This window comes from Actinopolymorpha alba DSM 45243 (assembly GCF_000373925.1).
Lineage (GTDB): Bacteria > Actinomycetota > Actinomycetes > Propionibacteriales > Actinopolymorphaceae > Actinopolymorpha > Actinopolymorpha alba.
The window spans coordinates 1-115,343 of sequence record NZ_KB892757.1 but is presented as its reverse complement, the minus strand read 5'-3'; the positions used below and the strand labels follow the sequence as shown (position 1 = coordinate 115,343).

Genomic DNA, 115,343 nt, shown 5'->3' with positions numbered 1-115,343 from the left:
TCACCCTTACACCGAAGGGCTGCTGGGCTCGCTGCCCTCCGAGCAGGACGTACGCCGGCGGCTGCGGCCGATCCCCGGCAGCCCTCCGAGCCTGATCCGGTTACCGAAGGGCTGCCCGTTCCATCCGCGCTGCCCGTACGCCTTCGAGCGCTGTCGTACGGACGTGCCGCCCCTGCGTCCGGTCTACGGCGACGAGGCCCACCTGTCCGCGTGTTGGCTGCCGACCGACCCGGCGGGGCGGGAGGGCGCGCGCGCCGATGCCGGCGTTACGGCGGAGGCGAGGGGATCCCGGTGACCGACGTCCTGCTCGAGCTCGACGATGTCCGCAAGTGGTTTCCGCTCGCCTCCGACCGCCTCTTCCGCAGAGAACGCGAACACGTGAAGGCGGTCGACGGTGTGAGCCTGCGGGTCCGCGCGGGCGAGACCCTCGGGCTCGTGGGCGAGACCGGCTCCGGTAAGTCCACGCTCGCCCGTTGTATGACCCGCCTCCACGACGTCACTTCTGGGCGGGTGATCTTCGACGGGGTCGACATCACGCAGATGTCGCAGCGGGACCTGAGGCCGGTGCGGCGGGAGATCCAGATGATCTTCCAGGACCCGTACGGATCGCTCAACCCCCGCCGCCGGGTCGGCTCGATCATCGGTGATCCGTACGCGATCCACGGCGTCGGCGAGGGCACTGATCGCAAGCGCCGCGTCCAGGAACTGATGGAACTCGTGGGGCTCAATCCCGAGCACTACAACCGGTTTCCAGCGGAGTTCTCCGGTGGGCAGCGGCAGCGGATCGGCGTCGCCCGGGCGCTCGCCCTGCGTCCCAGGCTCATCGTCTGTGACGAGCCGGTCTCGGCGCTGGACGTGTCGATCCAGGCGCAGATCATCAACCTGCTCGCCGATCTGCAGGCGGAGTTCAACCTCACGTACGTCTTCATCGCGCACGACCTCTCGGTGGTGCGCCACGTGAGCGACCGGGTGGCGGTGATGTACCTCGGCAAGATCGCCGAGGTCGCTGACGTCGAGTCCCTGCACGCGACGCCGCGCCATCCCTACACGGCGGCGTTGCTGTCGGCGATTCCCATCCCCGATCCCGAACTCTCCGACCGGCGGGAACGCATCATCCTGCGCGGCGAGGTGCCCTCACCGATCAACCCGCCAGCCGGCTGCAGGTTCCACCCCCGCTGCCCCAAGGCGCAGGACCGCTGCGCCGGCGAGGAGCCGGCGCTCGTCTCCCGGAACGGCGACGAAGAGGATCACCGCGCCGCGTGCCACTTCCCAGTCCAGCCGGGCGAGCGCCTGTCCGCTGCGAACGGAGAACGACCGTGAGGTGGGGGCGGGCCCGAACGGGCGAAGCCCGTGAGGGGCTGGATCCACACAGCAGCGAGCTCGAGACCGAGCAGCCGGTTCGTTCGATCGAGGGGCGCGGGCCCTGGCTGCTGGCGTGGGAACGGCTGCGTCGTGACCGGGTGGCGATCGGGTCCTTCGTTGTTATCGTGTTGATCTTCCTGGCCGCGATCTTCGCGCCGGTGTTCACGCTGCTCACCGGGCACGGCGTCGACACGCAGTACCGCACCACCGGCCTCACACCTGATGGCCTTCCGATGCCACCGAGCGCGGAGTTCTGGCTCGGCACCGACGACCTCGGCCGCGACATCCTCGTACGGATCGCCTACGGCGCCCGGATCTCGTTACTCGTCGGCGTGGTCGCCACCCTCATCACCGTCGCGATCGGCATCCTCGTGGGGCTCGCGGCCGGGTACTTCGGCGGGATCGTCGACACGGTGCTCGCTCGCCTGGTCGACGTCGTCCTGTCGTTTCCCTTCCTGCTCTTCGCGATCGCGCTGGTGTCGATCACCGGGCCGAGCCTTGCCGTCGCGATCATCGCGATCAGTGCGTTCAGTTGGGCCGCGGTAGCCCGGATCGTCCGGGGACAGGTGCTGTCCATACGGGAGCGGGAATTCGTCGAGGCTGCCAGGTCGCTCGGAGCGAGCGACTGGCGGATCATGTTCGTCGACGTACTCCCGAACGTCATGGCGCCGGTCATCGTCTACACGACCCTGCTGATCCCGACGGTCATCGTCATCGAGGCCACGCTGTCGTTTCTCGGCCTCGGCGTACCCCCACCGACGCCCACCTGGGGCGGCATGCTGAACGACGCGATCAGCTACTACCAGGTCGCGTGGTGGTTCATCGTCTTTCCTGGCGCCGCGTTGGTGATCACCACGCTGGCCTTCAACCTCCTGGGCGACGGAGTCCGGGACGCCTTCGATCCCGGCTCGGATCGCCGGTAGTCGGATGCACTCGCGCACGCTGAAGAAACGCAGGGACTGAGAATGGCGCGCTTCCTGATCCGCCGGGTCTTCCTCGGAGCGATCGTTCTGCTCCTCATCACGATGATGGTGTTCGCGATCTTCTTCGTCGCGCCCAACGACGTCGCCCGGACCCTGGCCGGCCGCCAGGCGACCCCGGAAACCATCGCGCTGATCCAACAGCGGTTGGGTCTCGACCAGCCGGTGTGGAAGCAGTACCTGACCTTCCTGTGGAACGCACTGCACGGAAATCTCGGGTACGACTACTACCATCAGGTTCCGGTCACGACGATCATCACGCAGGCGTTGCCGGCGACGGTCTCGCTCGCGGTCGGTGCGGCCGTCATCTGGATGCTCCTCGGCGTCCTGAACGGCGTCGTTTCTGCCGTGCACCCCCGCTCGGTCGCCGACCGGGCCCTCACCGGCTTCGCGTTGTTCTTCTACTCGATGCCGACCTTCCTGCTCGGCCTGTTACTGCTGTTCTTCCTCTACTTCCAGCTGTCCCTCGCCGGGTTTCCCGTCTTTCCGGCCGGCGGATACATCCCGCTGACGGAGAATCCGGTGGAGTGGTTCCGGCATCTCATCCTGCCGTGGCTCACCCTCGCGCTGGTTCTCGCGGCGACGTACACCCGGCTCACCCGCGGCTCCATGCTCGACGTGCTCGGCGAGGACTACATCCGGACCGCCCGCGCCAAGGGCCTCACCGAACGCCGGGTGGTCTACCGGCACGGGCTGCGGAGCGCACTCACACCGGTGGTCACGCAGTTCGGTATCGACCTCGGCCAACTGGTCGGCGGCGTTGTCGTGACCGAGACGGTGTTCAGTATCGACGGGTTGGGCAAGACCGCGGTCGACGCGATCAACCAGCAGGACCTGCCCGTCATCATCGGCATCGTGATCTTCGCCGCCACCGCGGTGATCATCGCCAACCTCCTCGTGGACCTCGCCTACGCCGTCCTCGACCCGCGCGTCCGCCCGCACTGAGCTGCCCGGGAAGGTCACGCAGGAAGGAGGAACGCGTTGGAGTAGGCGCTGTTGTGGATGGTGACCGGATTACCCACGAGGCTCGCCACCACGACGCCGACCTTCAGCGACCGGCCGCACGTCCCGCTCTGGTTGACCCCGACCTTCGTGAGTGTCAGGTTGACCTTGACATGGTGCAGGTTCGAGGTGATCGTCTGCGTGGCCATCGTTTCCCGCCGGGGCGCGCACGCGACTTCGTTCACATCCACCGGCGTCGCTCGCAGGCTCAGGCGTACCATCGCGTTCCCGCCGGGGAACGCGCCGTACTCACGGCTCAGCTGCACATCGGCACCCACGTTGGCGTACGTCGCACTCGACGGCAACGGCACGGTCTTCTGTAAGACGTTCGCGATCGGCCGGGCCACCACGCACTGCGGCACGGTCGGATCCGGCACCGTTCCCACACACCTGTTGACGGGGTCGGTCCACTGGGTGGCGCCAGGGTTCGCCGCGACCATCGACAACACCGTCAGCCGTGGATCAAGGATCAGCTTGGCGACGGCGGGATCGAGGGACGTGGCGGCTCGTCCCCGCAGCTCGCAGGTGAAGGTGCCCGTGGCGGGCGGCACCATCAGCCAGCGCCCCGTCTCGCTTTCCACGCCGTACGCCTGGCCGTCGTGGTTCCGGTCCGTCGTCGGGGATCCGCCGGCGCCGGGACAGATGGTGCGCATCTCCATCAGCGGTCCGCGGGGAACGTTGCTGCGGGCCGCAAGTCGAGCTTGCAGGTACATCGGCTGCCCCGCCGCGACCCGCACCGGTGGAAGGCGCAGGACCGTGAAGAACTGCCCGCCATTCGCCGCGGGGAGCTCCGACACCAGAAGGGTGTTGGTCGAGATGGCTTCCTGGCTGGCGGGAACGCCCAATGCGGCGACCGCACGACCGGGTGGGCCGGACAGAGGCACGAGCATCGGCACCACGACGACAGCCAGTGCGAGGAACGCACCGGGTACGGACAAGGCGACCTCCCGGTGTCGGTCAGTTTTTCTGCCTGCCAGTCATTCACGCCGCGGACGCTTGGCGCAGCGAAGTAGGTGGTGCTTTCGCCCAATGGACGCCCTTCTGGGGACCAAAGTCCCACTCCCCCACCGACTGGGCGCCTTTCCGCCGGGATTTCCGCAGCCTGTTCTTGCTCCTACTCGAAGCGATCAGAGCTACGGTCATAAGTGGGCCTGGGCACGACCTATGAGCAGGTGAGTTATGGATGCGTGGGTCGTCTGGTTGATCGTGGCGATGGCGCTCGGAATCGCCGAGCTGCTGAGCCTTACCCTCTACCTTGCTCTGGTTTCCGCGGCGGCGATCGTCGCGATGCTGGTGGCCGCCCTTGGTTTGGGAGCGGCGTTCCAGTTCGTGGCCTTTGCGGTGAGCGCGGTACTCCTCATTGTCTTCGTGCGTCCCCTCGCCCAACACGCACTGCGGAAGGTCCCGGTGATGCGGTCCGGCACGGCCGCACTCGTCGGGCGCGAGGCGCTGGTCCTCTCCGAAGTCTCACGGCACACCGGGCGGGTCCGGATCGGCGGCGAGGAATGGACCGCCCGCCCCTACGACTCCTCGCTCGTGATCCCTGCCGGCGCAACGGTCGACGTCTTCGCGATCGAGGGGGCCACAGCACTCGTGCATCCTCAGGAGGAGCCATGGGCGAATTGATCGCGTGGCTCGTACTCGCGCTCGTCGTGATCATCGTCGGTCTGAAGACCGTCCGGATCGTCCCGCAGGCACGCGCCGGTAACGTCGAACGCCTGGGCCGCTACTACCGCACCCTCGGGCCAGGTCTGAACATCGTGATCCCGTTCATCGATCGGGTACGCCCGTTGATCGACCTACGGGAACAGGTGGTGTCGTTCGAACCCCGCCCCGTCATCACCGAGGACAACCTGGTGGTGCACATCGACACCGTGCTCTATTTCCAGGTGACCGATCCCCGCGCGGCGGCGTACGAGATCGCCAACTACATCCAGGCCATCGAGCAGCTCACCGTCACCACCCTGCGGAACGTGATCGGTGGCATCGACCTGGAAAAGACCCTGACCTCACGGGAACACATCAACAGCACCCTGCGCGGTGTCCTCGACGAAGCCTCCGGCAAATGGGGAATCCGGGTCAACCGGGTGGAGCTGAAGGCCATCGACCCACCGCCGTCGGTGAAGGAGTCAATGGAACGCCAGATGCGGGCCGACCGGGAGAAGCGCGCGACGATCCTCACCGCCGAAGGTATACGGCAGTCGCGAATCCTCACCGCCGAGGGTGAGAAGCGCGGCGCGATCCTCACCGCCGAAGGTGAGAAGCAGGCCGCGGTCCTGCGGGCCGAAGGCCAGGCGAAGGCGGTCGACACGGTCTTCGCGGCCATCCACCGCAACGACCCCGATCCCAAACTGCTCGCCTATCAGTACCTCCAGGTCCTTCCGCAGATCGCCCAGGGGCAGGGGAACACCTTCTGGGTGATCCCCAGCGAGGTGACGGCCGCACTGAACAGCTTCACCCACGCCTTCGGCGATAGCCGGGAGCCTCAGGAGCAACCCGCGCCTGACGCGCGCCGTGACCAGTGACGGCCGGATGACCAGCGAAGGTCATCCACGCCGTCAGCAGGATCACGTCCCAGACCGCGCCCAGCGCGTAGCCGGCCAGCACGTCTGTCATCCAGTGCGTGCCCAGGTACAGCGCCGCGGCCCCGGCCGCACCGGCCCACAGGAGGCCAGCGGCCCAGCAGGTGACGCCGACCGACCATCGCCGGCTGCGAAGGCTCACCAACGCGGCGAGCATGCCCACCACCGCGGTCGTCGCCGCGATCTCGACGGCCGGGAACGACGCGGTGCTGGTAGTCAGGTGGATCGCCGCCTGCGCGGCCGGCGGCCCGGTCCGGCCGACCGTGGCGGCCACCGCGAGCGCCGCGAGCAACGCACCGCCCCAGGCCGTGCCGGTGAGGATGAGCGGCGTCCACCGCCGCCACCGCCAGGCGAGCAGACCGGCGCCGACAACGGCGACCACCACCGCGCCCCACGTACCCGTGATGGCGGCCGCCACGGTCGTCAGCTGGGTCAGCTCCGGGTCACGGTGGGCGGCCAGCCAGGCGAGAACCGGCCCGTCGAACCGCTCGGCCTTCGTACCCACGACGACGTCGCGGACGACCGCCCCGAACGCCCACCCGAGCAGCACGATCAGGACGAGCCCCGCGGTCAGTTCGAGGCCGAGCGCGGAACCCGGCCGGAAGCGCCGTCCGAGCCAGCCGAGTTGCCGGGCGTACCGCATCCGCCAGCGGCGTACGAAGGGACGGTCGGCGACCCGCTGGCCCCATGAACGCACCCGGTCGGGATGGTGCGCGATCCAGCGCGCCCCGACGACGACCAGCGCCACGATGATCAGGGCGAGGGCGACGAGCAGGATGGCGCGCCCGAAGATCTTCTCGACCTGCCGCCACGACCCGCCCGCGAAGTATCCGATCGCGGTGACGGTGACGGCCCAGGTCGCTCCGCCGAGCGCGTTCCAGAAGAGGAACCTCGGGTAGCGCATCCGGGTGGCCCCGACGAGCGCCGGCACCAACGCGCGGCCGAAGCTGACCCAGCGCCCGAGGAACACCGACCGGCCGCCGTAACGGGCGACAAGCGCGTCGGCCCGCTCCCAGTGGGTGGGCTTGACGATCCGGCCCAGCCGGCCGGTGCGGAGACGCGGGCCCAGATGCCGGCCGATCTCGAAGCCCACGGAGTCGCCGAGAATGGCACCGACGATCCCGCACAGCGCCACCGCGACGACGTTGACGTGCCCGAGTCCGGCGAGCACCCCGCCGAGCAGGAGGACGGTCTCGCCCGGGATGACGAAGCCGGCGAAAAGGGCCGACTCGGCGAACACGAAGGCGAACGCGACCAGCAGCACGACCCAGCCCGGCACGGTCGACAGCCACTGATCAAGACCGCCCATCGGCTCGCACCGCCTTTCCGCAGGGTGGTTCGGGCCCCGCACGGGCTGCGCCCGCCAGGCCCACCCCCAGTGTGGTTCCGGCCCCGCACGGGCTGCGCCCGCCGGGCCCACCCCCACCCGCCGGGGTCCACCTCCTTCCCTAGCATGCCACCCTGGGAGTAACACCGGTTACACTCGGGCGAGTAACGACGGATCAAGGAGCAGTCCATGAGGTGGGTGGTGATCGTGGTCCGGCTCGCCGCCGAACCATCCCGGCACCGCGTGGCCGTCTGGCGCGAGCTGCGCCGGGCGGGCGCTGTGTCCCTGGCCCCGGGAGTCTGGGCGCTGCCCGCGACCCCGGCGTTCCTTCCCGTGGTCGAGCGGGCCCGAGCGCTGGCGGAGCGCGGTGGTGGCGAGCTCCTCGCGCTCGATGTCACCGGTCGGGACGAGCCGAGCGGCGCCGCCCTCGTCGCGGCCTACACCGACGCCCGCGAGGCGGAGTGGGCAGAGTTCGTGTCCGACTGCGCGAAGTTCGAGGCGGAGCTTGCCAAGGAGGAGCGCCTCGGCAAGCTCACCCTGGCTGAGCTCGAGGAGGAGGAGCAGAGCCTCGAGCGGCTCCGCCGCTGGTTTCGCGACCTCAAGGTGCGCGACGTCCTGGCTCTCCCCTCGGCGATCAGCGCCGAGCAGCGGCTCAAGGACTGCGCCGAACGCCTCGAGGCGTACGCCAACCGGGTCTATCAGGCCGCACACGGCTTCCCCGAATCGCAGCGAGAGGAACGCCCGTGACCGGATGGCTGCGTGCGCTGCTGATCGCCGTACTCCTCATGGTGGCGAGCTGGGGTGTCCTGATCCTCCTCGCTCGCCGGCTGCCGCCGGGTCCGCTGCGCGACCTCGTGCGCTTCATCCCCGACTGCGTCACCACAGTGCGGCTGCTCCGGCGCGATCCACGGGTGCCACGCCGGGCCAAGGTCGCCATCGCGATCGCCGGGCTCTGGCTGCTGTCGCCGATCGACCTCATACCGGAGTTCCTTCCCGTCATCGGGCCGCTGGACGACGTGGTCGTGGTGGCGCTGGCGCTGAGGTACGCCGCGCGGACGGTTCCACGCGACGTACTCCTCGAAGCCTGGCCAGGTGACCCGGGCATTCTCCAGCGCCTGCTCGGACCACCGCCGGCGAGCTAGCGGACGGCGGCCGGACTTCTCGGGCCGTGGACCGTCGTACGCCCCGGCTCTGCCGTCACATGCCGGGACAGTGCGCGGAGAGCGTCGTCACCAGCGAATGCGCGGCGGTCGCCACCCGCTGGGCGGCGGCCGCGATGCCCTCCACCGTGGGTGAGGACGTTGCCGTACCTTCCGCATGACCGATCGCCGTTCCTAGGGCGGAGAGTGCGCTGGACAGCTCCGCGATCTGGGTCTTCCACTCCGCGGCGGCTACGGTCTTCAGAGCGGACAGGTCCGACGTCACCTTGGAGATGGCGCGCCGCACACCCTCGGCGCCCACGGCGGCGATGTTGATGTTGCGGAGAGCGGTGAGCGACTTCTTCAACTCCCGCGCCTTCGCGCAGACCGCGGCGCTGGGCGTGGCGGTGCCGCTCGGGTCGTGGGTCGCGGTGGGGTGTCCCGTCCTGGTCGCCGTGCCCGCCGCATTCGGCGAGGACGAGCCGCCGCAGCCGGCCGTGACCAGCCCGAGCAGGGCGACGGCGACGAGTACGACCAGGCGCTTTCTGGCGTACCCCGCCCGCGTGCCTGCGTACGTTCCCCTGGTCGTGTCCGTCGAGCGCCTGCTCATGACCTTGCTCCTCCCCTGGATGTCCACGTGGCGTGGATACCCACCTTCACGCGGTCAGCAACGGACAAGCGGGGTGCCCGTGCCGTTCGCCCGCGATACCGGGGTGGGGGTGGGCCCGGACGGGCGAAGCCCGAGCGGGGCCGGAACAGCACAGTGCACGAGGATCGGGGCATGACGAGCCGCCGGCCCCTGGATCCACTTGACCTCCTCGACATCAGTGCGCTCCTCACCGACGAGGAACGCGCGATCCAGCAGGCTGTACGACAGTTCCTCCGCGACAAGGCGGAGCCGCACCTCGCACGGTGGTTTGAGGAGGCGGCGTTCCCGAGCGCGCTCGTACCCGCGTTCGGCGACCTCGGTCTGCTTGGTATGCACCTGACGGGGTACGGCTGCGCGGGAACGAACGCCGTGAGCTACGGACTCGCCTGCCTGGAGCTGGAAGCGGCCGACAGCGCCCTGCGCAGTTTCGTCTCTGTCCAGGGCTCGCTGGCAATGTATGCCTTGTGGCGTTACGGATCGCCTGAGCAGAAGGAGCGCTGGCTGCCGGCGATGGCGGCGGGTTCGGCCGTGGGATGTTTTGGTCTCACCGAACCCGACCATGGCAGCGACCCCGCCGGCATGCGTACGACGGCCCGGCGTAACGCTTCTGGCTGGGTGCTCAACGGTACGAAGCTGTGGATCACGAACGGCGGTATCGCGGATGTCGCGGTGGTGTGGGCGCGTACTGACGACGGCATCAGCGGATTCTGTGTGCCGCGGGACACTCCTGGGTTCACGACCCGCGACCTGCACGGCAAGCTCTCCTTGCGCGCATCGGTGACGTCGGAACTGATCTTCAGCGACTGTCAACTACCGCTTGACGCCCAACTCCCCGAAGCCAAAGGTCTGCGGGCACCGCTGAGCTGCCTCAACGAGGCACGCTTCGGCATCGTGTGGGGTGCACTCGGGGCCGCCCGCACGTGTTTCGAGAGCGCCCTACGCTACGCCCGGGAACGCCCGCAGTTCGGCAAACCCATCGGAGCCTTCCAGCTCACGCAGGAAAAACTCGTCGAGATGGCGCTGGAACTCAACAAGGGGCTCCTTCTCGCTCTTCACCTCGGGCGCCTGAAGGACAACGACGCCCTGCGACCTGAGCAGGTGAGCTTCGGCAAACTCAACAACGTGCGGGCCGCTCTCGCCATCGCGCGTTCGGCGCGGACCATCCTCGGCGCGAACGGGATCTCGCTCGAGTATCCCGTTCTGCGGCACGCGAACAACCTGGAATCTGTCCTCACGTACGAAGGCACCAGTGAGATCCACACTCTGGTTCTGGGAGAAGCATTGACGGGCCTGTCTGCGTATCGCTGACCCGACGGACGACGCCTCTGATGCACGGCAGCGCCCAGCTTCTAGGAGCTCGGATGTAACCTCAGATCTGCTGACGGATCGCCTTACAGATAAGAGGTTGTCGGCCTCGGCAAGGTGATCGCTTCATGGTAGAGTCGCATGCATGTTCGATCACGGGGATGTTGATGTGTCGGCGTTGGCTGAGGCCGCGCCGGGTCCTGAGCTTGCCGCCACGCTGGCGGCTATCGATTTGAATGCAGTGAACGGCTACGCGCGGGTCGTGGTGATGCAGGCCTGGCAGCGTCAGGTGTCGTGGGCGTCGTGCCGCATGTACGACGCGATGGCGTACGTCGCTCGCTCACCGATGGGCGGCGAAGATGCGCCACCAGAACTCCTTGATACCTGCAGCGAGTTCGCCTCTGTCGAGATCGGTGCGGCGTTGACGTTGGCGCCGGGTTCGGCTGATCGTGAGCTGTGTTTGGCGCTTGACCTCACCGCACGCCTCCCTGGTACGCGTGCCGCTCTTGAGGCGGGTCGGATTGATGTGAACAAGGCGCGGGAGATCGCCTCCGAAACCAGCTGCCTGTCAGGCGAGCTTGCCCGCCAGGCCGAGGAGTGGCTCCTGTCGAAAGCGCCGGGGTTAACTCGTCAGCAGATTGAGCGCCGGTTGAAGGCGAAGGTGGTGTCGCTGGATCCGGTGGGTGCCGAAGAACGCCGGAAGGCAGCCAAACGCGAACGCCGCATCAAGTTCAGCGCCGGCGTCAACGGGACCGCGAGCATCTTCGGCCACGACCTACCGCTGGAGAGAGTCGCCCAAGCGAAGGCATTCATCAAGCAGATGACCGAGCATCTCAAAGCCGGTGGGGATGACCGCTACCTCGACGAAATCGAAGTCGACGTCTTCCTCGACCTGCTATGTGGTCGGCATCTGGACACCAATGGCATGGCGGTCAAGGTCGAACTCGTCGCCCCACTCGACACCTGGCTCAAAGCAGCCGGCCAGGCCGGCCAGACGGATGAAGGCACTGCCGGCGGTCAGGCTGACGAGGATGCTGGCGATGCCGGGTACGAGCCCGGTGATCTGAAGGACTTCGGACCTGTCTCGCCTGAGGTGATTGCCGACATCATGAGCAACCTGGCGATGCTGTGCAAACGCCACCACCGGGCCAAGCATGAGGGCGGCTGGTGGTGGACCCGCCAAGAGTCGGGAACCATGCGAGCACAAAGCCCGCTCGGGCACACCTACGACGTGGACCCTGATCCGCTGCCAGGTAGCCGAATCCCACAACAGGCAAACCCCAACCAACAGGGACCCGGTCGCCGCAGCGTCGCCGACCACCTCACCAACCGGATGAGCCCAAGCAGCACAGGGCTCACGAGAGAAGAAGCCGGCACGCCCTTCTAAACCGCCGCACGATCAGCTGGCTTCGGCGCCCGTTTCAAAGGAGTGGGACTGGGGCCGGCGCAACGGGTGCCGCGGCCAGCCGCAATCGGTACCCAGTGGCCCGAGTTGACAGGCAAGTACCCGCTTGCATAACGTCTGTGTGTGGATGACGTCTTCAAGGCCCTGGCCGATCCGACGCGTCGCACGATCCTCGACGAGCTGACCGACCGGAACGGCCAGACGCTCTTTGAGATCTGCGCGCGACTGGCGACCAAGCACGGGCTTGGCTCGTCACGGCAGGCGATCTCGCAGCACCTCGCCGTTCTGGAGGCCGCGGGTCTCGTGGAGACCAACCGCGAGGGCCGGTACAAGTTCCACTACATGAACACCACACCGCTCGAACCGATCGTCAAGCGGTGGCTCAAGAAGCCCGACAATGACGCGGGTGGCCGCCCTGGCAGCGGCGCCGAGACAGACAGGAAAAGGGATCGACATGAGAATCAACCTGGCGAGCGTGCTCGTTGACGACCAGGAGAAGGCGCTGCACTTCTACACCGAGGTGTTGGGTTTTGTGAAGAAACACGACATCCCGCTGGGCGAGGACCGGTGGCTGACCGTGGTGTCCCCGGAGAATCCGGATGGCACCGAGCTCCTGCTCGAACCCAGCGGCCACCCGGCGGTCAAGCCGTTCAAGAAGGCGCTGGTCGCCGACGGCATCCCGTTCACTTCCTTCGCCGTCGACGATGTACGGGCGGAGTACGAGCGGCTGCGCGGGCTCGGGGTGCGCTTCACCCAGGAGCCCACGGACATGGGGCCGGTGACCACGGCAGTGCTCGACGACACCTGCGGCAACCTGATCCAGATCGCCCACCAAGCCGGCTAGCACCTATCTCAGACGTGTGTCGATGATCGAAAAATAGCGAGATCTCCAGTTGATGGTCGTCAACCAAGGCGACCATCAACTCCGGAGATCTCGTGGACAAAGTCAGGTTTACGCCGGGATGACCCGCCGGCGTACGACCGTAAAGATCTCCTTGACGACAAGCTCAACCAGAGCTGCCACCGCGGCGGTCGCCAGTGCGTAGAAGATTGCTTCCACCGCACGCGCTCCTCTCACACGTCACTCACTTTCACCTTGGACGCTAGGGGTCGCACACAACAGAAGTGGTGCGCCCAGGTGAATGCGCGTCGAACGACCGCCAAACCTTCGCCAGCGCGCCCTCAGGACCTTCGGCTCTACATCCGACAGCCCTCGCTCCCAAGACTCGAACGAAAGGGGGCAGTGATGACGGAAACGACTCAGCGTACGGAGACGGCGAAGCGTAGCCAGACTGCCAAGCGTCCTTCGACAGCACGGCGTACGACTCGGCAGGCCGCGAAGAAACGGGCTGCCGGGGTACCCCGGCAGCGGCGCGCGCCGGCCGGCGCACCGGCGGAACTCACCGTGCCCATTCCCCACCCGACCATGCCGCACATGGAGGTTTCGCACATCTCCGTCCCGAGGCTGCGGCTTCCCATTCCGCGTCCGGACATGAGTGGACGGGGCGGACAGATGCTGTGGTTCGGCGGGCTCGCGGTGATCGCCGCGCTCGGCGTCGTGGAGTGGCCAGTTGCCGCGGTGGTGGCAGCCGGCACCTACGTCGTCGAACGCCGCGCCAAGGCCAAGATGGCAACCGCCCAACGGCAGAGGCCGCAAACCACACGCCGCCGATAACTGAGGGATCCCCCGACTGGTAGCAGTCTGTGCACAGCGAAACCCTTACTGTGCACGACCTACAGCCCAGACTTGGCCGCAACCGGATGTTAAACACCGGCCCGACAAGGGGAGGCTTGCTGAGGGCTACCGTCGGGAGGTCCAGATGGCCGGGACGACGCGAGTCGGGTCATGTCAGGCCGTTCACACATACGTCGGCACCATCTGCTTCAAAACCGGCCCCCCGCAAACCGTCGGTGCGGAACTCGAGTGGTTGGTCGCCTCCGCAACCGATGCTCGCGCGACCGTCCCCATCCATCTGCTGAAGGCACTCCTGGATGAGGCCGGCCCACCCCCAGGCGGCAGCGCCATCACCTTCGAACCCGGCGGGCAACTGGAGCTCAGCTCGCCACCCGCCTCCGGCGTGGCCGCCTGCTGGCAGGACCTGTTGTGCGACCTCCACCATGTCGAGCGGGTCCTTGCCGGCGCCGGCGTTGTCCTCCTACCCACCGCAATCGATCCTTACCGTCCACCTCGCCGGCAACTCACCCATCCGCGCTACAAGGCGATGGAAACGTACTTCGACCGGCGTGGCCCGGACGGCCGGATCATGATGTGCAGCACGGCAGCCGTCCAGGTCAATCTCGACGCCGGCAGCGACCCGGTCGACGTGGCCCGCCGCTGGCACATCCTGAACGCCGTCGGCCCCACCCTGGTCGCGGCGTTCGCCAACTCACCACTGCACGCCGGACGCCGGACCGGATGGAAGTCAACCCGGCAAGCGGTCTGGCAGCGCATCGACCCCAGGCGCACCCGCCGGCCCGCGGGATCCGAACCAATGACGGCATGGGCGGAGTACGCCCTGGACGCCCCCGTGATGGTGCGGCGTTCGGCATCGCAACGCTGGCTTGCCGATCCCGGCATGACCTTCCGGGAATGGCTGGACGGGGACGGTCGCCCGACGCTTGACGACCTGGCGTACCACCTCAGCACCCTGTTTCCGCCGGTACGCCCGCGCGGGTGGTTCGAGGTGAGGTACGTCGACGCGCAGTCAACGACGAACTGGCCGGTGCCGGTCGCCGTGCTCACCGCGCTCGTCGATGACGTCCAGGCCGGCGACCGGGCGCTGGCGGCCACCGAGTCGGTGGCCGACGCCTGGCTCGACGCCGCCCGGCACGGCCTGGACCATCCGGGCCTTGCCCGGGCCGCGGTGCACTGCTTCGACGCCGCGCTCGACGCGCTGCGCAGGCAACGGGTCGATCCCGCGCTTCTCGATCTGGTGGCGGCGTTCCTGCACCGCTACGTGGAACGCCGGCGCTGCCCTGCCGACGACGAGCTGAGTCCGAATGTCCTCCTCTCCGCCAAGGGAGTGTCCAGATGATCGACGGTGACGACTTCAAGGCCTTCGTCGCGGCGGAACTCGAGCGGGTCCGGACCCGCAGCTTCGGACTCACCACCGATGTGCTGGACGACGCGGGACTGACCGCACAACACTCGCGGCTGATGTCACCGCTGGTCTGGGATCTCGCGCACGTCGGCAACTACGAGGAACTCTGGCTCTTGCGCGCCGCCGCTGGCATCGATCCCATGCGACCGGAGATCGACAGCCTGTACGACGCGTTCGAGCATCCCCGAGCCGAGCGCCCCGCGCTGCCGCTGCTGCGGCCGCGCGAGGCCGGGGACTACATCTCGCTGGTCCGCCGGAAGGTTCTGGACTCTCTCGACTCGATCCGCCTGACCCCGGAGCAACCTCTCCTTGACGGTGGTTTCGTCTACCGGATGGTCGTCCAGCACGAGCACCAGCACGACGAGACGATGCTCGCCACCCACCAACTACGACGGGGAGCGCCGGTCCTCCCCGACACCGACTCCGCACCACCGCCCCCACCGACCGGGCCCGAGATCCTGCCACCCGAGGTGTACGTCGAGGCCGGTGAGTTCCTGATGGGGACCTCCACCGACCCCTGGGCGTACGACAACGAGCGTCCCGCGCACACCCGTGACCTTCCGGCGTACTGGATCGACACCACGCCGGTGTCGAACGGTGAGTACGCCACCTTCGTCACCGACGGCGGGTACGACGACCCGCGATGGTGGACGACCGAGGGCTGGGAATGGCGGAACCGCACCGGTCAGCGTTCACCGGCATTCTGGCGGCGGGAAGGCGGCGAGTGGTTCCGTGAGAGGTTCGGGCGGCCCGAGCCGGTGCCGCCAGACGAACCCGTCCAGCACGTGTGCTGGTACGAAGCCGACGCCTACGCCCGGTGGGCGGGCAAACGGCTGCCCACCGAGGCCGAATGGGAGAAGGCCGCTTCCTGGGACCCCGCCAGCCTGACAAAGCGGAGGTTCCCCTGGGGGGACGAACCCCCGACACCCGAGCGGGCGAATCTCGGCCAGGGACGCTTCCGGCCCGCCCCCGTGGGATCGTTCCCGGCCGGTGAGTCTCCGGTCGGCGCCCGGCAGATGCTCGGTGACGTATGGGAATGGACCGCGACCGACTTCACTGGACATCCGGGATTCTGCGTCTTTCCGTACCGCGAGTATTCCGAGGTTTTCTTCGGTACGGCGTACAAGGTGCTGCGCGGCGGCTCCTGGGCCACGGATCCGCTGGCCTGCCGGACGACCTTCCGCAACTGGGACTATCCGATCCGCCGGCAGATCTTCGCCGGCTTCCGCTGCGCCCGGGACGCCTGATGTGCCGGCACCTTGCCTACCTCGGTCAGCCCGTCTCGCTCCAGGAGCTGGCCCTCGATCCGCCGTACTCCCTTGCCACCCAGGCGTACGCGCCACGCCGGCAACGTTTCGGGATGGTCAACGTCGATGGGTTCGGCACCGGGTGGTACGTCGCCGGCCGGCCAGAACCCGTGCGTTATCGCCGGGCCCAGCCGATCTGGAGCGACCAGTCGTTCGCCAGCCTCGCGCCGACGATCGAGTCGACCTGCGTCCTCGCGGCGGTGCGCTCGGCGACGCCCGGCTTTCCGTGCGAGGAGTCAGGCACCGCGCCGTTCACCCACGGGCGCTGGCTCTTCAGCCACAACGGCGTTCTTCACGACCTTCCGCTGGCCCGCAAAACCCTGCGGGACAAGGTCGCGTGGGTTCCGGACGCCCTGGCGCCGGTCGACTCGGCGATACTGTTCGGCCTCGCGGTGGCCCAGTGGGAGGCCGGTGGCGAACTCGGCGACGGCCTTGCCCAGACCGCTCGCGAGATCGACGCGGTCGGCGGGGGCCGGCTCAACCTGCTCGCCACTGATGGGGAACGCCTCGCGGCAACGGCGTACGGCGACACGTTGTTCGTACGGCAGGACGACAGCTTCGTGGTGATCGCGTCCGAACCCTACGACGACGATGCCGGTTGGCGTGAGGTGCCACCGGATTCGTTGGTGGAGGCCGATGACGGAGGACTTGACATCAGACCGCTCTAGGACGTCCGAACCTGGCGCAAGCCAGGGTTGACGAGGAGGTACGCGGAACCATGCGCAGCACCGTTCCCCGACTGAGCCGTTACCTGACCGACGCCGACCTGATGGCAAGCCTTGCCAGCGATGTACGCCACGGGTTGTCGCAGATGCCGAAAGCCCTGCCACCGAAGTACTTCTACGATGCCCGGGGTAGTGAGCTCTTCGAGCGGATCACCCGGCTGCCCGAGTATTACCCGACCCGGGCGGAGCACGCGATCCTGACGGCGTACGCGGACGACATCGCCAGGCGCGCGGGCGCCGACACGCTGCTGGAGCTGGGGTCGGGATCGTCGACCAAGACCCGCCTGCTCCTGGACGGGATGCGCGCCACCGGGCGACTCCATGGCTACGTGCCGGTGGACGTGAGCGAGAGCGCGCTGCGCGGGGCGCTCGAGGCACTTCTGCGCGACTATCCCGGCGTCCGCATGCACGGGGTGGTCGCGGACTTCGAACGCCATCTTCACCTCCTGCCCACCGAAGGCAGCCGTCTCGTGGCGTTCCTCGGCGGGACGATCGGCAACTTCCCGCCCGAACCCCGGGCCCGCTTCCTCGCCGCGCTGCGGGCCAACCTCCACGACGGCGATCGGTTGCTGCTCGGCACCGATCTCGTGAAGGATCCGCACCGGCTGGTCCTGGCGTACGACGACAGCGCGCGGGTCACCGCGGACTTCAACCGCAACGTGCTCCGGGTGATCAACCAGTCGCTCGACGGCGACTTCATGCCGGAGGCGTTCGAGCACGTGGCGATCTGGGATCCTCACCAGGAGTGGATCGAGATGCGGTTGCGATCGGCCACGGACCAGTCCGCACGGATCAACGGGCTCGATCTCGTCGTCGACTTCGCCGCGGGCGAGGAAATGCGGACGGAGATCTCGGCGAAGTTCCGGCCCGACGGCGTGGAGAAGGAACTCGCCGCCGCCGGCCTCACCCTCGAAGCCTGGTGGACGGATCCGCCCGGCGACTTCGCCCTGTCTCTGTCAAGGCCTGCCTAGCGCAAACCTGGAGTGAAACGATAGTGTGCTCCTCGACCTAAACGCAACATCTGATTCCAAGGGTCAGGAGTGGCTGCATGCGGTACTCGCTGTCGGTCCGGATCGCGGAATCTCCGCGGGACAAGACCGAAATCGTGACCTCGTTCCCCGCTCTGGCCGCGATCGCCCGCGAGCAGGGGTACGCCGGCGTCTGCCTCCGCGCCTCCGTCGTCTCGGTCGACTCCCCACCCGAGCAGGTCCGTGCCGTCCGCGAGGCCGTGGTCAGCAGCCAACTCGAGGTCTCCATGATCACCGGAGACATCCACCTCGCCGCCAACGACGAGCGGGCCAGCGCGATGCTCCGCGACATCGACCCGTACCTCAACCTCGCCGAGACACTGGGAGCCCGGCTGATCCGGGTGGCGCTCCGCTCCCCCGCCGACATCCCGTACGCCCGCCGTGCCGCGGAGCGGGCCGCCCGCCGCGGCCTGGTGCTCGCCCACCAGCTTCACTGGGGCACGCTCTTCGAGACCGTCGAGGCGGCGCTCGACACCCTCGCCGAGATCGACCGGCCGGAGGCGTTCGGGATCACCTACGAGCCAGCCAACCTGCTGTTGTGCGGCCAGGAATGGAAACCCGCCATCGAGCGGCTCGCGCCGTTCCTGGTGAACGCGTACTACTCCAACGCTGTCCTCACGCCCGACGGCCCTCTGGGGGTGCCGACGAATCCGGACGTACGTTTCCGGTACGCGCCGATCGACGATCCGGACGGCATCAGTCTCGTCGATGTTCTGAGCACGCTCCGCACGTCGGGTTATGACGGCTGGTTCACCGTGCACCAACCGCTGTTGCCAGGCCAGAATGTCGCGCAGGCAGCCGCCGACGCCGCGGCTGCCATCCAGGCAGCGCGGGCCGACAGCTGAGACGGAGAACTCGATGGCCGAACGACGACGGCGCACCACCGGAGCCGCGGGAGACGCGAAGAGGAAGACCTTCTCCAACAGCGGACTCCTGGAAACCGCTCCCTTCAGTGACATCTGGGCGCGCCTGTCGGAGCTGCCCCGCAAGCAACAACAGCTTGCGGAGGCGATTCTTGCCAACCCGGAGATGGTCGCGTTCGGATCGATCCGCGAGGTCGCCAAGCTCGCTCAGGTCAACGTCGCCACCATCGTGCGATTCGCCAAGACGCTGGACTTCAGTGGCTACCAGGCGTTGCAGGCGGCGGTACGCCGCGCCTATCTGCACCATGCCGGCCTCCAGGCTCCCCGCGATCCCGAAGAGGCCTGGGATACGCCCAACCAGGCAGTCGAGGCGACCCGCGTCCAACACCTGGCCAATCTCAAGGTCGCCTACGAGAATCTCGCCGACACCGACCTCGACGCGATCGCCGACGTTCTCATCAGGGCCCGCCGGATCCTGGTGTGCAGCGAGGGTGCGGCCTCCATTCCAGCCACCTTCTTCGTACGCCTGCTCCGCCATGTCGGCCTTTCTGGTGAAGCGGTTTCCACCGCGTCGGTCGACCGGGTGATCGCGTTCCACGACCTCGGCAAGGAGGACGTCGTCCTCGCGATCGGCGGGTGGTTGACGTTCCGGGGCGTGGTGGCAAGCCTTCAGGCGGCCAAGGAACGCGGTGCGGTGACGGTCGCGATCTCCGGCTCGGCTTCCAGCCCGCAGGCGAAGCTGGCGGACTACTCGATCTTCGCTCCCGCCCAGGGCGCGACCATGGCGTTCTCCCTGGTCGCCTCGCTGGCGGCCGTCGAGTGTCTGGCCGCCGCCATCGCGAGCCGCAACCCCGCGCGGACCAAGGAGATCGAGCAGGCCCTGCATGACGAGTACCTCAGTGAGGGGCTCATCGCGCAGCTGGCCGCCGCCGAAGAATAAACGATCTGTTGCACCCCGGTTGATAGCAGAACAACCGTTGACACCGCCGTAACGCGGGCCCTACCGTTGCCTGCCAGAACGAGGTAAGAGCCTGTTCTCGAACAGGCTCGGAGCCCCTCCTCTCCATCGAAGGTGACATGGGCATGCGTTGTGGACTTCGGGTACCCGCCTGCGCTCCGGCCTCGGAGGTCGCGGACTTCTGCGAACGGGCGGAACGCGCGGGCTTCGACGGCATCTGGGTGCCGGACAGCCAGCTCCTCCACCGCGACGTCTGGGCGACGTTGGCAGTCATCGCGGCGCGTACCTCCCGGGTCTTCCTCGGCCCGAACGTCACGAATCCCCTGAGCAGATTTCCAACGGTCAGCGCCTCGGCCGCACACACGTTGGCCGAACTCAGCGACGACCGCCTCATCGTCGGCATCGGCAGCGGCGAGAGCGCCGTCACCACCTTGGGCCACCGGACCGCCACGCTCGCCCAGATTCGCGCGGCGATCGAACTCATGCGGGCCCTGTGGGCAGAGCAATGGATCGAGCAGGACGGTCGGCGATTCCGGATGCGCGCCGCGTCGTCGCGACCCATTCCGGTTTACATTGGCGCGTCCCGCAAGCGGATGTTGCAGCTGGCCGGTGAAATCGCCGACGGCGCGATCATGGTCACCGGTATCTCTCCCGAGGCCCTCGAATTCGGACTCGGAAACATCGAAATCGGAGCCAAACGAGCCGGGCGCACTCTCGATGACGTCGACGTCGCCTGCGGCGTCTATGTCCAGGTCACCGACGACCCCGCGTGGGCCAAGAAACAGGCACAGCCGTACGCCGCTCTCTATGCCCTGCGCTATCAGGGGACCGAACGCGACTTCGGTGTCACGATCCCCGACGGCTTCACCATCCACAGCGTCTACCCCGACCTCCTGCACGCCGAGGACTGGGACGAGGCGATCGAGAAGACGGAGTGGGTTCCTGACGACGTGCTCGAGGAGTACTGCGAGACGTTCACCATCATCGGCACCGGCGAGGAGATTCGCGCGCGAATTCGGGCGCTGGAGGCCTCCGGAATATCCAATCTCTATATCCGGAGCTTCTACACCTACGACCTTCCGTTCTCGATTCTCCAGACCTTCGAGGAGCGGGTTCCCCTGTCCGAGAACCAACTCTCCGGGACGGAGTGACGAGCATGCGACTGGCTACTGTTGCCATCGGCGGCGAGCGACACATCGGAGTGGTCGAGCGGGACGACGTCAGGATTGTCAGCCGGCACCCGGAGATCCCGGCCGATATGGTCGAGTTGATCGAAGGCGGCACCCCGCTTCTCGACCGGCTGCGGGAAATCCTCGCGGTGGACGGTGGTTCCCTCCCCTGCCTTCCCCTCGGCGAGGCCACGCTGCTCGCGCCCATTCCGCGACCGCGCAAGAACGTCTTCGCCGTCGGCCTCAACTACTTCCGCCACGTCCAAGAAGGTGCGGGCTATCGGGGCGAGGAAGCCAAGCGCCCCGACTGGCCGGTGTTCTTCAGCAAGGCACCGACCACCGTCATCGGCCCCGGTGCGCCGATTCCACGTGACAGCCGGGTCTCCGTCGACTGGGACTGGGAGGTCGAGCTGGGCGTCGTCATCGGTCAGGGTGGCCGCGACATCCCTGCCGAGCAGGCGCGATCCCACATCTTCGGCTACACCATCATCAACGACGTTTCGGTACGCGACCTGCAGCGACGGCACGGCGGGCAGTTCTTTCGCGGCAAGAGCATCGACGGCACCTGCCCGATGGGCCCGTGGATCGTCACCGCCGACGAGATCGCCCCCGACCAGTCACTCCGGCTCAGCCTCGCCGTCAACGACGTGGTCAAGCAGGACGGCGAGACCAGCCAGATGATCTTTCCCGTCCACGACATCATCGCCCACCTCTCGCTCGGCATGACGCTCGAGCCGGGCGACGTCATCGCGACGGGCACACCTGACGGCGTGGGTTACACCCGCACACCGCCGGAGTTCCTCCAGCCCGGTGACGTGGTGGAGGCACGGATCAGCGGTGTCGGGGTCCTGCGTAATCAGGTCGTCGAGAAGGAGTCGTGATGTACGGCTGGAGAGCACGCATCGGCCACGTCAACCCTTCGCCGGCGACCGTCGGCCAGGAGGAGTGGCGACAAGCCGCGCCAGCGGGAGTCGCGTTCGTCGGCAGCCGGTATTCGATGGTCACCAACGACCGGAGCAGCCACGACCGGATGCTGACCGAACTCGAGCGCGCCGCCGCCGAGGTCGCCTCGGCCGGAGCCGAGGTAATCGTGCAGTGCAGCACGCTGGCCGCCCTGGGTCGCGAGGAGGAGATCCGGCATCGGATCGAGGCCGCCACCGGAGTTCCGGGCCTCACGGTGCTGGGCTCGATGGTGGCGGGGCTTCGTGCCGTCGGCGCCCGTCGGGTGGCGCTCGCCAGCCCTTACACGCAAGCCCAGAACGCCGAACTCGCTGGGTATCTTCGCGGCGAGGGTTTCGAGGTCGTGGCGGCCCGAGGTCTTGCGAAGACGCGCAGCGCGGAGTTCGGTGCCGAGGAACCCCACGTCTTCTACCGGCTCGGTCGCGAGGTCGCGGCGGAGGCACCGGACGCCGACACCCTGCTGCTGTCGTGCGGCAACACCAGGACCTTCGAGGTTCTCGAGGCACTCGAATGGGACACCGGCCTGGAGGTGGTCAGCAGTAACCAGGCGGCCCTCTGGAACGCCCTGCGGGCTGTCGGTGTCGGCGAACCAGTCAGAGGCTTCGGCCGGTTGCTCGCGGCCGAAGGACGGGTCTCCCGTAAGTCCGGAAGGGAGCCGAAGCAATGAACGCGATGAACGCCCAGCGTCAAGTCCGCCTTGCGATCGTCGGGGCGGGCGGAATCACCCGGTCCATGCTGCCGGAGTTGCGGGCCAAGCCCTGGCTCGAGGTCGTTGCCGCGGTCGACGTACGCCAGAACGCGTTGGACGACCTCGAGCGCCTCGCTCCCGGTATCGCGACGTTCACCGACCTGGACGAAGCACTCGCGCAGGCCCAGGTTGACGCCGTACTCGTCAACACCCCAGCGGAGCTGCACTATCCGCAGGCCAGGGCGGCCATCGAAGCCGGGCTGGACGCGCTGGTGGCCAAGCCGATGACGGCCGAATGGAAGGACGCGGTCGCTCTGGTGGACCTCGCCGAGGAGCGCGGGGTGACCCTCAGCGTCGTCCAACAACTGCGATTCAACCGCCACTATCAGGCGGTACGCAGATTCGTCGAGTCGGGTCGGCTCGGCGACGTCGAGGCGGTGTTCTTCCAGAACAGCAAGCCCAGACCCGAGCCCGCGAACCTCGCCCGGATGATCCATCCTGCGTTGTACGAAGCCTCCTGCCACCACTTCGACTCGCTGTTCTCGGTGCTCGGTGAGCCGATGCCGACGTCAGTGTCGTGCCAGGAATACAACCCCACCTGGTCGCCGTACGCCGGGGCAGGCATGGTGAACGCCCTCATCGAGGTCGATAACCGCGTCCACATCGTTTATCACGGTGGGTTCTGCGCCCAGGCGCCGATGTACGACGTCCGGTTCGAGGGCACGAAGGGTGTGCTGCGCTGTCGCGGGCTCCACATGTCGGTCGACACGATGGCGTACGAGTTCGCGGACCGGTTGGGGGCCTTCGAGCCAATCCAGATCGACGAGGACCTGCCCGTGCAGGGGCCATGGCAACCCTACCTTGACGCGTGGTACGCCTACCTGACTGGCGGACCCGAGCCGCCGTTCAGTGGCCGTCGCAACCTTCGGGTGCTGAGTCTCATCGACGGCGCGATGAGGTCGGCCGAGTCCGGTATGCGGATCGACGTCGCCGGGGACCAGCGCTACGCGTCCGCCTTCTCCAGAAGGGAAGAAAGCCGTGAATGGTGAGCCCTACGAGCTTCGCCGAGCCGCCGGTGGCACGGCCCGGCTCGTCGTCGAGCGGTCGACGGGACGGCTGCTGGCCGGGGTCGGGAACGACCACCAGCGCGCGTGGGTCTTTCCGGTCAACACCCCGCACGGGATCGGCGTGACCCAGGAGTCGGCGTTCGATCATCCCTTCCACCGCAGCATTTTCGTGGGCCAGGGACTTGTGAACGCCGGTGGCCGCGAGGCGCAGTTCTGGGCGTTCCAGCCAGACTGGCGGGCACCGGACAACTACATCTTCTCCAGGATCGGTCTGCTGAGATACGAGGATCCGGTGGTCGAGCAACTGGCCGACGGATTCCGTTTCACCTACGAAACCACGTGGTGCGACGAGGAACTCCAGCCGATGTTCGACGAGGTGCGGGTCATCGACGTCCGATCGGTCCAGGACGCCACCGTGGTCGACCTCACCACGTCGAAGCGGGCCAGCTACGCCGACGTGGAGTTCAGCCGGACCAAGCACGGCGTGATCGGCGTACGCGTCCAACCACAGCTGCTTCCGGTGCTCGGCGGCCAGGTCATCGCGGTGGAGAAGGGCGAACGCCGCTCAGGAAGCGCGGAGGACGTCGTCAACGGTCGGTCCTGTGACTACGTGGCGTACGAAGCCGATGTCCCCTCTGTCGGGAGGTATGGCGTCTGCCTGAAGGCGCTGGCCAACACCGCGGCCGACGACCTGACCGGGCCGTGGTTCTGCCGGGACTACGGCATGGCGATGTTCAATCCCACGCATCTGGCGCCCGTTCACCTTCGCCAGGGCGAGGTCTGGACCGTCGCCCTGCGGACCGTCGCCTATGACGGTGCCCTCGACCACGATCGCGCGGCCCGGTGGTTTGGATGACGGAGACCATCACCCTGCCCGGCGTCTCGACGCCGCTGTCGCGCCTGGTGCTGGGCACCATGACCTTCGGCGACACGGCCGGCACCGCCGAGGCCGCGAGCATGCTGGACGCGGCACTCGACGCGGGGATCACTGGCATCGACACCGCGAACGGCTATGCCGGCGGGGCCGCCGAGACGATGCTGAAGGAGCTTCTGGGACCGCGCCGGGACCAGGTCGTCCTGGCCACCAAGGCGGGCATCCCGCATCCGGACGCGGGTGCGCATGCGCCGTTGTCCGCCCAGGGTCTGCGGGCGAGCCTCGAAGGCAGCCTGCGCCGGCTCGGCGTCGACAGTGTGGACGTGTACTACCTTCACCAGCCAGACCGCTCCACTCCGTTGACAGAGACCCTTTCCACGATCGCGGAGTTCGTCGACAAGGGTCTGGTCAAGGCGCTCGGGGTCTCCAACTTCGCGGCCTGGCAGATCGCGGAGATCAACCACCTCGCGGACGACCTCTCGATGCCCCGCCCGGTCGTCGCGCAGCAGCTCTACAACCTGGTGGCCCGTCGCATCGAGGACGAGTACCTCGAGTTCGCGCAGGTCTCGGGAATCCTGACCATGGTCTACAACCCGCTGGCCGGCGGCCTGCTCACCGGTCTTCATACGTACGAAGATCACCCCACCTCGGGGCGCTTCGGCGACTCCAGAGTGGCGGAGACGTACAAGCGGCGGTACTGGACTCCGGAGCTGTTCGGAGCCGTGCGGTCGCTGGCCCAGGTCGCGGGTGCGGCCGGGATCCCCCTGCCGGCACTTGCCCTGCGATGGCTTCTCAGTAAGCCGGGCGCGGGTGCGGTCCTGCTCGGCGGATCGAACGTCGCACACCTGCGAGCGAACCTTTCCGCCGCCGCCGAAGGTCCACTGCCAGCTGACGTCGTGGCCGCCTGCGACGACGTGGGTGCCACCCTTCGCGGCCCGATGCCCGCCTACAACCGCTGATCCGTACCTCCGTACCAGCCCGATGTGGAGTAGCCAATCATGACGATCGCCGCCGACTTCGCCGCCCGGATCCGCCGTCGCGAGAAGGCGATCGGCTACTGGGTCGTCCTCGACGCGCCCATCGCGACCGAACGCATCGGCCGGCTGGGCTACGACTACGTCGCCCTCGATGGGCAACACGGTCTCCTCGGCTATTCAGGAATTCTCACCAACCTCCTCTCGATCGACGCCGGGGCACAGTCCGTGGGCCTGGTACGGGTGGAGTCCAACGACCCGACACCGATCGGCCGAGCACTGGATGCCGGCGCGGGCGGGGTCATCGTCCCGTTGATCAACACCGCGGCCGAAGCGGCCGCCGCCGTGAGTGCGACCCGATACCCACCGTTCGGGGTGCGCTCGTATGGTCCGATGCGCGCATCGTTGCGGATCGGACCCCGTCCGGACGAAGCGAACGCCAGCACCCTGGTGTTCGCCATGATCGAGACATCGCAAGGACTGGCCAACGTCGAGGCCATCTGTCAAACCCCGGGACTCGACGGTGTGTACGTCGGTCCCTCAGACCTCTCGCTGGCCGTCGGCGGCGCCTTTCCAGGTGATCCGTCCGTGGCCGATGAGTTCGAGGCGGCTCTGCACACAATTCGCGACGCGGCCCGGTCGGCCAACGTGGCCGCCGGCATCCACACACTGAACGGAGAAGCCGCGGCGAAGCGGCTCGCCGAAGGATTCACCTTCGCCAGTGTCGCCTCCGACCTGACCCACCTCGAGCAAGCCGCTCGTACGCACCTCTCTCTCGCACGGGGCTGACGCCACAGGGCGACCATTTATCACTGCCATCCCCCGAAGGACAATCATGAACCAGCCGAATCTCGTGCGCAGGCGCAGCTTTCTGGCCGGCAGCTTCGGACTTATGCTCGCGGCTGGATGTGGCACATCCGGAACGTCCGGCAGCGCGGGCGGGAGCAACGGCACCTTGTCGTTCTCCTACCTCCTCCCCGACGCCTTTTACGCGTGGCTCAACGACAACAAGTGGTATCCCGCACTGACGAAGGCGGCGAACGCCAAGATCGACCTGATCGATGGCGGCCCGAGAGATCGCTATGCCCAGCAGGTCGATCTCAAGCTGACCTCCGGCGGAATCCAGGACGCCGCGATCGCCACGATGTCGCAGGTTTTCGTCTACGGCCCTCAGGGCGCCTTCGTCGACCTCAAGCCGCTCATCGAGCAGAACGCGCCGCACATCAAGAAGTACATCGCTGACAACCCCGACTACGAAGGCCTGATCTCCACACCGGACGGCAAGATCTACGGCCTGGTCGCGGAGTATCCCAAGATCTGCCCGGTGACCTTCTATCGGGCCGACATGTTCGAGAAGGCCGGAATCAACACACCGCCGCGCACCATCGCGGAGTTCACCGACGCCCTACGGAAACTGAAGGCCGCCTACCGCGGCACCAAGAACTACTTCCCGTATCTCGGTCGGGAGAACCTCCTCAATCTGGGGTACGCCTTCAAGGCCCAGGACGGAATCGAGAACGGCAAGATCCACGGCATCTACGAAAGCGGCGGCGGACTCGACATCCACTCGCCGGGCTTCAGGGCCATGGTCGAGTGGTATCGGACGTTGTACGCCGAAGGCCTCATCGATCCGGAATGGGTCGCGGGCACGGCCACCGAGGAGTCCTGGCAGACCAAGATGCTGACCGGGAGGGGCACGGTCTCCACCGACTTCTTCACAAGGCCCTCGTGGTTCATGCAGAACGGCGGACCGAAGAACGACCCGAAGTTCGCGATGGCCGTCCTGCCAGCCTTCCAGGACACCGATGGTACGCAGCTGAAGGTGCCGGCGGCCAAGCGCTACAACGTCGACCAGTACCTCGTCATCAGCGCCAAGTCGAAGAAGGCCGCCGACGTCATCAAGTTCATGGACTTCACGTTCTCCGACAAGGGCCAGACCCTGATGCACTGGGGTGTCGAGGGCACGTCGTACAAGGTCGAGGGCGGCAAGAATGCCTACGCCGTGAGTTTCGAGCGCGAGGGCAACCAGCCGTTGGGCACGCCGGTGTGGAACTTCCTGCAGGACCGGCTCACCTTCCCCGCACCGGTCGACAACGCGACCTACTACCAGTGGATGGACAAGCTCACCAAGTCGTTCGCGACGGAGTACTTCAACAACTACCTCGAGGTGAACCCAGTCCTGCGGTACACACCCCAGCAACTGGAGGAGCGCAGCGCCCTCGACGCGGCCGTGAGCCCATTCATCGACGCCGAGGTGGTGAAGTTCGTCACCGGCAAACGGCCCATGGCGCAGTGGAGCACCTTCTTGAGCGAGGCGGACAAGAAGGGCGTCACAAAGATCACCGAGCTCGACCAGGCGGCGTACGACGCCATGGGGAAATAGGCGACAGGTGCTTGACGACCTATGGACACCATTCAGAGGACCACCACCGCCGACGTGGGCGGGCCGGCGCAGGCGCTCACCAACAAGCTGAGCATGCGGCAGAGGTTCTGGAGAACGCTCCGGAAGAACTACCTGCTGTATCTCATCCTCCTGCCCGGCCTGCTCCACCTGGTGATCTTCAAGTGGGCGCCGTTGGGTGGCCTCGTCATCGCGTTCCAGAACTTCAGTCCGTTCCAGGGCGTCTTCGGCAGCCAGTGGGTCGGCTTCGAGCAGTTCACGAAGTTCCTTCACGATCCGGCGATCCCGCATCTGTTGGCGAACACGCTGCTGCTGGCGTTCTTCACGTTGCTCTTCAGCTTTCCGGCGCCGATCATCTTCGCGCTCTTCCTGAACGAGGTCAGGAACCGCTACGTCAGGAAGTCTGTCCAGACCTTCAGCTTCCTGCCGTACTTCGTCTCCTCCGCCGTGGTCGTGAGCATCCTCTACACCCTCGTCTCGCCCCAGGGTGGTCTGGTCAACGAAGCACTCGGCTTCTTCGGGATCAAGCCGATCTTCTTCATGGCCGAGCCTGGGTGGTTCAGACCGTTGTACGTGCTGATCAACGTCTGGCAGACCTTCGGCTACGGCACGATCATCTACATCGCCGCGATGACCACCATCGACCCGGCACTCTACGAGGCCGCCGAGATCGACGGCGCGGGTCGCTGGAAGAAGATGTGGAACATCACCCTGCCGTCGATCTCCAACATGATGATCGTGATGTTCATCCTGAACATCGGCCAGATTCTCTCGGTCGACCTCGACAAGGTGTTGTTGATGTACGGCCCGAGTGTGTACGAAACCGCCGACGTCATCCAGACCTACGTCTACCGGCAGGCCTTCGCTCCCCATGGGTTCCCCAACTACAGCTACGGAGCCGCCGTGGGCCTCATTCAGGCTGTGCTCGCACTGGTGATGGTGGTCGGCGCTAACAGGGCAGCCAAGAAGTTCTCAGATTCGAGGCTTTTCTGATGGGTACGACAACGAAGATCAGAAGGCGGCCCGAGGCGTTCAACATCGTCAACGGCGCCATCCTGCTCCTGATCGCGGTGGCGTGTATCTATCCCTTCATCTACATCGCCAGCGTGTCGGTCAGCGACGGACCCTACGTGGCCTCGAGTCAGGTGTATCTCCTGCCCAAGGGCCTCAACTTCGAGACCTACCGTTACATCTTCACCAATCCGCGCCTTGGCATCGTGCAGGGAGTGCTGAACTCCGTGTTCTACACGGTTGTCGGGACGTTCGTCGCGGTGATTCTGACCTACTGCACGGCCTACGTGCTGTCCCGTAAGAAGTTCCGGGGCCGGCACTTCATCATGATGGCGTTCCTCGCCTCGTGGATCTTCGAGGCCGGCATCATTCCCAACTACATCATCAACGACCGGTTGGGTCTGGTGAACTCCCGCTGGGTGATGATCCTGCCGGGAGCGATCAGCACCTTCCTCCTCATCGTGACCCGCGCCTATCTCGAGTCGATTCCCGATGAGCTGGAGGAGTCCGCGTCGATCGACGGCGCCAACGACTTCCAGATCATGTGGAAGATCTACCTGCCGTTGGCCGTCCCGGTGCTGGCGACGACCGGCATCTTCTATGCCGTCACCATCTGGAACTCCTTCCTGATCCCGTTGATCTACCTGCAGGACAAGAGCCTCCAGCCGATCCAGCTGGTGTTGTACAACCTGCTGATCAACCAGGACCCCCACTCCACGTCGCTGGAGAACCTCACCCTGCACGGGCACCAGATCCTCCCCCAGAACATCCAGGCCGCCACGATGATCCTGGCGATCGTCCCGATCCTGTTCTTCTATCCGTTTGCCCAGCGCTACTTCACCAAGGGCATCACGATCGGCGCGCTCAAGGGATGAGCGGGGAAGGAGCGGTGACGATGAAGCCGAGGGGGTGGGTGGGCGGGTTCCACGAGGCGTGCCAGTGGGTTTACCGGCTTGCCCTGCTCAACCTGTGGTGGCTCGGCGGCTGCCTGCTCGGCGGGCTGGTGTTCGGCTTCTTTCCGGCGACCGTCGCGATGTTCGATGTAGCCAGGTTCTGGATGAGGACGGCTGGCGACGAGGGCGATTCGGCGTTCCGCAGATTCCGGACGGCGTACCGCACGGAGTTCTTCAGGGCCAACGCGCTCGGGCTGGGTCTGGTGCTCGCCGGTTACGTGCTCTTCGTGGACGTCAACTTCTTCCTGGGGCAGTCCGGGCCGCTGGCCCTGACCCTGCTGGTCCTGTCGTTGGCACTGTCGGGTGTCTACTGCATGACGCTGATCTATCTGTTCCCGGTGTACGTCCACCTCGACCTGCCCTGGCGTCAACAGATCATGACGGCGGCGTTAGTGGGACTCTCGCACCCGTTCCGTACGGCGTTCGTCGTGCTGGCCGCGGTGTCGTTGTCCGCCGTGTTCGCCCGCCTGCCGGGGCTGTTCGTCTTCTTCGGCGGGAGCGTGCTGGCCTGCTTCGTCGTGTGGCAGACGTTGCGGATCTTCGACCGGCAGGCGGCGCAGCGGCGGACGGCGCATCCAGGTCGCCCAGCGCCAGAGCCATTCGAGCGGGCCCTGGTGGTAGCGGCGCAGCCACAGGGTGGACCACACCCACTGCGCGGTGAGGATGCCGCCAGCGATCAGGAGCACCGTCGTCACGGGCCAGGTCTCCGGAGGCCCGCCGATGGTCGGAGCGATCACTCGCACCAGCAGTGACGCGGTCAGGTAGTTCGTCAACCCCATCGTGCCCAGCGGCGCGAAGACAGCCCGCAGCGCGGGCCGGAGCGGCGTCCTGAGCAGGACCAGCAGCAGACTTACGTACGCTCCGGCGAGCAGCAACCCGGCGATGGCGGACGCACGCGGCTGATCCGACCCGCTCTGCCACACCAGGAAGGGCGCTGCCACGGCCACGAAGACCACCGCCAGCAGGGCCGGCACCCAGGTGGAGCGGTCGATCCGGCTGATCACGCCGTACCTCGTCAGTGCCGACCCGAGCAGGAACAACCCGGGGACCAGCGTCAGGTGGCCGCCAGCGGTGATCAACGACAGGGCGAGGAACGCGGCGGCGAGGCCGGCCACCGCCCAGCGCGGCAGCCAGGTCGAGGGCAGCAGCACCACGAGTCCGACCACCGCGTACGCGGCCAGAATGTCGCCCTGCCACAGGAGAAGGAAGTGCGCCACCCCCATCCCGAGCAGCACCAGAAGGCGCCGCAGCAGGAGCAGCCGGGGCCGGGCGACGCGGGACGTGGCGGAGTCCAGCAACAGCGAGAAGCCGATCCCGAACAGCAGCGAGAAGATCGGGAAGAAGCGCTGGTAGACCAGCAACCCCATCCACGGCGCGTTGGTCTCTGACGCAGCCCGCACGATGGTTCGGCCGGCGTTCGCGATCGGCTGGACGTTGGCCAGCAGGATCCCGCACAGCGCGAACCCGCGCAGGACGTCGAGCGCGGCGATGCGTGAACGGTACGTATGAGATGGCATGTGCCCCATCCTGGGAAGCACGTCCCAGCACGAGCATCGGTCGAAGGCATGGTTCGGGCCGGCCGCGACCGTACTTTCGGCCGGTTCGACGCCTGGCGGGTATCTCGTAACCTGAGCCACGTGAAGATGCGGGACTGGTGGGCCGGACGGCGCGCGATCGCCGGCGAAGCGGTCGTCACAGGCGTGCTCGCCGCGGCGTTCGCCGGCGCGCTCGCCGTCACGGCTGTCGCGATCGCCACGAGTTGGGACGGAACGTACTGGCCGTTCGGCTTCGTGGCCGGCACGGTGGTGTGTGCCATCGCGCTGGTACGCCGGCGCCACCTCCTCTGGGCGGCGGCCGCGGGCTTCGCGGTGGGGGCGATCACCATCCTCGCCGCGTGGTACGCCCACCTCCCCCGCGAGCCCGGCCCGGCGATGGCCCTCGCCCTGTCCGTGCTCGTCGGCTCGGCGCTCAGGACACTCCCGGCGCGCTCGGCTGTCGCGGTCGCGGGCGGAGGTCTCGCGGTGGTGGTCGGGGCTACCCTCGCGGCGCTTCCCATGTCGTCCGGCGTCATTCCCACCATGAACGCCGTGACCTGGCTGACCGGCGTCGCCCTCGGGCTGGGCCTGCGGCGGCTCGACGCCCGCCGCGTGGCAGTCGCTGCGAAGGTGCGCCGTTCCGAACGCTTGGTACTCGCGCGGGAGCTGCACGACGTCGTGGCCCATCACGTCACCGGCATCGTGGTGGCGGCCCAGGCCGCCCGGCTCGTCGCCCGCAAGTACCCGGAGCGCGTCGACGGCTCCCTCGCGGACATCGAGGGGGCCGGCTCCGACGCGCTGGCGGCGATGCGCCGCGTGGTCGGCCTGCTGCGGGACACCGAAGACGCGGCCCCCGCCGGGTCGGGCACCGAACAACTCAGCGCCCTCGTCGACCGCTTCGCCGGCCAGGGTCCGGCCGTCCGCCTCGAACTCCCCGCCGGCGAACCCACCTGGCCGCCGGAGGTGACGAGCACCGTCTACCGGGTCGTCCAGGAGTCGCTGACCAACATCTCCCGCCATGCCGGGCAGGCCCACGCAGTCAGGGTGCGCGTCGCTCAGGACCGCGAGAGCGTCACCGTCGAGGTCACCGACGACGCTCCAGCACCGGGCCCCAGCCGATACCCCCGCCGGGGTGGGTACGGCCTGGTCGGGATGCGCGAGCGCGTCGAGGCTCTCGGCGGGACGCTGGTCACGGGCCGGGAGCCCGGGCCCGGATGGTCCGTACGCGCCACCCTTCCGCTGCCGGCACGGGGAGGCGCCCGATGACCATCAGGGTCCTGCTGGCCGACGACCAGGCGATGGTCAGGAGCGGGCTACGGCTCATCCTCGAGGACCAACCCGACATCCGGGTGGTCGCGGAGGCGGCTGACGGAGCGGACGCCGTCGCCCTGGCCCGTCAACTCCGTCCTGACGTGTGCCTGGTCGACATCCGGATGCCCCGCCTCGACGGGCTCGAGGTGACCCGCGCCCTGGCCGGTCCCGGCGTACCCGACCCACTCCGCGTGGTCGTCGTCACCACCTTCGACCTTGACGAGTATGTCTACGGCGCCCTGCGCGGCGGAGCGGTCGGGTTCATCCTCAAGGACGCGGGTCCCACACTGTTGGTCGAGGCGGTCAGGGCCGCCCACGCCGGCGACGCGTTGATCTCGCCGTCGGTGACCGTCCGGCTGCTCCGCCACCTCTCGACCACCGGTGCCCCGACCGCCCGCACACCGAGTCCGCTGTCCGAACGCGAGACGGAGGTCGTCCGGGCGATCGGCCGCGGCCTCACCAACCAGGAGATCGCCGCCGAGTTGTTCATCTCCCTGAGCACTGTCAAGAGCCACTTGTCAGGCATCCAGGCCAAGCTGGGGGTCCGCAACCGGGTCGGGATCGCCGCCTGGGCCTGGGAGAACCACCTGATGAGCGGTGGCTAGTCGAGCGTTCCCACGCGGAAGGCGGTGTGGTAGGCCCGCGATTCCCCGGGCGCGAGCCAGCGAAGGGAGCCGTCCTCACGCGCGGCGAGCGCACCGCGGACCTGGTGCGCTCGTCCCTCGCGACGTCGCGCCCATGCAGCCTCACGCCATTACCCACCCTCCGTTGACCTCGATGCACTGGCCGGTCACGAACGACGCGTCGTCCCCGGCGAGGAAGGCCAGCGCACTCATGCGCGTCCTCACTCCTTCGTGGGTGTTGACGGCGCCTGGCCGCAGCACAGGATCTGGTCCTCCGCGTCGGCACGGGCGACCTCGACCACCTCCCGCATGGCCTCCTCCGCCTTGCGATGGTGGCCACGCCGGATGGCGACGGCGACGCGTTCGTGGTTGGGGAGGGTTTCCTTGTTGTGCTTGATGGCGCGAGTGTGGACCTGGCGTACCGAACGCAGCGCGATGCTGATCACTTCGTAGAGATAGAGCAACAGGTCGTTGTCGCTCGCCGCGAAGACAGCCCGGTGGAAAGCCAGGTCGGCCTCGATGAACGCATCCGGGTCGTCCGTGGTCGCGTAGAGCGCCGCCAGGGTCTCCGCGATGCGTTGGTTGGCGGCCGCATCGGCCCGCTCGGCTGCGACCCGGGCCGCGCCCGGCTCGAGCGCCACCCGAAGGTCGGCCAGGATCTTGATGTCGCGTGGCTCCGGGTCAGAGACGAACCGCCAGCGGAGTACGTCGGGGTCGAGGAGGCTCCAGGAGTCCCGGGCCCGCACCAGGGTGCCCGCGCTCGTGCGGGTCTCGAGAAGTCCCTTGCCCACAAGGATCTTGACGCCCTCGCGCACCGCCGACCGTCCGACGCCCAACTCGGTGACGAGGCGATCCTCGATCGGCAGTGGACTACCGGTCTCGCGGTCGCCGCGGACGATCTGCCGGCCAAGCGTCTGCACGACCTGGCTGTGCCGGGACCGCTCTGGAAACGCACGATTGTCCACTCGCCCACCGTCCTTTCCGCGAGGTGCGCCCTCCGCGAGATCGGAGGACGTCACCTGGTCCTTCTCGCCTGCGAAAGCCTACTGCGGGCGTTCCTGCTCTGGCTATCACTTCATCTGACGAAGTGTGGCCTTCATCGGATTAAGCTCTTGACGGCCTGCTCACTCGCTCGTAGCGTCCAGGTGCCGGCCGGCGGCCCAGCTCCCCGGCGGCCAGGTCGAAGTCGTGCGACCCGAACCCACTGTGGTGGAGTTCGACACTGAGCGGGGTACGACGTACCGACTGCGGCCACGCTCGTAGAAGCTCGCACCAACCATCGTGGAGGTTCGATGAAGATCGATGCCGTGGAGACGTATCTCCTCGACGTCCCCGCCGTTGCCTCGCCGTTTGCCTGGCGGGATGGCCTGCCCGGCTCCGAGCCCGCCCACACCGCCGGGGTGTTGCGGATCCGCACGGACGAAGGCATCGACGGCATTGCCTACACCCGTCGTGGCGCGATTCTGGAGGACCTTGTCAACCGGCGGTTGCGTGCCGAGCTTCTTGGCGCCGACCCGTTGGCACGGGAGTTTCTCTGGCACCGGTTGTGGGAGCTTGACCGGGTCGAGGAGTTTCCGCTCTACACCTTCGGCCTGGTCGACGAGGCGCTGTGGGACATCGCCGGAAAGGCCGCCGGACTCCCGCTGCACCAACTGCTGGGGTCCTTCCGTTCCGCCATTCCGGCGTACCGAGCACCACGACGTTCGGCTCCATCGAGGAGTACCTCGACATCGCCGACCAGTGTCTCGAGCTCGGCTATCCCGCCCTGAAGCTGCATGCCTGGGGCGACGCCCGGCGGGACGCGCGGCTGTGCGTGGCGCTGCGCCAGCACGTGGGTGCCGACGTCGACCTGATGTACGACGGCTCGGCCGGATTCGATCTGGCCGACGCCATCTATCTCGGACATGCCCTCGACGAGGCCGGCTACCGGTGGTACGAGGAACCCATGCGGGAGTTCAGCATCACCGCCTACCGCTGGCTTTCCGAACGCGTCAAGGTGCCCTTGCTGGTCGCCGAGACCTCCGACGGCGCCCACTTCAACACCGCCGACTTCACCGGATCCGGCTGCGCGACGTACGTCCGCGTTTCGACGATGCTGAAGGGCGGCGTCACCGGCGCGCTGCGGATCGCCCATCTCGCCGAGTCGTTCGGGCTGCGCGCCGAGGTGCACGGTATGGGCGCGGCCCACCGGAACCTCTGCATGGCAATCCCGAACACCACCTACTACGAGTCCCTGGTCTGGACCAACCCGGTCGTCCGGGAGTCCTGCGTGGACGCCCACGGACTGGTGCACGCCCCCACGACACCTGGCACCGGCACGCTTCAGGAACTTCCCCACGTTCCCTGGAAGGTCTGAGATGTGCACTTCACGTACCCAACGACCGACCTTCCCTGACCGCACCGTGATCGTCACCGACTACGGTGCGATCGGGGACGGCCAGACCGACAGCACACCGGCGTTCCGCGCGGCGATCAACGAGTGTGCCGACGCCGGTGGTGGCCGGGTGGTCGTGCCGCCGGGCATTTTCGTCACCGGCGCGATCCACCTACGTGACCGGATCGACCTCCATCTCGCGGCCGGCGCCACGCTCGCGTTCAGCCGTGACCCGCAGGACTACCTCCCGGTCGTCCACACTCGCTACGAAGGCGTCGAACTCCTCAACTACTCGCCGTTCATCTACGCCTACGAGCGCACGAACGTCGCCGTCACCGGCGCGGGAGTGATCGACGGGCGGGCCGACGATGACCACTGGTGGAACTGGGTACGCCGCGGTGGGCGGGAGGAGTTCGGCGACAAGGCCAGGCTGAACGACTGGGCCGAGCGCGGGGTCCCGGTCGAGAAGCGGGTCTTCGGCGCTGGGCACCACCTTCGCCCGCAGTTCCTGCAGTTCTACCGATGCACCAACGTCCTGGTCGAGGGCGTCACCGTCACGAACTCGCCGATGTGGACCATCCATCCGGTGCTCTGCCGCAACGTCATCGTCCAGGACGTGGTGGTCGACAGCCCGCGTGGGCCCAACAACGACGGCTGCAATCCGGAATCCTGCATCGACGTCCTCATCCGTGGGTGCACCTTCAACACCGGCGATGACTGCATCGCGATCAAGGCTGGAAAGGGCGCGGACGGTCGCCGGATCAACGCTCCCTGCGAGAACGTCCTGATCGAGAACTGCGAGATGCGGGACGGCCACGGTGGCGTCACGATCGGCAGCGAGACCACTGGCGGCATCCGCAACGTGCTGGCTCGGGACTGCCGCATGGACAGCCCACGCCTTGCTCGCGCGTTGCGGATCAAGTCCAACCCGGAACGCGGCGGCTTCGTTCGCGACATCGAGTTCCGCGACATCTCCTGCGGCACGGTTGCCGAATCGGTGCTCGAGATCGCCCTCGACTATGCCCGGGTGGATTCCGGCAGCCACTACCCCGATGTGCGCGGCATTCGCGTCACCGGTCTGGTCGCGCGGTCTGGACCTCGGGCGTGGTACATCGCCGGCAACGCCGGAAATCCCGTGCACGACGTCACGCTCGACCATTGCGAGTTCGCCGTGATGGCCCAAGAAAGCATCACGACAAGCGTCGACGGGCTGAGCTTGGAAGGCGTCACGGTCAACGGTCGAGCGGTCACACCCGAAGACTTCCTGCCGATGTAGCGGATAACCGCAATCGGCAGCTATTCGGGAAGGATCGGATGAGTTCCGTGCGCGAACCGCACGGTGATGGACAGGCCGCCTTCGGGGCGTGCGCTGGCGGTGAGGGTTGCGTGGTGAGCTTGCGTGACCGCATTGACGATGGCGAGGCCGAGACCGTAGCCGTCACGGCGGCCGTTACGATCAGGCGCCATTTTCTGGAAGGGTTGAAAGAGTCGCTGGATCTGGTTGTCCGCTATGGCTGGCCCGCTGTTGGTGACCGTAAGGGCCACCTGCGTGCCTGAGGTCTGAGTAGTGATCTTTACGTGCCCGTCTTTGTGGTTGTGGCGGATGGCGTTGTCGATGAGGTTGGCGACGAGGCTTTCGATCAGTCTCGGGTCCCCGGCCATCACTGACGGCGTTAGGTGTCCGGCAAGGTCAATGCCTGTCTCCGTTGCCTGGCCGCGGCGGGAGGCGAGCACTCCTTCGACGATGTGGGCGAGGTCGATGGTGTCCCAGCGGGTGACGCCGCGCTCGCTGGTGGCCAGGGCGAGCAGTGCTTGGACGAGTCGCTCCTGGTGTCCGCCCAGAGCGAGGGCCTCCTGGCAGGCCGCGCGCAGGGTGTCGGTGTCGGCATCGGGGTCGGCGAGGGCGACTTCAAGGAGGGTGCGCAGGCCGGCGAGAGGGGTGCGCAACTCGTGGGAGGCGTTGGCGACGAAGCGGCGTTGGGCGTCGAAGGACGCTTGCAGGCGGGCGAACAGGTCGTCGAGGGTGTGGCCGAGTTCGGTCAGCTCGTCCGTGGGCTCGCCGAGGTCAAGGCGCCGGTGGAGGTCTCCGGCGGAGATGACTTTGGCGTTGGCGGTGATGGCGCGCAGCGGGTGCAGGAACCGGCCGGCGACGTACCAGCCGAGGGCCAGGGCGATGGGAATCAGAATGACCAGGGCGACGGCCGATCCCATGAGGAGTTGGGGCAGGCTGAACCCGGGCCCGGTTTCGGTGATCGCGCTCGATGAGGGGTGGCCTTTGGGTTTGGCCGCCTGGATGCTGGCGAGCGGGACGTCGACGAATACGAGCACCAAGACCCCGGCGGCGTAGATGCCCGCCGCGTAGGCGAGCGCGAGCCGCGTCTGCAAGGACCTTCTGGCGAACTGCTGGGAGGTCATGACGGTCCGATGCGGTAGCCGGCTTCGCGGATGGTCTCGATCACGGGCGGGTCGCCGAGCTTGGCCCGTAACCGGTGCATGGTGTGCTTGACGGCACTGCTGAAGGGGTCGGTGGCCTCATCCCAGACGCGTTCAAGCAGTTCCTCAGCTGAGATGACCAGGCCAGGTACGGCGAGCAGGCATTCGAGGAGGGCGAACTCCCTGGGGCTCAGTTCAAGGCGCCTGCCGGCCCGAAACGCGATACGGCGGGCCGGATCGAGGGTGATGTCCCCGCATACCAGGGTGGGCGGTAGCGGCGGGGTAGCGCGGCGGGCCAGGGCACGGACGCGGGCGACCAGTTCGGCGAACGCGAAGGGCTTGGGCAGGTAGTCGTCGGCGCCGAGGCTGAGCCCGTCGACGCGGTCCTCGATCGTGCCGGAGGCGGTGAGCATCAGTACGCGGGTCTCACAGCGACCGTGAGCGAGTCGCCGGCAGATCTCGTCCCCGTGGACCCCGGGCAGGTCGCGGTCGAGGATCACCACGTCGTAGCGGGTGGCGACCAGGCGGTCGAGGGCGGTGGTTCCATCCAGGACGACGTCGACGGCCATGCCCTCGCGGCGCAGCCCGGTTCCGATGGAGCGAGCGAGGACCTCGAAGTCCTCGACGACGAGGATCCTCACCGCCACTCACCGCCGGTCGTCGTGCGGGCGGGGCGGCCAAACCGGCGGTCGGGTCGAGGTGCCATGGTTTGACGATGCCAGATCTCGGGTTCCAGCCGGGTCGCAGCCGCTGCGACCCGGCTGGAACCGGGTGCCGCGTACAACCGTCGGCATGACTCCATCTACGCCTTACCGATCCGGCCAACGGGTCGTGCGAGACGGCTTCCCCCAGTTGCTGCAGGAGGAGTGGACCAAGTTCCGCACCGTACGCGGCTGGGTTCTCACCATGGCGGCCTCCGTGCTGGTCACCGTGTCGCTCGGACTGCTGATCGCCGGGGGCGTCCGCAGCACCTGCGTGACCGGGAAGGGCGAGGGCGCCTGCCCCGCGCCTTTGGTGGGACCCGATGGCATAGCGGTCAACGACAGGTACTACTTCGTGCACCAGCCACTCAAGGGGAACGGCAGCATCACCGCCCGAGTGTCGGACATGACCGGGCAGATCCGGCTGCCGGACGCCGTACCCGGGGTGCGCAACGTCAAGGAGGGGGTGGTGCCGTGGGCGAAGGCCGGGCTCCTCGTCAGGCAGAGCCTCAAGCAGGGCACACCGTATGCCGCCGTCATGCTCACCGGACATCACGGCGTGCGGATGCAGCACAACTACATCCACGACGTGGCCGGCGGTCCTCACAATGGACCGCAGTGGCTGCGGCTGACCAGGTCGGGGGACACCATCACCGGCCACGAGTCAGACGACGGCAAGACATGGACCGAGGTCAGCACAGTCAAGCTGACCGGGCTGCCAGAGACAGTCGAGATCGGGCTGTTCGCCACCTCACCAGGCGTCTTGTGGGAGATGGCGAAAGCCTTCGCCCAGGCCACCGCCACCTTCGACCAGATCAAGCTGCAGGGCGCGAACGGTTCGTGGCGCCGCGACGACGTCGGCGTCTCCATGGAGTCGGACGGCAGGACCCCGCATCACCCGGGCCGGGTCGTCGAGTCCGGCGACAAGCTCATCGTGACCGGGGGCGGTGACATCGGGCCCGCCACGGTGGAGGGCGGTCTGCGCGCTGACCTCATGCTGATCGGCGGGGGCGTGGGGCTGATCCCGGTGCTCGTGGCGGCGGTCATGTTCTTCACGGCGGAACACCGGCGGGGGCCGATCAGGAGCAGCCCTCTGGCCGCACCGCATCCAGGGCGGCTGCTGGCGGCCAAGGCCGCGGTGGTCGGCGCAGTCGCGTTCGTGGCGGGGCTGGTGGCCTCGGGGGTCGTGGTCCCTGTCGGCCTGGCGATGTTGCGTGCCAATCAGAACCCGGTTCAGCCGATCACCCTGGGTACCGAACTCCGGGTGATCGTCGGCTATGCGGCGCTGGCCGCGGCCGCCGCCGTGCTGGCTTTGGGCCTAGCCGCGCTGGTCAAGCGAGGCATCGTCGCCGTCGGGCTGGCCACCGCGCTGGTCGTCGTGCCCTACCTGCTGGCGACCGCGGGTCTGGTGCCATGGCTGCTGATGATCACCCCTGCCGCTGGGTTCGCGATCACGCAGAGCGTCCCCACGTTCGCACATGTGGACGTGGACCAGTCACTGCTCGGGGGCTATTACCCGCTCCCGCCATCGGCAGGGTTGGCCGTGACCTGCGGATATGCCACCCTCGCCCTCGGGGTGGCGATTGCGGTACACCGCAGGAAGTTGCTCAGCGGGCGGCCCTGATCCGCCAGGCGTGGTAGAGCACCTGCGCGATCACCCAGGAGGGGTTCCAGGTGTTGCTCGTGCCACGCGCCTGCCAGTTCGTCGGGAAGAACGCTTCGGCCTGTTCGCCGAGCAGGTCGAAGCCCCACTCCCCCTTCCTCGTAGAGATCCCCTGCCCCATCGCGTGGATCATCCGCTCAGCCAGTTCGGTGTAGTCGGAACGCCCGACCAGCCGGCCGAAGTCCCACAGCTCCGAGACCGGGAAGAAGACGTCGACGTGGTGGTTCTGGACGCTCACGCCCGGCCAGCCGACCGCGGAGAAGCGGCGTTCGCGCAACGGTGCGCCCTCGTCGTACTCAGGGTTCCACACGTAGACGAAGGTGAGGAGCCAGTCGACCGCCACCTCCGCCCAGGCTCGATAGCGCTCCTCACCGGTCTGCGCGAGGAGTTCGTACGCACACAGGAAGAAGTAGATCCCGCCTTCCTTGTCCTCGCAGGCCGCGTCGAGCGTCGAGTGCGCGAACGGCCGGTCGAAGGTGCGGGCATGGGTCTCGTAGTAATGCTCGGCCAGCGCCTGCGCCCGGGCGGCGTAGTCGCGGTCACCCGTGATGTGGTGGGCCTTCACGAGCGCGACGACGGCGGGGAGCCCGGCAGAACAAACGAGATCGGAGGCAGGACTGCCGTCGAGTAACCAGCCGGCGGGCAGGAGTCCGGTTGGCAATATCCCGGTCGCGAAGAAGTTCGCACTGTCGCGCAGTGCGGCCACCCACGCAGCGGGCACGGACTCCCCATGGGCGCGGAACAACCCGATGATGTCGGCCAGGTCGCACATCGTCTCCCCGTACGCCCGGCTCGAGATCACCTCCCGGCCGTCCCGGGCGAACGCCGACCAACGCCCTTCCTCCAGCCAGTAGGTGCTCATCCGCAGACCCCGCACCGGGGTCACGCTGCCCCACAGGTAGAAGTCGACCGCACGTCGACAGCGCTCGACCCTGCTTCGATCTTTCGTCGCCAGACCGATCGCGGCGTCACACCACGCAAGCTTCAGGCACTGCCCGGTCCAGCCGTACATGAGGTGCGGAGACCGCTTGTCGGACGCGCCGAACGCGTTGCCCGCATTGAACTTCACGTAACCTGCCGCGGCGCCAGCGACTGTCCATCGATCATCCAGCGCCGCCCGTTTGTACCCGATGATCTCGTCCAGGCTGAGCGGCGCGGCGCCCTCCTCGTTGAAGAGGCGCCGGCCGGTGCGCACCAGCTCCCGAAAGCCGTGGCCCGGCCGGGTATGCCGACCCCACGACCAGGCGTAGCTCTTGGTCACGCTGGCGCCGGGCAGGACCTCGAGATAGCCGTCATCGGTGGGAGCCGTCCGGCTCTTGTGCACGTAAGCGACATCCGCGTGCCCGTTGAACATCACCGGCCCACTGGTCGCCACCAGCGTCAAGCGTTCCTTGCGCACGGCACCCAGCGCGCCGTACTGCACCATGCCGTCAGCTCGCCGCACGTACGACGGGAAGGAGAGGAAGCTGAGGTGTCGCGGCGTTCCGCCGGCGTTCCATTCGACGTTCACACCGGGTATGGGCAGGCGGTGTTCCTCGCAGACCAGTCCACCCGTGGGCCCCACCCCCAACTTCGGGACGATCCGGTCGGTCGCGGCCGACGGATTGTTGTTGTAGAGGACCTGCGGGATCGTCACCTTCTCGCCGACCATCTCGGGGAGCTCCAGCGCCACACCGACGGCGACCTCGGTGAGAGGAACCTGGCCGGGGTTCCGCCACGACACCTCACCGTGCAGCACGTCGTCGGCGCCGAACGCCAGGGTGATCTCGACCGCAAGGTCCCCTTGCCCGCAGGACACCACAAGGGCAGCTCCTGCTCGACGGATCCGGACATCCCGCAACGCTGGGAAGTCGAGCCGCCAGGGCCGACCCGTCGACATGGTGAGGAATCTCCTGAGGTCCATCTCGACGTACGCCGACGCCTCACCCGTGCACGACAGTCGCAGCGTCCCGCCCGCTGCCGTCTCCACCAACTCCAGTCGCTGCCGGTCACCGTGATCCGTCAGTGTCCAGCTGATCTCGTCCTCAGGCCCTGTCGGCTCGGCGGATCCGCAGGGCGTAGTAGAGCTGCCGGGGAAGTTCGACACGGAACTCACCTGAGAAGGTCCCCTCGAGCGTGTGCGTCGTCATGTTCCAGGTATCGATCACGTCCACGTGGTAGTCACCAGGCGGAAGCTCGAACCTGCGTTCAGGAAAGCGATGTGGGCCGAAATACTGCAGGTAGTACTCACCTGGCGCTTCGAGAGTGGAAGCGTCGTAGTAGAAGGGGTTGTAGCGCAGGTCGGCCGGTGCTGTCGCCAACACCTCGCGGAGGTAACTCAGCCGGGGCGCGCTCTCACCGACCAGCTCGCCCCCATGGATCGACCACGGGGCCAACCCCCTTGTGACGTACGACTCGGCATGACTCACATAGCCGCCCCGGCACACGCCCTCCCAGGCTTTCATGACGAGCTCCTCCGGAGTCAGGCTGCTCGCAGGGTCTGGCCTGTCCCCTTCGGCTCCGCATCCGTCCACCATCACCGGCTTACCGTGGTGCCGGCTGAGCGGCGTGATCACCCGGACCTCGTCCGAGCGTACGCTCGTATGGGTGATCCACGGGCTGCCGAAGTCGGCATCGCTACGACCGTGGAAGGTACGCAGGTGCCGGCCGTAGTCGTACTCCTCCACCAGCCGGAACGCCTCTGCCCAGCCCTCGGCCGGGGTCGACCCGAGGCCGGGCTCGCTCACCACGCACCACCAGACGTTGCGGAACGCCGCGAGGCGGGAGACGAGCTCCTTGACGTAGCGCCGCCACGCCTCCTCACCCAGGCTGGCGGGGCTCTCCCCTCCGGCATAGGGGTGGAAGATGATCACCTCCGCCTCGATACCAAGCTCGGCCAGGTCGCGGACAGCACTCTCGAGCTCGCCGAGGCGCCCGGGCACCGCACCCATCCGCACCTTGGTGAACGGCCCGCCGGCCAACGTCCGCAAGGTCGCCTTGCGGACGCTGGCCTCCGCCAGGTACCAGCTGGTCGCGGTGGTGCCGAGCGGGTGGTGGGGCGTGCCGTCGGCATAGCGGAAGTGCGCATCGTCGCTGACCTGGACCGGACCATGGTTGCCGTCTCCCGCGGGCCCGCAGACGAACTCCCCCGAGCGGTCGTCAAGGTCGGCGTGGTCGCTGTGTGCCGTCCACGTCCAGGTGCCTTCCAGACCCGGCATGAAGCGCACCCGCAGGGCACCGGCCTCATCGACGAAGCTCTCCGAGACAAAGACGCTGTCACCGATGGCGAAGGTCACCTGAAGGTCCCCGTCAACCTCAGCTTGCGGGACCTCGAAGTCGAGTTCCAGCACGCCCCAGCGCTCGACCCGCGCGATATCTGTCATGACTCGCTGTCTCCTGTCGGTCAGAGCGACGACGCCGCACGGAAGCGCAGGGCCAGATACGGGCGGCCAGGAAGGTCAATCCGGCACCGACCGGAGTGAGTGCCCGCGGGTGTCACCGTCATTTCCCAGGCATCAATCAGGTCGACGTGGTAATCGACTCCGTCGGGCAACTCCACCTCGTGGTAGGCCTGCTGGCCGGCGCCGAGATAGTCGAGCAGGTAGGTGCCAAGGCGACGGGCCTCGATCCAGTCCGCCGGCGCCTCCTCCATGATCCGCCGCAGGAAGGCGATCCGCTCCGGGCTGTCGCCGTACAGCTCACCGCCCTTGGAGATCCAGGGACCGGACGGCCGGTCCGCGAAACACTCCCCATGCCCGACGTAGCCACCGGCCGCCATGCCCTGCCAGAACCGATGGGTCAACTCCTGACCGGTGATGTTTCCCCACCTGCGGGTGATGTCGCCCTCGTAGGAGATCTCGTCGATCACGACCGGTTTGGCGCAACTGGCCAGCCAGCTTTCGGTGAGGGCCGCGTCCCAGTGCTGGACGCTCTGGTGGGTGATCCACGGCTTGGTGAAGTCATACAGATGCGAGGAGAGGTACATTTTGGTGCCGTTGTGAATCGACCGGAGCCGTTGGTACGGATCGTGGTGCTGCACGAACCGCAGAAGGTGGTCCCAGTCCTCGATGCTCTTGAACGTGTTGAAGTCGTACTCGTTCGACAGTGACCACCAGACGTTGCGGTAGGCGCCAAGGCGGGCCAGGACATACCGCAGGAAGTACGTGTCTTCCTCGCGGGTCATGTTGTCGACACCCCAGTGACCCTTGTCGTAGGGGTGGAAGAGGATGAGGTCGGCCTCGATTCCCAATGCCAGCAGGTCATCGAGACGGCGTTCGACATGCGCGAAGAACGCTGGGTTGAACCTCGTCTTGTCAAGCTGGCCTGGCGTGTCTCCCTCGAACGCCAACAGAGGTGGTGTCATCCCCCCGGTGGGCAACAAGCACATCCGTACCTTGTTGAACGCCGAGCCCGCCAGTGCCTCCAGTGTGAGGCGCTCCTGGGTCTCCTCCATCGCATGGGTCCAGTGGTAGCACGTCGTGCCGAAGGGCAGGTAACGCGTGCCGTCGGCGTACCTGAAGTGGTACGTCCCGGCGACCTTGACCGGCCCGTGGTTCGTCGGCGTCGGCGCCGTGCACACGAACTCCCCACGCAACCCGTCGAGAGCGGGCGCGTTGCTGGACGTCACGAACCGCCACTCGCCCGGCTGGTCGGGCATGAATCTGAGGCGGTAGGTCCCGTCACCGTCGTAGAACCCATCGATCTCGACGATCCGGTTGCGGTACTGGAACCTCGCCGAGAGCCGCACCTCCTTGAACGGATTGCCGTCCGACGGCCCGGCGAACTCCCGCTCGAAGATGCCCCAGCGCTCGACCTCCAGGCGACCTGCCATCACCGCGTACCCTCCACAATCCAGTCCTCGGTGAGCGACACGTGCTTGATCGTCTTACGCAGATAGGAGAACGCGATCTGCAGCCGGCCGTCCGCGGTCTGGATGACGCACGGATAGGAATACCCCATCTCGTTTTCGCGATACTCAAGGTCTGCCATCTGGACGTTCCGGTGATACGGCCAGGTCCGGCCGCCGTCCTCCGAAAGCGCCAACGTCAGCGGCGTACGCACCGCCTTCTTGCGCGGGCTTTCCGCCGATCCGACCCAGCGAAACTGATCCCGCTCCAGGCTCGCGTCGTTGTAGATCAGGGCCAGCCGGCCACTGCGGAGGGCGGTGAGCTGGACGGCGGAGTTGTTGTTGGGAAGGCCGGTCCGCACCGGTGGCGTCCAGGTGCGTCCAAGGTCGGCCGACTCGCTGGCATAGATCCGGTCGGCCCGGCGACTCCGGAACACCGCCAGCAGCGTGCCGTCCCCCCGGTCGGGGGTGGGCCCTACGGGCGAAGCCCGCGGGGGCCGGAACGAACACCGTGCCGCGACACTCATCTGCACCTTGTATTCGGCGTCGGGAACGGCGTACTCCTGCCACGAACGCCCCTGGTCTTCGCTGATCTTCACCACACTGCGCTCGCCGGTGGGACGGCAGTAATAGCACGGGAGCAGCCAGCTGCCGTCGTCCAGGAGAAGTGGTGGATTCCGGAGGAAGATGCCGGGCTCCTTGAACAATATCTCCGGTTGGGTCCACGTCTCGCCGTTGTCGTCGGAGAACCTCACCACGACCCGGGCGGTCTTCTGGTTGTTCGGCGTGTTGGACGTGTGCAGGAACCACAGCCGCCCGTCGGGTCCCTTCGCGAGCACGGGATTCTGCTCGGAGCGGTCGGGATCACTCGCGAGCAGCACCGGCTCAGTCCACCGATCCGTGCCCTGACGCAGGCGCGACAGGACAACGTTGGTGCCCGGCTCGCCCTCCCCTGGCCCGTTGAACCACACGCACAGCAGGTCGCCGTTGTCCAACTCCACAAGGTTGGCGGCATGACTGTCGGGCTCGTAGAGCACCGGCAGCAGTGCCGTGCGTACCCCCGGATCCTCCTCCGACGCCGTGACGATGCCGTTGAACCGTTCGTCCTTCATCCGCTCTCCTCCTCAAGAATCGACGCGTCCACGCTCAACCGGCGGGGGTACGCGCGATCCCTCGCAAGCTGAGTTCTTCGGCGAAGTGGCACGCCGCCTGCCGACCCGGCAAGACCTCGCGGAGCGCCGGCACCTCCGCCTTGCACCGATCCTTCGCGTAGAAGCAGCGCGGGTGGAACGGACAGCCGGTCGGAACGTTCGATGGGTCCGCGACCTCACCGCCCAGGACGATCTGCTCCCGCCGGGCGGTGGGATCGGGATCGGGCACGGCGGACAACAATGCCTCGGTGTAAGGATGCAGGGGCCGGTGGTACAGCTCCTCCGTCGCGCCGACCTCCACCGCTTTGCCGACGTACATCACGACAACCTCGTCGGCCATGTACTCCACGACACCGAGATCGTGGGAGATGAAGAGGTACGTCAGTGCGGACTCCTGCTGTAGATCCTTGAGCAGGTTGAGGATCTGAGCCCGCACCGACACATCGAGCGCGCTCACCGCCTCGTCGGCCACCACGAGCCGTGGTTCGAGCGCGAGTGCGCGGGCGATACCGACGCGCTGCCGTTCGCCGCCGCTGAACGCGTTCGGATAGCGGCGCATGTACTCCGGTCGGAGGCCCACCCGGGTGAGCAACTGGGCCACTGTCTCCTCGATCTGGCCAGCTGACAAGGATCGGTTGACCTTGAGGGGTTCGCCGACGATCTGGAGGAGTGTCATCCGAGGGTTCAGCGAGGAGTACGGATCCTGGAAGATCATCCGTATCTGCCGGCGGTAGGGCTTCAACGCCTTCTCGCTGAGCCTCGCGAGGTCAGACACCGAGCCGTCCTCGCGACGGAAGAGGATCTCACCGCTGGTCGGCTCGTGCGCACGGAGGATGCAACGACCCAACGTGCTCTTGCCGCACCCGGACTCGCCCACCAAACCGACCGTCGTGCCACTCGGGACCCGCAGGCTCACGCCGTCGACGGCCTTGATGGTGCCGACCGTACGCCCGAACATCCCGCGGCGTACGGCGAAGTGCTTGGTCAGCCCGCGCGTCTCGAGCAGCACACCACTGTCAACCTTCGCTTGCTCCGTGTTCAGCTCCCTCGTGATCATGCGTTCCTCCCCTCCGCGCCGGGCGCGACCGCTCCCGCCCCGGCCGTCCCGTCGTACAGCAGGCAGCGCACCTCGCGACCGTCGTCCTGTCGCAGGAGTTCGGGCACCGTGAGATCGCACTTTCCAGCCATGAAGGAATCGCAGCGGGTGTGGAACGGGCATCCCGACGGCCGTTGGTACGGATGCGGAACCATCCCTCGCACCGGTGCGAGTCGCGCGCCCGCGGACAGCCCGAGCTTGGGCACTGACCGCAGGAGTGCCTGGGTGTACGGATGCAACGGCGAACGGAACGTCGACACGATGTCGCCACGCTCCACCACCACGCCGAGGTACATCACGGCCACCTGGTCCGCCATCTGCGCCGCGACCCCGAGGTCGTGGGTAATGAGCATGACGGCCATGCCGTACTCCTTCTGGAGCGTCCGCAGCAGCTGCAGGATCTGCGCCTGCGTCGTGACGTCCAGTGCGGTCGTCGGCTCGTCGGCGATGAGCAACTCCGGGTTGCATGACAGCGCCATCGCGATCATCGCCCGTTGCAGCATCCCACCGCTCAGCTGGAACGGATAGGAGTCGACCCGGACCTTCGGCGCCGGAATGCCGACCCGGCCGAGCAACTCGATGGTCCGCCGCCGCGCCGCCTGCTTTGTGACCTGCTCGTGGAGCAGGATCACCTCGGCGATCTGGTCGCCGATGGTGTGCATCGGCGACAGCGAGGTCATCGGCTCCTGGAAGACCATCGCGATGCGCTTGCCGCGTACCTCCCTGACCACCCGCCGGTCGGCGCGGACGAGATCGACCATCTCCGCCGCGCCGTCCGAGTTGCCGCCTTTGCCGGGTGGTCTGCGTACCCAGATCTCTCCATCCACGATCTGCGCGGGCCGGTCCACCAGCCGCAGGATCGAGCGGGCCATCATGCTCTTGCCGCACCCGGACTCTCCTACCACGGCGAGCGTTTCGCCCCGCCGGATCTCCAGGTCGGCTCCGTCGACCGCGCGGACCACACCGTCCTCGAGGAAGATGTGGGTCTTGAGTCCCTTGACCCGCAGGATCGTCTCGCCCGTAGCCACAGCCACTCCCTGCCTTATTTGTAAGGATCCGCGGAGTCGCGCAGACCGTCACCGACGAAGTTCATCGCGAGCACCGTGACGAAGATCGCGATGCCGGGAAAGAGCAGCCACGGTGCGGTCTCCAGGGCGCGGACGCTCTGGGCGTCCTGCAGGAGCACACCCCAACTCACCGCCGGCGACTGAAGCCCGAGCCCCAGGAAGCTCAACGACGTCTCGCCGAGGATCATCCCGGGGACAGCCATCGTCATCGACGCGATCATGTGGCTGGTGAACGACGGCACCATGTGCCGGAAGATGATCCGGCTCCTGCCGCACCCGTCGAGCCGCGCCGCCGTGACGAAGTCCTCCTCCCGCAGCGAGAGGAACCGTCCGCGGACGACGCGAGCCAGACCGGTCCATCCGATCACCGAGAGAATCACCGTGATCGCGAAGTAGCGCGTGAGCGGGCCCCATCCCGACGGTACTGCCGCGGAGAGTGACAGCCAGAGCGGTAACGTCGGTATCGCCATCAGGAACTCGATCAGCCGCTGGATCAGGGTGTCGGGGCCGCCGCCGTAATAGCCGGAGATCCCGCCAAGAAGCAGGCCGAGGACGAAACTCACCGCCACACCCACCAGGCCGATGGACAGCGAAACCCTTGCTCCGTAGATGATCCGGGACAGCATGTCGCGCCCCGCACGATCGGCGCCGAGCAGATAAACCGTCTCACCACGGTCGGTCGGACCGATCAGGTGACGATCCATCGGGATAAGTCCCCACAGGTGATACGGCTCGCCGCGGACGAAGAAGCCCATCGGAATACGGGCGGACTCGTCCACGGTGAAGAGCAGCTCGTAAGTTACCGGATCTCGCTTGGAACTGAGCCCGTGGACGTAGAGGCCGAAGCCTTCCTTCTCGTCGAAGACGTGCAGCCGCTGTGGCGGCGCATAGGCGAAGTTTTCGTTCTGGGCGCCAGTCGTGGTCGGCGCCAGGAACTCGGCGAACGCGGCGACGAAATAGATCAGGAGGACGATGAATGAGCCCACCATGGCCAGGCGGTGCTTCCGGAACCGTCGCCAGATCAACCGCCACTGCGAGGCGCCCCTGGTGTCCCGCATGTCTATCCTCCCTCATACCGGTGGCGGATCCGCGGATCCCACCACGCCAGCGCGAGGTCACTGAGAAGTGTGCCGATGACCGTGAGGGTGCTGAGGATCAGGATGAAGCTGCCGACGAGATACATGTCCTGGCTCAGGACCGCACCGAACAGCAGTGGGCCGGTCGTCGGCAGGCTCAGAACGATCGAGATGATCGTCTCGCCGCTGATGAGGCCCGGCAGCAGCCAACCGACCGTGCTGAAGAAGGGACTCAGGGACATCCGGACCGGATACTTCAGCAGCAGCTTCCATTCCGGAAGCCCCTTGGCGCGGGCCGTGACGACGTATGGCTTGTGGAGTTCGTCGAGCAGGTTCGCCCGGGTGATCCGGATGGTCCCGGCCGTCCCCGACATGCCGATGATGAGAATCGGCAGCCACAGATGGGACAGCAGGTCGAGGACCTTTCCGAAGTTCCACACGGCGTCCATGTATTCGCGTGAGAACAACCCACCTACGTCCTGCCCGAAGTACCTCATGCCGATGTACATGAACACCAACGCCAGCATGAACTCCGGGACCGCCATACCGACGAAGCCGAAGAACGTCGCCACATAGTCCCCGGCCGAATACTGGCGTACGGCCGAGAACACACCTATGGGAAAGGCCACCGCCCACACGAAGAGCAGCGTGCTCACGGACAGGAAGAACGACAGACCCACCTTGTCCCAGATGAGGGACGACACAGGTTTGTTCCAGGCGAACGACTCGCCGAAGTCACCGCGCACAAGGATGTTCGACATCCATTTGCCGTATTGCGCGATGAACGGCTGGTCGAGTCCGTAGCGCTCGCGCAGCTGAGCCAGTCGCTGCTGGTCGATCTCCTCGCCACGGCTCTCCGCCTGGGCTTGGAGCGTCGACACGTAGTCGCCCGGCGGGAGACCGATGATGAAGAAGGTGGTGATCGAGACGGCGGCCAGGGTCACGAGCATCAGCGCCACGCGACGCGTGATGTACGACAGCATCTCGACCACCCCTTCCCTTCGGCGTTTCTCACCGGCGCCGCACTACTCACTGATGAAGTACTGCTCGGGGTTGGTTGGACCGGGCGGCTTGTAGCCAACCGAGCCCGGCATCGATTCGGGAACGTTGTGGAAGGTGTTCTTGACGATGCCGTACGACTCAGGCGGGGTGCTGATACCGATGTAGTAGAACTGTTCGCGGGTGATCGCGAGGATCTCCTTGCCGAAGGCGATCGCCTCGTTCGCGTCGTACGTCGCCCGCATCTTGTCGAACAACTCCAACTGCTTCTTGACGGGCGCGGGTGGCTCCTCGCCCTCCTTGCCCTTGCTCACATACCAGTGCGCCCAGGTGCTCCCGTAGCGGGAGGCGCCGCGGGTGTTGGTCGGGACGTAGTAGTGGTTGGAGCCCTGCGTCGCCCGCACCTCGAAGCCGCCCGCGGTCCAGGTGGACACCTCCGCCTGGTTGGCCTCCACCCGCTCCCAGTACAACGTCTCGGCGACCCGCTGGATCTGCATCGTCACTCCGACGGCGTTCCAGTCGTTGCGGACAAGCTCCAGCGCGTCCACCTGGTCAGGCATCTCGGAGTTGACCAGGACGATGACCGTGACTGGCTTGTTGTCGGGACCCAGTCGTCGCTGCTGCCCGTCCTTCTCCGCGAAGCCGGCGCGGTCGAGATACTCGTTCGCCTTCGCCGTGCTGTACTCCGTGTACTGCGTGCCGAGCTCCTCGTCGGCGACGGCATCGTCCGGCAGCGGAGCGCACTGCCACGGCCGGCCCTGGCCGCCGTAGATCGAGTCGATGATCTTCTGCCGATTGATCGCGTACGAAAGACCGATCCGGAAGTCCTTGTTGCGGTAGAGCTCGCGCTTCTTGGGATCGGGGTGGGTCTGGTTGAAGCCGATCACCATGTTGTTGGGCCCGTCCGGACCGATCGTCACCAGCCGGTAGCCGCCCTTCTCGCGGTTCCGGGCGATGACTGGCTTGTTGCGCACGGTCCCGAAGTTGCGCATCTGCATGTCGAGCTCACCGTTGACGATCTTGAGGACCTCGACCTCGACGTCCAGCAGGATCTGACTCTGCAGCTTGTCGATGTACGGAAGCTGTCGGCCGTCGGCGTCGACCTTCCAGTAGTAAGGGTTCCGCTCGGCGACGACCGTGCTGCCCTCACCGATGGGTGTCACGACCTTCCAGGCATTGAGCGTCGGAAGGTCGGCGTTGCGCCAGGTGTCGCGCCGGGCGTCGAAGAGCTGCAGCCAGTCGTTCAGACCGGCCGTCTTGACCAGATCGTCGACCTGCGGGTTGTACTTCTTGTGGAACTCCTTCATGTAGTGCATCGGCAGGACCATCGCGATGCCGCTCGCGAGCTCGTTGAGGAAGCCCGGCTTGGGTTCTTCGAAGACGAAGCGGCAGGTGGTCTCGTCCACCTTCTCGAACTTCGCCGGACGTCCGGATGTCGGCGAGGTCCAGAGGCTGTAGAGGCCGTCTGGGTGCACCTCTTCGGAGACGTTGAAGTCCTCGTAGGTGAAGCGCAGATCCTCGATCGTGCACGGGGCGCCGTCCGACCACTTCAGGCCGTCACGCAGTTTGAACTGGAAGGCGCTGCCGCCGTCCTGCTCCTCGAACGCCGCCGCGACATTGGGCATGATCTCGTCGGTCCCCGGGGAGTGGGTGTACTTCGGGGTCCATCGCACCAACGGCTCATAGCCCGCGGTGTTCTCCAGCCAGGGGTAATCCTCCTGGGTGACCATGGCCGAGGTCCAGGTGCCGCCGTACACACCCGCGCGTTCGACTGGCTTCACGACCATGGGGGTCTTCGGTAAGCGCTTTTCCAGCGCCGGAAGCTCGCCCTTCTTGACCTTGGCTGCCAGGGCCGGCGCTTCCTTCGCGTTGCTGGCGCCCGCGCCCTTCCCGGGGTTGGCGCCTTCGCCCTTCTTCACGGCGTCGGTCTCGAAGAAGCTACAGCCGGCGAGCGAGAGGGCCACCAGGGCACCCATACCTCCCTTCAACATGTCGCGTCGGGCCAGGTGGGACGCCCGGAGCTGCTGGGGGTTCTTCATCTCCACTCCTCTCACCATGCTCACCCGACGGGACCAGCAGCGGCTGGATTCCGTCGTACGTTGACGACCTACGACACCGGTCGCTCCAGATGCAGGACGAGCGGAACCGCCTTGGACATCAGGAAGTCCTTCTCTGATTCGTCCAGCGGAGCGGACGGCGGCGCCGCGTCTGGGCCGTCGAGGTTCGCTGTCGCGGTGAGCACGAACTTGTAAACGCTGATGGTGTCCGCCCAACCCATGACGCGATGCGGGAGATTCAACGCCTCAATGAGGTCTTCCAACTCCTCCTGCATCGTGCGCAGCCGCACCCAGTCCCCCGAAAGGGCGGCGTTGTACATCGCGACCAGGTGTCTGGGCGTGAGATTGGCCAGTCCCGGCATTGCCCCAACTCCCCCGAGAAACAGGCCGAGGTCGGTCACACTGCCGCCACCGGTGAAACACCGAAGAGGCACATCGGTGTTCGCCGCGGCCCGCAACAGTTGGCGATACCAGGTCATGTCATTGGCACTGTCCTTGACGCCGATCACGGCGCCTTCGCGCGCGAGCTCGAGGATCGAGTCCACACTCAGACTGCTCCGGGTCATACGTGGTAGGTGGTACACGAGTACCGGGAATCCAACCGCGTCGGCGATTCTCCGGTAGTGGTCGCGCAGCTCCGCCTGCGTGAACACGCCGTAGTAAGGCGGAATCACTGACAGGTGGTTGGCACCAGCGTCGACGGCCGCACGGGCGTGCGCGATCACCCGTGCCGTTGCCGTGTCTCCAACATGCGCCACGACGGGCACCGAAGCGCCGGCCGCCTTCGCGGTCGTCCGGACAGCGGCGGTCCGCTGGTCGGGATCAAGGGCGTGGAACTCTCCCGTCGAGCCGTTCACCCAGAAACCATGAACGCCCGCATCGAGCAGGTGGCTCACATGCCGCTCAAGTGACGCGCCATCCAGCCCACCGTCGGGCTTCATGGGCGTCACCACGGGAGGAATGATGCCGTGAAGACGTTGATCAGACATGTGCACTCCAGGTGCATGCCAGAGGAATGCCACGATTCTGTGATCGACCTGTAGCAGAGTCAACCCTGTGTTTCGGCCGGTTCCGTCCAGCTGCGAAATGCCGCGTGATTATCGGCATCCCCTGACACTGACGAGCAGCACAGACCGGCATACCATGAGCCCGAACCAGGCTTACCTCGCCGATTCGAGGTCGTCGGCGCAGCACGACCGAACTGGAGAGACGAATGAGCACACGCAGATCCACCGGCGACTCCGCCCGGACACCCGCGGCGTCCACCGAACCCTCTCCGGACAACGACAGCCTCGAGGCCCGCGCCCACCGTGCCCTCGTGGAGTGGTTGACCCGCGAGCACCCGCAGCCGGGTCAGCCGGTGCCGGTCAGGGAGTTCGCGCGCCGACTTGGCATGAGCCGGACACCTGTACGCAGTGCCGTCGGCCGGCTCCGCGAGCGCGGCCTGCTCGCCCACGATCCGGTCGCCGGCTTCACGGTCGCGATTCCCTCACTCAGCAGCCTGTACGAGCTGTTCGAACTCCGCCTGATGATCGAGTCCCACAGCCTGCGCGTCTTCGCCGAGCGGCCGGATCTCAAGCCGCCGGCGGTTCTGCGCGAGCTCGTCGAGGAAGCCGAGAAGCTTGCGCCCGTTGCCATCCAGGACCCCGACCGATACATCGACTTCCGTCACAACGACGGGCGGTTCCACCGCGCTCTGGTCGAGCTCGCCGGACTTCCGAAGCTGCTGGCGTTGTACGACGACCTCCACCTGAGCATCCACGTCACCCGCGCCGGCATGGAGGCGCCGCTGACCCCCACCCGGCTCGACAGCGCGGTCGCCGAGCACCAGGCGATCGTCGATGCGCTTGAGAGCGGCGAACGCGAACGCGCCCGATCCCTTCTCGAGGCGCACATCCTTCGCGTCCGTGACCAGACCATCGTCTTCATGTCCCGTCCGCGCCTCTGAGTCCCCGACGCCCCACCTCTGAGTCGCCCTGGCTCGTCGTGGGTGGAATGCGGGCGGCATGCCAGCTATTGTTAACGCCGGCCGGAAAGCCCTTTCACGCGCGACGCCGCGCGGGCTTCATCGCCGTCGTCGTTTCCTCAGGTCGACCTTCGACGAGCCGAGGTGCGTCCCATGAACGTCGATCCGTGGCTCGAGCCCCAGACCGGAGCGACCGGGGTGTGTGTCGACACACCCCTACGACTCGCCTTCGGGGACATTCCGCGAATCGGTGCCCGTGGCCTCATCGAGGTCCACAGCGCGGACGGCTCACTCGTCGACCGGATCGACCTCGCCGATCCCCGCGCGTATCGGCGTACGGTCGGTGGGGCACGGTCGGACGCGGGCGTCCCGCACGAGTTCCACTACTTCCCCGTCATCGTCAACGGCACCACGGCGACGATCTATTTGCATCAGCAGCTCGCCTACGACACCAACTACCAGATCACCATCGACCCCGAGGTGTTCGATGGCTTCCCCGGCCTGCGGCGCGGCACCTGGTGCTTCACGACCAGGTCCTCCCCTCCCCCGACAGACGCCCGCCGGCTCCTCGTCGCGGCCGACGGCGCAGGCGATTTCAGTACCCTGCAAGGCGCGCTTGACTTCGTGCCGGAGGGCAACTCCGAGGAATTCCTCATCGATGTCGCGCCCGGCATCTACACCGAGATCAACTACGTCGGACCAGAGAAACCGTTCATCACCGTGCGGGGCCACGACCGGACTCGCACAGTCATCCAGTACGCCAACAACAACGTCCTCAACGGCCAGCCCTCCGAGAGTCGCTGTCCCAGGCGGCGCCTCGACAAGCCAGATCTCTACAACTGTTGGCGGGCGAACTTCGGCGTCGAGGCCTCCGACTTCACCCTCGAGAACCTCACCCTGCGCAACACGACTCCTGACGGGGGTTCGCAGGCCGAAGCTTTCCGGGCGAACGCCGACCGGGTCCTCCTCAACCGCGTCACCCTCATCAGCCGCCAGGACACCGTTCGTCTCCAGGGCAGCTGTCTTGTCACCAACAGCTCGATCGAGGGAGATGTCGACTTCATCTGGGGCGTCGGCGGCGTCTTTGTCCAGGAGTCCAACCTCACCGCACTCGGCGCCGGCTATTACACGCAGATCCGTAACGACGACACGCTTCCTGGCAACGTCTTTGTCCGAAACCGGCTCACCCGTGCGGACGACGTTCCCGACGAGTCGGTCTACCTCGGCCGGATCGCCACCGAAGTCTTTCCGCACAGCCAGGTCATCTTCATCGACACGATAATGGACCGCCATATTCATCGACACGGCTGGCACATCACGCCCGACGACTGCACGCGGGCGCAGCAGGTGAGGTTCTGGGAGTACCACAGTGTCGATCTCGACGGTATGCCCGTCGACGTCCGCCACCGGCTCGCCTGTGCTCGTCAACTCACCAGCTCCGAGGCCGCGTACTGGAGCGACCCCGCCGTCGTGCTCGGCGGCTGGGTACCCGTCACGGTCAACGCGTCACCACAGCACGACCGGGATGAGTCAGCGATCCGGGTCAACTGGACCGCGCCGCCCGGACACTCCAGCCAGGACTGGATCAGGCTCTACCAGGCCGGCATCCCCGGCGCGGAGTGCCTGGCGCGGCAGCTGGTCGGCTCGGAGCACACGACCGGCGCGACAACGTTCCAGCTTCCGGACGTGGCTGGCGACTACGAGTTTCGCTACGTCCCTGACCACGCCACGCCTGCGCCATGGGGTGGTGCAACGAGCAATGTGGTGAGGACTCGCGACCAGGAAAGGACCCGCGCATGGGCGGAGTTCGACGGCCACTGCGGCCGGTAGCCCCCGTCAACCACACCATCCCGGCCGCGCAGTCCGAGCTCTACAACACCCTGCCGGCCGAGGCGATCGGCGTCGATGTCGAACGCCTGATCACCGTCACCACAATGGCGGAGGTCGAGAAACGACGGGCCCAGCTGATCGACTACATCTGGAAGGGCCACGGCCTGCCAGCGCAGCAACCACATGTGGTCAGCGGCATCGACGAGCCCGACCTCACCGAACTCCGGCGAGGCCGCGTCGACCGGCTCGTCGTCCCGCTGGCATACCAGGTGGTCTCGACGTCCTATCTGGTCTGGCCGTCAGGTGAGGCCAACGGCCGATTCGCGATTTACCACACCAGCCACGGCAATCCCCACGCCCCGCCCTATGGCACGGCGATGCTGCGAGCCACGCAGGCGTTGCTTGACAGGGGGTACGCCGTGGTGGTGGTCGACATGCCGTTCCTTGGCTGGAACGCGCAACCGATCGCGAGCCCCGACGATCCGTCCCGGCTGGTCTGGCCGCAGTCGCACCGTATCCATGAAATCCTCGCGGAGTACGAATCGCCGGACTTCTCCGCCCTCAGCATCTTCCTCGAGCCCTTGGCAGTCATCGTCAATCACCTCTCCACCGTGGCCGAACCCTCGGTCGTGGCGATGGTGGGGCTCTCCGGTGGCGCCTGGGCCACGACGGTGTACGCGCTCGATCCGCGTATCACCGCGAGCTTTCCGGTGGCCGGATCCTGGCCGTTCTATCTGCGGACGTTTCCCGCTCACAAACCCAACCACGGCGACTGGGAGCAGCGCCGTGACGCGCTGCCGGAGTTCTACGCCCTCGCTGGTTATCTCGACCTTTATGTGATGGGCGCGGCCGGCATCGGACGCCGCCAACTGCAGATCCTCAACAGATTCGACCCAGTGTGCTTTCAGGGTGTGCCGCACCGCAGCTATGCGCCAGTCGTCGAGCACCAGGTGGCGCTCCTCGGTGCGGGCCGCTGGGGCCTGCTCGACGACGCGACCCACGACCAGCACACCGTCTCGCCGTACGCCGTGTCCGTCCTCATGTGGGACCTTGAAGAATCGTAGGAGACGATGCCATGCCGACCACCCAGCAGCACGTGCTCGCCCAGGCCGGCGGTCCGGCCGTCCCGTCAACCGCTTCCTGCGCTCGACACCTCCCCCTGGAACACGGCGATGCCACGGTCGCCTCCGGCCTGTGGGCGCACTGGCAGCGGGTCAACCAGGCCGCCAGCATTCCGCTGGGCCTGCGGAAGCTCGACGAAGCGGGCAACCTCCGCAACCTCCAGATCGCGGCAGGCGAGGCCACCGGCACCTACCGCGGGCCGGTCTACATGGATTCCGACGTCTACAAGATGCTGGAGACGGCCGCCTGGGAGCTTGGCCGGCATCGCGACGACGCGTTGGAGGCGTTCCTCGTCGAGACGACCGCACTGCTCGAGCGCGCCCAACAAGAGGACGGCTACCTCAACTCCCACTACCAGGTCGCCGAACCCGGCCGGCGCTATACCCGCCTCGAGAACAGCCACGAGCTCTACTGCGCGGGGCACCTCATGCAGGCCGCGACCGCCGCCGCGCGCTGCTTCGGCGACGAACGCCTGCTCGGGGTGGCCCGGCGGTTCGCCGACCATCTCGTCAAGGTCTACTTGCACGGCGACCCGCCAGGCCTTGACGGTCACCCACAGGTGGAGACCGCGCTGGTCGAGTTGTTCCGGCTCACCGGCGAGCAGTCGTATCTGGAACTCGCGAAGCGGCACGTCGACGACCGCGGCCGAGGCCTTGCCGGTCACAGCAGGCGTGGATCGGAGTATTTCCAGGACCACGCTCCAGTGCGTGACGCCCCCATCATCGTGGGGCACGCCGTACGCGCGCTCTATCTGGAAGCGGGCATCGTCGACGTCTACCTCGAGACCGGCGACGAATCCCTGCTGGCAGCGTCCGAACGCCGCTGGGATGACATGGTCGCCGCGAGGACCGCGCTCACCGGCGGGCACGGCACGCGACTGCTCGGTGAGGCGTTCGGAGAGCGCTACGAACTCCCGCCCGATCTGGCGTACAACGAGACGTGCGCGGCGGTCGCGAGCATCCACTGGGCCTGGCGCCTCCTCCTCGCGACCGGGAACGGCCGCTACGCCGACCTCATCGAACGCACTCTCTACAACGGTTTCGCCGCGGCCACGTCAGCGGACGGTCTGAGGTTCTTCAAGGGCAATCCCCTGCAGCGCCGCCGGGACCACGTCACGTTCGAGGAGCCGCTCCGGCGTCGGGGGTGGTTCTTCTCAGCCTGCTGCCCACCCAATGTCACCCGGCTGGTCTCCTCGCTCCAGCACTACGTGGCAACGACAACGGCGGAAGGCCTCTACGTCCATCAGTACACCGCAGGCACGCTCGCGACCCGGCGCCGAGGTGGTGTGCTGGAGTTCGACGTCCAAACCGACTATCCCTGGGACGGAGCGATCGTCCTCACCGTACGCCAGGCACCGGAGGAGGAGGTCGTGCTCGGCCTGCGGATTCCCCCGTGGAGCGCGACCACCCGTCTCCTCATCGGTGCCGAGGAACATCTCGTCGAGCCCAACCCGGATGGCTACCTGACCCTCAAACGGGCCTGGCGGCAAGGTGAGGTTGTCACGCTCCATCTCGATATGAACCCCCGGCTGACGTATCCGCACCCGCGGGTCGACGCTCTGCGAGGCTGCGTCGCGCTTGAGCGTGGTCCCCTGGTGTACTGCTTCGAGCAGCAGGACCAGCAAGCCGGCATTGACATCGACACCCTCACCCTGGCACCGGGCGCCGACCTCGAGGTCGTCCATCGCCCAGACCTGCCGGGGATCGGCCGTACCGTCACGATCGGGGCCGGCATACGCACCAGCTCCCTGCCTCATTCCGAGGGCCTGCCGTATTTCCCGCGTCCTCCAGAGACCGTCGAAACCGCGACGCAGGCGGTTGCCATCCCCTACTTCCAATGGGACAACCGCGACGACTGTGCGATGCGGCTCTGGGTACCAGCCGCCCAGTCCTGACCCGGTGGAGGCCGGGCCCCGCGGATGCGCCGGGCCCGGCCTCCTCGTGGTTTCCCCGGCTAGTACCGGATACGCACCTGGCTGAACTTCGCCGTGGAGTAGTAGGCCACGTCGTTGTCCTGCTTGTTGCCATCCACCGCGAGCCCGACGTGGATCTTGTCCGGCATGTCGATGCGCTCGTAGCCGATCCGCGTCCACTGGAGCGAGTCCGAGGACAGCTCGGCGGACAGTTCGAAGCCCCGCTTGGTGACCCTGATGTAGTAGGGCTTCTTGCTCAGAAGACTGTCGTCCCAGGGATACGGACTGATGCTCACCTCGTTTCCGTAGCGCGCGATCCGGCTCACATGGCCCTTGAGGCTGCCACCTTCGATGATGATCCCGGCCGCGAAGTACGGCGAATCTGGGGTGAGATTCTCGCGGAGCATGACACCGGCGAAGTTGCCTTCGTAGACCCGGCTCAGGCTGTCGATCTTGACGTAGATCTCCACGATGTCGTCGCTGGAGACGGTGATCGGCTGGTAGACGTAGAAGAACGAAGCCGACCGGCCCTTGATCTTGCCCGATCCCCTGACCGTGAAGACGTTGTTGACCAGCGAGACCGCGCCCGGGACCGGCACGTTCCCGATGTCACGCGCCTGCCACGGTGTGACCGCGGTTGTGGCGTTGACGTGGACAGGCACGCAACTGGAGGTGGTGGAACTCCCCACGCTGTCGGTGGCCCGCGCGGTCAGGAAATGCGTACCGGCGGGTGCGTTCGGCCAGACGAACGAATAGGGAGCGGCCGTCGACTCACCGAGTTTCTGGTCACCGGCATAGAACTCCACCTTGGTGATGTTCACGCCTTTGTCCGCGGCCGCCGCCGCCTCGATGGTGATCTCCTGCGTGGGGTTCTGGGTGGCGAACACCTGGTCGATCCGAGGCCGGGTCACTTTGACGGTGGGATTGCCCGTCGAGACGGCCGGACCGATGGAGTTCAGATAGACCTCCAGGTTTGTGTAACCGTTGTTGCCGCCTTTCACCTCGCTGCCATCGGCGGGATTCGCTGGATCCAGCTTGTGCGCGATCTCCCAGTCGTCCGGCATCCCGTCGTGGTCTGTGTCGACCGGTGGCTCGGCAGTCGGAATCGGCGGCCAGCCACCGACTTCCTTCTGCGAGTTGATCATGCGGCCCGTGCCGGTGCGGACCTCGTTGATCAAACGGGCGTCGACCGCATCGCGGCGCGGGAGGATGGCACCCACGTTGTTGAGAACCGACTCGTAGGCTTGTTGAGCGGACTGCGCGGTGATCTCGTTCGGGAACTTCATGGGGTCAGACAGCAGGGTGATCCCGCCCACCGTCTCCTCGATCCCGAGACGGTTGTCGGCGGTCACGTCCGGATGTCCCTCGACGACGTTCCCGTCGACGTACCACTGGCCCAAACGACCCGGTGCGACGATCACGGGTGCGATATCTGACAATGTGTTGGGCCCGGGCTTGTAGTAGTTGTCGCGAAGATGAACGCCGTTGGCCCACTCGCCGCCGTAGCACGAGGTGTATCCATGGTTGTAGATGATGTTGTTGCGGTGGTCGACAAAGAGCATCATGTCTTCGGTGAAACTGAACCTCGGGTTGCGACCGCCCTGGTGGATCAGGAGGTTGTGGTGGTAGGTGACGTTGTCGCCGCCCCACAATCCGCCAAAGCCATGCAAACCCTTGTCGTGCACCGACTGGGCCAGGCCTTCGGAGATGATGCACCACTGGATAGTGACGTTGGTGTTGCCGTACGGCGAACAGGTCTCGTCGACACCCCAGCTCATCGAGCAGTGGTCGATGATCACGCCGTTGCGGCCCCGGAAGCCAAACGTGTCGATCGGTGTGCCGAGCGGGTCTCCGCCGCGAAACCTCAGGTAGCGGACAATGACGTTGTCACCTTTGATCTGGAACTCGTTCTGGTTGACGCTGATCCCGTAACCCGGCGCCGTCTGGCCGGCGATGGTGATGTTGGACCCGAGGACATCGAGCCCGCCATTGATGTCGATGTTGCCCGACACCCGGAAAACGACGGTGCGGTTGTCGGTCGAAACCGCGTCCCGCAAGGACCCTGGACCTGAGTCGTTGAGGTTCGTGACCTCATAGACCTCGCAACCCCGACCGCCGGTGACGTACTTGCCACCACCTTCGGCACCAGGGAAGGCAGGGATCGTACCCGTCAGCGCAGTCGCCTTACGCAATGGTTTGGACAATGGCTTCGACGTCGGGCCGGGTGGCTCGGCCAAGGCCGGTGTCACCTGCCCGGCGACGAGCATCGCGGCCGGGCTCACCAGTGCACTGGACTTGACGAAGTTACGCCGGGTCATTCCCTGCGGTTGGTCCTCCTGCTGTGCGGTCCCAGTCATCCTGGGCTCCTTTCGTGCACCTCAGCACTGTTGAAGAAGTCCGTGCTTCCTGCGTCAACGGCACAGCAAGGACGGTCGAACGCATGCGGTCGGCGCAAGTGATGGAACGTCCCCCGCGGCCAAATGCTGGCGGCATACCAGATGATGCATGCCGGCGGTATGCCGGCAGTTTGCTTCGGTGGTACGTCTGAGTCAACCCCAGGTTTCCGGAGACTCACTCTCCGCCTTGCTCAGGACCGCCCCCGGCCAGGAGGGCGGTCCAAGGTGTCGAAACCTTGCGGCATACCAGAGACGTTTCCCGCAGACCCGTGACGCGCCCACGGTTGTCCGGCGCCGGCCGCCGGCGACGCCTTGAACGCGTTCCCGGCACAGTCCTAATCTCGTGATCAAACGTGTGAGCGTTGCTCGCATGGCCGAGCGGGGAAGACTCGCCGCTTCCGACCGCGACGGAAGGACAGGCGCGATGTCGAGATGGTTCGAGGACGCGAAGTTCGGGATCTGGGCGCACTGGGGTCCGCAGTCCGTTCCGATGCGTGGTGACTGGTACGCGCGCCGGCTCTACCTCAGTCCTGACGCGGAGAAGCCAGATGCCCTCGGGCCGTCCCGGCGGCGGACGCATGAGGAACGCTTCGGCCACCCTTCGGAGTTCGGCCACAAGGACATCTGCCGCGCATGGACTGCCGAACGCTGGGATCCTGACGCCCTGATGGACCTCTACGTCCGCGCCGGAGCGAGATACTTCGTCTCACTCGCCAACCACATCGACAACTTCGACCTGTGGAATTCCCTTCATCAGCCGTGGAATTCCGTCAATGTCGGCCCGAAGCGCGACGTGGTGGAGGAATGGGCCAGGGCCGCCCGTCGTCACAACCTGCCCTTCGGTCTCAGCTTCCATGCCAACTGGTCGTGGCAGTTGTTGGACGTGGCGTTCGGCGCCGACCAGGACGGCCCGCTTCCTGGCGTTCCTTACGATGGTCACCTCACGGCGGCCGATGGTGCTGGGCGGTGGTGGGATGGTCTCGACCCGGCGAAACTCTACGGGCGTTCGCGTCGAGGCGACGAGCCGCCGGATCCCGACGTCGTCGCCGACTTCTATCGTCGGGTCTGGGATGCCTTCACGCGTTACCGTCCGGAGTTCGTCTACTTCGACGACTCCCGACTCCCCTTTGCCAGCGGCAGTATCTGCGAGACGAGGCCGCCAACTGATGCTGGCGCCGAACTCCTGCACCGCATGCACGAGCACAGCCGTCTCTGGCACGGCGACCGATCGCGGCTGATCGCGACCATCAAGCAGTTGGTCGATTCGGACACCGGCGGGGTGACCCTCGACGTCGAGCGCAACCTGCTCGTGGACATGCGGGATCGTCCGTGGCAGATGGACACCTGTCTTGGTCATTGGTTCTACGAGAAGGACCTGCCCTACAAGAGCGCTCGACAGGTCCTTCAGATGCTGGTCGATGTTGTGAGCAAGAACGGCAGTCTCCTCCTCAGCGTTCCCCAGCGCCCCGACGGCACCATCGACGCGCGGGAAGTCGCGATACTGGAGGAGATCGGGGCCTGGCTGCGCCATAACGGCGAGGCGATCTACGGCAGCCGTCCCTGGAAGGTCTACGGCGAGGGCTCGACCACGGGTGAGCGCAATGGCGACCGCTTCCCCGAGGCCGACCTCCCTTACACCGGTGAGGATGTTCGCTTCACCGCGAAGGACGGCAGTGTGTACGCGATCGTGCTCGGTGAACCCCACGACCAGACCGTGCGCCTCACCTCGCTGGGGCGGGCGGCCGGCCTGCTGGCCAGCGATCCCGCCAGGGTGGAGGTGGTTGGCGTCAAGGACCCCTTGCGGTGGGTCAGGACAGAGCGAGCGCTGGAGATCAGCCTGCCGCCCCAGCAGTCCTGGCTCCAACCGCTCGTCCTGCGCATCGACGAGGGAGGCTTCACGCCATGATCCGGTCCGCTGCCGTACGCCTGTCGCCTCCACGGCGTACTCTCCAACCCGTCCACGCCCCACCGCCACGCCCAAGCAGCCTCCGCGCCACCACGATGGGCGTTGTCGGTCTGGTCGTTCACGATGTCAGCAGCCCCATCTACGCCGACATCATCCAGGGCGCCCAGCTGGCCACCAGCCAGGCGGGCAGCGTTCTCATGCTCGTCGACGCCGACACCCTCACCGACGAGGCGGCGCTTCGCCGGCTGGCCGCTGACGGCCGGGTCGACGGGCTGCTCTGGCAGGTCGCGAGCCATGCGGGGTTCGACAATCGGGTAACTCTGGCCGCTCGGCACGTTCCGGTCGTCCTCACCAACTCCCGCCCGCGCGACGGCCTTCCCGGCGTCTACCTTGACGACGAGGCCGCGGTCGATCTCGCCGTCAATCATCTGGTCGAGTTGGGACACGAACGCATCGGATTCGTCGCGGGCGCGCCCGGCTCCGACGTGTCAGAACGTCGGGCCACGGCGTACCGGCACGCGCTCTCCGAGGCAGGAATCCGGCCACGTCCGGGGTGGGAGATCTCCTGTGGGTGGGATCCAGCCGGTGGCGCGGTGGCCGCGCGCGAGTTGCTGCGGGGCTTCCCCTCCATCACGGCAGTGCTGGTGACCAACGCTCTGGTGGCCGCTGGTGTCGTCACCGGACTCGGTGAAGCTGGCCGTCAGGTGCCGGACGACATCTCAGTGGTCGCGCTTCACAGCCTATGGTTCAGCGGGCACCTCACGCCGCCGCTCACCGTCGTCCGCCTCCCGCTCGCCAAGCTCGGACGGGAGGCCGCGCAACTCCTCCTTGACGAACGCCGACCCACGCGTGACACCGACCTGCTCATCAAGGATCCGATGCCTGAGCTTCTGGTCCGCGGATCGACCAGGCGCCTCTGAGCCGCCGGACTCTCACCTGAAGAGCCGGCGCACGAGGTCGTGCAAGGCGGCCTTGCCTTCGATTCCGATCCCCGGAAGGTCGTTGGCCAGGCGTACCCGCCCGTCCTCGATCGGTTGCTCGTCGACGAAACCGCCGAACGGCTCGAACACCCGCGGATAGGACTCACAGCCGCCCAACCCGAAGGCCGCCGCCACCGCGAGGTTGTACAGATGCCCGCCGTGGGGGCAGCACCGCGCCGCCTGCCAGCCCCGCGCGCAGAGACAACCAAGCATCTCGGCGTATTCGGCGGCTCCGTAACTGAGCGAGGGGTCCATCTGCAGGATGTCCTGGTGTGGCCGGAGTCCGGCATGGCGGGCGAGATTGCGTACCTCCTGCACGGCGAAGAGGTTCTCACCCGTGGCGAGCCGGCCGGGATACTCCTCGGCGAGGACCGCATGGCTCAGATAGTCCAGCGGGTCACAGGGCTCTTCGTACCACAACAGGTCGTACGCCGACAGCGCCGAGGCGTACGACAGCGCGGTCGGCAGATCGAACCTGCCGTTGGCATCCACGGCCAGCCGACAGCCGTCGGGCAGGATCGCAAGAACACCCTCGATACGTTCGAGATCTGACGCCAGCGACGCTCCCCCGATCTTGATCTTGACATCGCGATAGCCGAGATCGAGGTAGCTTCGGATCTCGTCCCGCAACGAGCCGAGCGTCCCGTCGGGGTAGTAATAGCCGCCGGCGGCATAGACCCACACCGACTCAGCCGGCTTGTCGACCAGGTTGAAACGGTCGTGAAGCGCCTGGTAGAGCGGCCGGCCGGTCGCCTTCGCGACGGCATCCCACAACGCCATGTCCACGATGCCGACCGCGACGGCACGGTCGCCGTGGCCGCCTGGCTTTTCGTTCGTCATCATGACCGCGCGGGCCGTGACCGGGTCGAGGATGCCGGTCTCCGGGTCGACCAGCACCTCGGACGCGGCGTCGCGGAGCCGAGGGAGCACTCGCTCGGTCAGGATTCCGGTCTGCGCGTACCGGCCGTTTGAGTTGAAGCCGTATCCCACGACCCGCTCACCGGCCACCACCACATCCGTCTCGACGGCGATCACGGAAACCGTCATCCGGGAGAAGTCGATCACCGCATTGCTGAACCGCGAACCGATCGGTGCTTCGGCGACCTTCACGTCAGTAATTCTCATGGGCCCCTTCTCTTGCTCGTCGGCCAGGTGGGAAGGCCCGATCCGGCCGTTGGTCAATGTGACAATCTTGTCCAGGACCTCGACAGGATTGTCCATTCAAGAACCAGCGGCGAGCCCGCAGACTGGTGATGTCAACGCGAGCATCGACTGGAGGAGACACGTCGTGACTATTTCAGAGCCCGCACATCCGGATCGTGCGCCGCACACCCTCGCCGAACGAGCAGAGCACGATGGATACTTTCTCGTCGAAGGGCTGATTCCGGACGGCGAGTGTAGTCTCTTCGTGGAGCGGCTACAAGAATTCGCGGCTACTGCCCGCGCGCTCCCTGAGGGACTTTCTCTCCATCGCGAGCCGATGGTCGAAACAAACGGCCCGCAGCTACCTAAAGGTCACGATATCCGCAAGATCGGCGGCCTCATTCACGATGACCTGTTCCGGAAACTGATCACCCGCAAGGAAATCATCGACCGGATGCGTGACATCGTGGGCGAACCCATCCGGCTCTTCCGTGCCGACGCCCTGATGAAGCCGGCCCAGGTGGGCTCGGAGAAGGGCGTTCACCAGGATTCTCCGTACTGGCCGATCGAGCCGATGTCTCTGTGGTCATGCTGGATTCCCTTCGATGACGCCACGCTCGACAACGGTTGCCTCATGGTGGTGAAGGGAAGTCACCGCAAGGGTCCGATGCCCCATGTGTCGACTCAGAACGACTACGTGATCCCGACAGATCGCTACGATGGTGATGATCTCGTGGCCGTACCCATGAAGCGGGGAACGGGAATCTTCTTCCACAGCCTGCTCATTCATGGCAGCGCCGCGAACACGTCCGGCACACCGCGCCGAGCCGTGACGATGAGCTACCTGGGGCCGCACCATCGCTATGTCGGCACCAAGCAGGCGCCGGAGTACCCCACGGTCAGTTGACGGCAGCCGCGGACTTCGGAGGAGGGAGAGCACTCGCCATGCGAGCAGTGACGACCACCACGATCGGGGCGCCCGAGCGCTCGCAGGCAGGCGCGCGGGATGCCTTCCGCCAGGCATGTCCGGGGTACGAACTCGCGTCGTACGCCGTCAGCGGCACCACCACGCTCCGCTCTGACGGCGTTGCGTACCACTGGATCGACTCGGGTTCCGCCTTGGTATGGCTCGACGCGGGCTACCTGACTCAGGAAGGCGACGGTGCTCCCCTGCCTGACCGTTACCGCACGGTTCCGTTACCAGAAGAGGTCCGCGCCGCCTTCGAGGTGCTGGCCGATGCTGGCGACTCGATCGTTCCCGAGGCGCGAAGCGTCGTGCGGGCGATGGCTGGACGATTCGCCGATGGACGCTTCGGCGAGGTCTTGAGTGATCTCACCAGCCTGTGGGCGAGCCACGGCCCGCCGGAGGAGTATGCGAACGGCGACGCGCGCCGCGCGCTGGGTGTGCTGACTGAGCGGGCCCACGAGATCGGGTGGTCGGAGAAGGTGATCGGCGGATGGGAGCCGCTCCAAGCGGGCGATCTGCTGGTCACCACACCCCGCACACCGCTGACCGTGCGCGGGGAGTTCCGGGCCTGGCGCATCACCGACAGCGAATCCACCTCGCATGCGTTCTGCTCCAGCACCCGTCGGCTTGCCCTCCTGCGAGACACCGCGGGTGGCTGCGCTCCCCATGCCGACGCCTTCCGGCGGCTCGCCCTGCCCTGGAGCCTCAACCCGCACGGCGCACCCGGTGACGGTGTCAACCGCCTGAACTCCCATGCCGTCAACATCACCGCCGACCACAGTCGTACCCACTTCCACCCGGTGAACGCCGTAGGCGGCGGCGCGCCCCAGACCGAGCTTTACCTTGTGATCGACCCAGCCGCGCTGGGCCTCCGCACGGGTGGGCAACCCAGGCTTGACACGTTCCCCGACATCGAGGACTGGACGAGTTGGCAGACCACACCGCTACGTCCTGGCGATCTGGTCATCATCCCGCCTGGTGTCGGACACCGAGGTGTCGACGTCCTGGCGAACGTCGTCGCGCTTCCAGGTTTCAAACCACGCAACGAGATCTACGTCGATGCCGAGATCGCGGCCGCCACTCGGAGACGCAGTCCGCACAATCCGGTGTACGCCGGGAAAGTTGAGGCAGCTCGATGACCCTTCGCCACCATGAGTCCCACCGACGGATCCGGGTCCACCACGACGGGCGCTACATCGGGGGCTACACGATCGGCGACTATCGGCCGTATGTCTATCCGCTCCTGACACCGAGAGGAATTCCCGTCAGTGAGGAATCCCCCGTCGACCATCCGCACCACCATTCGTTGTGGTTCGGACACGGCGAGGTCAACGACGCCAACTTCTGGCTCATCGGACCGGGACGCGGACGAGTGGTCGGCGATCCGCCCATACTCGAGACCCGGGAAACTCCAGACGGGGAAGCGTTGTTGGTGCGCCACGACCTGCGTTGGATCACCACTGACGGCACTCCTCTCCTGTTGGAACGCCGGACGACCGCCTTCACCTGGACGCCGAGCGCGATCCTGGTCGATCTCCGCAGCGACCAACTGCCGGCGGACGGGCCGGTGACATTCGGGCGTACGAAGGAAGCTGGTCTGGGAGTTCGGGTGCTCGACATCCTCGACGAGGAGGACGGTGGCTTCCTGCTCAACAGCGCTGGCGAGCAAGGCGAGAAGGTCACATTTGATCGGCCCGCCGACTGGGTCGACTATTCCGGCCGGGTGGGGGACCACCATGTCGGTGTCGCGCTCCTCCCCCATCCCACGAACCCGCCGCACCCGTGGTTCACCCGAAGCTATGGGCTGGTGGCCCTCAACCATCACCGCTTCGGTGCGCAGACCCTCCAACCCGGCGAGGTTCTCTCCCTGGCCTGGCGGGCGATCGTCCACGACGGTACGGCGGACGAGGCGGGCATAGCCGACCGCCACCAGGAGTACGCCACGGCCTGCAAAGAAGGGCTTGACAGCGTGTTGGCCTGGCCCACCTAGCCGGACCGCCAGTTGAGGTCGCCGCGGCAAGTCCAGCTCAGTTCAGCTCGACTGGCCAAGCGGCCACCGCAGGCTAACGGCCGAGGGCCTCCAACACCGCCAGCTGTTCACTGTCGAGGGTGACGTCGACCGCTGCCGCATTGGCCGTCACCTCAGCGGCGGTCTCTGGCCCGATGATCGCGCTCGCGACGACGGGACGAGACCACAGCCAGACCAACGCCAGGTGATGCGGGCGCACGCCCCATTCGGCGCTCACCTTCTCCAACTTCCGCGCGACCCGCAGCTCCTCCTCCGAGAACCCCTGCCCTCCCCAGCGCTTCCAACCGCTGACCTCCCGCGCCGCCACGTCGAGGCCGGCCAGCAGACCACCGTGCAACGAACTGAAGGTCACCAGCGACAACCCGAACCGCAGGCACGCCGGCACCACCTCGGCCTCCGGAGACCGGTCGAGGAGGTTGTAGCGGACCTGCGCGCAGATCGGTGCGTGGAGGTTGCGCTCGCCGCAGATCCACAGGGCGTGCGTCATCTCCCAGGCGGGGTAGGTCGACAGCGCGACATACCGCACCTTCCCCTGGCGCACCATGTCGTCGAACGCCCGAAGTGTCTGCTCCAGCGGTGTGTCCGGGTCGGGATGGTGGGCGTAGTAGATGTCAACGTAGTCGGTCCCCAACCGCCGTAGGCTGTTCTCCAGCTGAGCCATGACGTGCCTGCGGGAGAGTCCAAGGTCGTTGACGCCCGGGCCGATGCGTTCGCGGGACTTCGTCGCCAGGATCACCTCGTCTCGGCGTCCCCGGAGGGCCCGGCCGAGGATCTCCTCGGCGGGTTCGCGCTGCTCCCAGGTCGGCATGCCTGGCCGGTCGAAGTGTGCGAGGTTGCCGTAGGCGTTGGCGGTGTCGAAGAAGTTGATGCCGTGATCGAGCGCTGCGTGCACCACTCGGTCAGCATCCTCGGCGGTCGGTGCCACACCGAAGGTGGCCGTACCAATGCAGACCTTCGAGACTCGGACGCCGGACGGACCGAGTAGGGAGTACTCCATCGTCGATCGACCTTTCGCTCGTGTCGAGAGGTGGGGTGTCAAGGATGGCTTTACATCACGAGTCGTCGCGCAATGATTCCTGCAGGCGTCCGCTCGCCGCTTCCATGTGAACGCGCATCGCCTCACCTGCCGCCGCGGCCGAGTGGGTGCGTACGGCCTCGAGGATGGCCGCGTGCTCCGCGATCGTCGTCTCCGTCTCACCGGCGACGTGAATGGCCCGCCGGATCCACACGCGGAGCAGCGACCGGATGCTCACCAGGATGTCGTTGAGGACGGAGTTGTTCGCCGCATCTGCCAGCGCGAGGTGGAAGGCCACGTCGGCCTCGACGAAACTCACGCTGTCCCTGGCCGTCCGCATGTCCGCCAGATGCTTCTGCAGGGTCTCGACGACGCGGTCGTCCGCGCGAGCGGCAGCGAGTTCGGCGATGACCACCTCGATGTGCCGACGTGCCTCGATCAGATCGAGGACCTGAGGTTGGCCGAGCATGAGGCCCCACTCGATCGCCTGCGGCAGCAGGTCGGAGGTGCTCTGTTTCAGGTAGGTGCCGTCGCCCTGGCGTACCTCGATGATGCCGAGGACGTCCAACGCCTTCAGGGCTTCACGAACCGTCGACCTTCCCACACTCAGGCTTTCGGCCAGTTGGCGTTCCGACGGCAGCCGCGTACCAGGCGCGATCCGCCCCGACAACAGTTGTGACAGGAGCTGCCGGGCGATGTCGGCGACCGCGCTCTCGCGCGGTCGCGAGGCCAGCGCGAAGAGCTGGCCATCGGGGCGTTCCGGGTGTGTGGACTCCGGGGCTACGTCGGTCATGCTCTCTCCTCGTGCGGGCGTGCTGGACCCAGGCCGAACGGCCTGGCCACGTCCACCAGTGTCTGGTCGTCTCCCACGTTCCCGGGGACGACGGCGTACGCGATCGTATTGTCCGCGCCAGCCAGCAGGTCCCACACCGGTACGCCGGTCAGGAGTGGCCCGCGCACGCGCGCCGTGGCAGCGCCGAGCCCACGCACCGCCACCTCGGCAGAGGTGATGCCCCCCTTCGCGATCACCGCGGTGACCTGATCGCGTACGACTGTGACGGCCTCGCACAGCGCTCGCATCACCTGCGCGCCATGGTGCAGGGACGCATGCGTCGGTTGACGGGTGCGTTCGCTGGCGAGGATCGCGACTCCGTGCCGGCGAAGGTCGTCCGTGAGGACGCGCCCGATCTGACCACCCGCGCGGCCGGAGTCGGCGAGGGCGGCCGCCGTCGACAAGCTTCGCACCGGCACCTCCAGCGTCGTCGCAAGCGCCGCCAACTGCCGGCTACTGGCGCTGGTGTGCGAGCCACAGACCACCAGCGTGCCGCCGTCGACGCGGGCGATCGGAGCGGGCAGCAACGCGGCCGCGTGGTGGTGCGCCCGGCGGGCCGCGAGGGGCGCCGCACAACGCAGGACGACGGAAGCGCCCAGCCGGCGGGCCCGGTCGAGCGCGGCCGATACCAGGGCGAGGTCGCCGTCGGTCTCCACGTCGGGAACCACCGCCGTTCCAGGACGCGCGGATCTGATCACCTCCGCAATCTGCGTGGGCTTTCGGCGTACGACGTCCAACGGGACCACGACGGCCGGGCGGTCACCCACCTCGCGTACCCACTCGACCATCGTTCTGGCCGAGTAACCGAACACTGGATCGGCGGCGAACTCGGTGTCGGCCGCCACCAGGCGTACACCGCCGACCTCGACGTGGTGAACGCCTCCCACGGTGGTACGGCCGGCGGCGGGAAAGGCGGGCACGAACACCAACACTCCGTCCGCCGCTCCGAAGACGTCAGACTCGGCGAAGACGTGCCCGCGCAGAGTGGAGTCACCACGCAGGACGAATTCGACCTCACGACCCTCGCGAGCGGCGGCGGCTTCCACACTGGTCCGCAGGGTACGCAGGAGTTCGACGGCGCTGCTCTCCTCGTAGGCGCGGGTGTTGGTCAGGATGTAAAGGGCATCACTGTCAACGAGCGCGGACGCCGGGTCGGCCTGCGGATCGAGGAGCACCCGAACGCCCTCCACACACTGCGTTCCCGTCGGGTCGTCATCGAGGACGACCACTACCCGGTCACGGTTCGCCTGCGACACGGTGCTTCACCTCACCGGATGCCGCTCGGTGAGTTCGATGCGTACGCCGTTGGGCTCCTCGAGCAGGAAGCAGGCCCGCCGGCCACGCCCACCGGCGAAGATGCGCGCATCCTGCTGGCCAGGAAGGCTCTGGAGCACCGGCTCGATGCGTTCGACGTTGAAGCAGATGTGGTGCAGCCCCTCGCCACGCTCGCGCAGGAACGCCGCGACCGTGCCTTCGCGGAACGGCTCCACGAGCTGGATCATGACGTTGCCCGCGTCCACATAGACCAGACGCACACCCGGATCCTCGGCGCGTTCGTCCGCGAGCACCCGGAGGCCGAGCGCCTTGACGTAGTGGTGCAACGCCTGGTCGGCGTCATGCACCGCGACCGCGATGTGGTCAACGAAGTCGACCAGTGCGCCGTCAAGGAGGTCTTGCTTCGGCAGGGTCACCGCAGATCCTTCACCGCGCCGATGCCCACCCGCAGAGCGTCCTGGTAGACCCACAGATCACCGCCGTAGGCGAGGATCCGGAACCCTCGCTCCACCAGCATGCTCGCCTCGCGGAGGCTCCCGGCCATGAAGCCGGCCGCCTTACCGTGGGCTTGTGCGGCCTTGGCGACGCGGTCGAGAGCGGCGAGGTAGTCGGGATGGTCGAACTCCCCCGGGATGCCCATGCTGTTGGTGAGGTCATAGTGCCCGACCCACAGCACGTCCACGCCGTCAACCGCGGCGATCTCCTCCACTGCGGCGAGACCGGCCGCGGTCTCGATCTGTGTGAAGATGAGGTTGTCGGCGTTGGACCTGCGCATGTAGGCGACGTTGTCGCCGCGTACGTAGTCGTCATGGGCGACTCCGAACGCCGCGCCTCGAATTCCGACGGGTGGGTACTTCGCCCAGCTCACGATGGTTCGGGCCTGCTCGGCCCCTTCCACCATCGGGATCATGATGCCTTTGGCGCCGACATCCAGGGCCCGCGAGATCGCCGACCGCTCCGTTGTCGGGACCCGGATGTACGCCTCCGCATCGCCGCCGCGGGTCGTGGCCACCAGGCGCCCGAGGGTCTCCCAGCTCCAACCGGTGTGCTCAGCGTCGTAGATGACGAACTCCGCGCCGGCCCCGGCGGCCAACCGACCGATTCCGTTGGTGGCGAACTCGAAGACGAAGGTGCCGACGACGAGTTCGCCGGTGCGCAAGGCCTGGTTGACAGTACGAGCGGAGCTGGGGTGGGACGGCTCAGTCATCTGCTGACCCTCTCTGTCGGACGGAAGCGGGCGGCGAGGCGCGGGTGGTCCAACGCCCGCGGGTTCACGGGGTGTCCCGGAACCCGGCCGGCGGCCACGTCAAGGATGGCTTGCACGGCGCTGCGGCCGTTGCCGAGCGCGAGTTCGTCGGTCCACGCGATGGCGTGCGGTGCCAGCAGGACGTTGTCGAGTCGCAGCAACGGATCATCCGCGCGTGGCGGTTCGGTCTCGAAGACATCGAGCGCCGCGCCCGCGATCCGGCGCTGGGTGAGGACCGTCGTGAGTGCCGCCTGGTCGACGATCGGGCCGCGGGCGACGTTGACGAGGAAGGCGGTCGGCTTCATCCGGGCGAGGCGTTCGGCGTTGATGAGTCCTTCGGTCTGCGGCGTCAGGGCGCAGGTGATCACGACGACATCCGCCTGCGCCAGCAGGTCGTTCAGCTCCACGATCTCCACGCCGGCACTCGCCGCCGCGGCGGTATCGGCGTACGGATCGGCCGCGAGCTGCCGCATCCGCAGGGGTTGGCAGACCCGCGACACCTCCTGGCCGATGTTGCCCCAGCCGACGAAACCGAGGGTACGACCGGTGACGCCGGTGCCCATGTAGTCGAGCTTGTCGTGCCATCGCCCGTCACGGACGAGGAGATCCTTGTCGCGCACCCGGTGCGTCAGCGCCAGCAACAGGGTGAGGGCGGACACGGCGACCGGTCGGCGTACTCCGTCAGGCGTGATGGTGACGAGGATCCCCGCCCGCGTACACGCATCGACGTCGACGTTGTCGTAACCAACGCCGAATCTCGCGACCAGGCTCAGCCGCTCGGTCTTCGCCACGGTCGCCGCGCTGATCCTGGGCGTGAGCACGAGCAGCGCGTCGTACGCGGCCACCGCGCTCGCCGGCACCTCCTCCGCGTCGACGTCGAGGAACTCCCAGACAACTCCGTCCGCGGCATCGAGGGCGTCGAGCCCGATGTCACCCCAGCCGATGCGTCCTTCCGGGGTGAGGAAGTCGCGGGTGAGTCCCACCCGGAACGGCTCAGCCATCGCTCGTCCTCTCTGTTGACCTGAAGAACGCCACCCCCGGCGCGGGCAGCGTGAAGGTTCTGGCACTGCCAACCCGCCGTTGACGGCGTACGGACCAGCCAAGACCAGCCACGTCGTCGGCTGCCAGCAGGTCCCAGTCCTCGTGAGCCAGCGCGCCCACCTCACCCAGGCGTACGGGCGTAGCCGTGTCCGCGAGATTGGCCAGCAGAAGGAGTTGGTCGGCACCCTTGCGGACCGCGAGCCCGATGAGCCCGGGCGGCAACCGGAGCGCACGCAACCGACCGCCGTGGAAGGGCCGCAGGGCCACCAGCACCTGCCACAGCGGAAACGGCGTCCCCGCGGACAGCGCACCCGGCCCGGACCCCNCCCNCCCNCCNCCCCGCCCCACCGCACCAACGCCCGAGCGCCCGAGCGAGGCAGGTGCGGCAATCCCCCGCCAACTGAGCGTTTCGTACATCGACAGTGCGGCGGCCCCGCCATAGCCAAGCCCGGCAAGGGCTCCGACGGTCCATGCCGCTCCGAAAACGCTGAGCTGTCGCGGCTCGAACGCCCCGGCCCCCACCGGCTCACCCCTCGCGCCCGCAGACTCCCGGCCCGCGCCCACCGGCTCCCCGCCCGCCAGCCCCAACTCCCCCGCGTCCGTCGCGACGGCGTTGAACGGCGGCCAGAACCCCACCGGGCCAACGAGAACGGGCCGCCCTTCGGCCCGCTCGCATGCCTGGCGGACCACAGCCGCGTGTACCCGCAGGGTTTCCCGCACGCAGGCGCGGTCGGTGTCATGCATCTGGGCGGAGGCGGGGAACGCGATCACATCGAGAAGGTCGATCGGGAGGTCGTCAGTGCGGTTGAGTTCGGCGAAGTGCGCAGAGCTCCCGCCGCCGAGCCGGATGCCAGTGCCGGCGAGTGCCCGCCGGCCCGCTTCAGCCAGTGGCCGCAGTGTCTTGTGCGTCCGCGCGTCGAAGAGCAGCACGGTGTCGATGGCGGGTCCGGGAAGGTCGGCGAGTTGCTCAACCTGCTCCGTTGAGGAGCAGCGCACTGTCAAGGTGACCGGAACGCCGAGTTTCGCCGCGCTGGTCATCACGTCGTCAACGCGCTGGCGCCACCGGTCGTTGTCCAGCTCCACCCGCCCGTGCAGAAACGCCGGTCCCGTGGCTGATACCACCGAGCTCTGCTGATCAGTGCGGGCGGGACCCACGTGCTGCAAGCCGATCGGGGGAAGCGGTCCTACGTCGTTGCCAAGCTCGACCCTCGGGACCGCCCTCCCCGGACCGAGGACGGGAACCCAGGCACCGTGGTCCCCCGCTCCACCGCCGACCCGAACCGCTCCACCACCGGCCCGAGCAGTCCCATCGTCACCGCTCACCCGCAGCCGCATCCGTTGCCACACCCGGTCGCCGTCGCGGACGAGAACAGGGAACGGCAGGGCGAGTGGCGTGCCGTAGGTCTTGTACGACGCGTCAGTCCAGTTGCGCTGATCCTCGGTCTCGAAGGTTTCGCCTTCGAGTGCGATCGACACCCGCACCCCACCGTCGCCGTAGCGAAGCTCGGAGATATCCCGTAGCGGCTGCCATGGACTGATCCCTGTCGGAAAGCGGCTCGTTGTCAAGCCGTCCTTGCCCACGACCTCGACAGGCGTGCCGGCCAGGTGCAGGGGATGGAGGAGGCACAGGCCGATCCGGGTGCGGCGGAAGTCGCGGCGTACCCGCCCTTCCATCTCTACGACCAACTCCTGCCCAGACAGCGCGAAGGTGCCGGTCCAGGCGAAGTCGACGTCATGAGCCCGGTGGACCACCTCGACAGTCGCCACGGATCTGCCCGCCTCGTCAACGGAGTCCCGGCGCAGGACGGTGCCGGGAACTGTCGACCAGTTCCGGTCGCGGACTCCCACATAGATCCGCCGCAGCAACGGCAGGCCGGCGTACCGAACATCGTCGAGCCAGGAGCCCCGCAGATCGAACGCGAGCGCACCAGAGGCATGGGTCGACCTGGGTGGCTGCCGGGCGGTTTCGCCCCACCGCGCACACCGCAGGTAGGCGAGTCGGCCGGGTTCCTGCTCGAACGGCCTGACCCGCGGCACGGTCGCACTGTCCCGGGTCCGCAGCACGCGCTCAACGTAATCAGCGACCTGAAATTGGTCAACCGGCTGACCGGTTGACCAATTTCGCAATCGAGATGTAACGTGCGGCCACCGAGTGGGCACGAAATGGCCACATGAATGACGGGGCGGATGTCCATGAGCGAACGCATGGCAGCCAGCGGATCGGCCAACAAAACAAGCACTCTGCGGCCCTATGGGCTCACCTGTGAGCAGCTCGTCGAGCCGAGGGGAATCGACGAACTCGTTCCCCGGCTGTCGTGGAAACTCGCCTCATCTCGCCGGGGTGACGCGCAGAGCGCTTATCGCATTCGCGTCCTGGTCGATTCCGATTCCGGCCAAATTCCGAGGGGCCAGTCCGACAAAGGCCTGGCCGAAAGCGGGCGGAATTCCGGTAATTCTCAGGACCCCGCACCGCGCTGGGATTCTGGCCGGGTCGAATCGACCACCACGCTACACATTCCCTACGACGGCCCGACCCTGGCGCCGTCCACGACGTATCGCTGGCGGGTGGACGTCTGGGATGTCGACGGTGCCCCCGCGGGTGCGGCCGAATCGTGGTTCGAAACCGGACTGATGGACACCGGCGCCTGGTCCGCGGCCTGGATCGGCAGGGACGACACGGTGTCTCCCGCGTTCGACCCGCCACAGAACGACGACCTCACCGCCAACACCCGCCGGCTCCAGGCCTGCTCGCACCTGCGGCGTTCGTTCACTCTCGACCGCCGGCCGGTCCGCGCCCGGTTGTACTCCAGCACCCGCGGCGTCTATCGCGCCTATCTCAACGGCCACCGGATCGGCGACAGTGAACTCGACCCGGGCTGGACTGACTACCGCGACCGGATCCTCTACCAGGCCTACGATGTCACCGCTTTGGTGAAGTCCGGTGACAACGCGATCGGCGCGATTCTCGGCGACGGCTGGTGGTCGGGTTTCGTGGGTTTCGATCCGCGCCTGGCCGGCAAGCTCTACGGCGACAGCCCCGCCCTGATCGCGCAGCTGCACCTCACCTTCGACGACGGCTCCGAGGAACGCATCGTCACCGACGAACGCTGGCGGGAGTCGGCCGGGCCCCTGCGCTACTCCGACCTTCTGATGGGTGACTATTTCGATGCCCGCGCCCGGCTCGACGGGTGGTCGGAGCCGGGGTACGACGACGCTGGCTGGCTGCCCGTCGCCGTCGTCGACCACGACACCTCGAGGCTGCGTTCCCAACGCCTGGAGCCGGTGCGCGTCACCACCGAACTCCGTCCGCGCGCCATCTGGCCAGAGCCTGACGGCACCACCATGGTCGACCTCGGCCAGAACCTCGTCGGCAAGGTGCGGTTGACAGTGCGCGACGCACCGCGCGGAACGCGGATCGAGCTGCGGCACGCGGAGATGCTCACGCCCGAGGGCGACCTCTATCTGGAGAACCTCCGCCGGGTCGAGGCCACCGACGTCTATGTCGCCGGGGGCGCGCCGGTCGAGACCTACGAGCCGACCTTCACCTTCCACGGCTTCCGGTACGTACGCATCGAGGGCTACCTCGGCACGCTGACCATGGACGACATCACCGGCCTGGTGATGCACAGCGACCTTCCCTGGACAGGCAGCTTCTCCTGCGACGACGACCAGATCAACCAACTCGCCGCCAACATCAGTTGGGGACAACGCGGCAACTTCCTTTCAGTTCCCACCGACTGCCCGCAGCGGGACGAACGCCTGGGCTGGCTGGCCGACGCCCAGGTCTTCCTGCCGACGGCGGCCCGCAGCGCGGACGTCGCGGCGTTCTTCGCCAGTTGGCTGGAGGATGTCGTCTTCGCCCAGGACGACGACGGCGCCTTCCCCGACGTGGCACCGAAGGTCTGCACGCTTCGCGAAGGCGCACCCGCATGGGGCGACGGCGGCGTGATCATCCCCTGGACGCTGTACCAGCTGTACGGCGAGGTACGCATACTCCGGCGCTGCTTCCCCGCGATGGTGCGCTGGGTCGAACACATCCGCCGGCACAACCCGGATCTGCTCTGGCGCACCCGGATGGGCCGCAACTACGGGGACTGGCTCCAGGTCGGAGCCGAGACCCCACGCGACGTTCTCGCCACAGCGTATTTCGCCCACTCCGCCGACCTCGTGGCGCGCACCGCCCGGGTGCTCGGCGAGACGGACCAGGTCGACTACCACGCGGCGCTCGCCGCCGACATCCGCGCCGCGTTCGTGCAGGAGTTCGTTGACAGCGAGGGCCGGATCCACGGCGACACCCAGACGGGTTACCTGCTGGCGCTGGAGTTTGGGCTCCTGCCAACTGAGCTCGAACCCGCCGCGGCCAGGCAGCTCGCGGCGAATGTCGAGGCACACGACCACCACCTCACCACTGGGTTCATCGGTGTCTCACTCCTGTGCCCGGTGCTCGCCCGGATCGGGCGCAGCGACCTCGCCCACGCGTTGCTCGCTCAGGACACCTTCCCCAGTTGGCTCTTCTCGGTCCGGCACGGTGCGACGACTATCTGGGAGCGCTGGGACGGCTGGACGCCGGAGCAGGGCTTCCAGTCCCCGATGATGAACTCCTTCAACCACTACAGCCTGGGCGCCGTGGGCGACTGGTTGTACGGCGGTGTCGCCGGGATCGAGCGGGCACCGGACTCCGTGGCGTACTCCGCACTTGTGATCCGCCCGGATCCGGGTCCCTCGCTCACCTCCGCAGGCGCGGAGCAGGAGACGCCACGCGGACTCGTCGCGAGCCGTTGGTGGCGTGCCGACAACGCGTTCACCCTCGAGGTCGTCGTGCCACCTGGCGTCACCGCGACCGTTCACGTACCCACCCAGCAGCCGGACGCCGTCTCCGAGTCAGGGCTGCCGCTCGGCCAGGCACCCGGGGTGCGCGTCCTTACCCGGCAGAAGGACCACCTCGTCTGCGCGGTCCCTTCTGGCCACTACCACTTCGAGGCACCTTTCTAGAGCACCCGTCAGGAGCGCGTCATGCACGACTCCATGAGGCAGGGCTTCACACGGCAGGGCTTCACGAGACAGGTTTCCCGGCGCGATCTGGTCCGGCTGGCCGGCGCGCTCGCCGCGGGCAGCGGGCTCAGCGCCTGCGGCTGGGGCCGCGAGGACAGCAACGCGGGCGGCCGTCCGGGGTCACCCGCCACGACACTCAAGGTCTGGGACCAGTTCACCACGACAGCCCAGAGCAGGGCCGTCGAGAAGATCTACCACCTCTTCACCAGCAAACACGGTGATCTGCGGATCGCACGCACCACCCACAACGGCGACCAGATGACCACCATCGGCAAGACGGCGCTGAGTTCCGGTACCGGCCCCGACGTCATCTACTACCAGGTCGGCGCGGGGAACGCCGGCCTGCTCGCCGACGCCGGCTTGATCCGTCCGTTGGACGACCTGGCTGAGAAGTTCGGGTGGACCAAGGAGATCGCGCCGTTCGCGCAGAGGGAGGCCCGTCTCAACGGCACGCTCTACGGACTCCCCCACGAGTCAGAGGTCGCCGCGCTCTTCTACAACAAGACGCTCATCGACAAGGCCGGCTTGACAGTGCCGGAGACCTTCGACGAGCTCCTCGCGTTCGCGGCGACGGCGCGGCGCAAAGGACACGTGCCCATCGCCTACGGACAGCTCGACATCTACCCGTGCTGGTGGGCGTTCTCACTCGCCGCCAACAACCTGCTGGGTGCGGAGTCCCTGGGCGCACTCGTCTTCGACAACGACGGCTCCTGGGACACACCTGAGATCACCGAAGCGATCAGGATGTTCTTCGTCGACCTGGTGAAGGCGGGTGCGTTCATCGACGAACTGAACGCCGTGAACGCCAGCGATGCCCACGCGATGTTCCTTGCCGGCAAGGCGTTGATGAGCCTCAACGGCACGTGGGCGGTCGGCGGGATCGAGGAAGCCCTTCCGGGGCAGGAGATCGGCATCATAGCCCTCCCCTCGATCGGCGACCGACCGCGGGTCTATCCCGCTGGCAGCGGCTCCGCCTACTATCTCTCCTCCAAGAGTAGGCACGCAGATCAGGCCGCCGCCTTCCTCGACTTTCTCTACACGCCTGAGGCGGTACGTATCTGGGTCGAGGAAGGCCGGGTCGTCCCGCCCGTCGAGTTCGACCCGTCGGGCTGGAAGCTCAGCGGCCTGCAGCGGGCCGCACTCACCGCCGCACAGAACGGCGGCGGCGATCCGTCGATCAACCTCGGCTACTTCGTCAACCACGGCCAGGCCGGACCAAGCTTCCTCAAGGCGATGACCGCGGGCTTCCAGGCGATCGTGGCTGGTACGAAGAAGCCCGCACAGGTGGCCGGCGACCTGCAACGGGCGTGGGAAGCGAAATGACCCGGCGATGGGGGCGTCACGGCGGGATCTACCTCCTCGGCTATCTCTTCCTGCTTCCCGCCGCCGCGGTCTACCTCGTCTTCGTCCTCTATCCCTTGGCGCGTTCGGTCCAGCTGAGCCTCACCGACTGGGACGGTGCCCGGCCGGTCGCGACGTTCGTCGGCCTCGCCAACTACGCCCGCCTGCTGCATGACGGCCTATTCTGGCGGGCGCTCGGCCACAACTTCGTGTGGGTGGGGCTCGGCAGCGCGGTCGCGCTCACGCTGAGTCTGCTGCTGGCCTTGCTGGTGTGGAACAAACCCCAGGGCTTCACGGTGTTTCGCACGGTCTACTTCATGCCCCAGATCCTTCCGGCCGTCATCGTCGGCATCGTCTGGAGCTGGATCTACCATCCGACGTTCGGGATCCTCAACCGCGGGCTCGACGCGCTGGGTCTGCACACCTGGGCCAAAGGCTGGCTCGGCGACCCGGGCACCGCTCTCTACGCGGTCCTCGCCGCATCGATCTGGGCGACAGTCGGTCTGGCGTTCGTACTCTTCTCGGCCGCGTTGCAAGGAGTTGACACCGAACTCCTCGACGCCGCACAGGTCGACGGTGCCAACACCTGGCAACGGGTCCGGCATGTGCTGGTGCCACAGCTCGCGAACGCCGTCACGCTCGTTGCGGTTCTGCTCTTGGTGCATGGCTTCCAGGCGTTCGACCACGTCTGGATCATGACCCGAGGTGGCCCGGACGACAGCACCCAACTGCTCGCGACCTACACCTACCAGAAGGCATTCATGGACAACGAGGTCGGATACGGATCCACGCTCTCGCTCGTGCTGACCGCCATCTGCCTGGCCACTGCCGTCATCACGGTCAGGGCCCGGGAACGCGAGCGGGCCTGACGATGGCCACCACCACGACGACTCGGCCGGCGCGCACGAGACTCGCCCGCCGACCGCGACGAAGCCCGGCAAGGTTGGGTTGGCAGCTTGGTCGGTACGCCGTCCTGCTGGCGTTCCTGCTGGTGTTCCTGCTGCCGTTCGTGTGGATCTGGTCCTCGGCCCTGAAGAGCAACGCCGAGATCAACGCCGACCCCTTCGGGCTGCCAAGCAGCCTACGCTGGCACAACGTCGTCGAGGCGTGGACCACCGGCCGTTTCGGGAGCTACGTCGGAAACTCCTTGCTCTACTGCGCTTTCGTCGTACCCGGAGTCACCGTGCTGTCGTGCCTCGCGGGCTACGCGCTGGGAATGCTCAGGCTGCCGGGTGAGCGGGTCATCTTCACGGCGTTCCTGCTGGGAATCATGATTCCGTTCCAGTCGATCATGATCCCGCAGTACTACCTCGTCCGCGATCTCGACCTCCTCGGCACCTACTGGGGTGTCATCGTTCCCAGCATCGCCCTCGGGCTCGCGTTCGGGATCTTCGTGATGCGGGCATTCTTTCGGGGCCTGCCACCCGAGATCGCCGATGCGGCCCGCATCGACGGAGCCAGTGAATGGCGGGTCTTCCACCTGATCATGCTGCCGCTGGCCCGCCCGGGACTCACGACACTGGTCGTCTTTCAGTTCATGACCACCTGGAACATGCTGCTGATCCCCCTGCTGTATGGGCAGGACGAGAACCTCCGGCCCATCTCGACCGGCATCATGTTCTTCATCGGCGAATACTCGGTCGACCGCTCGCTGATCGCGGCCGGCGTATCCCTGTCGACCGTCCCGATCATCGTTGTCTACCTGCTCTTCCAACGCCATTTCGTCAGGGGTATCAGTGCCGGCGCCCTCCGCTGAGCGGACCCGCTCTCGCCTTGTCTTGTTGACCGAAAGGACGATCATGCGACTGGACGGCAAGAAGGCCATCGTCACCGGTGCCGGCGGTGCACTGGGCGGCGCCATCAGTCGTGCCCTGGCTCGCGAAGGGTGTGCCGTCGCCGGCCTGGACCTCCGCTCCGACGGCCTGGACCAACTCCGCACCGCATTACGCCAGGACGGGCACGAGGCGGAAGGCGTCCAGGTCGACCTGTGTGACTTCGACGCCGTGCAGTCTGCCGTAGCAGGCATCCGGGCGCGTTGGGGCGGGATCGACATCCTCGTCAACAACGCGGGTGGCGGGATGGTGCGGCCGTTCGCGGAGATGTCGGGCAACGATTGGCAGCAGATGATCGACGGCAATCTCACCAGCGTCTTCAACGTCACCCGGGCGGTCGTGCCCACCATGCTCGAGCGCCGCTCGGGCCGGATCGTGAGTATTTCCTCGGTCGCCGCACTCCGGGGTGGCCGGTTGGTGCGTCACGCGACCGGTTACGCGACCGCAAAGGCGGGTGTGATCGGCCTCACCAAGTCGTTGGCGATCGAGCTCGCGACCGAACACATCACCGTCAACTGCATCGCTCCAGGCGCGCAGCTCACCCCGGCCCGCGACAACGACACGCCAGAACGCCGGGAGGCCCTGCTCAGCCAGATCCCCACCCGGAGCCTGGGCCGGCCGGAGGACCTGGCCGAGACCGTGGTGTTCCTCTGCCTGCCGTCCGCCCGCTACATCACCGGCGCCGTCCTCGCGCAGGACGGCGGCCACTCCATCTGACTCGATCTGGCTCCATCCAACTCGAACTGACAAGGAAGCCTTGACGTCCTGAGGAGATCACATGGACAGGCTCGAACGCGGACGGGAACGCTACAACGAGGTCTACGGCGACGGCGCCGCCGACCGCCTCCTGGCGTCGCTTCGTGGTGTCGGCAAGGAGCTGGGGAGATACGGCATCGAGTTCAACTATGGCGACATCTACAGCCGTCCCGGCCTCGACCTCAGGGAACGCCAGATCGCGACGATCTCGTCCCTGGTCACCTTGGGAAACTGCGAACGCCAGCTGGCTGGCCACATCAAGGCGGCCCTCAACGTCGGCCTCTCGGCCCGCCAGATTCTCGAGGTGATCGTCCACTGCGTGCAGTACATCGGGTTTCCCCGCACCCTGAACGCGGTCGCGGTGGCCACATCGACCTTCGACGAGCTGGGCATCGACGTCGATGAGTAGGTCGGGCTCCCGGAGGGCCACGCCCACCGCCAGCGACCACTCGGTCAGCGGGCGCGGCCTCCGGTGTCAACTGTCAGTCAAGGCCGGCTTGCGACAGAGGTGGGGGTGGGCCCGGACGGGCGAAGCCCGTGAGGGGCCGGACTCACACAGCCGCGGGCTCGGCGAGGATCCGGACGTCCCGGCTCGGGATGCTCACGGCGCCTTCCCACGTCTCGCCGGTCAACAGGTCGGTGTGAATGCCGGGCCGCAGGCGTACCTCCGCCTCGAACTCCCCGTGGTTGAGGAGATACAGCACTCCGTCGCCGGCCGGGCCGATCCGCCGGCTCACCTCAATGCCTGCAGGCGGGGCGGCCCCTTCGGCGAGCGGCGAGCCAATGCCGATCTCCGCGCACATCGCCGCGAGCAGCCGGCGGAGGCTGTCGCCGGTGGGCAGCGTCGGAAGGTAGTACGCCTGACCCGCACCGAAGCTGTGGCGGGTGAGCGCGGGTTCCCCGGCGTAGAAGTCCAGGTCATATACCGCGACCGGCTCCGCACCAGAAAGGAAGAGCCGCTCACAAAGAATGCCTGACGGCAGGACCTCACCAGTGGGGAGCGTTCCGAGCTGTGTGGTGAAGCGCAGCGCGTTCGTCCGGTCCGGCGGCAGCGCGTCAGTCTCCTCGACGGTGAGTCCGAGCAGGTCACGCAGCGGACCGGGCGCACCACCCGGGTGCACGAAGTCGTGCTCGTCGACCAACCCGGTGAACGCCGTTGCCAGGAAGGTCGCTCCCCCGCGTACTCTCTCGGCCAGCGCCGCGCCAGCCGCTTCGTCCACCATGGTGAGGACCGGTGCGACGATCAGGTCGTACGCACCAAGATCGGCGTGCGGCGAGATCACGTCTGTCTGGATGCCCAACGCATGCAGGACGGCGTACGCCTCCCGGCTCTGGTCGAGGTAGTCCAGATCGACGCTCGGCCCGCTGGAGAATCGCAGGCCCCACCAGTTCGGCCAGTCGAACAACACCGCGGCCCGCGCCGGCACCCGACCACCGATGGTGCGGGTGCCGAGCCCCGCCAGCTCCCGGCCGAGCTCAGCGACCTCGCGAAAGACCCGCGCGTCCTTGCGTCCGTGATGCTCGACCACGGCCCCGTGCAGCTTTTCGATGCCACCGCGGGAACGCCGCCACTGGAAATACATCACCGAGTCAGCGCCCTGGGCGACTGCCTGGTAGGACTGCAGCCGCAACAGGCCCGGCGGCTTGAGCCAGTTGTACGGCTGCCAGTTCTGCTGGGACGGGCTCTGCTCCATGAGCAGGAACGGCTGACCCTCCCGCAGGCCACGCATCAGAGCGTGGTTGAAAGCAACGGTTGACGGTGGATCATGCGGCCGGGGGTAGTTGTCCCACGAGACGATGTCGAGTTCACGCGCCCAGCGGTGGTAGTCGAGCGGAAAGAACGGCCCCATCAGGTTGGTGGTCACGGGTACGCGCGGGGTGATCTCACGCAGGATCTCCGCCTCGGCCCGGAAGCAACCGAGCAGGGCGTCGGAGGCGAAGCGATGCCAGTCAAGGCGCAGCGCCTGGACCGCCCGCTCCCCCTTCGTCAACGGGGGTTCGATCTGCGACCAGTCAGTAAAGGTGTGTCCCCAGAACGCGGTGTTCCAGTGCTGGTTGAGCGCCTCCAGGCTGCCGTGCCGCTCGCGCAGCCAGTCACGGAACGCCTGCGCGCACAGGTCGCAGTAGCAGAGCGTGCCGTACTCGTTGCCGACATGCCACAACTGCAGCGCCGGATGGTCGGCGTACCGGCTTGCGATCGCGCGCACCAGATCGGTGGAGAGGCGCCGGAAGCTCGGCGAGGAAGGACAGAACGTGTGCCGATTGCCATGCCGCCGGCGTACGCCATCCTCGTCGACCACCAGCACGTCGGGGTAGCGCTGGTCGACCCACGCGGGGACCGACGCGGTGGCGGTCGCGAGGCTGGCACCGATCCCATGCGCGGCCATCCGGTCGAGCACGGCATCGAGCCAGTCGAAGGTGAAGGTGTCCTCGTCGGGTTGCAGCGCAACCCATCCGAACACCGGGACGCTCACCGTCGTGACGTGCGCCTCCCGCATGAGGCGCATGTCCTCGTCCCAGACCTCCTCCGGCCACTGCTCGGGGTTGTAGTCGGCGCCGTACAAAACACGCCCGAAGTCAATACCTCGCCCGAAGTCAACACTGTCAAGGCGGCCACCGTCGGCCATCCTGCCATCCCTTCCACGCCGGCGATCCAGATGCCGGCCATCCTTCCAGGCTCGCGCGGGCCGCCGGCAACCGGTTACCCGCTCAGGGCGAAATCACGTCGCCGGCACCTTCACTATGTGCCGTCGAGTCGCCCGTCAAAATCGCGAACGACGCGATCCGCATTCGTCGAAACCGCACCGCGCGCGGTAATTCCGTGCGCCATTAACTTGCTCTGACCGCGCTTTAATGCGGTCTCATATTCATGCTGGCCAGGTAAGGCCAGCCCGCTTCACCGTCGCTCGATCCGCACGTAACTTTGTGGAAATTTGAAGGGCACATTAACCCCTCGCGGAGGTGGATTGTTGATGAAAGTCGGGTTGACAAGAAAGGCGCTCTTACTGGCGTCCGCCGGGCTTTTGGCATTGTCCGCCGGAGCCAGCGCGGCCAGTGCGGTGACGCCCACGTCGGTCACGGACAGCGCGTCCTGCACAGATGTCCCCAACCGCTACAACCAACCTTTCTCCGTCTGTGACGACGAGCTGTTCATCTTTGCCGTTAACTACAAACCGTTTGAGAGTTCGGTCACCCCAGAGCGCACCGCTGAGCGCGTCTTCGACACGTTGATCGGAAACAAGCTCCGGGAGAATTTCCCGGAGGTGAAGATCAAGTACGCCACCTGGGACTACCCCGTGAGGTACGAGGATCTCCAGAAGGCGGGCGTCGTTCCCGACATCATCATCGAGGACCCCCGGACCAGCATCGACCGGGATCTCGAGCCGCGCGACCTCGTGCAGGACATGACCGGCATGATCCAGCAGGGCGGCCTCGATCTCAGCACGCTCAACTAGAGTGCCGTCGAGTTGGTCAAGAGCCGCTCGGACGGCGGACTCTACGGCGTCCCGGTTTTCGTCGACGAGTATCTGTTGTTCTACAACAAAAAGATCTTCGACAAGTTCAAGGTCGCGTATCCAACGAAAGGCATGACGTACGACAAGATCTACAGGCTGGCCACCAAGGTCACCAAGCAGGACGGGTTGGACGCCTACAAGGGCTACATGCAGCACCCCGACAACTACCTGGCCTTCAACCAGTTGGGGTTGTATCCGTTCCTCCCGACCCAGAGCGAGGAACCAGACCCGAGCGAGATCAAGGTCGACCTCACCTCGCCAGGCTGGCACCGCCTCGGCGACAACCTGTATCGCTTCCTCGCCATTCCGCGGAACGGCTTCACCACTGTGGACGACTTCCTGCGCGGCGACATGAGCCGGCCCGGCCACGTGGCGATGGCGGTTGACACGCTCTACAAGCTCAACACCTACGCATTGAGCGAGATCTACGTCAGGGACGGCCAGGAGGAGACCTACCAGGAGCTGGCCAAGAACATCGACATCGGTGTCACGTCAGTGCCCGTCCTCGACCCGGGGTCGTCCACGATCTACCAGCCCAACACCCGCGCGGCCTTCATTCCGCCGCAGTCAACCAAGCAGGAGCAGGCCTTCACCATCGTGAAGTGGCTGGCGTCGGAGGAAGCCCAGGTCGAGCTTTCCAGGAACGGCATCAAGGGCGCCCTGGAAAGCGACGCCGTGATCGCCAACTTCGGAAAGAACATCCCTGAGTTGGCCGACATCGACACCTCGGCGGTCTTCTGGGGGCAGAACGCCGTCATGAAGAACTACCAGAACACGGAATACTGGGACATCCCGCTCTACCGGGTGTTCCGGCGGCATGTCCTGAAGGACGGCATGGACGTCAACTCCTCGTTGATCGTCACCGAAACCGAGGACGTACCGGCCTACATCAAGAGCAAGGAAGGCACCGGGCAGGACTGGTAAGCAAGGCGCGCAATGCGCCATTGACGCCAGGAATGCAGGCGCTGGGGCTCCTCCCGCCGGAGGAGCCCCAGCGTCTGATCGCCCCGTTCGACGCCAGGATTGCGGGTTGATCTTGAACCAGCCGTCAGCCGTCCGGTCCGTGGGGCGGCTGGCCGTTCACATGGAGGCTGTGCCCGTGCTTTGGCCACCCGCGGCGCTCAGCGGGTGTCCCAGGCAGGTTCCTCGCCGGCCTGCAGCCGTTGGGTGATCCGCTGCGACCGTGCGGCGACGAGCAGCACCCCGCCGGCGACCACCAGCAGCGACACCACTTCCCCGAGCGTCGCCCACGCGCCGCCCCGGAGCGACTCACCCAGCCACGCCGCCCCCACACCGATCGACACCGCGGGGTCCCCCACCGTGATGATGGTTACCGTGACGACGCCGAGCAGGCCCTTCTGAAACGCCTGCTGGTTGAGCGCGAAGCCCGCTGGTCCCACGATCGCGATGGCGTACAACTGCCACTGGCTCGCGAACGCCACCGGGTCACCGTCCAGGGTGGTGGCGAGGCTTCGAATCAACCCCGCCGTCACGCCGTAGCAGACGGCGGCGGCCACCGCGATCGGGATCACCCGCGCATCACCGCGAAGCCAGGTCGCGAGCACGAGGCAGCTACCCACCACGGCCACCAGCCCGAGACCGAGCGGCAACGCCGCGCTCGTGTCGAATCCCGCGTGCCCACCCGACGGTTGGGCGATGAGGAGGAACACGGACAGCCCGACGAGCGCGATCACCGCACCGAGGATCAGCCGTCCGTCCGGCCGGCGGCGCCGCTGCGCCGAGCGGAAGGCGATGAAGAAGAAGATGCCCGTGATGAGGACCGGCTGCACCACCGCCAGCGGGCCAAGCCACAGCGCGAAGGCCTGAAGGCAGATCCCCAGGATGGCGAGGCCGATGCTTGGGATGAACCCCTCCTGCTTCAGCAACTCCATCAGCAGGCGTGGGCTCAGGAGGCCAGCGTCTGGCGCGCGCCGGGCCGCCCGGTGTTGCAGCGCCGCTGCCCCACCGAACGCCGCCGCGGCCGCGATCGCGACCGGGATGGCGAAGGCCGTCCCGACGTCCACCTCACGCCTCCGCGAACTCCTGGAACGCTGCCTGCACCGATGCGGTCACCGCGCCGGCGTCGAGTCCCAGCGACCGATCGGTCACGATCCCCACCGCCGCGACCGCCTCGGTGGTGATCACACCGACCGCCAATGGGAGATTGCCGGCGGTCGGGAGGACCGGATAGATCGCCCGCACCGGCACGCCCGCGAGCCGGCGCGGCCCACGTGGACCCGGGAGGTAGGACACGACAAGGTTGAAGTACCGGTCGCTGTAGCTGTGGCGGGCGAACCACGCTTGGGCGGGCGCCGGGAGGAGAGCGGTGGTACGCATGACCGCGCTGGCCGCGAGCGGCTCGCCGTTGGACACACCATGCCGGACCTCCGCGCAGATCCGGTCGAGGCGTACCTTCGGCGCCATCGGCCCCATCGCCAGGTCGAGGGCGACCGCGCCGCTCCAGTTGCCGAAGATCCGGTCGAGACGTCGCGGGGTCGTCATCGGGACCATCGCCCGCAGCGGCCCGCGCGAAGCGAGCAGGCCGGCCGGGCGGAGGACGCGTTCCAGACCTTCGGCCACCACCCCGAGCGCAAGCTCGTGCAGACGGACGTCGAACTGTTCCGCCGTACGTCGAAAGTCCTTACCAGGAAGGGGAACCAGCACCACCGAACGCCCCGTGGTGGGATCCGGCGCCTGCGGGCTTCGCCTGCCGGGCTCCACCGGAGCCGAGACCGGATGGTTCAGTGGGTGGTGTGGTGCGCGGCCGCGAGTCGACAGCTGCCAGAGTCCCCGGAGGAATGCGGCCCCGCCCAGGGTGTCTGGCAGCGCCGACGCCAGCGAGTCGCCGTCGTCGCGGGCACCAGACTCACCCGGGTCAGCGTCGAGGAAGCCGTCCAGCAGCCCGAGTGCCGAGATGCCGTCGCCCATGGCGTGGTGCACCTTGACGGCGAGGATGCTCGGGCCGCCGGCGCGGTGGCGTACCAGCATCATCTGCCACGGCGGCCGTGCCCGAGGCATCGCCCGCGACCAGAACCCCTCGACCGCCGCGGTCATCTCCGCGTCTGACCCGGCACCGCCCGGATGCTCGACCACGTGCGCGTCGACGTCGACGTGGTCCTGCCAGGCCCAACCCAGCTGGTGTCCGCGCCGTACCAACTGCCGGTGCAGCGGCGGCAGGTAGCGCATCCGCTCCGTCACGAGCTCGCGGACCTGCCGAAGGCTGACGGTCTCTGCGCGTCCATCGGTCAGCGGGTCGAGTTCGAGCACCGCGCCGACCTCCTGGGGCGCCCGGCCATCCTCCACGTGAACGAAGAACGCATCCGCCGACCGCACCGGCCAGGGACGCGGCGCTGGGGAGAGCGGGGCGCTCCCCTCGCTCGAGCCTCGCGTCAGGCCCGGCGTCAGGCCCGGCGTCAAGCTCTGGGTCAGGACCGGCACCGGACCGGCGAACCCACCGACCTCACGGCTCAGGTCGTACCGCGCCACATGGGATCGCGCCGCCCTCCCGAGCGAACGCAGCGGCGCCGCGTCCGCCACGACGGCGCGCATCCGGGCGGTGAGCTGTGCCTTCGAGGCGAAGAGTTCGGCGAGTCCGGCGACCGTCATCAGGTTCGCGTTCGCGGCACCGTGCGCGGCGATGGGTTCGGCCATGAAGACCGGCCGGCCGCACGCCAGCGCCTCCAGCGCGGTCGCTCCCCCGGCATTCGTCACCACCACGTCTGCCGCCTGGTTGAGCAGCGGCATGTCGTCGACCCAGCCGAGCGGTAGCAGGCGGTCCCGGCCGACGCCCAGCCGCTCGAGGCGGTCCAGCGCGGCCTGGTTGCGCCCGCACACCGTCACCACCTGGATGCGTTCGTCGGCGGAGAGAACCGCCCGCATCATCGACTCGACGATCCCGAACGCGAACGCGCCACCGGACAGCAGCACCACGAACGCGTCCGGCCTGAGCCCAAGACGTCGGCGCGCCGACGCCTGGCTGCCGGGGTGGAACGCCTGGACGACCGGCAGGGCGGACACCTGGACATTCGCCGTCTGGTCGACCACCCGTGCCAGCGGTACCGCTGTGTCGTGCATGACGTACGTCGTGTCGAGTTCGCTGTAGACCCAGAACGGGTGGGGCGCGAAATCTGGTACCCAGGCCGCGGTCCGTGCCGCGAGGCCACGGTGTTTGCGGAGCCAGGCGAGCCCCGCGCTGCCGAGCGGGTAGGTGCTGAGGATGAGTTCGGGTTCGAAGCCGTCGATCTCGGTGGCCAGCCGCCGACCCGACCAGCTGCCGGTGAAGCGCTTGGCGGCCCGCGCGAACCAGGGATAGCGCCAGGTGGCGGTGTAGAAGAGCTCATAGAGCCAGGGCACGCGCTCGACGCTGGCCACATAGATCCAGCGAAACGCCGCGCCCACGCCCGGACCCATCGTGTCGAGGGTGTCGACCCAGCGCACCTCGCTGTCGGGCCAGTGCTCGCGGAACGCCTCCTCGAGCGCACGACCAGTCGCGTCGTGCCCCGCGCCCATCTGCGCCGACACGATCATGACGCGTCGTCGCCCAGAACCGGCCGAGCCGGAGCGAACTCTCTCTGTGGCGACAGCGGCCACGCCCACGCCTCCCCCATGACACTTCGCGCTTATCCCCAGCTTGTCAGGTTCGGGCAATCGTCCGAGGGCTCTTTGGCGCACGAAGGTCCGGGTTCGTGAGGTGACGTCGGTATCTTTGTCCGACGCAATGGAGGCTCCGGGCGGCGCCGCCGCGCTCAGAACCTCTCCCATAACGGCTGATTCCAGGTAGGACGGACTCACGGCACGGTAGAGCAACTCACGGCACGACAGAGCACGCGCGACGCAGGGTCTTCGGAGGAGCGGTGGACCGATCGATCATCTATCTGTGCCGAGGCCATGGTTACGGACACGCCTCGCGGGCCCGTCTCATCCTCCCCGCGCTCCAGGCCCTGGCCGGCGGTCCGCATCGGGTGGAGCTCGCCTCAGCTGGTGCCGGCGTGGACTACCTGCGGATGTACGGAATTACCTGCGTGGATCTGGGTATTGCGGACACCGAGGATCATTCGGTACGCGCGGGTGAGCGGATCTTCGATTACCTTCGGGGCGGGGACAAGCCCGCGGTGGTCTTCTCCGATGATCTCTTCTTCGTACCCAGAATGTGCGCGGGCCTCGGGATTCCTTGTGTGCTGATGATGTGCTCGTTCTATCTCACGCAGGGAAAGCCCCAGGTCGGCGTCTTCCTCGGATCCGCCGACCACATCGTCCTACCCGACTGGCCAGAGGTCGAGCCGATCCCGTCCCGCCTCTCCCACAAGGTGACGGCGATCGGTCCGATCGTTCCCGACATCACGGTGGACAGACAGAGTGCTCGAGCCGCTCTCGGCATCCCCGAGTCCGCGTTCGTCGCCACGCTGGCGCTGGGGCGGATGTACTCTGTCAAGTCCGGGATTCTCCGGCAAGCCGCGTCCGTTGTCGTCCAGGCGTGGAGCAGGGCGCCGGCGGGAAGCAGGCTGCTCCTCCTCTTCGACGAGCGGGAGGCCGAGCAGACGCTCGGCGCCGTACCCCAAGGACCCGGCATCTCCCTGGTGGGACGGAGTAACCAGGCCAGCACGTACTACCGCGCGTCCGACGTCGTCTTTTCCGTCGGCGGGAGCACCACCAACGAACTGGTGAAGAACGCCATCCCGACGGTCGCCGTCTGCGCGAAGCAGTCCGACGAACGCCGCCGGGTGGAGTTCCTCTCTCACCATGCGGCGGTCACGGTGGCGGACGGCGACGAAGCCGCCGAGGAGTTGTGGGCCCTTGTCCACGCGGCGATCGAGCGTGGCACGAATCCGGCCCAGGACCTTCGATGGGGTAGCCCCGCCGAGATCGCCGGATTCCTCGCGCCCTATCTCTCGTGACCAGAGACCGCGGGCAAGTCCCGTGGAGGGGTGCAGGTCCCCCGCCGAGTCAGATTGTGGAGCCTCCGGGGTTTTATAACACCCTGTAGTTTCCACGGTCTTACCGAGGTACCGCAGATGTGCGACCAGTTCGGGCTCTGGTGCGCCACGTCGTCACCAAGTAAGACGAATTCAGTATGCTTCGTCGGGAGATATCGCGTGAGGTCGCGACCGCCCCGCGACCGTCTCGAAGCGCGGGGCCGTGATCGTGAAGGATTTTCGTCGCTATGTGACCAGAATCCTTCACGATCCTCGATTACCTAGGCCCCTTGGCCTGATCTCTCAGCATCCGTACGCGCAGGGTGTACGCCATGTGAGACGGGCGAAACCTCACGCGGCAAGTCCCCACCTCACTAGGCAAACTTGCCTTGCCTGACGGGAATATGCCCCGCCTCGTATCGGAGAAGGTGTACTCAATGTGAGACAGCACCCGCGGCACGCCCTACTTGGCGGAGGTGCCTCAGCTTCATTGCCGAGAATCAGGGAACTCGCGAGTTGTCATAGGTTTCTCGGTCTCTTAGCCGAGAAACCTATGACAACCCAGGAAGCGCCGGCCGCTTCAGGAATATCCGGCGACGGGTTCTGAATAACCCTCCACCTGGACGGGTGCGGCGAGGCTTCCGACCTCAGGAATTCAGGAGGTGCGCGAGCCGGCCTGTGGGCGGGAGCGGCAGTCCGTTGCGCACGATGTCGAGCAATTCCAGCCCCGGAGCGAGGACGTCCACCACCACGACACCAGAGCCGGTCGCACCGCCGGTCGCTTCGCCAGACGGCTCCGTGCCACCAGGATCGGGCGGTTTCGCGTGGCGGAAGTACACCGCGATGTCCCGCTCAGCAAGGCGGCGCAGCGTTTCGGACAGGAGCGCGGGTACGTCCTTCGCCCGTGCCGGCGACGCCCTGAGGGGCGTCCGAACTGTCGGCAGGCGACCAGCGAGTTCGGTGAGGTCGAGCCGCGCCGCCCGCGCCATCCATGGCCATCGCGCCAGGCGTTCCACCATGGTGCGACCCTGCTTCCGAGCCGTCTCGGGATCCTGCTCTTGGCTCAGGCTGATCTGGAGGAGTTCAGTGAGCGCCCGCTGCGCCGCATAGTCCGGCAGGAGCGACGCGCCGCGTCCGGTGCGCGCGACGGGTCGGGTGGGATCGGCCGTCCCCGCGAGGTACGCCGGAATCCCGGGCGTACCCGTGATGTCGAGCAACCAGAGCTCGCCGTCGACGCGCGCACGGACGCGTTCGAAGATGGCGGCCGTCTCCGGAGACAGAGTCGCCGGATCCACCCGGCGCAACCGCACCGGCCGCTCCGCATGGTCACCACAATGCCCGACGTACCACTCAGCGAGCGCCTGCGACATCGCGTCGTGCTCCACGAGTTCGCAGATCGCGTGCAGCAACGCCTCCGCCGTCGTGACGCCCGCGGCCGTTCCGATGCCGCTGGAGAAGTGGCGGTACGACCGGAACTCGCTCTGGTCATCCGGCGCCATGTGGTGGGGGTAGGCGGGATCGCGCATGAAAACCGGAAACCACAGCGGACCGCCGCCGTTCAGTGCGGGATGGCCGCCGTCCAGCGGTTGGTAGCGGGCGGAGAACAGCTGCTGGCCTCGCAGACCGACACGCAGTCTCTGAACCAGGTTCGCCCGCGCGAGGTGCGGCTGCGCCGCGAGCTCCTCAACCGGAAGGAACGCCGGTTCGCCCCGGTCATATGGACGTCGCCGCCAGTCGAGGTAGTAGTGCTCGATGAGTTCGAAGAGACCGCTGGCGTAACTCTGCGCGCCCGGGCCCTTGCCGAGGCTCCTCGACACGACCTTTCCGGCCCGATCGCGCGCGGTGTAGATGGTCACCGGCAGCTCAGTGTCGCCGAGCACGCGTTCCTCGACGTCGAGATCCAGGGCCGCGAGCTCCCGCCGGGCGCGTTCGATGGCCGCCCGAACGCTGATCTCGCGCTCCGGTGTCACGGCCTCGAACGCGGGTCGTCCCACGCGGCTCGTCCTTTCAGTCAAGGACACGACGTGGGGCGGTCCAGCGAACACAACGCCGCCGGCACCGCCCCACCCCGGTCGCTCAGACGCGAGTCACTCTCTCGTCGCGCTCCCAAGCCCGAAGCTCTTCGAGCTCAAGCTCGGTGAGTTCCGCCGACCACGGGCTCTCCTCGAGGAACTCGTCGTCGAGCATGTAGATACCGTCGCCACTACAGCCCACGCCCATTGCCATCTCCTCCTCTCGGCACAACTCTCGGTGGTACGTCAACCCTCCCGTCTCCCGCGCGATGTGAGCGGGAGCGGTCCGGGAGGTCCTGGGGCGGACGCCCGCGACGCGACGTCACGAGAGTCCGCGAGTGCCGGCACCAGGAGCGTGTCCAGGTCACTGGCGGGACCGGTGTCGCTCAGGTGCGCGCTGCTGCCGTTCGTGATCGGCGTCCGGTCGGCGCCGTCGTCCGGCCGTGGCCGGGCCAGATTGACCGGAAGCGCGAGGACCTGCCCGGCCTCCTCATAGATCAGTCGAGCGGAGCGCCACTGGCCAAGCAGGCGGTCGATGTCGCCGTCCGAGCACCCGAGCGATCCGGCCAGGGCACGCAGCTTCGACACACTGGTGCCACCGAGGCAGGCGGCGAAGAGGTCGCCGTCCGCTCCCCGGAGGAGGTGCCTGCGCCGAGGCAGCCCACGCCGGTTGTCGTCGACGACCAGGAACCCCGGGCCTCGGCGGTACGCCAGTGTGCTTTCCCGCCAGACCTTGCGCCAGATACCGACCCGGGTCCGCAGCTGCTCGCGAAGCGTCTCGTTCGCCGCGTCCTCGTCGACAACCTCGAACCTGAACATGTACGCGATGTCCGCGAGCTCGTCGTGGTCGACGTCGAAGACGTGCCGGTATCCCTCCCGCGGCCCCAGCAGCCGGATGTCATGGTCGTTCGCGCGATCGAAGTAGGGGCTGAACCGCTCCACCTCGAGCGGGCTGATCGTGGGCGGGCGCAGATGGATGAGCGACGGGACGAGCTGGATCACCTCGCGCAACCGCTCCGGCGTCTCGGCCGGCAGGCCCAGGATCATGTTCCATTCCGCCGCGATCCCGACCTCGGCACAGTCGAGCAGGAACCTGATGCACTGGAACGCGGTGACGCCCTTGTCGACGCTTCGCAGGATCGGCGTGCTCAGGCTTTCGATGCCAGGCTGCACCAGGGTGACGCCGGCGGCCCGGATCTTTCGCAGGTGGTGCCGGCGGAGGTTCGCTTTCACCTCGAAGAAGAGTGAGAAGTCCAGGTCGAGCGCGGCCACCTCGGGCATCGCCTCGTCGATGTGGCGCATGTCGAGGATGTTGTCCACCGCGTAGAAGTTCAGGACGCCGTGCTTGCCGGCCAACCGCTGGAGCTGCTCGGCAAGGGCGCTGCCGTCCTTGCTCCTGAACTTCATGGTCGTGCCGTTGAGGCCGCAGAACGTGCAGTGGTGTTTCTCACCCCACCAGCACCCGCGCGACATCTCGATCGGCAGCTCGCAGTGGCGCAGGAGGAGGTCGTGGTCGGGGCTGTCCTGGAGCCGGACGAAGTAGTCGTCATAGTCCGGCGTGGTCGGGGCCAGCCCGAGTCCGTCGAGGCCGGGATCGGTACGGGAGCTCGGCGGGCGTTCTCCGCGTTCCCCTAGTTCTCCCGGTTCCCCGTCGTCGTGGTCTTCGAGGGCCTCCCGAGGCAGGAAGCCGTTGGTGGGTGTGAGAGACCGGTGAGCGCGTACCGAATCGAGGATGTGCCCGAGCGGCCGTTCACCTTCGCCGGAGACCACACCGTCGAGGAAGGGGTACGACCGGAGCAACGCGGGCCCCATCACGCCGTCGCAGTTGCTCCCGCCCAGGATGATGACGGCCTCGGGCGCGAGTTGCTTCACCCGGTTGGCGAGGGCGAGGGATGGCATGGTCTGGCTGAAGGTCGCGGTCATGCCCAGGACGTCCGGCCTGGTCGCGACCACCTGCTCCGCCGCGGTCTCGATGAAGTCGGCGGCCACTGCGCGCAGCTCCCGCAGGCGCTCGCGTCGTCCGGCGGCCACCTGCCGGTCGGTGAGGAACGAGAGGTACTCCTCCTCGTGGAAGCCAGGGTGAAGGCAGCCGGCGAATACCCAGTCGCCAGCCAGCGCGGGATAAAGCCCCTCGGCGACGTAGCGGTAGAAGTCCAACGCCTCCTCGGCGCCGGAGCCCATCCGCGTGCGGAGGAAGTCGAACCAGTCGACGTGCAGGGGCAGGACGGACACCACCGAACCCCCGCGCGCGCGGGCGAACCCAGCGAGCACGCCGAGCTGGATGGAAGGACGGGTCGGCAGATTCCAGGGCATGGAGACCAGGGTCAGTCGAGCGTCCTCCACAGCCCCTCCAGGCTCCGCCGGAATGATCACGTTTACGTGGTCATTCCCCACCAGGCTAGGCAAATTTGCCACGTTTCGTGGGGAACGATCACGCAAACGTGATCATTCCCAACGACGTCAAGATCATCATCGTGTCTCGGCGGATGGCCGAATGCAAGGACCAACGCTGGTTCGGCCTCCATTGGCCGGGCGGGCATCGAACAGAACCAGCCCGGCAGGTACGCCGCGCCAGGTCACGACTCGGGTGGAAGGTAGCGCCGCACGAGTTGGCAGAAGTAGCTCGTGCCCTCCCGCACGTCGCGAACCGTGAGCGTCCGCAGGTAGGGCTCCCAGGCGAGGTTCTCCCACAGGTGGTGGCAGTACGCACCGGGATAGTCCGACTCGGGTCGCTCGAAGAGCCTGGCCAGACCCTCGTCGGTCCAGTTCGGCCAGAAGAAGCTGCGATGTCCCTGGACCCGGACGTGTTCTGGGTACGTCCTCGCCAGCAGCCAGGGGTACTGCACGGAGTACTCCGTCCAGTGGTCATCGAATCCCGTTGACCTGAATCCCTGCCACAGCGAGGTTTCCGGGTCGAAGCCGCGCAGCCATTCACCGATGAACCTGGCTCGCGGCTCGGCGAGGATGACGGCGTTGCACAAGCCCTCGACCCGACGCCCAAGCTCCAGGCCCAGCACGCAACTCTCAGACAGCAGCGGGGTGAACGGGCGTACGCAGATAACGTCGAGATCGAGGTAGATACCGCCCTCCTGGTACAGAATCTCCAGCCGGGCGAGATCAGCCTGGTGGGCGTAGTGCCTGATCTCGCGGCCGCCGACCGCCGTGGGCGGATCAAGGTGATGGAGCCGGACGTGCGGTCGGCTCCGCTCCCACCACTCCCCCGTTGGTTCGTACCTGCAGTAGAGGTTGATGGCGCTGGGGTTGTTGGTCCGCCTGATCGACTCGATGGCGAGATGGTGGACCAGCGAGAACGGCTTGCCACCGAAGTCGGGCGCCAGACCGAAGATCAGGTGAACAACGTTCGGAATCAACAAACCCACTCCCGTCCCCTGTGTGGTTCCGGCCACCCCCACCGCCGGCTCGGTGGGCCACCTCGCGCGAGCGTACCCCGCACACGAGTGCCGGAGGCTCCTCGACGGCTCAGGCAAGCCGCCGAGAAGACCTCCGGCACCTTTACTCCTGTGTCAGTCCACCAGCTGGGTCGGTTTGAACAGCGACGCGTCCTTCGCGCCGCCGATGCCGGATCCCCACTCGATCCAGCCCTTGCGTCCCGCGCCGTCGTTGTCGTTGACCAGGAACGACAGGCTCATCAGCCGATCCTGTGGGACGAACGGTGTGAGCTGTCGCCACGGCAGGGCGAGCTCGTAGATCGTGTCCTTCGCCGCCTCGTCGCGGGTCACCTTCACCGCCACGTCGGTGACCGGGCCGACGGCTCCCTCAGCGGTCAACCAGCGGTGAACCTGTGGCCCGGCGGAGGTGAGAGCGACGCCGTACTCGTACCAACTAACGGTTTCCCCCGGCAGCCCGGACCCGACCGAGAACTGAATGCTGTCCCCTGACCAGATCCGCTCCCCCGTCGCCGGCTGCGCCTGCGTGTCGTCGTGGACGCGGGCCGACAGGTAGAGGTGGTCGTCGTCCCAGGTCCACCACACCGAGCCGCTCAGGTCATCCGCACCGGCGTATCCGGGCATCTCCACCTTCCCGTCGGCAGCGATATCGAGCGCCGGAACGCCGGTCAGGTCATCCAGCGAGCCGTCCACAGTGATGGTCTTCTTCGGCAGGGCGCGGATCTGGTCGTGCGGGAGCATCGCGACCTTGCCGTTGACCACCACGTCGCCGAAGTCGGGCACTGGCAGCCGAAGCTGCGTTTGGTGCGTCGTGCCCGCGGCCAGGCCGGAGAGCGGGATGTCCACCGCCTTCGTCGTACGTGCCGGCATTGGCGAGGGCAGGTCGACCGTTCCCTGCTTGCTGCCCGCCTTCCAGGTGAGGTCGCCGACCGGGACGTCCTGCGCCGCACGGTTGGTCACGGAGACGGCGAGGACGTCCTCGCCGCCCTTCAGCACGTGCTTCGCCGTCACCGCGAGGGGATGTGACACCTCGACCCGGGAGCCCAACCGAGCTGACGGCTTTCCGCCGTTGAGGAGTTGACCCACCAGGTCGTGCCGGCCGGTGGCCGATCGCGCCGGCGCGCTCACCGGGATCGCCTTCTTGGCACCAGCCGCCACGGAGACCGGGACCGAGGCGCCCGCGATCTCGAACGTGCCCTGGATCGGCGCCCGCGGGGGCTTGGTGTTGTCGACGGTGAGGGTCATGGCGACCGGGTCGCCCAGGATCGCCTGCCCGCCCTCGTCGGCTGTCAAGGACAGCTTGCCGTCGACGCCCAGGCGCAGGCCGTTGCCGGCAAGGTAGATCGGGTCGCCGGAGAGCGAGAGGTACACCCGCCCGGCCTGCGGGTGGTACGTCGTGCTCGCACCGGTCAGGTCGGTCACGGTGACCGGCTCGTCAGTCGTGACGGTCACCACGGTCGGTGTGGTCGACCACAGGACGCGGGTCTCCTTGCGGTCCTTGGTGAAGACGTGGCTGGAGATGCCGTCGGCGATCTGCTCCTGGCGGGTGTACGTCGCGCCGGTGAGCTGGCGGGTCATCGCCGCGTACGAGACGTACGCCGGCTTCGGTGTCCACTTGCCCTTGGCGTCACTGGTGTTGCGTATGACTCCGAAGTTGTGTTCGTTGTATGCCGGATCCAGGCCGTCGTTCATGAAGTCGTACCAGAAGAACTTCTCGACGCCCTCCGAGAACGCCACCACGTGGCTGCGAACGATGTAGGCCGCCTGGGTCGCCTCACTCACGCCATTGCCAGCCTGGTGGGTCGGCCACCCTTGTTCGCTGATCCAGATCGGCTTGAGCTTGCCGCCGTTGTACTTCTTGATCAGCTCCTTGAGGTCGGCCAGGCTCTTCGCCGCCTGCTCAGGCACGGACGGATAGACGTACGGATGGACCGAGATCGCGTCCATGTAGCGAAGCCCGCCGAGCTTGAAGACCTCCTCCAGCCAGTCCAGGGGCACGCCGGCGGTGGCCGCGCCCACGACCGCGACGTCCGGGGTCGCGGCCTTGACCTGCTCGTAGGTCGCCTTCAGCAGCGGGTAGTAATAGTCGGGCCGGCTGTCGGCCGGGCCGTCACCGCGGTCACCGAAACCGATGTTGAACTCGTTGTAGACCTCGATCCATTTGACCTCGTCTCCGTAATGCGCGGTGGTGGCGGCGGAGTACGCGCCGAACCCGGCTCGACCCTCGTCGGTGTACGGCGTCGCGTCGTTGTCGTAGTGGGGGTTGGTGTACGCCGAGATCGGCAGCCAGCGCATGGAGTTCGCGGTCAGCTTCGACTGCAACGGGTCGTAACGGTTGAAGCCGTACACGCCCTTGGTCTGTTCGATCGAGTTCCAGAAAGCGTCCTCGCGGAGGTTCTTGACACCCGCCTTCGCCATCAGCGAGATGGTGTCGAGGTTCGGCGTTCCAGTGACGTGGGCGGCCATCCCGAACGGCGAGTCCGCGACCGCCGCGCTGTCGAATGCCGTTAGTCGCGCGAACGTCGTCTCCCGGGTCGCGAGCACCGCCCCCGCCTTCTCGGCGGTCACCACGAGGCGGTAGTAGCCGGCCTTCTCCACCGGGACCGCCAAGGTGAACTCCTCCGCGTCGAGGGCTTTCCGGTCGCCGGCGACGCGGGCGCCGGAGAAGTCGTACGCCTCCCACGACACGGCGTCGCCCGCGGTCGTCACCGTGAACGCCGTTGGCTCCGACCCCACGAACACGTTGCCCGACTTGACCTGACCGAGGGCGAGGTCGGGCGGGAGCACGGTCACCGCGACATCGTCGAAACGGACCGCACCGCTGGACTTCCCGCCCAGGAGGCGGCCCCTGTCGAGCAGGAACGCCACCCGTTTCGCCGGCCCGTGCCAGACACCGTCATTCGCACCACCGAAATGGAAATAGCCCTGGCCACCGTCGAAACGGCTCACCGTCAACTCCTGCCAGGCGCCACCTGCCGCGAGGGGCAGCAGTTGCTGGTGCACCTGGCCGGTGCTGTCAGTCATGCGGAGCGCGACACCACTGAGGTCCGCCGACCGAGCCCACAGCCGTAGGGCGTTCGCATCGATATCAAGGGCACGGGCGGTCTCGACGTAGTTGCCGCCATTGCTGAAGTTTCCGCTCAGCAGGCCGGAACTCGTTCCCTCCTTGGCGTCTGAGGTGTCGCGGCGGAAGTCGCCCTGGGCTCCTGGAAACTCGTTTCCAAGCCCCAGGGTCCAGCCTTCAGAATCTGACTCGAAGCCGCCGATCACCTGTTCCTTGCCAGCCGCCCCGGCTGGTGTGAACGGCGCGGCGGCCACTCCCGCCGCCACAGCGAGGGCGGCGGCCACGACTAAGCCGAGAACTCTTCGAACTCTGCGCATCTCACCTCTCCGGACCTTCGTTGCCTGCGTTCGGTGACAGGTCGCTGGGAAATTCGGGAGGACGGGGACGGCCTGCGAATCGCGATGTGAGTGCCGGGTTGCGCGCACGCCGCACGCTAGTAATGCCGTATTAACGTGTCAAGCGATCTGTCGTAACACAGCCAGATGGCTGTGTTACGGTCATTGCGACGATTGCTATTTGACGCGTTAATTTGCGGGGAGGAGCAGGAGTGTTGGCCGACGTCGCGGGGATGACCTGGTGAGCGATACCGGACCACTCGAGCCGATCTACGAGCAGATCAAGCGCGAGATCCGCGCGACGATCGCCCGCGGCGACTACATCGCCGGCACGCCGTTCATCACCCAGCGCGAGGTGTGCGAGAGGTACGGCGTCAGCACTACGACCGCCGTCCGCGCCCTCAACGACCTGGTGGCTGAGGGCGCCTTGGTTCGCCGGCGCGGCAAGGGCACCTTCGTCGCGGAGCCGACGCCGCGGCCCGCGAGTTCGGGCGGTCCGGGCAGCGACGATCGCAGTATCGCCTGCGTGGTCCACGGCCTGCAGGGCCCGCACGTGTCGCGGCTGGTCAAGGGTGTGGAATCCGTGTGCGCCGAACTCGGCTACCGGATGTTCCTGTCCGACTCCGACGGCTCCCCGGAGCGGGAGGAACGCGCCCTCCAGCAGGCGATCGCGACGAACGCGACCGGCGTCGTGCTCTATCCCGTCGAGGGCCACGCCAACGGCGATCTTCTCGAGGACCTCCGCCGTCGCCGCGTACCCGTCGTTCTGGCGGACCGCTACCGCACCGACCTCGCCACCGACGCCGTCATCGTCGACAACTTCACGGTCGGCTACCAGCTGACCAAGGAACTGATCGATCGTGGCCATCGCAGCATCGGCACGCTCTGGAGCGAGACTCAGTGCACGAGCGTCCGTGACCGGCTCACCGGCCACAAACACGCCCTCCGCGAGCATGACCTTCCGGTGCTGCCCGAGCTGACCGTGCTCCGGTCGTTCCGGGACCAACCCGCGGCCACCCGCCGGGCAGTTCTGTCCCGCCTGCTCGGCGCCACTGAGCCGCCGACAGTGTTCCTCTGCTCCAACGGCTACGTGCTCGCCGCCGCCGCGAACGCACTGCTCGAGCTTGGCGTCGACATCCCCGGGCAGGTCGATCTGGCCGGCATGGACGACGCTGGGCCGTACGACATCATCCCCCTCACCGCGGTCGCGGCGGCCCTCCCCTCCCTCGACATGGGCGTCCGCGCGATGCGGCTGCTGGCCGAACGCATCGGCAGTGACGACCCGTACCGCGACGTCCAACACATCGTGCTCCCGGCCGAGATCCGGACCCGCGAGTCCGCCTCCGCCTATCTCCGCGCGGTCAGCGCCACGCCGGTGCAGTAGTTCAGACCAACCTCCGTCCACCGTCGTGCCAGGCTTCAGACAAGATGGCAGTGGAAGCTGGCCGCGCCGATCGCCGTTGCGGTCGGAGGACTCCTCGACCGACCGACGACCAGGAGCGATCTGATGTCTGAGACCCCGCGACCTGACCGCGCCCGACTCGACCACCTGCCACAGTGGGGTGCATTGAGGGAGCACCGGACGCGGCTCGGTGACGTACACCTGCGCGACTTGTTCGCCACCGATCCCGGGCGCGCCGAGCGGTACTCCGTCCAGGTGGGCGACCTCTACATCGACTTCTCCAAGAACCTGGTCACGGACGAGACCCTGCGGCTCCTCCAGGACCTGGCCGCCGCCCGCGACGTCTCCGACCTGCGGGACGCGATGTTCCGCGGCGACAAGATCAACGTCACCGAGGGCCGGGCCGTCCTGCACACCGCGCTCCGCGCCCCGCGAGACGCGCAGATCGAGGTGGACGGGGAGAACGTCGTACCCGAGGTGCACTCCGTCCTCGACCGGATGGCCGCCTTCGCCGCGCAGGTGCGGTCGGGCGCGTGGACCGGATACACGGGGCGGCCGATCAGGACCGTCGTCAACATCGGGATCGGGGGCTCCGACCTCGGGCCGGCGATGGCGTACGACGCGCTCCGGGCGTTCACCGAGCGGTCGCTCACGGTCCGCTTCGTCTCCAACGTCGACGGCGCCGACCTCCACGAGGCGGTCCGCGACCTCGACCCGGCCGAAACACTGTTCATCGTTTCGTCCAAGACCTTCACCACCATCGAGACCATCACGAACGCGACCTCGGCCCGGCGCTGGCTGGTAGCGGGTCTTGGTGACGAGGCGGCGGTGGCCAAGCACTTCGTCGCGGTTTCCACGAACGCCGCGGAGGTGGCGGCGTTCGGTATCGACACCGCGAACATGTTCGAGTTCTGGGACTGGGTGGGCGGCCGGTATTCGTACGACTCAGCCATCGGTCTCTCGTTGATGATCGCCCTTGGCCCAGAGGGCTTCCGCGAGATGCTGGCCGGATTCCGGCTGGTCGACGAGCACTTCAAGAGCGCGCCGCCGGAGAGGAACGCGCCGATGCTGCTGGGGCTGCTCGGCGTTTGGTACAACAACTTCCACGACGCGCAGACGCACGCGGTGCTCCCCTACAGCCACTACCTCGGGCGCTTCACGGCCTACCTCCAGCAGCTGGACATGGAGTCCGACGGCAAGTCGGTCGACCGCGAGGGACACCCGGTCGACTGGCAGACCGGACCGGTGGTGTGGGGCACGCCAGGCACCAACGGGCAGCACGCCTACTACCAGCTGATTCACCAGGGCACCAAGCTCATCCCGGCCGACCTGATCGGCTTCGCGCGACCGGTCGCCGAACTCCGTGAACTCGCTGACCAGCATGATCTTCTGATCGCGAACCTCTTCGCCCAGGGGCAGGCGCTCGCGTTCGGCAAGACAGCGGAGGAGGTCGCCGCCGAGGGGGTGCCCGCGGAGCAGGTGCCCCACCGTACGTTCCGCGGCAACCGTCCCACCACGACGATCCTCGCCAGCGAGCTCAGTCCGTCCGTGCTCGGCCAACTGGTCGCGCTCTACGAACACAAGGTCTTCGTCCAGGGCGCGATCTGGAACATCGACTCCTTCGACCAGTGGGGGGTCGAACTCGGCAAGGTCCTGGCCAAGCGGCTCGAACCCCGGCTGACCGGGCCGTCCGACACCACCGGGCTCGACACCTCCACCGCCGCCCTGGTCGAGCGCTACCGCGCGCTGCGCGGGCGCTGATTCGGCATGGTCGCTGCACCTTCATTGGCCGAGGTGCGTGCGGTCTGCCAACCGCGCGCGAAGCTGCGAAGCCGCAACGGTGAGCACTGGGCGGGTCGCCTGTACATGCGCCGCCTCTCCCTGCACGCCACCCGGCAGCTCGTACGTACTCCCGTCTCACCGAACACCCTGACCTGGACCATGGTCGTCTGCGGTGTGGGCGCCGGTGCCGCCCTGCTGATCCCTGGCCTGCCGGGGGCCATCCTGGCGGCAGTGTTGTTCCAACTCTTCCTGCTCTTCGACTGCGTGGACGGTGAGGTCGCACGGTGGAAGCGCCGGTACAGCGCGACCGGAATCTATGTGGATCGGCTCGGCGCATATCTTGCCGATGCGGCGCTCATGGTGGGCGCGGGTCTTCGGGCGGCTCAGGGCGCGTCGGGCGGATGGATCTCGGTCGGCCTGGCGGCAGCTCTGGGAGTCGTGCTGCTGAAGGCGTCGACCGACCTCGTCGATGTGGCCCGCGCCCGCCACGGGATGCCGCTCGCTGACGATGAGGCGACCAGACCGCGCTCGCGCGGCATCGCCGCTGCCAGGCGGCTTGCGTCAGCCCTCAAGATTCATCGCCTCACGAACGGCATCGAGGCGTCCCTGGCGCTGCTGGCAGCCGCTGTCGTCGACGCTGTTATCGGGAGCGGCGATCCCACCCGGTTCACCGTTGCCGCCATCGCCACAGTCACCTGGGTCATGGTTGCGGCCCATCTCGGGTCGATTCTGTCCTCGTCCCGCCTCCGGTGAAGTGAGACATGAGGCTGTGCCTTCAGAGGCCTATTCAAAACTCGTGGCCTCTGACTTGGCAGCGGCGAGCCGCCAGAACCCGGACCGTTGATCAACTTCGCCGAGGTGGCGGGCCATGATCGTGAAGGATTTTCGTCGATATATGACCAGAATCCTTCACGATCCTTGGTCGGGTTCGAGTGTCGCTCACCATGCGAGATCGGCCACCGACGTACCGGGGGCCTGTTCAAAAACCCGTCGCGCCGGGCAGCTGGCTGAGCGGCGGTCGGCGAGCCTGACATCGCCGGGTTTGGGTCGCCATTTGACGGAAACCCTTCACCATCCTCGGCTACGTGTGCGCGCCACCCGCCTTTTCCACTCGGCCGGACCCTCACGGCGCGAGCAGCGCGGCTCCAACAATGCCCGCATCGTTGTGCAACTGCGCGGGAACGACTTCGGTCCGGAGCGTCAGATGTGGCAGGAACTTCTCGGATTTCTTGCTGACACCCCCGCCGATGACGATCAGCTGCGGCCACAGCAATCGCTCGACGAGTTCAAGATAGCTCTGGAGCCGATGCGCATAATGTTTCCACGACAGGTTCTCGCGTTCCCTCACAGATTCCGCGGCCCATTCTTCGGCGTCCATGTGATGGAGCGGCAGATGGCCCAATTCCGTGTTGGGCACCAGCGTGCCATCCACGAACACCGCGCTGCCGATACCAGTTCCCAGGGTGAGCATCACGACGACGCCGGCCCGGTCCCGACCGGCGCCGTACTTCATCTCCGCGATCCCGGCCGCGTCGGCATCGTTCACCACGCCAACGGCGCGTCCCGTCGCCTTGGTGAAGAGGTCGACCGCGTTCACACCGATCCATCCCCGATCGATGTTCGCCGCGGTCTCCACCACACCATCGCGTACGACACCGGGAATCGTCACACCGAGCGGGCCGTCAACACCGACTTGCTCCCACACCTGCGCGACGACCTCCGCCACCGCATCGGGGGTCGCAGGAGTCGGCGTGAGCAGCCGGACTCTCGTGGCGGCGAAGGTACCGGCGTTCAGGGCCACCGGTGCGCCCTTGATGCCCGAACCCCCGATGTCGATCCCGATCGCCACCTCGGGAGCGGCTTTCGCGTCGCTCATCACAGCCGCCTCACGCTTCTCACCGGGCGCGTCCCACACCCGCACGCACCCGGACAGGTCCTTCGAACCTCCACATTTGCCCAGTGTGCTCCGCTTCAGCAGAGTCCATCAGCCAGGATCCAGAAGGACCTAAGGCCTGCGGTCGCCGGCGTCAGGCACCCTCGTCAGGGCTGTGCTCGCGAAGCCAGGCGCGCAAGGGTACGTCGTCATCCGAGGGCGAGTAGTGGCCGTTGGCGTTGACGCCGTGCCCGAGCAACTGCCGGCGGATCGGTTCGCTGCTCGCCCACAGATCCCGCACGGTCATGTCGTCCTTCGTACGGATCCAGCGGTAGCCGTAGCCGTAGAAAAGCACCTTACGAGTCACGTCCGACCAGTTCGGGCTCGCGGCGTGCCAGAGCCGACGGTCGAAGAGGACGGCCGTTCCAGGCTTGGCGAGGACCGGAACGGCGTTCGCCGGCTGCCCGTGGCCGCCCGGCACCTCGATCCTGTCCTGGAGGTGGCTTCCCGGAACGACCCAGAAGTTGCCGCGACCCTCCTTGCTCGTGTCGGAGAGGAAGTAGGCGACCTTGATCGACAGCCGCGGACGCGGGCTGGAGTCGATGTCGAAATTGACCCGCCCCGAATCCTGGTGCCAGCCGAAGGTCGCGTCAGAACGCTCCTGACCCGACGACGGTGTGACGATCAGATGTCCGTGATAGAGGGAGATGTTCCAGCCGAGAATTCCCCACACCTTGGGCAGGATCCGCGGATAGTCGACGAGATCGGTGAACGCCTGGTGTTGAGGAATGAAGTTCGGATAGAACATCGCCTTGTCGGGTGCCTGACCAGCGGCGAGTTCGCGTTTGTGCAGCTCGTCGGTGGCGGCGGTGAGTTCCTCCAGATGCTCAGGCGACAAGGCGTTCTCGACATAGAGCAGGCCCTGCTCGTCGAACGTCGCGCGTTCCTGGTCGGTGAGGCGGTGCTGAAGACACGACGGGTCCATCACACAACTCCTTCTGAGGCGAAGGTGACCTGGCATACGTTTGGCATACGTATGCAGCATTGCCGAACAACGGCGGATACGGCTCCCGCTGTCCCCATCCGGCAAGCCGCACCGCCGGGAGACGTCAGGCATCGGCCAGTGTCCGGCCGGCACGGCGGCCCTGCGGTGACCCGGCAGCCCTTCAGAGGTCGCGCGACCTCTCATCCGAGCCGGCGGTACTCACTCGGCGCGACGCCATAGCGCGCCTTGAACCGCCGCGACAGGTGGAACTCGTCGCTGAAGCCGAAGCGCCGCGCGATCTCCCGGAGGGTCATGTCGGTGAGTTTCAGCATGCTCGCGGCCGCCGCGAGGCGTGCCTCGTTGCGGTGGGCTGCCGGCGGCCGGCCGATCTCGGCGGCGAAGCGGCGCCGGAAGGTCGCGTACGACAGGCCGACCGAAGCTGCCACGTCGTTCATGTCGAGCTCGACCGCGGTGTCGTCGGCCAGTATCCGCGCCGCGGTGGCGATGGCGGTGGAGGGCTCCCCTGAGCCGTCGTTGTCCCGCGCGGCCTCGAGCAACCAGCCGGCGAGCGCCAGGAGGCGGTGTTCGGCATCGACGACACCCGCGGTCGACGTCCGCACGATCGCGCGCAACGCCTCGACCGAAGGCTCCGGGCGCGGCGTCCGCGGACCGTCCCGGCGACTCCCCTCCCGGCGAGCCGACCCCGACCGTGGCAGGAGCAGATCGAACAACGGGCCGTTGAAAACAACGAAGGTCTCGGTCCAGGGCCGCCCACCCGGCGTGCCGTACCAATGCCGGACCCGCGGCGGGATGAGGATCACGGTCCCTGGGGCGACGGCGCAGGTGTGGCCGTCAGCGTGCCGGTAGCTGCCGTTTCCCGCGCTGACGTACGACAGGACCCAGTCGTCCATCGTGCGGTACGGCGACGACACCCGGGGTGGCTCGTCCACGACCTCGCCGGCGAAGGAAATCCAACCGAGCCGCGTCCGGGCGCCGCTGGTGCCCGTGAACGTGAAGCCCATGTGCGCAGAACATACATGGACCCGCCATCTCGACCATGGTCGTTCCGCGCCGCCGCTTCGTACCGTCAAGGCCATGACGACACCCACCGGACTGGCGGACCTCATCACGCCCGAGATGCGAAAGCAGTACACCGAAGAGGGATACTTCATCCTCGAACGCGTCCTGCCAGAGGAGCAGCTCGCCCTGCTCAGACGACTCGCGGACTATGCCGTGAAGAAACTCGACGCCGCCATGGACGCCGAAGGCGTCGACCGGATCGGCATCAACCTCCGCGGCAAACGCTATTTCAGCGCATGGGTCCACAAGGACAGGCCCGAACTCCGGACCTTTCTCTTCAGCGACCTGATGGCCGAAATCTGCCGCGCGACAATCGGGCCGGAGGCGTATCTGTTTGTCGAGCAGTACGTCATCAAGGCCGGTGACCCGGACACGAAGTTCGCCTGGCACCAGGATTCTGGATACGTTCACGAGAATCACCCGCCGTACGTCACCTGCTGGATCGCCCTGGATGACGTCAGCGAGGAGAACGGCTCGGTCTATCTTCTGCCGTACTCCCGCTCAGGTATCCGCAGCTACGTCAAACACATCCACAGCGACGAGGGCCACGACGAGGTTTGCTATTTCGGCTCGGACCCGGGTGTGCCCGTCATCGTGCCCGCCGGCTCCATCGCGGTGTTCTCGTCGGTGATGATCCACCGCAGCGGGCCGAATCTCACCGACAAACTGCGCCGGGTGTATCTCGCGCAGTACTCCCCCGAGGTCATCGTGACGCGGGACGGCAGCAAGCCGTGGGCGGCGTTCGAGCCGTTTCTCAAGGACGGCCAGGTGGTGACGACGGACTGAGACGGATCAGACCGCCTGCGGCCCACCGAGTTGGGAGCGCACCCAACGCGTGTGCCAGGTCGCCGTGGTCTTCAACCCTGCCGTGAGCAGGCGGCGGATGGCTTCGGCGCGGCTGATGTCCTGCACTTCGGCGTAATCGTCGATGATCTCGAGCTGGTCGCTCGGGATCCGAACCTGGATCGTCGGCCCGACCTCGGGCCGTCCCCGACTGCGGCAGTCGTCATCAACCATGGCGTTCATCCTGACCGTGGGATTCCGTGGTGTCGAAACTGTACGAGGCGGTAACCCCATTTATCAACTTCGGAAATGCGTGTTTTCGCTACGCACGGTGACATCGGCGGCCTGGCGAGCGTCAAGAGGGCTGCGCCCGAAATCCACACAGTTGGCCGGACTCGGACCCGCCGGCCGGTCCCGGGGCCCGGCAATGAGAACAGCCGGGCCCCGACGCCACCTGAGTCGCCCCGACTCCACCTGGGTCAGGGCGTGGGGACGTCCGGCCGAGACATCCTCGCGGTCAGCGACTCAAGGCGCTGCTGGTACTCCGGTCGGGGCGCCATCGCCACCGCCAGGCGGTACTGCGCCAGCGCGGGTGCGTACTGGCTCATCCGCTCGAATGTACGACCCAGGACGAACCTCGCGTAGTCGTCGCTCGGGTCCAACTCGAGGACCCGCTCGAACGCGCCCTGCGCGCGGCGAAGTTGAGCCGACGCGAAGTACGCGCGGCCCAGCAACAGGTGTACGGCGACCACGTCCGGCAACTCGTCGCGGACGGGTGCCAGCGTCTCCAACGCCGCCAAGGGCGCCTTGTCAGCCAGATACTCCTCCGCCAGCCGGAAACGGTCCGCGACGCGCGGATCCATGCTCATTCCCGCCTCCCTTCCACGCGGTTGTGAACGGACGCAGCCTCCAACCACCAGGCGAGGTCGGGTGTTCCCGGGCCTGGAGAACGGACCTGGCCTGGGCGCCCACAATGGACGCATGACGGACGACGATGCCGCCGCCGAGGGGCGCCAGGAGCCGCCCCGACGGGACCACGGCAACGACGGCGGCGGCCGGCCGCTGCCAGCGTGGCGGCGGCCGACGGGTGGCGAGCACCGCTATCCGGCCGCTTTCGCCGTCCTGGTGGCCGTCGCTCTGCAGCTCTCGGTCCCCGCCCATCTCGCGCTGCACCCGCGGTGGGTGTTGCCGGCCGTCGAACTCGCCCTGGTCGGTGTCCTCGCGATCGCCAACCCCGGCCGGATCAACCGCGAGTCCTCCCGGCTTCGCGCACTTGGTCTCGCGCTCGTCGCGGCGGCGAGCCTCGCGACCGCCTGGTCGGCCGGTCTCCTGGCCTGGAGCATCGTGACCGGTCACGGCGCGCCGAGCGCGGTCGGGCTCATCATCAACGGCGGCGCCATCTGGCTGACGAACGTGATCGTGTTCGCGCTGTGGTACTGGGAACTCGACAGTGGCGGGCCCGCTGCCCGGGCGAACGCGCGGCGAGCCCATCCGGACTTCCTCTTCCCCCAGATGGGAATGCCGCACCTGACCCACCATGACTGGGAGCCGCGCTTCATCGACTACCTCTACCTGGCCTTCACCAACTCCACGGCGTTCAGCCCGACCGATGTCATGCCGCTGTCGCGGTGGGCGAAGCTCACGATGATGTCCCAGGCAGCGGTGTCCTTCCTGGTGGTCCTGCTCGTCATCGCCCGCGCGGTCAACGCCCTGCGATGAGTCAGCGGTAGGCCGCGGCTTGTAGCTCGAAGAGTTCGGCGTACGTGCCTCCCCGCGCGATCAGCTCCTCGTGCGTGCCGGCCTCTCGGATCTGGCCGCCGTCGAGGACGAGGATGAGATCGGCCATGCGTACGGTCGAGAAGCGGTGGGTCACGAGCAGGGTGATCCCGCCGTTCTGGCCGGTCTCACGAGCGGCCGCCGCGAATCCCTCGAAGAGTTCGTACTCCGCCTGTGCGTCCAGCGCGGCGGTGGGCTCGTCCAGGACCAGCAGCAGCGGGCGTTCCCGCATCCGCGCCCTGGCAAGTGCGAGGCGTTGCCACTGCCCGCCGGACAGGTCGACGCCGCCCTCCCAACCGGCGCCGAGCTGGGTCTCGAGGCCGCTCGGAAGGCTCTCGACGACCTCGACCGCGCCACCTCGTTTGGCCGCTGCGCGTACGGCGCCGTCGTCGTCGAGGTCGCGGGACTCGCCGAGCCCGATGGATTCTCCGGCCCGAAACTCCAATTTCAGGAAGTCCTGGAACGCCGCACTGCTGCCCTGCCGCCACTGCTGGAGGTCGATGTCAGCCAGGTCGGCGTCATCGGCCAGGATCCGTCCGGACGTGGGTTCGTAGTAGCGCAAGAGCAGCTTGACAAGCGACGTCTTGCCGGCGCCGTTCTCCCCCACGAGGGCCACCACCGAGCCGGCCGGCAGGTCGATGGACACGTCGTCGAGCACCATCGGCTGGGTGCCGGGATAGCGGAACGACAGGCCCTCAAGCCGGATACCACGGGACAGCCGCGCGGGGGCCGGCCTGGCCGCGCCGCTGGGTCGCTGTGCCTTTTCGTACGCCGTCAACCAGTCCATCCGGATCGCGACCGTGGAGATGCCGGCGAGGAACTTCGCGGCGCCAACCAAACCGGCGAAGAAGCCCTGCGCCTGCCCCGCCAGTACCACCGTCAAGGCGACGTCGCCGGCGGTGAGCTCGCCGCGCAGTGCCCGGCGGAGGACCAGCAGGACCGCGCCGAAGTAGCCCACCGCGAAGATCAGGTTGCCCGTCCAGCCGAGCATCGTGGAGCGGACCAGCGCCCGGCCGCGCACTCGGTCGATCCTCGCCGCCTGCTGTCGCCGGCGTTCCCGCAACTCCGTGCCGAGCCCGAACAACCGCGCCTCCCGCGCCACCGGCAGGTCACCGACCATCCCCACGAAGCGGTGCACCAGGCGTTCGGATTCCGCGGTCGCTTCGGAGGCACGCCGGGTCAGGCGGTTGGAGATGCCGGCAGCCACGAACGACGGAAGCGCGAACAGCGGCAGGAGCAGCAGCAACGGTGTCTGTGCGGCCAGCAACGCGCACACCACGACGACCTGGCAGATGTGGGCAAGCATGTTGAGGGCCGCGAGCAGCCCAGCGCCGAGGTTGCCGGACTGCTCGCGGAGTTGCTGGACCTCATCGAGGTAGTCTGACCGCTCGTAGTGTTCGATGCCGGGCAGGCGTACCAACATCTCGGCCAGCCGCCGCTCCACCAGAGCGTTGACCTTCTTCTCCAGGGTGTAGCTGAGGTAGACCTCGAGCTTGAGCGAGGCCGTTGCCGCCAGCGCCGCCAGCCCGGCGAACACCCCGGCCCACACCGCTGCGGTCGTACGTCCCTCACCGGCGGCGTCGACCAGGAGCTTCGTCGCGACCGCACCAGCGGCCGGCGCGAGGAAGTAGGTCGGCATCGCCACGCACAACAACACCGAGCCGAGCGGATCGGCCCGGAAGGACAGCGACACCATCAGCCAGAACGCGCGCAGGGTGAGGGGACGCTTCTTGGTCGGGCTCTTCGTCGACGTCGTCATACCGCGAACCTCTCCGCCTGCAACGTGAACATCCGCGCGTACTGGCCCTCGGAGGCGAGGAGTTGCTCGTGGCTGCCGGACTCGACCACCTGCCCGTCCGCGAGTACGCAGATCCGGTCTGCCTGCCGGACGGTCGAGAACCGATGCGAGATCACGATCGTGGTTATCTGGTCGAGCGGATCGGCGGTTAGGTCGCCGGAGTTGCCGGAATCTCGAAAGCCGTGCAGGAGAAGGGAGTTCAGCTCGGCCTCGGCGCGGACGTCGAGGTTGGCGGCGGGTTCGTCGAGGATCAGCAGGCCCGCTCCGGACGTTCCGGCGAGCAATGCCCGACCGAGCGCGACGCGTTGCCACTCACCACCGGACAGGTCGGTGCCTTCGCTGAACTCCCTGCTGAGCAGGGTGTCCCAGCCGGCCGGCAGCTTCGTCAAGAACTCGTTGACACCTGCCCGACGGCCCGCCACTTCGATGCTCTCCTGCGACGCACCCAGGCTACCGAAGCCGATGTTGTCGTACGCACTCACCGGAAAGCGGGCGAAGTCCTGGAAGATCGCCGCGACCTTTCGCTGCCAGCCGTTCTGGTCAAGCGTCGCCAGGTCAACTCCGTCGACCGTGATCCGACCACCGGTCGGGGCGTAGAACCCACACAGCAGCTTCACCAGCGTGGTCTTTCCGGCGCCGTTCAGTCCGACGATGGCAAGCGACGAACCATCGGGGATGTCCAGGTCGAGCCCCCGCAACACGTCCTTGTCAGAACCCGGGTAACGGAAGCTGACGTTCTCCAGCCGGATCATCGACAGGGAGCCGTCAGACGACGGCACCGGCTTTCCAGCCGCCGTCGCCGGCTCGGTGTCGGGCCGCCCTTCCAGGGTCGTTTCCAAGTCCAGCAGGGCCTTCACGGGTCGGGTGGTCAGCGCCAGGTTGATGACCGCCTGACCACCGGGCCCGAACTGCGCCAACGGAGCGAGGAGCGCCTGCGCGATCACCGTCGCCCCCGCCAGGCCGATCGCGCCGCCTGAACCAGTTTGGTACGCAAGCCAGGCGAAGCCGCCGCCCACGACGGCCGCGAACGCCACCACCGAGGCGACGAGCGGCGGGTCGAGCCGGGCGATGTTGCGCAGATCCAGGGCCAGCACCCGCATCAGGCGTTCCTGCCAGCGGTCGAGCACCCACGGCGCGAACCCGAAGAGGCGGACCTCCTTCGCGCTGCCCGCCGAAACCGCGGCATCGCGTTCGTACTCCATCCGGCGGAACTCCGCGTCGCCGCTGGCCTCGACGAGCCCGAGGATCATGACGAGGCTGTGCCGCACAACGGCGTACAGAGCCCAGCCGGCACTCACCGCCAGCAGCACACCCAACCACCACTGCAGCCAGATCGCGGCGGCAAAGGCCAGGCCAAGGCCCAGGATTCCCGCCGTCAGGCTCCGCACCGCCGCGGGCACCTTCGCCGGGCGCCACCAGCCGGTACCCAGACCGTCGGCGACGCCCGCCGCGAGGTCGCGGATGCGGGCGTCCTCCAGATGCCCGATGCCGGGAGGGGCCAGCAACAGGGCCATCGCGCGGTCGTCCAGGCGGTGGTTCAGCTTCTGGCCGAGCCGCCACTCCACCACCTCGGCAAGCGCCGTGAGCCCCTGCTGGGCAACATAGGTCGCGGCCACCACGGCGAGACTGACCGCCCACGCCCCGTCGCCGTCCGCCACGGCCGCGGGAAGCTGCCCGACGAACCTCGCCACCGCCAGCATGAACGCCAGACCGAGCACCGGCTGCGCCACCGCCAGGAACCCGAGCACCAGCGTGAGGGGCAGGCTCACTGCCGGCAACATGCGGATGGTCGCCAATACCAGCGATCGGTTCACTCCGCTCCCCCTTTGAGGTCACCGTGAGAGATCGCGTGCGGGGCGGGCGAGTTTAGGGGGAGGTAACGAGACCACACCAGTCCACGAGCCGCGCGGTGTAGGCATACCTACGCGGGTGACGACGCCGACTAGTGTCCCGCGCCTTTAATTCGTTATCTAATTGTTTGCGTGTTCGGGTGTTCTTGTCGTCGGGCGCGCTGTGATCTGTTGCCATGATTGGCGCATGGGGAAACGTGGACGGCCGAAGGCTGAGCTGGTGTTGACCGATGAGGAGCGGGCGACGTTGCAGGGGTGGGTTCGCCGCCGGAAGACCTCGCAGCAGTTGGCGTTGCGGTCGCGGATCGTGCTGGCGTGCGCGTCGGGTTTGGACAACAGCCAGGTCGCCGACCAGCTCGGGGTGTCACGGCCGATGGTGGGTAAGTG

General features: G+C 67.1%; 98 protein-coding genes and 2 pseudogenes (1 of these 100 running past the window's edge). 60 read left to right on the top strand and 40 right to left on the bottom strand.

The features are described 5' to 3' along the window. The 4 genes in view from B141_RS0118140 to B141_RS0118125 are tightly spaced (at most 42 nt apart) and all read left to right on the top strand, a layout consistent with a single transcriptional unit that may run on beyond the window. On the top strand, positions 1-295 hold the 3' end of the coding sequence (locus B141_RS0118140; protein ID WP_020576603.1) for an ABC transporter ATP-binding protein. The gene continues 755 nt to the left of window position 1, outside the view; the window shows 295 of its 1,050 coding nt (coding positions 756-1,050); the start codon falls outside the window, past its left edge; the stop codon is at positions 293-295. After that, positions 292-1,320 carry an ABC transporter ATP-binding protein gene (locus B141_RS0118135; RefSeq protein ID WP_020576602.1) on the top strand — a complete coding sequence of 343 codons (1,029 nt, stop codon included), beginning with the start codon at positions 292-294 and terminating at the stop codon, positions 1,318-1,320. Before B141_RS0118140 ends, B141_RS0118135 begins: the two co-directional genes overlap by 4 nt. Next, positions 1,317-2,285, top strand: coding sequence for an ABC transporter permease (locus tag B141_RS0118130; protein WP_020576601.1), 969 nt, complete (start codon positions 1,317-1,319; stop codon positions 2,283-2,285). Before B141_RS0118135 ends, B141_RS0118130 begins: the two co-directional genes overlap by 4 nt. 42 nt (positions 2,286-2,327) lie before the next feature. Continuing rightward, on the top strand, positions 2,328-3,287 hold the full coding sequence (locus tag B141_RS0118125) for an ABC transporter permease (protein WP_020576600.1): 960 nt from the start codon (positions 2,328-2,330) through the stop codon (positions 3,285-3,287). Between the two features lie 14 nt (positions 3,288-3,301). Here B141_RS0118125 and B141_RS0118120 read toward each other — a convergent pair whose 3' ends face one another. Then, positions 3,302-4,282: a hypothetical protein gene (locus B141_RS0118120; protein ID WP_020576599.1), complete on the bottom strand. Its 981-nt coding sequence runs from the start codon at positions 4,280-4,282 to the stop codon at positions 3,302-3,304. A 241-nt stretch (positions 4,283-4,523) separates the two neighbouring features. Here B141_RS0118120 and B141_RS0118115 point away from each other — a divergent pair, with 241 nt between their 5' ends. Further along, complete coding sequence (locus tag B141_RS0118115) at positions 4,524-4,970, top strand: NfeD family protein (RefSeq protein ID WP_020576598.1); 447 nt, start codon at positions 4,524-4,526, stop codon at positions 4,968-4,970. Further along, positions 4,958-5,869 carry an SPFH domain-containing protein gene (locus tag B141_RS41365; RefSeq protein WP_020576597.1) on the top strand — a complete coding sequence of 304 codons (912 nt, stop codon included), beginning with the start codon at positions 4,958-4,960 and terminating at the stop codon, positions 5,867-5,869. Before B141_RS0118115 ends, B141_RS41365 begins: the two co-directional genes overlap by 13 nt. Here B141_RS41365 and B141_RS0118105 read toward each other — a convergent pair. Then, positions 5,799-7,235, bottom strand: a complete 1,437-nt coding sequence (locus tag B141_RS0118105; RefSeq protein WP_020576596.1) for a VTT domain-containing protein — start codon at positions 7,233-7,235, stop codon at positions 5,799-5,801. The two genes, B141_RS41365 and B141_RS0118105, sit on opposite strands and share 71 nt — an antisense overlap. 207 nt (positions 7,236-7,442) lie before the next feature. On the opposite strand from B141_RS0118105, the gene B141_RS0118100 reads away from it, so the two are divergent. Both B141_RS0118100 and B141_RS0118095 read left to right on the top strand, forming a co-directional pair. Beyond that, entirely contained in the window at positions 7,443-8,000 is a 558-nt protein-coding gene (locus B141_RS0118100; RefSeq protein ID WP_020576595.1) for a Chromate resistance protein ChrB, read from the top strand. After that, positions 7,997-8,395 carry a YkvA family protein gene (locus B141_RS0118095; RefSeq protein WP_020576594.1) on the top strand — a complete coding sequence of 133 codons (399 nt, stop codon included), beginning with the start codon at positions 7,997-7,999 and terminating at the stop codon, positions 8,393-8,395. The genes B141_RS0118100 and B141_RS0118095 overlap by 4 nt, the downstream gene beginning before the upstream one ends. 55 nt (positions 8,396-8,450) lie before the next feature. Here the strand turns inward: B141_RS0118095 and B141_RS0118090 are convergent, their stop codons facing one another. Then, on the bottom strand, positions 8,451-9,002 hold the full coding sequence (locus tag B141_RS0118090) for a hypothetical protein (RefSeq protein ID WP_020576593.1): 552 nt from the start codon (positions 9,000-9,002) through the stop codon (positions 8,451-8,453). Between the two features lie 171 nt (positions 9,003-9,173). On the opposite strand from B141_RS0118090, the gene B141_RS0118085 reads away from it, so the two are divergent. The 22 genes and pseudogenes from B141_RS0118085 to B141_RS52850 all read left to right on the top strand — a co-directional run. Further along, on the top strand, positions 9,174-10,349 hold the full coding sequence (locus B141_RS0118085) for an acyl-CoA dehydrogenase family protein (RefSeq protein WP_020576592.1): 1,176 nt from the start codon (positions 9,174-9,176) through the stop codon (positions 10,347-10,349). A 142-nt stretch (positions 10,350-10,491) separates the two neighbouring features. Next, positions 10,492-11,733, top strand: a complete 1,242-nt coding sequence (locus tag B141_RS0118080) for a DUF222 domain-containing protein (protein WP_020576591.1) — start codon at positions 10,492-10,494, stop codon at positions 11,731-11,733. Between the two features lie 141 nt (positions 11,734-11,874). Continuing rightward, a complete protein-coding gene (locus B141_RS0118075) occupies positions 11,875-12,237 on the top strand; it encodes an ArsR/SmtB family transcription factor (protein ID WP_020576590.1) in 363 nt (120 codons plus the stop codon). Further along, complete coding sequence (locus B141_RS0118070; protein WP_026257332.1) at positions 12,206-12,595, top strand: VOC family protein; 390 nt, start codon at positions 12,206-12,208, stop codon at positions 12,593-12,595. The genes B141_RS0118075 and B141_RS0118070 overlap by 32 nt, the downstream gene beginning before the upstream one ends. A gap of 402 nt (positions 12,596-12,997) precedes the next feature. Then, the gene (locus tag B141_RS50760; RefSeq protein WP_202805824.1) at positions 12,998-13,426 is read left to right on the top strand and encodes a hypothetical protein; all 429 of its coding nucleotides are present in this window, start codon (positions 12,998-13,000) and stop codon (positions 13,424-13,426) included. Positions 13,427-13,571: 145 nt separating this feature from the next. Continuing rightward, positions 13,572-14,786 (top strand): ergothioneine biosynthesis glutamate--cysteine ligase EgtA, encoded by a 1,215-nt coding sequence (egtA, locus tag B141_RS0118055; RefSeq protein WP_020576586.1) that lies wholly within the window; start codon positions 13,572-13,574, stop codon positions 14,784-14,786. After that, positions 14,783-16,099: an ergothioneine biosynthesis protein EgtB gene (egtB, locus tag B141_RS0118050; protein WP_020576585.1), complete on the top strand. Its 1,317-nt coding sequence runs from the start codon at positions 14,783-14,785 to the stop codon at positions 16,097-16,099. The genes egtA and egtB overlap by 4 nt, the downstream gene beginning before the upstream one ends. Then, a complete protein-coding gene (gene egtC, locus B141_RS0118045; protein WP_020576584.1) occupies positions 16,099-16,827 on the top strand; it encodes an ergothioneine biosynthesis protein EgtC in 729 nt (242 codons plus the stop codon). Before egtB ends, egtC begins: the two co-directional genes overlap by 1 nt. Positions 16,828-16,877: 50 nt before the next feature. Further along, the gene (egtD, locus tag B141_RS0118040; RefSeq protein WP_020576583.1) at positions 16,878-17,855 is read left to right on the top strand and encodes an L-histidine N(alpha)-methyltransferase; all 978 of its coding nucleotides are present in this window, start codon (positions 16,878-16,880) and stop codon (positions 17,853-17,855) included. 77 nt (positions 17,856-17,932) lie between these two features. After that, on the top strand, positions 17,933-18,757 hold the full coding sequence (locus B141_RS41360; protein ID WP_020576582.1) for a sugar phosphate isomerase/epimerase family protein: 825 nt from the start codon (positions 17,933-17,935) through the stop codon (positions 18,755-18,757). A gap of 13 nt (positions 18,758-18,770) precedes the next feature. Beyond that, positions 18,771-19,715: a MurR/RpiR family transcriptional regulator gene (locus tag B141_RS0118030; RefSeq protein WP_020576581.1), complete on the top strand. Its 945-nt coding sequence runs from the start codon at positions 18,771-18,773 to the stop codon at positions 19,713-19,715. A 143-nt stretch (positions 19,716-19,858) separates the two neighbouring features. After that, positions 19,859-20,884, top strand: a complete 1,026-nt coding sequence (locus tag B141_RS0118025) for an LLM class flavin-dependent oxidoreductase (protein ID WP_157181094.1) — start codon at positions 19,859-19,861, stop codon at positions 20,882-20,884. 5 nt (positions 20,885-20,889) lie between these two features. Beyond that, entirely contained in the window at positions 20,890-21,783 is an 894-nt protein-coding gene (locus B141_RS0118020) for a fumarylacetoacetate hydrolase family protein (RefSeq protein WP_020576579.1), read from the top strand. Beyond that, entirely contained in the window at positions 21,783-22,529 is a 747-nt protein-coding gene (locus B141_RS41355; RefSeq protein WP_020576578.1) for a maleate cis-trans isomerase family protein, read from the top strand. Before B141_RS0118020 ends, B141_RS41355 begins: the two co-directional genes overlap by 1 nt. Continuing rightward, positions 22,526-23,599 carry a Gfo/Idh/MocA family protein gene (locus tag B141_RS0118010; protein ID WP_020576577.1) on the top strand — a complete coding sequence of 358 codons (1,074 nt, stop codon included), beginning with the start codon at positions 22,526-22,528 and terminating at the stop codon, positions 23,597-23,599. Before B141_RS41355 ends, B141_RS0118010 begins: the two co-directional genes overlap by 4 nt. Next, positions 23,589-24,473, top strand: coding sequence for a DUF6807 family protein (locus B141_RS0118005; RefSeq protein ID WP_020576576.1), 885 nt, complete (start codon positions 23,589-23,591; stop codon positions 24,471-24,473). Before B141_RS0118010 ends, B141_RS0118005 begins: the two co-directional genes overlap by 11 nt. Beyond that, a complete protein-coding gene (locus tag B141_RS0118000) occupies positions 24,470-25,450 on the top strand; it encodes an aldo/keto reductase (RefSeq protein ID WP_020576575.1) in 981 nt (326 codons plus the stop codon). Before B141_RS0118005 ends, B141_RS0118000 begins: the two co-directional genes overlap by 4 nt. Positions 25,451-25,489: 39 nt before the next feature. After that, complete coding sequence (locus B141_RS0117995; protein WP_020576574.1) at positions 25,490-26,254, top strand: HpcH/HpaI aldolase family protein; 765 nt, start codon at positions 25,490-25,492, stop codon at positions 26,252-26,254. Between the two features lie 46 nt (positions 26,255-26,300). Beyond that, positions 26,301-27,848, top strand: a complete 1,548-nt coding sequence (locus tag B141_RS0117990) for an extracellular solute-binding protein (protein WP_020576573.1) — start codon at positions 26,301-26,303, stop codon at positions 27,846-27,848. Positions 27,849-27,869: 21 nt separating this feature from the next. Beyond that, on the top strand, positions 27,870-28,859 hold the full coding sequence (locus B141_RS0117985; RefSeq protein ID WP_020576572.1) for an ABC transporter permease: 990 nt from the start codon (positions 27,870-27,872) through the stop codon (positions 28,857-28,859). Then, complete coding sequence (locus tag B141_RS0117980; protein ID WP_020576571.1) at positions 28,859-29,752, top strand: carbohydrate ABC transporter permease; 894 nt, start codon at positions 28,859-28,861, stop codon at positions 29,750-29,752. Before B141_RS0117985 ends, B141_RS0117980 begins: the two co-directional genes overlap by 1 nt. After that, positions 29,749-30,051 (top strand): annotated as a pseudogene (locus tag B141_RS52850) (DUF624 domain-containing protein); the annotation flags it as partial. The gene B141_RS0117980 and the pseudogene B141_RS52850, both read left to right, overlap by 4 nt. 168 nt (positions 30,052-30,219) lie before the next feature. Here B141_RS52850 and B141_RS41350 read toward each other — a convergent pair. Continuing rightward, positions 30,220-31,347, bottom strand: coding sequence for a DUF418 domain-containing protein (locus tag B141_RS41350; RefSeq protein ID WP_020576570.1), 1,128 nt, complete (start codon positions 31,345-31,347; stop codon positions 30,220-30,222). A 126-nt stretch (positions 31,348-31,473) separates the two neighbouring features. Here B141_RS41350 and B141_RS0117970 point away from each other — a divergent pair, with 126 nt between their 5' ends. Beyond that, positions 31,474-32,631: a sensor histidine kinase gene (locus B141_RS0117970; protein ID WP_157181109.1), complete on the top strand. Its 1,158-nt coding sequence runs from the start codon at positions 31,474-31,476 to the stop codon at positions 32,629-32,631. Next, entirely contained in the window at positions 32,628-33,281 is a 654-nt protein-coding gene (locus B141_RS0117965; protein WP_020576568.1) for a response regulator, read from the top strand. The genes B141_RS0117970 and B141_RS0117965 overlap by 4 nt, the downstream gene beginning before the upstream one ends. A gap of 239 nt (positions 33,282-33,520) precedes the next feature. Here B141_RS0117965 and B141_RS41345 read toward each other — a convergent pair whose 3' ends face one another. Further along, a complete protein-coding gene (locus B141_RS41345) occupies positions 33,521-34,318 on the bottom strand; it encodes a FadR/GntR family transcriptional regulator (RefSeq protein WP_084678363.1) in 798 nt (265 codons plus the stop codon). A 273-nt stretch (positions 34,319-34,591) separates the two neighbouring features. Here B141_RS41345 and B141_RS50755 point away from each other — a divergent pair, with 273 nt between their 5' ends. From B141_RS50755 to B141_RS0117945, 3 genes are read left to right on the top strand one after another with little or no spacing between them, the layout of a single operon-like run. Beyond that, complete coding sequence (locus B141_RS50755; protein ID WP_202805823.1) at positions 34,592-35,068, top strand: enolase-like domain-containing protein; 477 nt, start codon at positions 34,592-34,594, stop codon at positions 35,066-35,068. Beyond that, positions 35,011-35,655, top strand: coding sequence for an enolase C-terminal domain-like protein (locus B141_RS50750; protein ID WP_237742731.1), 645 nt, complete (start codon positions 35,011-35,013; stop codon positions 35,653-35,655). Before B141_RS50755 ends, B141_RS50750 begins: the two co-directional genes overlap by 58 nt. 1 nt (position 35,656) lies before the next feature. After that, positions 35,657-36,949: a glycoside hydrolase family 28 protein gene (locus B141_RS0117945; RefSeq protein WP_020576565.1), complete on the top strand. Its 1,293-nt coding sequence runs from the start codon at positions 35,657-35,659 to the stop codon at positions 36,947-36,949. A 20-nt stretch (positions 36,950-36,969) separates the two neighbouring features. On the opposite strand, the gene B141_RS0117940 is transcribed toward B141_RS0117945, so the two are convergent. Beyond that, positions 36,970-38,088, bottom strand: a complete 1,119-nt coding sequence (locus tag B141_RS0117940; RefSeq protein ID WP_020576564.1) for a sensor histidine kinase — start codon at positions 38,086-38,088, stop codon at positions 36,970-36,972. Further along, positions 38,085-38,747 (bottom strand): response regulator transcription factor, encoded by a 663-nt coding sequence (locus tag B141_RS0117935; RefSeq protein WP_026257328.1) that lies wholly within the window; start codon positions 38,745-38,747, stop codon positions 38,085-38,087. The genes B141_RS0117940 and B141_RS0117935 overlap by 4 nt, the downstream gene beginning before the upstream one ends. Before the next feature lie 151 nt (positions 38,748-38,898). On the opposite strand from B141_RS0117935, the gene B141_RS0117930 reads away from it, so the two are divergent. Next, on the top strand, positions 38,899-40,431 hold the full coding sequence (locus B141_RS0117930; RefSeq protein WP_051114111.1) for a hypothetical protein: 1,533 nt from the start codon (positions 38,899-38,901) through the stop codon (positions 40,429-40,431). On the opposite strand, the gene B141_RS0117925 is transcribed toward B141_RS0117930, so the two are convergent. The 10 genes from B141_RS0117925 to B141_RS41335 all read right to left on the bottom strand — a co-directional run bounded on the left by B141_RS0117925 (position 40,415) and on the right by B141_RS41335 (position 53,730). Further along, the gene (locus B141_RS0117925) at positions 40,415-42,556 is read right to left on the bottom strand and encodes a glycoside hydrolase family protein (RefSeq protein ID WP_020576561.1); all 2,142 of its coding nucleotides are present in this window, start codon (positions 42,554-42,556) and stop codon (positions 40,415-40,417) included. The genes B141_RS0117930 and B141_RS0117925 overlap by 17 nt on opposite strands. Next, positions 42,495-43,832 (bottom strand): DUF5605 domain-containing protein, encoded by a 1,338-nt coding sequence (locus B141_RS0117920; RefSeq protein WP_020576560.1) that lies wholly within the window; start codon positions 43,830-43,832, stop codon positions 42,495-42,497. Before B141_RS0117920 ends, B141_RS0117925 begins: the two co-directional genes overlap by 62 nt. 20 nt (positions 43,833-43,852) lie before the next feature. After that, positions 43,853-45,280: a DUF5060 domain-containing protein gene (locus B141_RS0117915; protein WP_020576559.1), complete on the bottom strand. Its 1,428-nt coding sequence runs from the start codon at positions 45,278-45,280 to the stop codon at positions 43,853-43,855. Beyond that, positions 45,280-46,407, bottom strand: coding sequence for a sialidase family protein (locus tag B141_RS0117910; protein WP_020576558.1), 1,128 nt, complete (start codon positions 46,405-46,407; stop codon positions 45,280-45,282). Before B141_RS0117910 ends, B141_RS0117915 begins: the two co-directional genes overlap by 1 nt. 34 nt (positions 46,408-46,441) lie before the next feature. Continuing rightward, complete coding sequence (locus B141_RS0117905; RefSeq protein ID WP_020576557.1) at positions 46,442-47,503, bottom strand: ABC transporter ATP-binding protein; 1,062 nt, start codon at positions 47,501-47,503, stop codon at positions 46,442-46,444. After that, entirely contained in the window at positions 47,500-48,570 is a 1,071-nt protein-coding gene (locus B141_RS0117900) for an ABC transporter ATP-binding protein (protein ID WP_020576556.1), read from the bottom strand. Before B141_RS0117900 ends, B141_RS0117905 begins: the two co-directional genes overlap by 4 nt. 14 nt (positions 48,571-48,584) lie before the next feature. Continuing rightward, a complete protein-coding gene (locus tag B141_RS0117895) occupies positions 48,585-49,667 on the bottom strand; it encodes an ABC transporter permease (RefSeq protein WP_020576555.1) in 1,083 nt (360 codons plus the stop codon). A 2-nt stretch (positions 49,668-49,669) separates the two neighbouring features. After that, positions 49,670-50,668 (bottom strand): ABC transporter permease, encoded by a 999-nt coding sequence (locus B141_RS0117890; RefSeq protein ID WP_026257324.1) that lies wholly within the window; start codon positions 50,666-50,668, stop codon positions 49,670-49,672. A 42-nt stretch (positions 50,669-50,710) separates the two neighbouring features. Continuing rightward, a complete protein-coding gene (locus B141_RS0117885) occupies positions 50,711-52,723 on the bottom strand; it encodes an ABC transporter substrate-binding protein (RefSeq protein WP_020576553.1) in 2,013 nt (670 codons plus the stop codon). 68 nt (positions 52,724-52,791) lie between these two features. Beyond that, a complete protein-coding gene (locus B141_RS41335; RefSeq protein WP_063828628.1) occupies positions 52,792-53,730 on the bottom strand; it encodes a dihydrodipicolinate synthase family protein in 939 nt (312 codons plus the stop codon). A 224-nt stretch (positions 53,731-53,954) separates the two neighbouring features. Here B141_RS41335 and B141_RS0117875 point away from each other — a divergent pair, with 224 nt between their 5' ends. From B141_RS0117875 to B141_RS0117860, 4 genes are all read left to right on the top strand, one after another. Beyond that, positions 53,955-54,689 carry a GntR family transcriptional regulator gene (locus B141_RS0117875; RefSeq protein WP_020576551.1) on the top strand — a complete coding sequence of 245 codons (735 nt, stop codon included), beginning with the start codon at positions 53,955-53,957 and terminating at the stop codon, positions 54,687-54,689. Between the two features lie 171 nt (positions 54,690-54,860). Continuing rightward, the gene (locus B141_RS0117870) at positions 54,861-56,537 is read left to right on the top strand and encodes a pectinesterase family protein (RefSeq protein WP_020576550.1); all 1,677 of its coding nucleotides are present in this window, start codon (positions 54,861-54,863) and stop codon (positions 56,535-56,537) included. After that, positions 56,504-57,601 (top strand): helix-turn-helix domain-containing protein, encoded by a 1,098-nt coding sequence (locus B141_RS0117865; protein ID WP_020576549.1) that lies wholly within the window; start codon positions 56,504-56,506, stop codon positions 57,599-57,601. The genes B141_RS0117870 and B141_RS0117865 overlap by 34 nt, the downstream gene beginning before the upstream one ends. 11 nt (positions 57,602-57,612) lie before the next feature. Next, on the top strand, positions 57,613-59,553 hold the full coding sequence (locus B141_RS0117860; protein ID WP_020576548.1) for a glycoside hydrolase family 127 protein: 1,941 nt from the start codon (positions 57,613-57,615) through the stop codon (positions 59,551-59,553). Positions 59,554-59,612: 59 nt separating this feature from the next. On the opposite strand, the gene B141_RS41330 is transcribed toward B141_RS0117860, so the two are convergent. Continuing rightward, the gene (locus B141_RS41330) at positions 59,613-61,928 is read right to left on the bottom strand and encodes an Ig-like domain-containing protein (RefSeq protein ID WP_020576547.1); all 2,316 of its coding nucleotides are present in this window, start codon (positions 61,926-61,928) and stop codon (positions 59,613-59,615) included. Positions 61,929-62,391: 463 nt separating this feature from the next. Here B141_RS41330 and B141_RS41325 point away from each other — a divergent pair, with 463 nt between their 5' ends. Then, positions 62,392-63,873 (top strand): alpha-L-fucosidase, encoded by a 1,482-nt coding sequence (locus tag B141_RS41325; protein WP_020576546.1) that lies wholly within the window; start codon positions 62,392-62,394, stop codon positions 63,871-63,873. Continuing rightward, the gene (locus B141_RS45795; protein ID WP_020576545.1) at positions 63,870-64,793 is read left to right on the top strand and encodes a LacI family DNA-binding transcriptional regulator; all 924 of its coding nucleotides are present in this window, start codon (positions 63,870-63,872) and stop codon (positions 64,791-64,793) included. Before B141_RS41325 ends, B141_RS45795 begins: the two co-directional genes overlap by 4 nt. Positions 64,794-64,805: 12 nt before the next feature. Here the strand turns inward: B141_RS45795 and B141_RS0117840 are convergent, their stop codons facing one another. After that, on the bottom strand, positions 64,806-65,978 hold the full coding sequence (locus B141_RS0117840) for an enolase C-terminal domain-like protein (RefSeq protein ID WP_026257321.1): 1,173 nt from the start codon (positions 65,976-65,978) through the stop codon (positions 64,806-64,808). A 67-nt stretch (positions 65,979-66,045) separates the two neighbouring features. On the opposite strand from B141_RS0117840, the gene B141_RS47550 reads away from it, so the two are divergent. Genes B141_RS47550 through B141_RS45790 form a run of 3 tightly spaced genes read left to right on the top strand, consistent with a single transcriptional unit; the run spans position 66,046 to position 68,953 of the window. After that, positions 66,046-66,903, top strand: a complete 858-nt coding sequence (locus B141_RS47550; protein ID WP_157181092.1) for a phytanoyl-CoA dioxygenase family protein — start codon at positions 66,046-66,048, stop codon at positions 66,901-66,903. Between the two features lie 38 nt (positions 66,904-66,941). Continuing rightward, positions 66,942-68,102, top strand: a complete 1,161-nt coding sequence (locus B141_RS0117830) for a cupin domain-containing protein (protein ID WP_157181091.1) — start codon at positions 66,942-66,944, stop codon at positions 68,100-68,102. Next, positions 68,099-68,953: a DUF6807 domain-containing protein gene (locus tag B141_RS45790; protein WP_020576541.1), complete on the top strand. Its 855-nt coding sequence runs from the start codon at positions 68,099-68,101 to the stop codon at positions 68,951-68,953. Before B141_RS0117830 ends, B141_RS45790 begins: the two co-directional genes overlap by 4 nt. A 73-nt stretch (positions 68,954-69,026) precedes the next feature. On the opposite strand, the gene B141_RS0117820 is transcribed toward B141_RS45790, so the two are convergent. Genes B141_RS0117820 through B141_RS53235 form a run of 7 tightly spaced genes read right to left on the bottom strand, consistent with a single transcriptional unit; the run spans position 69,027 to position 76,438 of the window. Continuing rightward, complete coding sequence (locus B141_RS0117820) at positions 69,027-69,989, bottom strand: aldo/keto reductase (protein ID WP_020576540.1); 963 nt, start codon at positions 69,987-69,989, stop codon at positions 69,027-69,029. A 55-nt stretch (positions 69,990-70,044) separates the two neighbouring features. After that, entirely contained in the window at positions 70,045-70,800 is a 756-nt protein-coding gene (locus B141_RS0117815; protein WP_020576539.1) for a FadR/GntR family transcriptional regulator, read from the bottom strand. Next, positions 70,797-72,095 (bottom strand): four-carbon acid sugar kinase family protein, encoded by a 1,299-nt coding sequence (locus B141_RS41310; protein WP_020576538.1) that lies wholly within the window; start codon positions 72,093-72,095, stop codon positions 70,797-70,799. The genes B141_RS0117815 and B141_RS41310 overlap by 4 nt, the downstream gene beginning before the upstream one ends. Positions 72,096-72,101: 6 nt before the next feature. Then, positions 72,102-72,530, bottom strand: a complete 429-nt coding sequence (locus B141_RS41305) for a VOC family protein (RefSeq protein WP_020576537.1) — start codon at positions 72,528-72,530, stop codon at positions 72,102-72,104. Beyond that, positions 72,527-73,321, bottom strand: coding sequence for an HpcH/HpaI aldolase family protein (locus B141_RS0117800; RefSeq protein WP_020576536.1), 795 nt, complete (start codon positions 73,319-73,321; stop codon positions 72,527-72,529). The genes B141_RS41305 and B141_RS0117800 overlap by 4 nt, the downstream gene beginning before the upstream one ends. Beyond that, positions 73,318-74,361: a 2-hydroxyacid dehydrogenase gene (locus tag B141_RS0117795; RefSeq protein WP_020576535.1), complete on the bottom strand. Its 1,044-nt coding sequence runs from the start codon at positions 74,359-74,361 to the stop codon at positions 73,318-73,320. The genes B141_RS0117800 and B141_RS0117795 overlap by 4 nt, the downstream gene beginning before the upstream one ends. After that, positions 74,354-76,438, bottom strand: a complete 2,085-nt coding sequence (locus B141_RS53235) for a D-apionate lactonase family protein (RefSeq protein WP_474775225.1) — start codon at positions 76,436-76,438, stop codon at positions 74,354-74,356. The genes B141_RS0117795 and B141_RS53235 overlap by 8 nt, the downstream gene beginning before the upstream one ends. A 156-nt stretch (positions 76,439-76,594) precedes the next feature. Between B141_RS53235 and B141_RS0117785 the strand changes: the two genes are divergently transcribed. The 6 genes from B141_RS0117785 to B141_RS0117760 all read left to right on the top strand — a co-directional run bounded on the left by B141_RS0117785 (position 76,595) and on the right by B141_RS0117760 (position 83,791). Continuing rightward, a complete protein-coding gene (locus B141_RS0117785) occupies positions 76,595-79,393 on the top strand; it encodes an alpha-L-rhamnosidase (RefSeq protein WP_169512941.1) in 2,799 nt (932 codons plus the stop codon). Positions 79,394-79,414: 21 nt separating this feature from the next. After that, the gene (locus B141_RS0117780; protein ID WP_020576532.1) at positions 79,415-80,776 is read left to right on the top strand and encodes an ABC transporter substrate-binding protein; all 1,362 of its coding nucleotides are present in this window, start codon (positions 79,415-79,417) and stop codon (positions 80,774-80,776) included. After that, a complete protein-coding gene (locus B141_RS0117775) occupies positions 80,773-81,663 on the top strand; it encodes a carbohydrate ABC transporter permease (RefSeq protein WP_020576531.1) in 891 nt (296 codons plus the stop codon). Before B141_RS0117780 ends, B141_RS0117775 begins: the two co-directional genes overlap by 4 nt. Positions 81,664-81,737: 74 nt before the next feature. Then, positions 81,738-82,550 carry a carbohydrate ABC transporter permease gene (locus tag B141_RS0117770; RefSeq protein ID WP_020576530.1) on the top strand — a complete coding sequence of 271 codons (813 nt, stop codon included), beginning with the start codon at positions 81,738-81,740 and terminating at the stop codon, positions 82,548-82,550. Positions 82,551-82,593: 43 nt separating this feature from the next. After that, positions 82,594-83,343, top strand: coding sequence for an SDR family NAD(P)-dependent oxidoreductase (locus tag B141_RS0117765; protein WP_020576529.1), 750 nt, complete (start codon positions 82,594-82,596; stop codon positions 83,341-83,343). Between the two features lie 61 nt (positions 83,344-83,404). Beyond that, the gene (locus tag B141_RS0117760) at positions 83,405-83,791 is read left to right on the top strand and encodes a carboxymuconolactone decarboxylase family protein (RefSeq protein ID WP_020576528.1); all 387 of its coding nucleotides are present in this window, start codon (positions 83,405-83,407) and stop codon (positions 83,789-83,791) included. A 142-nt stretch (positions 83,792-83,933) separates the two neighbouring features. Here the strand turns inward: B141_RS0117760 and B141_RS0117755 are convergent, their stop codons facing one another. Further along, positions 83,934-86,009, bottom strand: coding sequence for a beta-galactosidase (locus tag B141_RS0117755; RefSeq protein WP_020576527.1), 2,076 nt, complete (start codon positions 86,007-86,009; stop codon positions 83,934-83,936). Between the two features lie 345 nt (positions 86,010-86,354). Between B141_RS0117755 and B141_RS0117750 the strand changes: the two genes are divergently transcribed. Both B141_RS0117750 and B141_RS0117745 read left to right on the top strand, forming a co-directional pair. Continuing rightward, complete coding sequence (locus B141_RS0117750; RefSeq protein WP_020576526.1) at positions 86,355-86,837, top strand: hypothetical protein; 483 nt, start codon at positions 86,355-86,357, stop codon at positions 86,835-86,837. A 12-nt stretch (positions 86,838-86,849) separates the two neighbouring features. Continuing rightward, positions 86,850-87,821: an ABC transporter substrate-binding protein gene (locus B141_RS0117745; RefSeq protein WP_020576525.1), complete on the top strand. Its 972-nt coding sequence runs from the start codon at positions 86,850-86,852 to the stop codon at positions 87,819-87,821. Positions 87,822-88,018: 197 nt separating this feature from the next. Here the strand turns inward: B141_RS0117745 and B141_RS0117740 are convergent, their stop codons facing one another. Both B141_RS0117740 and B141_RS0117735 read right to left on the bottom strand, forming a co-directional pair. Next, on the bottom strand, positions 88,019-88,921 hold the full coding sequence (locus B141_RS0117740) for a DMT family transporter (protein ID WP_020576524.1): 903 nt from the start codon (positions 88,919-88,921) through the stop codon (positions 88,019-88,021). A 1-nt stretch (position 88,922) separates the two neighbouring features. Continuing rightward, positions 88,923-91,424: a wax ester/triacylglycerol synthase domain-containing protein gene (locus tag B141_RS0117735; RefSeq protein WP_020576523.1), complete on the bottom strand. Its 2,502-nt coding sequence runs from the start codon at positions 91,422-91,424 to the stop codon at positions 88,923-88,925. Between the two features lie 326 nt (positions 91,425-91,750). Here B141_RS0117735 and B141_RS0117730 point away from each other — a divergent pair, with 326 nt between their 5' ends. Beyond that, positions 91,751-92,791, top strand: a complete 1,041-nt coding sequence (locus B141_RS0117730; RefSeq protein WP_020576522.1) for a hypothetical protein — start codon at positions 91,751-91,753, stop codon at positions 92,789-92,791. A 665-nt stretch (positions 92,792-93,456) separates the two neighbouring features. Here the strand turns inward: B141_RS0117730 and B141_RS0117725 are convergent. The 4 genes from B141_RS0117725 to B141_RS41290 all read right to left on the bottom strand — a co-directional run bounded on the left by B141_RS0117725 (position 93,457) and on the right by B141_RS41290 (position 101,609). Continuing rightward, positions 93,457-94,803: a YcaO-like family protein gene (locus tag B141_RS0117725; protein WP_020576521.1), complete on the bottom strand. Its 1,347-nt coding sequence runs from the start codon at positions 94,801-94,803 to the stop codon at positions 93,457-93,459. Positions 94,804-95,067: 264 nt separating this feature from the next. Next, positions 95,068-97,134 carry a RiPP maturation radical SAM C-methyltransferase gene (locus tag B141_RS41300; RefSeq protein ID WP_157181089.1) on the bottom strand — a complete coding sequence of 689 codons (2,067 nt, stop codon included), beginning with the start codon at positions 97,132-97,134 and terminating at the stop codon, positions 95,068-95,070. 263 nt (positions 97,135-97,397) lie between these two features. Beyond that, on the bottom strand, positions 97,398-98,192 hold the full coding sequence (locus tag B141_RS41295; protein ID WP_169512940.1) for a glycosyltransferase family 32 protein: 795 nt from the start codon (positions 98,190-98,192) through the stop codon (positions 97,398-97,400). Between the two features lie 153 nt (positions 98,193-98,345). Beyond that, on the bottom strand, positions 98,346-101,609 hold the full coding sequence (locus B141_RS41290; RefSeq protein ID WP_157181087.1) for a sugar-binding protein: 3,264 nt from the start codon (positions 101,607-101,609) through the stop codon (positions 98,346-98,348). A gap of 259 nt (positions 101,610-101,868) precedes the next feature. Here B141_RS41290 and B141_RS0117700 point away from each other — a divergent pair, with 259 nt between their 5' ends. From B141_RS0117700 to B141_RS0117690, 3 genes are all read left to right on the top strand, one after another. After that, a complete protein-coding gene (locus tag B141_RS0117700; RefSeq protein ID WP_020576516.1) occupies positions 101,869-103,011 on the top strand; it encodes a LacI family DNA-binding transcriptional regulator in 1,143 nt (380 codons plus the stop codon). A 123-nt stretch (positions 103,012-103,134) separates the two neighbouring features. Next, positions 103,135-104,790, top strand: a complete 1,656-nt coding sequence (gene pgi / locus B141_RS0117695; RefSeq protein ID WP_020576515.1) for a glucose-6-phosphate isomerase — start codon at positions 103,135-103,137, stop codon at positions 104,788-104,790. Between the two features lie 6 nt (positions 104,791-104,796). Then, positions 104,797-105,564: a CDP-alcohol phosphatidyltransferase family protein gene (locus B141_RS0117690; protein ID WP_020576514.1), complete on the top strand. Its 768-nt coding sequence runs from the start codon at positions 104,797-104,799 to the stop codon at positions 105,562-105,564. A 370-nt stretch (positions 105,565-105,934) separates the two neighbouring features. Here B141_RS0117690 and ppgK read toward each other — a convergent pair whose 3' ends face one another. From ppgK to B141_RS49380, 3 genes are all read right to left on the bottom strand, one after another. Then, a complete protein-coding gene (gene ppgK / locus B141_RS0117685; protein ID WP_040421681.1) occupies positions 105,935-106,687 on the bottom strand; it encodes a polyphosphate--glucose phosphotransferase in 753 nt (250 codons plus the stop codon). Between the two features lie 151 nt (positions 106,688-106,838). Then, a complete protein-coding gene (locus tag B141_RS0117680; RefSeq protein WP_020576512.1) occupies positions 106,839-107,669 on the bottom strand; it encodes a phytanoyl-CoA dioxygenase family protein in 831 nt (276 codons plus the stop codon). A 200-nt stretch (positions 107,670-107,869) separates the two neighbouring features. After that, entirely contained in the window at positions 107,870-108,691 is an 822-nt protein-coding gene (locus B141_RS49380; protein WP_020576511.1) for a helix-turn-helix transcriptional regulator, read from the bottom strand. A 73-nt stretch (positions 108,692-108,764) separates the two neighbouring features. Between B141_RS49380 and B141_RS0117670 the strand changes: the two genes are divergently transcribed. Beyond that, positions 108,765-109,535, top strand: coding sequence for a phytanoyl-CoA dioxygenase family protein (locus B141_RS0117670; RefSeq protein ID WP_040421679.1), 771 nt, complete (start codon positions 108,765-108,767; stop codon positions 109,533-109,535). Positions 109,536-109,541: 6 nt separating this feature from the next. Here the strand turns inward: B141_RS0117670 and B141_RS41280 are convergent, their stop codons facing one another. Together B141_RS41280 and B141_RS0117660 are read right to left on the bottom strand one after the other, a co-directional pair. Beyond that, a complete protein-coding gene (locus B141_RS41280; protein WP_020576509.1) occupies positions 109,542-109,766 on the bottom strand; it encodes a ribbon-helix-helix protein, CopG family in 225 nt (74 codons plus the stop codon). 245 nt (positions 109,767-110,011) lie between these two features. Continuing rightward, on the bottom strand, positions 110,012-110,401 hold the full coding sequence (locus B141_RS0117660) for a tetratricopeptide repeat protein (protein ID WP_020576508.1): 390 nt from the start codon (positions 110,399-110,401) through the stop codon (positions 110,012-110,014). Between the two features lie 112 nt (positions 110,402-110,513). Here B141_RS0117660 and B141_RS0117655 point away from each other — a divergent pair, with 112 nt between their 5' ends. Then, positions 110,514-111,251 (top strand): DUF1345 domain-containing protein, encoded by a 738-nt coding sequence (locus tag B141_RS0117655; protein WP_020576507.1) that lies wholly within the window; start codon positions 110,514-110,516, stop codon positions 111,249-111,251. Position 111,252: 1 nt separating this feature from the next. Here the strand turns inward: B141_RS0117655 and B141_RS0117650 are convergent, their stop codons facing one another. Both B141_RS0117650 and B141_RS41275 read right to left on the bottom strand, forming a co-directional pair. Beyond that, positions 111,253-113,067, bottom strand: coding sequence for an ABC transporter ATP-binding protein (locus tag B141_RS0117650; protein ID WP_020576506.1), 1,815 nt, complete (start codon positions 113,065-113,067; stop codon positions 111,253-111,255). Further along, positions 113,064-114,875, bottom strand: coding sequence for an ABC transporter ATP-binding protein (locus tag B141_RS41275; protein WP_157181085.1), 1,812 nt, complete (start codon positions 114,873-114,875; stop codon positions 113,064-113,066). Before B141_RS41275 ends, B141_RS0117650 begins: the two co-directional genes overlap by 4 nt. A gap of 268 nt (positions 114,876-115,143) precedes the next feature. Here B141_RS41275 and B141_RS48685 point away from each other — a divergent pair. Continuing rightward, positions 115,144-115,343: pseudogene (locus B141_RS48685) on the top strand (IS630 family transposase); the annotation flags it as partial.

Excerpts from the sequence above, each read along its gene's own strand:
- B141_RS0117680 (WP_020576512.1), bottom strand. The coding sequence starts at position 107,669 with ATGGACCCGTCGTGTCTTCAGCACCGCCTCACCGACCAGGAACGCGCG.
- B141_RS0118100 (WP_020576595.1), top strand. The coding sequence starts at position 7,443 with ATGAGGTGGGTGGTGATCGTGGTCCGGCTCGCCGCCGAACCATCCCGG.
- B141_RS41360 (WP_020576582.1), top strand. The coding sequence starts at position 17,933 with ATGCGGTACTCGCTGTCGGTCCGGATCGCGGAATCTCCGCGGGACAAG.
- B141_RS0117820 (WP_020576540.1), bottom strand. The coding sequence starts at position 69,989 with ATGGAGTACTCCCTACTCGGTCCGTCCGGCGTCCGAGTCTCGAAGGTC.
- B141_RS0117735 (WP_020576523.1), bottom strand. The coding sequence starts at position 91,424 with ATGATCGTGTCGGCGCAGATGGGCGCGGGGCACGACGCGACTGGTCGT.
- B141_RS0118030 (WP_020576581.1), top strand. The coding sequence starts at position 18,771 with ATGGCCGAACGACGACGGCGCACCACCGGAGCCGCGGGAGACGCGAAG.
- B141_RS0117965 (WP_020576568.1), top strand. The coding sequence starts at position 32,628 with ATGACCATCAGGGTCCTGCTGGCCGACGACCAGGCGATGGTCAGGAGC.
- B141_RS0117870 (WP_020576550.1), top strand. The coding sequence starts at position 54,861 with ATGAACGTCGATCCGTGGCTCGAGCCCCAGACCGGAGCGACCGGGGTG.
- B141_RS41300 (WP_157181089.1), bottom strand. The coding sequence starts at position 97,134 with ATGCCCTGGAATCTGCCGACCCGTCCTTCCATCCAGCTCGGCGTGCTC.
- B141_RS0117800 (WP_020576536.1), bottom strand. The coding sequence starts at position 73,321 with ATGACTGAGCCGTCCCACCCCAGCTCCGCTCGTACTGTCAACCAGGCC.
- B141_RS0117860 (WP_020576548.1), top strand. The coding sequence starts at position 57,613 with ATGCCGACCACCCAGCAGCACGTGCTCGCCCAGGCCGGCGGTCCGGCC.
- B141_RS0117995 (WP_020576574.1), top strand. The coding sequence starts at position 25,490 with ATGACGATCGCCGCCGACTTCGCCGCCCGGATCCGCCGTCGCGAGAAG.
- B141_RS0117920 (WP_020576560.1), bottom strand. The coding sequence starts at position 43,832 with ATGACAGATATCGCGCGGGTCGAGCGCTGGGGCGTGCTGGAACTCGAC.
- B141_RS0118080 (WP_020576591.1), top strand. The coding sequence starts at position 10,492 with ATGTTCGATCACGGGGATGTTGATGTGTCGGCGTTGGCTGAGGCCGCG.
- B141_RS0118070 (WP_026257332.1), top strand. The coding sequence starts at position 12,206 with ATGAGAATCAACCTGGCGAGCGTGCTCGTTGACGACCAGGAGAAGGCG.
- B141_RS0117655 (WP_020576507.1), top strand. The coding sequence starts at position 110,514 with ATGACGGACGACGATGCCGCCGCCGAGGGGCGCCAGGAGCCGCCCCGA.
- B141_RS0117930 (WP_051114111.1), top strand. The coding sequence starts at position 38,899 with ATGACTCCATCTACGCCTTACCGATCCGGCCAACGGGTCGTGCGAGAC.
- B141_RS0117690 (WP_020576514.1), top strand. The coding sequence starts at position 104,797 with ATGGTCGCTGCACCTTCATTGGCCGAGGTGCGTGCGGTCTGCCAACCG.
- B141_RS45795 (WP_020576545.1), top strand. The coding sequence starts at position 63,870 with ATGATCCGGTCCGCTGCCGTACGCCTGTCGCCTCCACGGCGTACTCTC.
- B141_RS0118090 (WP_020576593.1), bottom strand. The coding sequence starts at position 9,002 with ATGAGCAGGCGCTCGACGGACACGACCAGGGGAACGTACGCAGGCACG.
- B141_RS41325 (WP_020576546.1), top strand. The coding sequence starts at position 62,392 with ATGTCGAGATGGTTCGAGGACGCGAAGTTCGGGATCTGGGCGCACTGG.
- B141_RS41335 (WP_063828628.1), bottom strand. The coding sequence starts at position 53,730 with ATGTCTGATCAACGTCTTCACGGCATCATTCCTCCCGTGGTGACGCCC.
- B141_RS0117945 (WP_020576565.1), top strand. The coding sequence starts at position 35,657 with ATGTGCACTTCACGTACCCAACGACCGACCTTCCCTGACCGCACCGTG.
- B141_RS0117650 (WP_020576506.1), bottom strand. The coding sequence starts at position 113,067 with ATGACGACGTCGACGAAGAGCCCGACCAAGAAGCGTCCCCTCACCCTG.
- B141_RS41330 (WP_020576547.1), bottom strand. The coding sequence starts at position 61,928 with ATGACTGGGACCGCACAGCAGGAGGACCAACCGCAGGGAATGACCCGG.
- B141_RS0117670 (WP_040421679.1), top strand. The coding sequence starts at position 108,765 with ATGACGACACCCACCGGACTGGCGGACCTCATCACGCCCGAGATGCGA.
- B141_RS41350 (WP_020576570.1), bottom strand. The coding sequence starts at position 31,347 with ATGCCATCTCATACGTACCGTTCACGCATCGCCGCGCTCGACGTCCTG.
- B141_RS0118025 (WP_157181094.1), top strand. The coding sequence starts at position 19,859 with ATGCGTTGTGGACTTCGGGTACCCGCCTGCGCTCCGGCCTCGGAGGTC.
- B141_RS41355 (WP_020576578.1), top strand. The coding sequence starts at position 21,783 with ATGTACGGCTGGAGAGCACGCATCGGCCACGTCAACCCTTCGCCGGCG.
- B141_RS41290 (WP_157181087.1), bottom strand. The coding sequence starts at position 101,609 with ATGCGCAGAGTTCGAAGAGTTCTCGGCTTAGTCGTGGCCGCCGCCCTC.
- B141_RS0117980 (WP_020576571.1), top strand. The coding sequence starts at position 28,859 with ATGGGTACGACAACGAAGATCAGAAGGCGGCCCGAGGCGTTCAACATC.
- B141_RS41280 (WP_020576509.1), bottom strand. The coding sequence starts at position 109,766 with ATGGTTGATGACGACTGCCGCAGTCGGGGACGGCCCGAGGTCGGGCCG.
- B141_RS41365 (WP_020576597.1), top strand. The coding sequence starts at position 4,958 with ATGGGCGAATTGATCGCGTGGCTCGTACTCGCGCTCGTCGTGATCATC.
- B141_RS49380 (WP_020576511.1), bottom strand. The coding sequence starts at position 108,691 with ATGGGCTTCACGTTCACGGGCACCAGCGGCGCCCGGACGCGGCTCGGT.
- B141_RS0117780 (WP_020576532.1), top strand. The coding sequence starts at position 79,415 with ATGCACGACTCCATGAGGCAGGGCTTCACACGGCAGGGCTTCACGAGA.
- B141_RS0117750 (WP_020576526.1), top strand. The coding sequence starts at position 86,355 with ATGAAAGTCGGGTTGACAAGAAAGGCGCTCTTACTGGCGTCCGCCGGG.
- B141_RS0117985 (WP_020576572.1), top strand. The coding sequence starts at position 27,870 with ATGGACACCATTCAGAGGACCACCACCGCCGACGTGGGCGGGCCGGCG.
- egtB (WP_020576585.1), top strand. The coding sequence starts at position 14,783 with ATGATCGACGGTGACGACTTCAAGGCCTTCGTCGCGGCGGAACTCGAG.
- B141_RS50755 (WP_202805823.1), top strand. The coding sequence starts at position 34,592 with ATGAAGATCGATGCCGTGGAGACGTATCTCCTCGACGTCCCCGCCGTT.
- B141_RS0117875 (WP_020576551.1), top strand. The coding sequence starts at position 53,955 with ATGAGCACACGCAGATCCACCGGCGACTCCGCCCGGACACCCGCGGCG.
- B141_RS0117940 (WP_020576564.1), bottom strand. The coding sequence starts at position 38,088 with ATGACCTCCCAGCAGTTCGCCAGAAGGTCCTTGCAGACGCGGCTCGCG.
- B141_RS0117765 (WP_020576529.1), top strand. The coding sequence starts at position 82,594 with ATGCGACTGGACGGCAAGAAGGCCATCGTCACCGGTGCCGGCGGTGCA.
- B141_RS0117755 (WP_020576527.1), bottom strand. The coding sequence starts at position 86,009 with ATGGCCGACGGTGGCCGCCTTGACAGTGTTGACTTCGGGCGAGGTATT.
- B141_RS0117885 (WP_020576553.1), bottom strand. The coding sequence starts at position 52,723 with ATGAAGAACCCCCAGCAGCTCCGGGCGTCCCACCTGGCCCGACGCGAC.
- B141_RS0117830 (WP_157181091.1), top strand. The coding sequence starts at position 66,942 with ATGCGAGCAGTGACGACCACCACGATCGGGGCGCCCGAGCGCTCGCAG.
- B141_RS0117795 (WP_020576535.1), bottom strand. The coding sequence starts at position 74,361 with ATGGCTGAGCCGTTCCGGGTGGGACTCACCCGCGACTTCCTCACCCCG.
- egtA (WP_020576586.1), top strand. The coding sequence starts at position 13,572 with ATGGCCGGGACGACGCGAGTCGGGTCATGTCAGGCCGTTCACACATAC.
- B141_RS0117760 (WP_020576528.1), top strand. The coding sequence starts at position 83,405 with ATGGACAGGCTCGAACGCGGACGGGAACGCTACAACGAGGTCTACGGC.
- B141_RS0118125 (WP_020576600.1), top strand. The coding sequence starts at position 2,328 with ATGGCGCGCTTCCTGATCCGCCGGGTCTTCCTCGGAGCGATCGTTCTG.
- ppgK (WP_040421681.1), bottom strand. The coding sequence starts at position 106,687 with ATGAGCGACGCGAAAGCCGCTCCCGAGGTGGCGATCGGGATCGACATC.
- B141_RS0117785 (WP_169512941.1), top strand. The coding sequence starts at position 76,595 with ATGAGCGAACGCATGGCAGCCAGCGGATCGGCCAACAAAACAAGCACT.
- B141_RS0117905 (WP_020576557.1), bottom strand. The coding sequence starts at position 47,503 with ATGATCACGAGGGAGCTGAACACGGAGCAAGCGAAGGTTGACAGTGGT.
- B141_RS0117840 (WP_026257321.1), bottom strand. The coding sequence starts at position 65,978 with ATGAGAATTACTGACGTGAAGGTCGCCGAAGCACCGATCGGTTCGCGG.
- B141_RS45790 (WP_020576541.1), top strand. The coding sequence starts at position 68,099 with ATGACCCTTCGCCACCATGAGTCCCACCGACGGATCCGGGTCCACCAC.
- B141_RS0117890 (WP_026257324.1), bottom strand. The coding sequence starts at position 50,668 with ATGCTGTCGTACATCACGCGTCGCGTGGCGCTGATGCTCGTGACCCTG.
- egtD (WP_020576583.1), top strand. The coding sequence starts at position 16,878 with ATGCGCAGCACCGTTCCCCGACTGAGCCGTTACCTGACCGACGCCGAC.
- B141_RS0118000 (WP_020576575.1), top strand. The coding sequence starts at position 24,470 with ATGACGGAGACCATCACCCTGCCCGGCGTCTCGACGCCGCTGTCGCGC.
- B141_RS0117915 (WP_020576559.1), bottom strand. The coding sequence starts at position 45,280 with ATGGCAGGTCGCCTGGAGGTCGAGCGCTGGGGCATCTTCGAGCGGGAG.
- B141_RS0118020 (WP_020576579.1), top strand. The coding sequence starts at position 20,890 with ATGCGACTGGCTACTGTTGCCATCGGCGGCGAGCGACACATCGGAGTG.
- B141_RS0118085 (WP_020576592.1), top strand. The coding sequence starts at position 9,174 with ATGACGAGCCGCCGGCCCCTGGATCCACTTGACCTCCTCGACATCAGT.
- egtC (WP_020576584.1), top strand. The coding sequence starts at position 16,099 with ATGTGCCGGCACCTTGCCTACCTCGGTCAGCCCGTCTCGCTCCAGGAG.
- B141_RS0117895 (WP_020576555.1), bottom strand. The coding sequence starts at position 49,667 with ATGCGGGACACCAGGGGCGCCTCGCAGTGGCGGTTGATCTGGCGACGG.
- pgi (WP_020576515.1), top strand. The coding sequence starts at position 103,135 with ATGTCTGAGACCCCGCGACCTGACCGCGCCCGACTCGACCACCTGCCA.
- B141_RS0117775 (WP_020576531.1), top strand. The coding sequence starts at position 80,773 with ATGACCCGGCGATGGGGGCGTCACGGCGGGATCTACCTCCTCGGCTAT.
- B141_RS0118010 (WP_020576577.1), top strand. The coding sequence starts at position 22,526 with ATGAACGCGATGAACGCCCAGCGTCAAGTCCGCCTTGCGATCGTCGGG.
- B141_RS0117815 (WP_020576539.1), bottom strand. The coding sequence starts at position 70,800 with ATGACCGACGTAGCCCCGGAGTCCACACACCCGGAACGCCCCGATGGC.
- B141_RS0118105 (WP_020576596.1), bottom strand. The coding sequence starts at position 7,235 with ATGGGCGGTCTTGATCAGTGGCTGTCGACCGTGCCGGGCTGGGTCGTG.
- B141_RS0117660 (WP_020576508.1), bottom strand. The coding sequence starts at position 110,401 with ATGAGCATGGATCCGCGCGTCGCGGACCGTTTCCGGCTGGCGGAGGAG.
- B141_RS50760 (WP_202805824.1), top strand. The coding sequence starts at position 12,998 with ATGACGGAAACGACTCAGCGTACGGAGACGGCGAAGCGTAGCCAGACT.
- B141_RS0118115 (WP_020576598.1), top strand. The coding sequence starts at position 4,524 with ATGGATGCGTGGGTCGTCTGGTTGATCGTGGCGATGGCGCTCGGAATC.
- B141_RS0117990 (WP_020576573.1), top strand. The coding sequence starts at position 26,301 with ATGAACCAGCCGAATCTCGTGCGCAGGCGCAGCTTTCTGGCCGGCAGC.
- B141_RS0117970 (WP_157181109.1), top strand. The coding sequence starts at position 31,474 with ATGCGGGACTGGTGGGCCGGACGGCGCGCGATCGCCGGCGAAGCGGTC.
- B141_RS0117865 (WP_020576549.1), top strand. The coding sequence starts at position 56,504 with ATGGGCGGAGTTCGACGGCCACTGCGGCCGGTAGCCCCCGTCAACCAC.
- B141_RS0117910 (WP_020576558.1), bottom strand. The coding sequence starts at position 46,407 with ATGAAGGACGAACGGTTCAACGGCATCGTCACGGCGTCGGAGGAGGAT.